The organism is Nocardia sp. CA-135398, assembly GCF_050955845.1.
Taxonomy (GTDB): Bacteria; Actinomycetota; Actinomycetes; order Mycobacteriales; family Mycobacteriaceae; genus Nocardia.
The window spans coordinates 2,872,779-2,988,121 of the sequence record NZ_CP192084.1 but is presented as its reverse complement, the minus strand read 5'-3'; the positions used below and the strand labels follow the sequence as shown (position 1 = coordinate 2,988,121).

The following is a 115,343-nucleotide window of genomic DNA, read 5'->3' as shown; positions in this document are numbered from 1 at the left end:
TCGCCTCCGAGAGAATGGCTTCTTTCGATCGGAAGTGGCTGTAGATCCCCGGCGGTTTGATCCCGACCGCACCCGCGAGATCCCGAACGGTACAGGCCTCGAAGCCGCGCTGCGCGAACAAACCCATCGCGACCTCGAGGATGCGTTCGCGGGTGTCGGATCGGCCGAGCGATGGTGTCGTTTCCTCGATACACCGATCCATTTGTTCGATCAGCGCATGGATGCGGGAGACAGCGGCGGCATCCGCGCCTTCCGACTCGGCGGCGACCACTTTGCCTGCTGCAGTGGCCAATTCGGAATCCCTTCGAGCGAACGACCATTCGTTCGCTCGACTCTACCCCGGTTCATCAGAGCGGAAGATCCGGCGAATCGACGCCGACCACCCGATCACCGCAGAAGACCCGCACCGACTCTGCGGGGCCGTGACCACCGATTCCCGCCGAGCCCCAGAAGCTCTGCGCGGAGTCGTCGCCGAGATCGGCGAGCTTGGCGCCGTTGATCCGCACCTCGCCGGACAACACTCGCGCGCCGATGTCGATGGCTCGGTCGGTGTCACTGCCGAAAACATAGGCGTCCAAGCCGGACGGGTTCGCGTTCGCAACGCGAAGCGCCTCCTCGTCGGAATCGACGGCGTGCAGGGACACGACCGGACCGAACAGTTCCGCAGTGGCCTCCGATCCACCGATACCAGCTGCGATGGTCGGAGAAAGGAAGAATCCCCCGAGCTCGGGCAGCCGAGCCGGCTGGTGAATGCTTGCGCCCTTGGCACGAAGTTCCTCGATCCGATGCCGCAGGGTGGCGAAGTGGGGTGCGTTCGAGATCGGGCCCAGCTCGACGCTGTCGTCCAGCGAATGACCGGTCGCGATTTTCGCGATCCGCTCGGTCAATGCTTCCAGTAGGGGCTGAACCAGACTGCGGTGCGCCAGCACCTTGCCAGGTCCTTCACACCACTGGCCGTTGAGCTTGGTCATACCTTCGAAGATGCCGTCCGCCGCGACGTCGATGTCCGCGTCGTCGAGGACCAGCGCCGGGTTGTTGCCGCCGAGCTCCAATTGGAGGACCTTGAAGTCCTCGGCCGCGGCCCGTGCGATCGCGCGCCCGGCTTGCGGGCCGCCGGTGAACGACACGATCTTCACCCGGCGATCTCCGGTGATCGCGGCCCCGACCTCGCCGCGTCCGTGCACGAGTTGCAGTGTCCCACTGGGCAATCCGGCTTCCACGAAGCATTCGACAATGAGCTGCGCGCTGCTCGGTGCGTGTTCCGACGGCTTCAGGATCACCGGGCATCCGGCCGCGACCGCACTCACCACCTTGGCCGCCGGAATGAAGCTGGGACCGTTCCACGGCGTGAGGATCGCCGCGGGTCCCCACGGGATCTTGTGCAAGCGGACGTCTCGGCCGCCGGCTGCCAGGGCGCGCACCCGCGGAATGATCCGCAGGTCCGAGGCTGTCGCCCGGATACGGGCGGGCAGGAAGGCCGCCGCCTTCCTGGTGTCGCGAATCGGAACTCCGCTTGTCATGGCATCGGTTCGCGCGATGTCCTCGACGCGCCCCTCGATGAGGTCGGCAACGCGCTCCAAGATCTCCGCGCGCTCCTTCCGAGCGGCATCGTCCCAGCGTCCGATGCTGTAGGAACGCTCGGCGTGGGCGAGTGCCCGTTCGACATCACGGTCGCTGGTCGTGACGGATCGGTGCAGATGCTCGCGGGTGTTGGGGTCGACGTTCCATTCACCCGGGATCGTGTCGCATTCGATCCAGCTGTCGGCGATGTAGTTGACCGGCTCAGGAATCGACATGGTCGAGTTCGTCATTCGATAGCACCTCTACATTCGGGATTCGGCTTGGCGCATGGGTATCCAGGCCGTCGTTACTGCTCCAGATCGACTACGACGCGGGTGACATCACCGGACCGCATCGCCTCGAAGCCCTTGTTGATCTCACCGAACGGGATCACCTGCGTCACCATCTCGTCGAGCAGCAACCGCCCCTGCAGATAGAGCTGCGCGAGCTGCGTGATGTCCCGATGCACCTGCCCCGAGCCCATGTACGACCCGATCAGGCGCTTCTCGCCGAAGAAGAAGTCCGACGCGGGCAGCCTCAGCTCGGTGCCGTCCGGCGCGATGCCCACCAGGCATGCGGTACCGGTCGGCCGCAGCACCGCCAGCGCCGTGGCAGCGGTGCGGGCGGACCCGACGGCCTCGAACGAGTAGTCGACCCCGTCACCCAGCACGTTCCGGATCTCGGTGGCGACATCTTCGACGCCGCCGTTGACCACATGCGTCGCGCCGTAACTGCGCGATGCCTCCAGCCGTGCCTCGTCGAGATCGATCGCGACGATGGCGGAAGCGCCGGCGAGCCTGGCGCCCTGGATGATGGCCGATCCGACGCCGCCGCATCCGATCACCGCGACGGTGCTGCCCGGGCGCACCCGTGCACCGCGGAACACCGCCCCGACACCCGTGATGATGCAGCACGACAGCAGACATCCCAGGTGCAGCGGCACCTCGTCGGGCACCTTCACCAGTGCGTTGTCCCGCATCAGGATGTGCCGCGAGAATGCGCCGATGTCGCCGAGCCGCTCGACCGGCCGCCCGCCGGGCAGCTGGAACGCGGGCCGGGGCCGGTGACGGATCTCGGCGACGCGCTGACACTGTGTCGCGCGGCCGGCTTCACAATTGACGCAGCGGCCGCAGGACGGCGTGAGGGCACCGACGACCCGGTCCCCCGGGCGCAGTCCGGTCACCGCCGAACCGACGGCCTCGACCACGCCCGCCACCTCGTGGCCCACGACCACCGGTAGCCCGGTATGCACCGTTCCGGTCATGTAGTGCAGATCGCTGTGACACAGACCCACGTTCGAGACCGCGACACGTACTTCCGTGGGCTCGGGGTCGTCCACCTGAATCGTGGTGATCTCGAGCGGTTCGCCGACCGCGGTGAGTACGGCGGCTTCGGTATTGATCATGGTCTGTCCAATCGGTTGTTCTTGTGCGCAAACGGTTGTGCGTTGCCCTGACCCCGGTCTTGCTGCGCGGCCCAGAAGTCCGCGACACCCGAACTGAAAACTCCGCTTTCCCAAGACTTTTGCGCTGCGCGGTCCTCGCGGGCGAAGGCGGACTCGATCTCGTCGGGCGCCGGCCGCAAGAGGGCGAGGTGGAGCGCGGTCGTGTTGTTTTCCGGGGTCCACTCCACGACCACCTCGATCGCCCGGTCGAGCAGTCGATCGGGGGCGACGATTTCGTCGAGGAGCCCGATCCGCAAAGCCTCCTCGGCGACGATCCGCGGCGATCCCAGAACCATTCGCATCGCGTGGTTGCGGACGAGGCGGGCCAGCAACACGCTCGACGCGTTCGAGATGGTGATCCCGCGACCGTTCTCCGGCTGGAAGTACTCGGTGGCTGGCGTCCCGATCCGAGCATCGCAGCACAGCGTGATCTCCGAGGCGCCGCCGACCGCGATCCCGTTCACCGCGGCGATAACAGGAACCTTTGTTTCCAGGATTGCCCGAGTGATGTCGTGGAATGTCTCGACCGCTGCTCGGAGGTCCGCGTACGACGTCGGTGGCGTCTGGAGGTCTTCGCCCGCTGAAAATGCACGCCCGGCCCCGGTCAGGACGATCCCGCGCACGCGGTCGCCGGTGCCGAACTCCCGGATCGCGCTCGCCAGCCGCAGCCGGGTGGCGACATTCATCGCGTTCAGTTTCTCCGGGCGACGCAGGGTCAGGACGGCGACATCCCGTTCGACTCGGGTGTCGAGGAAGTGCGTCGTTGGGGCGCTCATGCGCGCGGCCCGTTTTCGCGCAGGTCGTACACGATTCCCGGGTTCTCGGCGGCGCGCGCGGTGAGCGCCGGCTTCGACACGCGTTCGGAAGGCGTTCGAGGAAAGTCGTCGACGAATTCGACGTAGCGAGGCACCTTGAAACGAGCCAGCTCCCGACGCGCTCGCTCGATGATCCGCGCGGCGGTCGAGCGCTCGGCAGGGACGCCGGCGGCGAGCCGGATGTAGGCCTTGACCTCTTCACCGAAGGTCTCGTCGGGTTCGCCGAGTACCGCCGCGGAGACGACCGCGTCGTCCTTTTCCAGGACTGCCTCGACTTCGGCGCTCGCGATGTTCTCCCCGCCCCGGCGAACCATGTCCTTGATCCGGCCGACGAGGTGGTAGCGGCCATCGGAGCGACGGACGACGACATCGCCGGTGTGCAACCAGCCATCGCGCAGCGTACGGCCGGTGGCCTCGGCGCGGTTCCAGTAGCCGAGCATCATCGGCTTGCCCGACACGATCAGCTCACCGGGTTCGCCGTCCGGAACGTCGCTGCCGTCCGCGTCCACCACCCGCGCCCGCTTCGTCGGTACCGGACGTCCGAGGTTCCCGCTCCCCACATCGTCCGTATCTTCCGGAAGACCGACCAGGTCGGAACCCGACTCGGTCAGCCCGTAGATCTCCCGCCACGGCGCCCCCCAACGGTCCTCGAGACGCTGATGCAACGCCGCCGGAATTCCCGAACACATGACGAGCCGCAGGTCGTTGTCCAGGTCGTCGGTGCTCGGTGGCTGCTTGAACAGCAGGGTGGGCATGGCGCCGAGTACATAGGTGAACGTCGCCCGATGGCGCCGCACATCGGCGAAGAACCCCGATGCCGAGAAGCGCGGCAACACGACAAGCGGTGCACCGATTGTCAAGGCCAGAGCGGTGTTCCACTGCGGATCGATGTAGGAGAACGGCTGCGCGGTGAGCAGGACATCGTCGGCATGCAGACCGGCGGCCGCCGCACAGACCCAGCCCAACCTGACCCAGTAGTCGTGGGTGAGCATGCATGCCTTGGGAAAGCCGGTGGTTCCGGAGGTGTATTGCAGGTTCGCGAGGGTGTCGCCGGTGATCCGGACATCCGGAGCCTGGTCCAGAAAGTGCTCGGAGCCGTCCGCGGCGATGTCGACGATGCGCAGGCCCGCCAGATCCGCCTCTGCCTGTGCTACTTCGCCGAGCAGGCCCAGCTTCTCCCCTTCGGAGAACACGACGCGGGCACCCGAGTCACGAAGGACGAAGGTCAGGTCCGCCCTGCGATAGGACGAGTTCACCGGCACCGTCACGGCGCCGGCCTTCAGCGTCGCCAGCCAGACAACCGGCCAGTGCACGACATTGGGGAGCATGATCGCGACCCGGTCACCGGGCGCGATGCCGTCGACCTCGATGAGCCGATGCGCCAGGCGCGACGTCCACGCGTCGATCCGGCCGAACGTCCACGACTCGTCCCCGAAGCGGAGGAACTCTCGATCCGGCGATGTCCGTGCACACGTCGACAAGAGTTCGATCAACGTGGCCGACGCCGGATCTTCCCCCATGCGGTCGCGGGCGACCGCCGGCCGCCGGACCACGTCCCGGGTCGATTCGATTGCGTTCACAGTCTCTCCTCGCAGTGTGATGCCGGCCATAACGCTAGCGCAATCATAGTCATCTGATCAAGCCAAATGACTAACTCGGCGCTGAATCGCCGCATTCGCAGACTGATAAACGATCATGGGCAGTGATATTGTCGAAATAGACTTGATCATCCGCCCAACTATTTCAGGAGGCAGCAGTGGCACGGATCCCTGCGGCTGAGCGACGCAACGACCTCGTCAACGCGGCCATTCAGGTGATCGCTACCCACGGAGTCGACGGCGCCACCACGCGTCGCATCGCCGAACAGGCCGACGCTCCGCTGGCGACACTGCACTACTGCTTCGCCTCGAAAGAGCTCCTGTTCGCGGCGGTCTTCGAGCGAGTAGCCGCGGAGTACCAGGAGGTCATCGTCCGCAGCGAGGTCCGCGGCGACGTGGCAACCACCGCCCGGGAACTGCTGCGGGGCGCGATGACCTGGTATCTGGACTCCACAGCCTTCGCCGCCGCGACCATCGAACTCATCAGCTGGGCACAACGCCAAGGCGGCAACTCGGCCGCCGTCGTCTACAACCAGGCATTCGCCGTCCTGCGGTCAATTCTGGGCAAGGCGAACAGCGACCAGGCGCTCGACGCTGAAACGATCGATGAAATCAGCTACATCGTCGCGGCGCTGTCCGACGGATTCGCACTGAACTGGCTCACCTTCGGTGATCGCGAGGCGGCCGCCAGGCAGGTGGATACGAGTATCGCCGTGCTCGACGCGTGGCTGGCCACGAAACTCGCGTCCCCGGCCTCGGCGGAGCAGCGGGCACCCGAACCCGTCCAGCCGAAGACGGGAATGAGCTCGTTGATCTCCTGGGTGAACGTCGGCTGAGCGGGCCGAGATACGTCGTTCCGACTACCCATGTAGCGTCCGGGCAACGGACCGGGCCGGCACTCCGAAAAGCGGTACCGGCCCGGAATTCCACTGCGGCAGAATAGCTCTCGATCCCCCGCCGCCTGACGGCAAATGGCCTCTCTCACAGGCTCTGGCCGACGCACAGACGCCTGGCCGCTTCGTCGACGACCCAATGGAGAGCCCGGTCATCCCGCTTCATCCACTCCGGGTGCCACTGCACACCCAGGACGGCAGCACCGGGAAGTTCGATCGACTCGACGACGCCGTCCGCGGTCCGGCCCGTGACCACCAGGCCGTCGCCGCAGGCATCGACGGCCTGGTGGTGCCACGAGTTCGTGACCGCGCGGTCTCCGAACAGCGCCTGCGCGACCGATCCGGGTTCGAATGACACCACGTGATCGGGTCCGCCGTCGGTGAGCGCGAACCGCTCCGACAGATGCCGCACCGGTCCCGCCGGGAGATCGGCGATCAGCGTGCCACCCCGCGCGACGTTCAGCACCTGCAGACCACGGCACACGCCGAGGACCGGGATATCGCTATCGATGGCCGCGCGCACCAGCGCTATCTCGTACGCATCCCTTTCCGGGTCGTGCACCATCGGATCCGACCGCGCATCGACCGCACGGACCACCGACAGATCACCACCCCAGCAACGCGGATGGACGTCCTGACCACCGGTGATGACCAGCCCGCTCAGCCAATGACAGACCGCGGCCGGATCGGCGTCATAGGGCAGCAGCACCGGAACACCGCCGGCTCGCGCGATCCGGTCCGAGAAGTCGGACATGAAGGCGTCGGTGAGACGGTCCGCATATCGGGGGTCCAGTCCGTTCACCAGTCCGAGCCGGAACCGCCGGCCGGTAATACCGATGAGCGGGCGCACGGCACCCGAGATCTCGCGCACCACGGTCACGGGAACTCGAAGTAGCGCGCGGACTCCCATTCCGAGAGTTCGGCGAACGGGTCGCCGCCGCCGGTGTGGAACTGCATCCACTCCCATCGGCGAGTGCCGATCCAGTAGTCGACGAACTCGTCGCCCAGCAGCTCCCGCAGGATGGGGTCGGCGTCGAGCGCATCGGCGGCCTTGGTGATGGTGTCGGGCAGTCGCTTGATTCCCGGCGGCATGCACCAGGCCATGTCCGACACCGGCTCCGGCGGCTCGATGCGGCGCTCGAGACCGGCGATCACACCGGCCAGCACGCCCGCGGTGGCGAGATACAGGTTCGCATCCGCGCCAGGGACTCGGTACTCGAGCCGCGAATAGTCGCGATGCCCGCACACGGCACGGACCGCGGTCGTCTTGTTGCTGATGCCCCAGCTGACGGTCACCGGCGGACCACTGAGGTCCACCAGCCGACGGTATGAGGTGATCTGCGGGAGCACGATCGAGGTGTTGCCCTCCAGCGTCGCGAGCAGACCGCCGATGGCGTGGCGCATCGTCTCCGATGGCCCGTCCTCGGCATAGAACACGTTGACGCCGTCGCGTTGCAGCGACAGATTGATGTGCGAGGCCTGCCCGTAACCCGCGGTCGGCTTGGCCATGAACGTGACCGAGTGCCCCTGTTCGAACGCGACCTCACGCATGACCTGGCGCGTCCGCGCCCAGGCGTCGCAGACCGCGATCGGGTCGCCCGGAACCAGGTTCAGTTCCACCTGCCCGGCCGCGTCCTCGTCGCTCCACGCCTCCCATTCGATGCCGACTTCGTCGAGGCGCCGGGCCACCGCGGTCATGTAGTCGATCCAGTCTTTCGACTTCGCGAGGTGGTACGCGGTGCCGGCGGACCCACCGAGCGGAGTCAGGTCGCGGTAGCCGCGGGCCCGGGCTTCCCCGATCGATTCCGAGAAAAGAGTCGCCTCGATCTCGACGGCGATGGTCGCGGTGTAGTTCAGAGTTGCGAGGCGGTCGACCATCTTCCGCACCAGGTTGCGCGGACAGATCGGGACCGGCGTGCCGTCCTTCAGCCAGTAGTCACCGATCACCGATTCCAGGCCGGGTTCCCACTCGACCAGGGTCGCCATGTCCGGTTTGAAGCTGACATCGTCGAGATGTCCACGCCAGTGCGGGTAGGCGAAACCCAGGCTCGGAAGGTTGCCGAGGTCGAGTCCGAACAGCAGGTCGGCGAAATTGAATCCGGACTGCGATCCCGAGTCGAACTTCTTCGGCGAGACGTTCTTACCGAGGAAACATCCCTCGTGATTGGTGGCCTCGAGCCGGACCGCGCGGGTCTCGGAATTCCGGCCGCCGTATACGGAGGAAGCAGTGAGCTCAGACATCGAAACGAACCTTCCAGGACGCGCCCGTCATGACGGACAGTTGAGAAAGGGTGCCCTGAATTCCGAGAGCACCGGTGGCCAAGGTCGCGAACAGATCGTCCGCACCGGAAAACACCCCGGCCAGCGTCTCCGGTGCACCGGCGATCACATAGTGGGTCTCCCCCTCACCGAAGACGGCCTGCTCCACTCCCTCTGGCCCTTCGGTGACAGCGATGAGCATGTCCGGAATTGCCGGGACCGAACGCGATACGGTCCAGAAGTGCTCGGCGGCCGCGCGCCAATCGGGTAGCGGCGGCATCAACGCAGCCAGCACATCGGTGACCAGATCCTGGTCACCGACCGGATCACCGACCGGGGCGAACCTGGCGTTTAGGTCGACGGTGATGATGGCATCGGGCTCGATGACGACACCGCTCGACACCTCGACAACGCCGTCGGCGAAAGCGATCGTCGCAGCCTGAGGCGTGTCGTGTGAGCGGATTACCGCCGTCGCGGCGGATCGTCGCAACGCCGACAGCGCATGGCCGCCGCGTGCGGAATCTCGCAGGGTCCGGCCGATCAGCCGGACGATCGGCGTGGCATCGTCCTCGATCCGTATGTCGACGCCGCCGGCCGCGCCGGCGTTCGGCACCACGCGGTCGATCGTGGTTTCGGTCATCTTCCAGTCCTTTCGACTACGCGAGATCGCGTGGCGCCGGAAGGCGATCGCTGCAGACCTCGAGTGAAACGCAACCTTCATAGTCAGTTGTCTGGGTCACGTGACTATGATGGTGAGGCACACGTCACTCGTTGTCAACAACTCGAAGGACCGGGATGAACCCATCGACATCCGCATACGGGAATTTGCTGGACCCTGACGCGTGGGCAGCCGCGCAGGTTATCGCCGCGACGCTGCCGAAGCCGATCCGCGAACTGGGGCCCGAGACTGCCCGAGAGCTGCTCGCGACACGGCCGCGCGAACACCCCATCACGGCGATCGACCGGGTCGAGAACCTTGAAATACCTTCCCGCGCCGGCATTGTGGGAGCTCGGCTCTATCGAGCCACCTCCGCGGCAGATGCTCCCGCCCTGCTCTATATGCACGGCGGAGGGTTCATCCTCGGCACCCTGGACGGCGTCGATGAGCTCTGCCGCGCCATCGCAGCTCGGACTGGTTTCGTCGTCGTCTCCCTCGATTATCGGCTCGCACCCGAAAATCCGTATCCGGCCGCACTCGAGGACTGCTTCGACGCGTACCTGTGGCTCCGCGAGCACGCGGTCGCCCTGCATATCGACCCCGACAGCATCGCGGTCGGCGGCGATTCCGCCGGCGGCGCTCTCGCCGCGGGACTGTGCCTCGCGCTTCGCGACGGCAAGCTGCCGCTGCCGATATCCCAGGTGCTCGCGTACCCACCTGTAGACGACTCCTTCGCCGCCCCTTCATGGACAGAGTTCGCCGATGCGCCGCTACTGACCAGTGCCGATGCGAAATGGCTCATCGAGCAGTACCGCGGGCCCGACTATCGGGACCAGGTCGATCCCCTCGCGGCGCCGATGCGCGCGGAGTCGCTGCACAGCCTGCCGCCGGCCCTGATTCTCACCGCGGAAGTCGATCCGATCCGTGACGACGCGGAGGTGTACGCGGCGCGCTTGCACCGTGACGGCGTCGCGGTCACGACGATCCGCTACCCGGGTGTGTTCCACGGCTTCTTCACCGAAGTCGGCGTGTTCACCAAGACCGAGCAGGCGATCGAGGACGTGTGCGACTACCTGCGCCGACTCACCCGCCCATGACACTGCCGATGCGGCAGTCCGGACCGATCCCATTCGGCTGTCGAAGCCCGCAGACCGACATCGCCAGCTTGTCGGTCATATGTCGGCAAGGCGGCGTACCACGTCGGCCGATCGACGCGGAAGAGGTTTCGTAGCGCGGCCGACCGACGCAGATCCGCCAGATTCCACCGCGGGACGTTTCGGTCTCCGGACAGTCGGTCGGCCCGAGTCGGTTGCGGTGCGTCGGCCGCTCTCGAAGAACCGTGCGCTGCAGCGTTTTCCGCGCCTTTCGGCGCGCTCCTTCCGCGGTAGTGGTCGCATATTCGAGAAGTTGTGCATCTGATCAAGTTCTAGAAACCCCAGCTAGATACCTTCATCGCGCGATTTCCGCTCTCTCGTTTTGCAAAGAGTTGGTCGAATACCTTGATCATATGACTATGTAGCTTCTAGTGTATGGCGCGGATCACAACTCGGTGCCGCGACTGCAGGCAAGTGTGCGGATGAGGCGGCCGGTTTCTATGGAGAATCAACATGACTGAGATCAATGAAACGACCGGCGTCTGCCCGGATTCGAATGCTCGCAGCGCGCCGCCGAGAGGGGTGCTGATCGGCGTCGGCGCCCTGATGGTGACCCTGACCAATGCGATCATCTTCGTCCTGCCGCCACTGCTGCCGATCATCCAGGCGCAGTACGGTCTCGCCACGGTTTCCGAGACCACATGGATCTACACCGTGCTCACATTGGGCGGCGGGGCGGGCTTCATCCTGCTGCCGCGACTGGCCGACGTATTCGGCGATCGCAACGCGACCGCGTTCGCCGCCGGCTGCCTCACGCTCGGAGCGCTCGTCCCAGCCGTCGGCGATTCCTACCCGGCGCTCCTCATCGGATCCGCACTCATGGGAATCGGCGGGGCGGCTCAGCTGCTGCCGCTGGGATTTCTCCGGCGAAACTTGGCCGACAACGGGGTCGCGACGGCGGTCAAGGTCCTGGTCGTCGCCACCGGCCTCGGCATCGTCGTCGGCATGATCGGCGGCGGTCTGATCGTCGAGTACCTGTCGTTGCGTAGCTTCTTCTGCATCCTCACCGCGGCCTTCGCGGCGACGACCGTCGTATCGTTCGTCGTCGTTCCGCACAGTCCGCCGGCGGAGCCTACCGGCCGGATCGGCGTGTTGGGCACGGTGTGGATGATCGCCTGGGTTGCGGCGCTGCTGCTGGCTCTGACCCAAGGCTTGGTGTGGGGGGCAGCGGCGTTCATTCCGCTGGTCGTCGGCGTCGTCGGTGGCGCCCTGTGGGTGCGGGTCGAACGCAGGTCCTCGGCGGCCGTATTCGACGTCGCCATGCTGAAGTCGCCCTTCGTCACCGCGGCGAGCGTGTCGATCGCGTTGTTCGCGGCGGTGAACGCGGCGTTCCTGTTGCTGCTCAGCACCTACAGCCAGGTCGATCCCGATTCGCTTTCCCCGTCGGACGCGTATGGGCTCGGCCTCTCCGCGCTGCAAACCGGCTTGCTCATGGTGCCGTTCGCCGTGCTGTTCAGGGTCGGTGGCCGCGTGGCCGAGGGCCCGATCGCGAAGGGACGTGCTTCCCATGTCTTCGTGGTGGGAGCACTCATCTGTGTGGCGGGACTGGTCTGGCTGGCGCTCGCCGACGACCACCCGTGGCAGCACCTCGTCGGCGCCGGCGTGCTGGGACTCGGATGCAGCATGGGATACGCGGCCGGCTTCACCGTGGTGCAGATCGCAGTGCCCGAAGAGAAGGCCGGAATGGCCGCCGGCGTAGCCGGCACCTCCATGGCGGTCGGCTTCGCATTCGGCACGGCGCTGATCACCGGCGTTCTGAGCGCCTCGGTGGTCCTCGTTCCCGGAACAGACATCAGCGTCGCCCGAAAGGGCTTGTACGGCACGAGCTACTGGATCGCGGCCGTCCTCGCCGCACTTGTCCTAGTGACTGTGCTGATCTCACGCGGACGTAGCCGCCGGCGTGTCGAAGTGGCCGTGTCCTAGCCCAGCGACAACCCAAAAACGAGGGATCAGCGAAATGAACACGGATAACGTGGAATACACCACCTTCACCGGATGGATCGAACCACCGAATGATGTCCGCACGGCCTTGAAGGAGGACATCACCTGTGAGGTAGCAGTCGTTGGCGGCGGTCTCAGCGGCATGTCGACGGCGTTGCGACTGGCGGAGCGTGGTCGCTACGTGGTGTTGCTGGAGGCCGAATTTTGTGGGCACGGCGCCAGCTCCCGCAATGCGGGACAGCTGGCAGGTGCCCCCGGCGGAGATATTCAGCTCTTGAACCTCCTCTACCGAAAGAAGCTGCCCAGCATCGTGCAATTCGCGGATCACGCCGAGCATCACGTCGAAAATCTGATCAAGACACACGACATCGACTGTGAGTTCGAATCGACCGGCAACGTCGGCGTGGCGGTCTCGCGGGGACAGATGGGGCGCGCGCGTCGCGTCGCCAAGATTCTGCAGCGGGCCGGTGCCGAAGCCGAGTATGGCACGAGCACAGAGTTGGGCATCCCTCGTGGATTTCTCGGTGGGATGCGCGAGGCCACCGGCGGAATAATGAATCCGGGCAAGTTCACCATGGGTGTGCGACGAGCCGTACTCTCTTCCGGCGCTCGGGTTTTCGAACAGACACCGGTCTCCGACGTCACCCGAGAAGGCGGGCACGTCGTCATCCGTACGCCCGGCGGTGTGGTGCGTGCCGACACGGTCGTGCTCGCGACGAACGCTTACGGTGGCGAGCTGGCAATCACTCCCGAGCACCTGTCCGTGCCCATCTGGGTCGTCGAGGTGGAGACCGAGCCGATCGATCCCGCGCGTTTGGCCGCGCTGGGCTGGGCCAGTCGCGCCGGGCTGTTCACACAGCACAACTTTATGGAGAATTACCGGCTGACCTCGCGGAACACGATCGTGTTCGGGGTTCGCCGGATCGAACGAGGAAAAGCGGGCCCGTTGCCGACGAAGGAGCCGGATCCGGGGCTCGTCGCCGAACTGGCACGCGCCTTCGCGACACGATTCCCGGCACTGGCCGACGTTTCGGTCGCTCGGGCGTGGGGCGGCTGGATCGCGATCACCTCCTCATGGCTGCCGCTCGCCGGTCGGGTCGATGACAACGTCTTCTACTCGATCGCCTGCAATGGCCACGGATTGGCCCAGGCGCCCTACCTCGGGTCACTCATCGCGGACCTGATCGTCGACGGTGAGCAACACGAGGATCTGGCGGCCCTGTGGCAGCGGAAGCCGAAGTTCCCGCGCCCGATGATGATGGGCGCCCTAGGGCTACGCACCATTTGGGCCATCGACCGGTTCAACGATCTGGTCAACGGGAGCCGGCGTAACGCTCGGCGAGGCTCGGCGCCGGTCAGCTGAACGAGCGAGAACGTGTGGCGTCCAGGACTCGCCGCCCTATCGACTCGGGTAGGGCGTCGCGATGCCGGCGCTCCCCCATTTCCGAGGCTCGTGGCCTGCCCTGTGGATCGTGGTGTCCTCGCGCGATCGCCAGCCGGCGATGGCGGCCTGGAGCGGCTGGGCAAGAAGCGCTAGACCGTCGGCCGGATGTTCTGGTTGAGGTGGAAGACGTTGGCCGGGTCGTAGCTGTTCTTCAGCGCGGTCAGCCGGGCCAGCTTGGCGGGTGGGAAGGCGCGGCTGACGCTCTCGCCGTTGAGCGTATTGACGTAGGCGCCGCCGGCGTAGGGGTCGAGGGTGGTGGCGTAAGCGCGGATCGTGGCGATCTGTTCGGCGTCGTCGGCGGGGTCCTCCCAGCGGGTGGCGGTGACGAACTCGAACAGGGTGTCGCGGTGGCTGAAGGCGGCGTCGTCGTCGGGAACCTCGGCGATCGCGCCGCCGTACGCCTGCAGGCTGGCGCCGACGCCGGGGTTGCGGAGCAGGGCGCGGATCGCCTCGTCGGGCAGGGACTTGAAGTAGTGGCCCTTCCAGTAGCGGCGGAATCGATGTCCTTGCACGCTGTCTTCGCGGCTCTGCAGGGTCAGGTAGGACAGCTCCTCGATGTTCTCGGCAACTATCGTGCCGAGCTCGCGGAAGGCCGCGATCAGCTCGGCGCCCTCGTCCGGGTCGCCGACCCAGACGAAGCCGATGGTCAGTTCCTGGCCGCGGATGCTTGCGGTGCAGGTGGCCTGGCGGGGTGCGGAAGCGTTCAGGTCGCGCCAACCTCGCAGCACGGCGAAGGCATCTTCCCAGGCGTAGGTGAATTCGGCGACGAGGGTGCGGGTGCCGATGTGGTGCAAGCGGAACTCGAACAAGGTGACGATGCCGAAGTTGCCGCCACCACCGCGCAGTCCCCAGAACAGCTCGGGGTTCTCGGTAGCGCTCGCTGTCACGATGTCGCCGGCGGCGGTCACGAGTTCGTAGGAGGCCACGTTGTCGCAGGCGAGCCCGAACTGCCGGGCGAGCCAGCCCATCCCGCCGCCGAGGGTGAGGCCGCCGACGCCGGTGTGCGACACATTGCCGGCCGTGGTAGCCAGGCCGTATTCCTGCGCGGCGCGATCCAGTTCGCCGAGGAGGGCGCCGCCCTGGATCCAGGCGAGCTGCCGCTCGGGGTCGACGCGGACCGCGTTCATCGGCGTCAGGTCGATCATCAGCCCGCCCTCGGGTACGGCGATTCCGGCGATGTTGTGGCCGCCGCAGCGGACAGCGATCTCCAGGTTCCTGTCCTGGGCGAAGCGGACCGCCGCCGCGACGTCCGCGGTGCTGTGACAGCGGGCGATCACGGCCGGGTGGCGGTCGATCATCGCGTTCCAGACCGTTCGCGCCTCGTCGTACCCGGCCTGTCCCGGGTGCAGCAGTTCGAGGGTGAGAGTGGTGGTGGTCATCGCGTACTCCTATAGGAAGTGGTGTGCTCACCACCCTGACAGCGAAGCGGTACTTATATAAGGTCCAGTTCTATGCGTCGTTCCAGGACCAATTCGGGCGCGGTCGAGCTGCTCATCGAGCTCCGGCGCGACTCGTCCGTGCCGCTGCACCAGCAGTTGGAAAGTGCTATCCGGGACCGGATCCGGCAGGGGCTGCTCCGGGCTGACGCGGTGATGCCGGCGACTCGCGCCCTCGCGACGGATCTCGGACTGTCCAGAGGAGTGGTCGTCGAGGCCTACCAGCAGTTGGTGGCCGAGGGATATCTGGTCAGCCGGACCGGCGGTTACACGCAGGTGGCGCCGGCAGCGGCCGCGATTCAGGTGGGGCAGAAGAGCGCGGCGACAACCGGCGGGCCACCCCGAATCGATTTCAAGTACAGCAAGCCGGACGTCTCCCAGTTCCCGCGCGCGGCTTGGTTGCGGTCGATCCGCAAGGTGCTCAACGAGGCGCCGAACAGTAGCCTGGCCTACCTGGACGGGCGCGGCACCACCGAACTCCGTGAGGCCCTGGCCGACTACCTGAACCGGGTCCGCGGTGCGTCGGCGCGGCCGGAGAACATGCTGATCTGCAGCGGATTCGCCCAAGGTTCGCGGCTGCTCCTGCAGGTGCTGGCGGCTGCCGGGTATCGCCGGCTGGCGGTCGAGGACCCGTCCGACAATGAGCTTCGTGACGTCGCGACGAAGGCGGGGCTGGAGACGGTCGGCGTACCGGTGCTGGAGACCGGACTGGATGTGGAGGCGCTCGAGCGGTCGGGAGCCGACATCGTCGTGGTGACCGCGGCCCACCAGTTCCCGACCGGTGCGGTGGCTTCGGCGCAGACGCGGGCCGGGTTGGTCGCGTGGGCCACGAAGCACGATGCCTTGGTCATCGAGGACGACTACGACGCGGAGTACCGGTACGACCGCGAGCCGATCGGCGCCATCCAGGGCCTGGCGCCGGAGTCCGTGGTCTACGCCGGTACGGCGAGCAAGACGCTGGCGCCAGGGCTCCGGCTCGGCTGGCTGATCCTGCCGAGTCGTCTGGTCGAGCCGATGTCGGCGGCCAAGGTGATCGACGATCGCGGCTCGCCGGTGATCGACCAGCTGACCTTCGCCGACTTCGTCGCGCGGGGCGAGTTCGATCGGCATCTGCGCCGGATGCGGCCGCGGTACCGGCAGTTGCGGGACACGCTCGTCGGCCGGCTGGCAGAACAGGTGCCGGACCTCGTGCCGATCGGAGTCTCCGCCGGCCTGCATGTGATGACGTGGCTGCCGCCCGATCTCACCGAGGCCGCTGTGACGAATGCAGCGCTGGAACGCGGCCTCGGGGTCTATGGCCTGGCGCCCTACTGGGTGGAGAAGGCGGGACCGGAAGGTCTGGTCTTCGGGTACGGCAGCCTGACCCAACCGGCCGTTGCCGAGGGCATCGACCTGCTCGCCGATGCCATCGGCTCCCTCCGCCGCCAGTAGCCCCCGCGGTCGTCTACCGCGCACGGGCGATCACCATCGGGTCAGGTCGTAACGCAGTATCGAGAGCCCGTCGCCGTCGCGGACGCATAGGATGTCGCCGCAGTATCCGACGACTCTCGGTGTCGTCCGACGCCGGATCTCGGCGAGGTGCCAGCCGGTCGACGGCTCCACGATGCGCACAGCCGCGGAGTCGTCGCCGACGATGAGCAGCGGTCGCCCGCTCGCGGTCCAGCCGATATCGAACGCGCTGATCTTGCTTTCGCCGGTGCAGCGCAGGGGCTCCCATAGCGCCGTCCCGGTCGCGAGATCCCAGCCGTGAATGCGGTCGTCCTGATCGACAGCCAGCAGTGCTGAGGCATCGCCGGGTCCTGGGGTCAATGCTGCGTCGATGAAAACCGCGGTGTCGAAGAGGTTTTCCAGGATCGGCCGATTTTCGATGAAATCCCACAGCGCGAATGCCGTTGTCAGACCATCTGTTGGAAAAATCGAGCGCAGCGCGGTGAGCGCGAGCACCGAACCGTCCGGGCCGGTCCCGAATGCCCTGATCGTCGTGTCCATGGAGATAGCGGGCTCGGCCGGGTTCCGGTCGACCTCGCAGACGAAAGTGCCTGTGCCAGTGGACTTCCAGAGTTCGATTCGATTGCCGCCGGGACGGACACCTACCAGATAGTGTTCACCCGACGTAAGCACGCCACATGCGATCGTGCGGAATCGACGCTCCAGCAGTACCGATCCGATCCGGCGCCGGGCGGCCATATCGAATAGCCGTGCCTCACCTGATATGTCACAGCTCGCGAGGATCGGCCCGGCCGGACCACGTCCGAATCCCAGCGCGGAGATCGACTGCGGGTGCCGGAAATAGACCGGCCACGGTTCGCCAGCCGAGGTCGGCGTGATGATCTGCACGGCGCCCGATGCGCTGCCGACCGCGATGAGCTGGGCACCCCGACTGCAGACTGCGATTTCCGGGATGGCTTCGACTCGGTCCGGTTCCGGTGCGCTGTCGGTGTCCAGGTTCCAGATCCGGACGAAACCTTGGTCGTCGCCGGATGCGCCGATCCGCTGCCCGCCGACGACCGTCGGGCGCGCGACCGCGGTTACCTCATGGTTGTGCCCGTGCAGCACGAGTGTGCGCACCGGTCCGTCATCGGTGTGCGTCTCGACCCGAACCTGACCGTTGTCATACCCGGTGACCAGTGTCTGCAGGCCGTCGGCGACGGCGAAATCCAGTGCCGTCACACTGTCGTGAGCCACCTGGAACGATGGCCGGATCTGGGTGCGGGACCTCAGATCCCAGCGCCGCACCGCACCGTCGGCATGGGCGACTACCAACTCGTCTCGGTTCCGCTGGACTCGCGCGAAGGTCAGCGCGGACACCCGTACGCCGTCGTTGGAGATCAACCGGTCGAGGTACTGACCGGATCCGAGATCCCACAGCCTTACCGAGCCCCACCGATCGCCGACCGCCACTCGACCGCGGCCGTCCGCAAGCGTGCCGAAGGCGATGGGTACGTCCGCCAAGGCGAGGTCCACGAGTTCGTTGATGACACTGTCGCCGTGCCGCAGCGTCCGCCACAGGGTCGGCAGCACGCGCGGGAGGCGAATCGTACTGATCGGTTCATCGGTCAGCGCGTCGGTCAGCTCTATCGATCGAAGCGTGCGCCGGACCCGGATCAACCGCTCGCCGACCCCGACGAGTTGCCCGAAGTGATCGACGCTGCGCCCCGACGCCGCTGTCGACACCGGTGTGCAAAGCCGCGACATCGACGTCCGGATCATCGATGCGCCGACCGGAATGGATATCCCACAGCTCGCTATCACCATCGCCGTCGATCGTGAACAGCAGATCCCGGCCCAGCCGATCGGCGCCGAACCCGAGTGCGGCCAGATTCGAACGATGCGCCCGGAAAACGAGTGCGCTGTCATCACGGCCCACCCACACCCGGATGGTGGTGAAGGAGGGGGCGATCGTCGATTCGTCGAATAGATGCGCGCTCGTGGTGACGGCGACCGCGGCTTCTGTCAGATGCGCGAGATTGTCCGCCGGACGATCGGTGAGCAGCACGGCAGCACGCCGGTAACTGCGTACCGTCTCGTCCTGCGGCATCGCCGCGAGCACTCCGCTCAGGATCGCCGGATCGGCGACCGCGAGGTAGTCCGGTTCGGCGAGCAGCACCTCGACCCAGTCACGTCCAGCGGCGCTGGCATGTTCGGCGAGATAGGTGCGTAGATATGGATGAACCTCGCTCCAGGAACCGGTGCGCCGGGCCACCGCGAACAGCGCTTGCACGATCAGTTCGTGCATCCTGCGGGGATGATCGGCGGCCTCGCTACCGGCGGTATCGGTCGGCGGGCGGCGTAGATGTTCGGCCAGCAGATCGTGGAAGGGCCGGAACACCGATCGGCCACCCGGTCCGACATCTTCCCGGATATAGGCCCCTGCGTTGGCAAGCAACCAGCGCACATCGTCATCGTCGATGGTGCACGAATCGCCCGCGATCGCCCGGGCGACCGGTGCCCAGATGTTTTCCCACGGCAGCCCCGGTCCATTGGCCCAGGCCAAGGCCTGCAACAGAATTCGTGCGACGCCTGCCCGTTCCCCGAACCGCTCGAGATCCTCCTCGAAGGCGGCGTATACGGTCTGGGGAATATTCATGGCGGACCGGACCGCGGTGGCGTCGGCGATCACATCGGCCCGGGCTCGCACGGCCAGCGCCAGCGAACGGGCGATGACGAAGGAGTCGGTATCCGCTGTGCTCGCCTGCCCGCCGATCGCCTCCGCCACCGCGTCGACGACGGTATCGGCAGCAACCTGATACGGAGTGGTCAGCTCAGGCTCGCACGCCGCGACGAGCAGCAACCGGGCATATTCGGTGAGTGCCGCACGATCCCGGTATGGCTGTGCGTCGAGGTCGATGACACGGTTCACGGTTTTCCAGCGGTCGAGCAGATGTTTGCGAATGCCGAACACCACCCGAATCCGCGCCTGCTCCGACAATTCCTGGAGGAAATCGATCACCGCCTCGGGTGTGGCGGCTTCGTCCACGGCGTCCACGACGATGCGTCGCAACGCACCGCCTGCCGGTTTCGTGGCCGCCAGTCGGGCCGATACCGACTTTGCCGTCGTCCCGGGCGCACCGACCACCTCGCCCAATTGCGCGGCGATCTGGTCGGCATTCATTCCGCGCGCGTGCACGCCGATGATCCCGAGGTCTTCCGAAACCAGTTCGGCGGCCCGGCGTATCAGCAGATTGCCCGGCCCCGGCCGCAACAACTCCGCCCGCCCCTCCCGAGAACTCAGCAGCACGGGCAACGCCAGCAGGGTCGACTTGCCCGCGCCTGGGCTGCCGGTGACGATCGCAACGCCGGGCCGCACACCGGCGAGGAATTCGGCAAGATCCTCGACCGCCCGCAGGCGACCGGTGCGACCGGTGAGGTAGAAGCCGGTCGGCTGCGCCGCTGCCTCCTCGATGCCGAGCTTGGAAATCCAGTGCCGCTGTTCATCGATCGTGAAACCGGCGACAGCGGGCTGGAATTCAGGATTCGGCAGGAAGGGCAGCAGTCCGGTGACGCCGCGGCTCGCCGGCGGAAACCAGCGCGCCTCCTGCTCGGCACCGGCCGACGATATCGCGCTGTTGACCTCGCCGACCAGTATCTCTAGGCTCAGATACCGTTGCGAGCGACCGATTTTGGGAGATCGAAGGTAGTCGGTCAAGGCCATCGCGAACACCCCGTCCTCGGCGTATTCGGTGGTGTTGGCACTAGCCATCACCCAGGTGTTCGGATTACCGATCCCCTGCAGTTGGCTGTGCATGTCCTCGATCACCGCGGTGCCGGAAAAGCAGCAGTCGAAGATCACCAGCACCTTCGGCTGCTCGGCGGCGACCTCGCCGTCCGGGTCGAGCCGTAGCAGATGGTCCTCCAGCAGCTCGCGGGCACCGATCGCAGTGGCCGCCATATCATTTCGGGTTGTACTGGTTGGCAGGTAGTACTTGTTGTTGAACGGCACACCGTGCCCGGTGTAGTACACGATCACCACCGACGCGTCGCGCACAGCGGTCCCGAGTACCGCGAACAAATCCGTACGCTCGGCATCGAGCAGATAGCCCGTCGGTGTACCCGCAACGGGTGTGATCCCCAGCCCGGACATCGCCGACACCACCCGTTCCAGGGATGCGGGCACCCGGTCCAGCGCCACCAGGTCATCCCGCACATATCGCTGGGTGCCCGCAGCGACCAGCACAGGCGGACCGTGATCCGTTGGCAGCCTGAGCTCGCCGACCTCAGGCAAGGACGTCCCCCATGGCGGTGCCGGTCTCGGCGGCGTTGAGATATCGCTCGATCGCGTGCGGCGCATCGCCGTTGTCGACGATCCGATCGCTGATCCGCGCGATGCCGTCGGGCGGCGGGAACAGGTCCGCGAGGCGCTTGCGCAGCGGCACAACATCGTTCACGTCCACGATGTTCACCCAGCGCGCAACACCGGCAGGCCACGTACCCGTCCCGTTCGACGGTGCGGGGGTGAGTCGATCGAAGATCAGGTTCGGCACCCCGAGCGGTGAGCCCAGCGTGAGCAACAATTGGACCGGCGCCGCTGTCCGGCACAGATACTCATAGGCGACCACCGAGCCGAGCGAATGGCCGACGAGAACCCGAGTGTCCGGCCCGACCATCGCCGAAACACGTTCCAAAACCTTGGCTTTCACCATTGGCTCGGCAAGGAACCGCACTGCTTGCTTGACGTTGCCGATCAGCGCATGCTGCGCCACCCCCGCGAAGGTCCGCGATCGCAGCAACCGCTCCACCATCACCTGCACCGCGACCAGCCCAGGCCCCATCGCCCCCGCGGGCGGACCCAGTTCGGGTTGAACCTCGACAGCCCGCTGGTATAGCGCTGTGAGCAACTCGCGTTCCGGACCGGGCCGTACATCACCTGGGGTGAATGGCGGCTCGGCACCGGCCATCGCCCCAGTCGGCCGGAAAAGGTCACCGAAGAAGGCCACCCGCAAATCGCCCGCCGCCAACTCCCCGGCACGCTGCGAATGCCCGCCCGCCACCAGCCCGTCGCGCACCGCATCCAACCACACGGTCGCCAGCTGATACCCACCTCGGTACTGCTGCGCGATCCCGTGTACACCGACGACTACGGACATGTCCCACCTCCCACCGGCAATGGCCCGTCTTCCGGGCAACCACCCATGCCCCTCAGACTAAGTTGTCACCTGCCAGCCTGGAGGGTTCTGGCGAGCACAGACCGTCAGATGAGGCTTTTGTTTTTGCGGATGCGTCGGCGCAGGTCTCGCATCAGCGCGTAGGTAGGGGCGAAGCGCACGAAGCGAGGGATGAAGCGGTTGACGAAGCCGACGAACAGGAAAAGATGTTCGAAGCGGCGTTGGTCGGCGTCGGTCCATTCGACCTGGAGTTGTTGCTTGAAGTACGGCGCCAGGAAGCCGATCGTCAAGAACTTCAACAGGTTTCGGAACGGCAGCCGCAGATACCAGTGGATCATGCGAAGGTTGAGCAGATCATCGAGGTACGCGCGGACCTTGTCGTCGAGGACGGCGTGGCCGCTCGCCTCATTCCAGTACAGGTCGAAGTCCTTGCGGGTGGCCGGCCACATATCCTGAGTGACCTGCACACCGGTGGCCAGGGTGGAAGCGGTCTGATAGAACTGCTCGGCCTGTTCATCGTTCATCTTGCCGTGCAACAACTGGTAGGTGTCTTCGAAGCCGATGAAAAGACAAGCGGCGACCCACTTTTGGAGATCACGATGGAAAGCGTTGTATTCGACCGGACTGTCGGGCCCCGAACGCACCTGCCGGTGGGCGACGTTGATCGCCTCTCGATAGGCGTCGATCTCGTCCTGGGTGCCCAGAATCGCCACCGCCAGATACTGCGTGGTGGTCCTGGCCCGCTTCCACGGATGCACCATGAGCGCGCCGGACTCGACTCGACTCTCCGAGACGCCATAGCCGACACCCGGCCGGGCCATCTGCATCACCACATTGGCCGCGGCACCGGCGAAATTCCAGAAGTCAAGTGCGTCAGCGATTTTCAGCGGCCGCCTGGTCTGTGAGCGATGGATGGCCGGAATGTGGATCCGGGTTTCCTCGGTGGTCAGCGGTGGCAGCGGTCGAGCGGTGGCGGTCATCGGATTCCTTCCGTTGTCGGGTGCTGTAGACGGCGAATGAGATGGGCCAGCCTCAGCCATGCCGACCGCGCGGATCAATAGGACCGAACCGACGGCGAGGAGCACGATGACGAACCTGAGACAGTCAACTCCTCTCCGCGACAGCCAGCGAGCCCGCCATCTCAAGAATATACAGTAACTTACCGCTCGTACTTCAACAGCAGAACCAGCAAGTGAACGCGGATGTGTACTTCGCTACGCCTCCGAGTCGACGTCCTGTCGGCAACGAATGGTCGGTAACATCAGTAACCCCAAATCGCCACGGCCGGCAGCCCTCCCCCATCAGCCGGGACGCAGTGCGAACTCGCTCCAGTCCGACCGATCCCTCGGCCGACAGAGCGGCGTGGGTTATCGAGATGTTCTGGGCGAGAGTGTGCGCACGGCAAAATCGACAGGGCGGCCACAGCACGAGAAAAACACGGGCACAACCGATTTCGAATATCGAAAAGGGGGCGCTCAGCGGTAGAGCAGGTCCCTATAGGCCTCGAGGATGCCGCGGATGGACGGCGTTACCAGCAGCTCTCCGTCCAGAGATGCCCATACATAATCGGCGTGGGCGGTCAGCACAATCGGGCTGGTGGCCGCCACTTCAACGGCGAAATGCAAGCGCCGCACCGGCTTTCCGGCCGGGGACAGGTAGTCGAAATCACCGATGTGGTGGCCGATATCGGTGACGGTCAGCCCGGTTTCTTCACGGACGCCGCGAATCAGTGCCGCCGAGACCGATTCGCCCGGTTCCACAGTGGCGCCCGGAAGCTTGCGGGTGAGCGGAAGCGGCCCCGTGCTGTGGGCCTCCAATAGCAACACTTCGCCACCCCGATCGATGATCGCACCGACGCGCAGACCGACACCATCACGTTCGCCGCGCGGAAGCGCCTCATCGAACATCGACACCGACATCGGCGGACTCACCAGCCTTCGGTCATGCGGACACGCCGCATTCGGGTGAAAGCAATCATCCCAATATTAACGTGACGGGCCCGTCGCACGACAGAGGCACCAGAGGTGCGTTCGCGCAATTGATTTCGCCCGGTTGCCCGCCGAGGAAGCGACCCGCGACAGTGCGGTTTCAACCAATTGGTTTCAAATATTGAACGCACGGGTTTGCGGTCCCCAACCCCGACGGTCGCGTTGTAGGTCAGATGTCAGCCTTGCAAGCCCTGAACCGGCTTGTGCGTGTGGGCTTCGATATCTGTTATCGCCGCGTGCAGCAGTTGGTGGGCCAGATCTTGCAGCGCGCGAGCACAAGCGAGCTCGTCGCCGATGGCAGGCACGTTCTGGTCGGCGGGATGGGTGTGAGCGGACCCGGCCGCGCTCAACGGCTCATCTCCGCGGCCGATCAGCTGGGCTTTTACTTTGGTCATGCGATCGAGTTCTTCGATGGCGATCGAGATGTTCCAAGTTTTCGACGGCATTCGCACTGCCCTCCGGATTCAGTAGGGACTGTGTCGCTTCACATCCAATATCGCACCACTATGGCTCGTGGACACCAAGCGGGACCCCACCAGACCTGCCGGCGTAGCGAACCGACCGAGCGGAGCGGGCGCATCGAATATTGGCTGCCGCTTGTCGGTAGCTCGATATTGTCTGCTTCTGTATCGTCGTGTCTGCACTCGCGTCGGGTCGCGGACGCTTCGACGCGAACGGCCGTGCGGCGGACGGTGCAGGGAGGTTTCGGCGAAGTCGTTTGGGTCCACGAAGTGTTGTCGCACAACGGTAGCTCGGAATGAACGACGGAGAGGGGCGTAGGTGGCAACAGCTGCGCAATTGCGAGCAGTGCTGGCCGTATTGCAGGCCGATGTAGCGGACACCGCTTCTGGCTGGTCGGCCGAGCCGCCCGTCGAACGCGCCGAGCTAGCCGGTCGGCTACACGGTTTGATCAGTAGTGAACTGCGGGACTTGGTAGTCCAGGCCCCATTGGGGCAATGCACGGGCCACTGGTCGATGGCCGCGACCGCGGAGCAACACGCCGTTGGCGATGTGTCGGCGCAGGCCCAGTTCGACGCGCGGTGGCTGCGTCACAACATCGCCACATTGGCCTCCCGAAATGCCCCGACTCCGGTGCCCGCGCTACTGGCTGCCGCGGTTCAGGCCGTTGATGCCGCCACCACTTTGCTCGCGCTGGCCCGCGATCCCCGCGGCGAGGGCAGTCAGGCCGCGTGGCAGGCGGTAATCGATGATCTCGCGATCGCATTCCATCTCGTCAACGACGAACACGACGCCGTCACGCAGCCGATCCGCTGAGTACGGCACCTGATTATTCACCGGTTCCGGGCACCAGAACCGACCGGAACCGGTGACGATTTCAGTCGCCTTCCGGGGTGTCGGTGTAACGCTGCAGGTACAGTTGCTCGCCTAGCTTCTCCAGCAGATCGAGTTCGGTCTCCAGGTAGTCGACGTGCGATTCCTCATCCTCGAGAATGGCCTCGAAGATGCGCGCGGAGGTGATATCACCGCGCGAGCGCATCAGCTCGATACCGCCGCGCAACCGATCCACCGCCTCCATCTCGATCTTCAGATCGGCCCGCAATTGTTCGGGGACAGTCTGGCCGATGCGCAGCGGGTTGAGCTTCTGGTAGTTGGGCAGCCCCTCGAGGAAGAGGATGCGATCGGTGAGCACCTCCGCGTGCTTCATCTCATCGATGGACTCGTGGCGGGTGTGCTTGGCAAGCTTGGTGAATCCCCAGTTTTCCTGCATCTTGGCGTGCAGGAAGTACTGGTTGATGGCCGTGAGTTCGGCTGTCAGCTGCTCATTGAGCACTGAGATGATTTCCTTATCGCCTTCCATGCGTGTGATGGTGTCACAGCTCACAATCGGCGAACCGGTAAGGACGGCCTATCGTGTCGGGCTACGCTGCGGGTGCCTCGACGTCCTGTACAGGCGCCGCGCAGGCCCGGCCGACCAGCTCGGCGAGGCGGCGAGTGCAGCTGCCGCAGCCGGGCTTCCAACCGCACGCCTTTTTGACCTGCGCGGTCGAGCTGGCGCCTGCGGCGACACAGCTGTGCACGTCCGATTCGGAGACGGCGTTGCAGATACAGACGTACACGATGCCTCATTGTGCGAGCGGACATTGACGAGGTTAGCCTCAACTAAAGAGGTAAGCCTCCCCTAATGTATAGCACCTCCATGCCGATTCTTGTCAATAGCCGCTCGGCACCATTCGAGGCCCGGCACGAGTCGGGATCGTCGGGCTGCCCGGTTTCGGATTCACCGGGCCACCGATGGTCGGCCGGTGAATGCTGAGGATGCTGGGGGTTGCCCGCGACCGCCACGCCTACCTGATGCGGCGGACGAGTCGGGATCGTTCGAAGAGGGCGAGCAATTGCTGTACCTCCGCTTTGGACAACTCCGGTGCTGCGGTCAGCACATCGGCTACGTCCAGCGCCACTCCGGTCGGCAGCTGGTTCACCCACTGGCACGCGGGTAGGTAGCCTCGGTCGAGTTTTACGGTTGTGGTCGAGGAGTCGCGGAAACCATAGGCGGTCACGGCGATCTCGGCGGTTTCGGCGTCGGTGGCCTCGACGTGCAATGCGCATTGCCCGGCTCGGACAAAGCTGGTTTCGGGGGTCACGGGCAAGTCGGGGATCGGCGACCGGGCCAGATCCAGGATGCCGATTCTGGCGACCGCGTCATCGAAAGCGCCCCGGGCGGCGGTCAGCCACTGCGTGCTGTCGGGGTCGTATACCGATTCGCGCCAATACGGTTCGCGGAGCAGTTCGTTGCGCAGCGAGGCCAGCAGGAAGTCCAGGCGTAGCGGTGGGATCAGCAGGATGTGCAGTGAGATCGAATCCTGGTCGGAACTGGTCTCGTGCCAGTATCCGCGCGGAACATGCAGTACCGCACCGGGTTCTAGACGGTATTCGGTGGCGTCGTCGGGGATCTCCGAGGGTGGCTCACCTTCCCCGTAGATGCGCATGACCGCGGGCACCGGATCGTTGGGCGCCCACCCCTCCAACGGCGCGGGGGCGAAGCGATTGGGGGCGACGCGCCAGGTCTTGCATCCGGTCAGCTGGACGGTGATGACATCGATCGGGTCGAAATGCACGGAGGTGACCGCGCCGGGGCGATTGCAGAACAGCTGGCATTTCGCCGATTTGGCTGACACTCCGAACGCCTCGGCGGCTTCCAATACCAACGGTGCGAAGTCGGCGACGTCCTGATAGAACAGCGTGGTCCCGGCTTCGTAGAAGGTGCGCGCGCTGTCCGGTCGGATGACCGCCGAACTGAGCGTGCCGTCCAGCCGCGGAAACCAGGCCGATACCTGACGGACCCGTTTGACGAACAGGTCCTCGACGGATCGGGTGGCGAGCGCGTCGCGAAGCCGTTCGGCCAGATCCGCGCGCGGTTCGGTGACCAGTACCTCGCGGCCGAGCGCACCGTCGCGGAATCCCGCAAGATCCAGCGGTGTGAACCAGTCGGCGAAGCCGAAACCTGGTGTCGCGCTGGTCATTTGTCGTCCTCCCGACTGCGGAAGACGAGCTGGGCGGGGCGATTGACGAACTCGTCCACCAAGCCGTCCGCTGCTGTTACCTCGGGCTTGCTCATCGGCCGAACCGTGGCATCGCCTTCTTCCGGAATGGATTCCGACCTCGAAATCAGCCCTGACGGACGGGTGAGGAACTTGTCGACCTGACCGGCCGTGACACTCACCTCGACCACGCCGATCGGGCGAACCGCGGCATCGTCGTCCGCGTCAGGAAGGGCTTCCGACCTATTGATCAGCGCCGACGGTCGGTTGAGGAACTTGTCGACCTGACCGGCTGTGACACTCACCTCGACCGCACCGACCGGGCGGACCGCATAGTCCGTCTCGACATCGTGATCGACCTGAAGATGGATGGCGGGCGGAACTTCGGGATTGTCCATGATGGGCATCGGCTACTCCGTGAGACTGCGTTGGAGGCGACTTCCCCCGCGATGCAACATCTTTCAGATGATCGCGGTGAATGCCTGATTGCGTCCGCCAATGCTGCCCCGGCAGGCGAGCGAGCGTCGAGGACCGGGTCCGCTGAGCGAACCCACCATGCCATCACCGAAAACTCGGTTCGCCCAGCGGACTATGGCCTGGACGCCTACTCACGCGCACAGTCAGTGTGGACAGCCCACCCACACCCCAGGAGCGAGTCGATGCCGATCATGGACAATCCCGAAGTCCCGCCCGCCATCCATCTTCAGGTCGATCACGACACCACGAAGGATTATGCGATCCGCCCGATCGGTGCGATCGGGACGACCGTGACAGTCGGACTCGTCGACGAATTCACCAGCCGCGCAAAGCGACAGATCGTCAAGGCGGCGGCGGTTCGCGACGAGGGCGAACCCCCGGGCACGGTGCACGACGAGGGAGAACCACCCGACACGTGATCGCCCGAGCCCGCGGCACCGTGAGACGCCGGTGAAACGTGGGTGAGAGCTGGAAGTCGGAGGCTTCTCACTATCTGCACGGGAGGACAGACAGTGAGCGAAGCGATCACGCCGAAGTCGGCGGCCATCGGTGGGCGGGGCGTACTCGAGGGGGCATTCGCCCTGCTCGAGGTACTCGCGCACGGCAATGAGATGGGTTTGACCCGGTTGGCATCGGCAGCGGAATTACCGAAAGCAACGGCCTACCGACTGCTCAACCAGCTTGTCGCGGAGGGGGCCGTGCAGCGGCGCGGTGGCCGCTACCAGATCGGCCCCAGGGTGTTCCGGCTCGGCCAGACCTGGCAACCGGCGCGGTTGCTGCGGGCGGCTTCGGCACGGACGCTGCGACAGCTCACCGCGGCATCCGATCGCGGCGGCTTCAGCCTCGCGGTAACCGACCGAGGAAACACCATGCTCATCGGCGGCATCGGACGCGAAATCGACGAGATCTTTCCCCTGCGGCCCGGAGTACTACTGCCGCCGGGCACGGCAGCCGAGCAAGTCTTGGCCTTCGGCCACCCGAATCCCACACCGCCGGAGGGACTTTCGTCGCGTGAATGGCGCCGCCGGGTCGACATGAGCAGCGGCCTCGCCTATGACACCGATATGAGCCGATTCCGACTCGCCTGTGTCGCCGCACCGGTGCACGGACCCGCGGGTGAGATCGTCGCGGCGCTGGCGGCGACCGTGGCCGAAGTCCAGCGAATCCCGGCCGTGGCCGAAGCGGTAAAGCGGGCGGCGGGCTTGGTGAGCACCGATCTCACACGGCTGCTCAGATCACACGGAGTGCTGACGCTCTGAGCGAGCGGCCGCCGGGCGCACCGCGTCGACGCTGCCGATGCCCTGACCGGCACCCTGTCGACGGCCTTGCGAGCGTAGACATTGTTGAACGTCGTGCAGCACGGTCGACTCCGCGCAAGTCGCGGTGGTTACCGCGGGCGGCGGTGTCCGTTCTGGAGCGATGCTGCCGAAATGGTGTAGTGGTCACCTTCTTAGCGCGACCAACTCGCCCAACATGATGAACCTATCGTCGCGACCTAGGCACGGGTGGCGACCGAGATTTTCTCGGAAACCAGCGACCCCGAGTCAAGCGATCTTCGACGCGCGGCAGGTCGGGCTATCGAATCACCTTGGTGTCCAACGGATTCGGCGTGGTGATTCGTTCGACCAGCCGCTGCCAACCGTCAGCCAATTGCTGTCGCGCGGCGGCGGTGTCCGCCGCAGTCGTGGCATGCAGATAAAGCAGGACGGGGGCTTCCAGGGCCGCGGTCAACTGGATGGCAAGGGTGTCGGTGTCGGGATGGTCGACGCGCGCCTGATTCAGCAGCATGCGGATATGGAATTGGGAGATGGTGGCCGCTCCGACGGGGATCGGCTGGTTGGCGTCCAGGGATGCGCGGGCGATCGCGACGTGGTCGAACAGGAAATCCAGGCGGGCGCGGCCGTAGGCGATCAAGCGCTGGATCGGATCGGCGCCGGGGCCCAGTGGCGGTGGGCCCGACAGCACCGATTGCTGGAAGGTCTTTTCGTCCTCGTCCATCAGCGCGTGAAAGATGCCCGCCCTGGTGCGGAATCGGCGAAATACGGTGCCCTTGCCCAGGCCGGCACGTTCGGCCAGTCCATCCATGGTCACCTTTTCGACGCCGAGTTCGTCGACCAGCTGCCGCGCCACTTCCAGCAGATGTCGTCGATTACGTGCGGCGTCGCCGCGTTCGTTACGCGGCGGGCCCAGGTGTAGCGCGGTCGGTTCCACGGGTCCAAGTTACCGCCGGGAATGAAAGCGGGGTAAAGTCCGCTTTCGATTCTGTTCGTGTTCGCCTGCTCACCGCCTGCGGTCGAGCGATTGACTAGGAGTTCTCGATGAACGTCTTCCTCTGGATCCTGCAGGGCCTGCTGGCCCTGGCCTTGGTAGCCGCCGGCGCCGGGAAACTCGCCCAGCCGCGCGAAAAACTCGCCGCCAAGATGTCCTGGGTCGAGAGCTTCACCGACCAGCAGGTCAAGGCGATCGGCGCGGTCGAAGTGGTTGGCGGACTCGGCCTCGTGCTGCCCGCGCTCACCGGAATCGTCCCGATACTCACCCCGATCGCCGCGGTCGGCGTCGCGATCATCATGATCGGCGCCGCTCTGACGCACGCGCGCCGCAGCGAATGGGCCGAAATCGCCCCCAGCGCAGTGCTTCTCATACTTGCCGCCGTGATCGCGTGGGGCCGGTTCGGCCCTTATTCGTTCTGACGCCACGGCAGCGCAGCGTGGTCGCCGGGGACGGGTCAGGCGGGACGCTGAACCTGGCGAGTTCGTGATCCACGCCGCAAATGTTTCCGACGACTATCGCCGAGCAGTGTCGGTGGGCAGTAGCTGCGTCAGAAATGAGAGCGGGGTCCGGCGCAGCGCCGGATCGGTGACGATGAGCGTGACGACGGCGGGCTCGATGCCAGCTCCGGCATCGGCCGCCAACCGCGGCACGCCGAGTTCGGCACACTGCGCCAACACCGGATCCAACACCGCCACAGCCTCTTCCAAGCGGTCCGCCGTCGCGAGACAGCACGCCGACAGCAGTCGAGCCTCCAAAAGCGCCCGCGGGCGGTGCTGAGGTTCGATGCCGCGAACCAACCGCTCGGCCGATACGACGGCTGCCTCGACCGAGCCATCCGCCAACAGCAGCCGTATTGCCGAATCCCATTGGATTTCCGAGGTGAGGATGGTGATCCCGTCACCTTCGGCGCGGTAGGGCTCGAGCCGCCGCAGTGTCGCGGCCTCATCCGCCGCGATGGGCAGGCCGAGGCGGATTCGTTCGTTGACAATGCGCGCGGCCAACCGGGGCAGCGCGAGATTGCGCGCTATCTTCGTCCCCTCTGCCAGCCGCTCTCGCGCCGCCTCGAGATCGCCCCGCAGTGCCGCGATTCGCGCGCCGATTCCATAGGTCGCCGACATGGATTCGACAGCGCCACCTTCGGGCCCCGCCTTGACGCTGTCGTCGAGCAGCGCCTCGGCTTCGTCGATTTCGCCGCGCCAATAACACAGCGCGCCGAGCAAGGCGCCGGTCATGCGCGTGATGTATGAATATCGGCCGGTCTCCAGTGCCAGGGCTCGGGCGGTTTCCAGCTGCGCCCGCGCCGCCGCGATATCGAGTTGTTCGAAGGCCGCCACACCAGCCGTGCCGTAGGTGTGCATCAAGCCGGTCGGCCCCTTGACCCTGGCCCGGTGCGGCGCCACCCACTGCTGCCACCAGTACACCTCGTCGAAGTCGAACCGATAGAGGGCGGCCGCCGAGCCGACTCCCGCCACGACGGTCGCGATGAACGGGTTGACCTCGGACCCGAGCCGATGCGCTACGAGCTCCGGCATTTCCGCGTATCGGTCGCCGGTGAGTCGGCAGGCGGCACGCGCCAGCGCGGATTCGACATGGAGATCGGTGATGTCGTCCGCATCCGGTTGACCGGCCCCCAGCACCGCGTCGGCCCGATCCAACGCCGCCTCGGCGGGCACCGGCCGCTGCAGCGAGATATTCCCCCATGCCACGAACAGTTGCAGGCGCGCACTCGATACCGCGACCGCGGTCGGCAGTTTCGCGACCAGACCGAGCAGTGTGGCCGTGCGGGCACTCTCCAGCAGTTCCGTCGCGCGATCCTCGATCAAACGCAGCGCGCCCGCCGAATCATGCGCCGCCAGTGCGTGATCCACCGCCTCGTTCAACATCGCGTGCTCGGCGAACCAGTCGGCCGCGACGCGGTGCAGCCGGACGCACCGGTCGGGATCCTGTTCGGCGAGCCTGCGGCGCAGGAAGTCGCCGAACATGCGGTGATAGCGGAACCACTCGAATTCGTCGCCGACATTGTCCGGGAAGTCGATATTGCGCAGGAACAGATCTCGGGCCTTGACCTGCTGCAACAGCTGCGGGGCCGCGGGGCCCGACAGCGCTTCGGCCAATGCGGCGCAGATCTTTTCGGTGATCGAGGTCGCCAGCAGAAAGTCGAGCAGGTCCGGATCGAGTGTGTCGAGCACGTTTTCGACGAGGTATTCGCCGATCGCTTGATGTCGGCCCGAGAGTTGATCGATGAATCCGGCGGGATCACTGCTGCCGCGCAGCGACAGCGACGCGAGTTGTAGGGCCGCGACCCAGCCTTCGGTCGAGTCGAGCAGTTCGGCGACCTGCGATCGGTCCAATGTCAGGCGATTGATATCGAGCAGGAACGCCGCCGACTCGGTGTCGTCGAATCGCAGGTCGTCGGAATCTATTTCGACCAGTTCGTCGCTGACCCGCATCCGGCTGAGCGGTAGCCCCGAACGCGTTCGGCCGGTGACGATCACCCGCAGGTGATGGCATCCGTTGTCCAGCAGGAATTCCATGGCGGCGCGGGTACCGGCCTCAGTGACGAGGTGCCAGTCGTCGATGACGACCGCGAGTGCCGCACCGCTATCGTGCACTTCGTCGATGAGCGATGCCAGCACGTAGCGAGTGGCATCGCTGGACCGCTCCTCCAGCATTGTCACGAGGCCACCGGCCAGATCCGGGCGAGCCCGGCGAATCGCCTCGACCAAGTGTGCGAGGAACCAGACGACATTGTTGTCGTCGTGGTCGATCGTCAACCACGCGACCGACATCCCTTGTGCGGTAAGCACATCGCGCCACTGCGCGGCCAGTGTGCTCTTGCCGAAGCCCGGCGGCGCGTGGATGAGCAGCAGTCGGCGATTGCCGCCCTCCTGCAGTCTGCGCAGCAGCCGTGGCCGGTTCACCAGGGGACGAGCCGAGGTCGGCGGACGATATTTGGTCGACGCGACCGGCGGTGGCACCGTGGTGCGTAGCCCGGTCCCGCGCTGTGCGGGCACCATTATCGGGCCGGACCGCGGTTCCTGCGCGTCCGCGGGCATTGCCATGGCGTCCACATCGAGCCCGCAATGCCGTTGGACATCGCGCAGCAGATACCCGAATTCGACTGCCGTACGCGGTCTTCGATCGGGATCGGTGGCCATTGCCGCCTCGATCGCGGCGCGAAGTTCGGCGGGGACGTCGATTTCGCCCAGATCGGGCCCGGGGGTCGAGGTGACTCGGACGAAATGCGCGAGCACGGCCTCACCGGTCCGGCGTTCGACGGCCGCGTGCCCGGTCAGCAGGGTGAACAAGGTGGCACCGAGGCTGTAGATGTCCGAAACCACACTCGGCGGCGCACCCCCCAGCACCTCGGGTGCGATGAACGCCGGTGTGCCGGTGATGCGTCCGGCGGAGGTCTCGAATCCCCCGCCGATATGCGCGATGCCGAAATCCGCCAGCTGCGGCTCCCCGTAGTCGGTCACCAGAATGTTCGCGGGCTTCACATCCCGGTGCAGCGTGCCCGCCGCATGCGCCGCGGCCAACGCCCCGGCGATCTTCACCCCGATCGACAGCAACTCCTGCCACGGCAGCGGCCCCGTCGCGCGCAATCGCGCATCCAGCGACCCGCGCGAATGGAACGGCATGACGATGAACGGGCGGCCGTCGGCGGTCACATCGGCCTGGTGGACCGCAACGATATTGGGGTGACCGGAGAGTCGACCGAGCGCATGTTGCTCCCGAACGAAACGCTCGCGTTCGTCGCCGGTGATCTCCGAGGTCAACACCTTGACCGCGACCGTGCGATCGAGCGAGCGCTCCAGACACCGATAGACCACCCCGAAACCCCCGCGGCCGATCTCCTCGGCATCCTCGAATCCGGCGGCGGTCAGTTCCGCGGCGATCCCGGACTGGATATCGCGCTGGGTGCGGTCGTTCTCGGAATCGGGCATGGCGAATCGGCTAATCGACCGGCGTCGATGTGCGCGAACCCCCGAAGCCGTAATGTCCGACCATACGATCACCTCTCGAGGCAGAACTCCGACCCCGACGAGCCGATCATAGTCGGGAAAGCCGAGCTCCGGTGAAGTTGCCGAGGCCGTGCCGGGAAGCCGTTGCCGACGCGATGACCAGGCATACTCGAGTTCCGGCAACACGTCGGTCCGCTGGGCGCGGGCCGACGCGTCAAGTTGGTCAACAATGCCGTATTCGACGCACAGCTCGGAATACTCACCGCGGCAGTGGATCTCGGGAAAGCAGCTCGGCGTCGCGGGGCGCAGGTCAGAGGCGCCGTTCCGACCGCGCCACGCTGCGCGGATATGCATCAGACTCGGACGGGGACTTCCGCTTCGGTCGGCTCGGCCGGGTGGGCGGCAATCGCGCGACGGACCGGTATGGCCATCGCGACCAGTGCCGCCAGGACCGATACGCCACAGCCGATCAAGAACGCGACGCGGAAGCCGTTCTCGGTGGGGATGCTGTGACCGCCGACCGTAATGGTCAGCTGTGCGAGCACGGCGCCGACCACGGCCGCGGAGATCGAGGTGCCGATCGAGCGCATCAGGGTGTTGAAGCCGTTGGCGGCGGCGGTCTCCGACTGCGGCACCGCACCCATGATCAGGGCGGGCATGGCACCGTATGCGAAACCGACACCCGAGCTGCAGATGATGTTCACGATCAGCAGTCCCCAGGTGCTGCCCATCAGGACCTGCGCGGAGCCGTAGCCGACGGCCATGACGACGGCGCCGACGACAAGGGTGAACTTCGGACCGCGCAATGCCGAAAGCTTTGCGCCGACAGGCGAAATCAGCATCATCATGATTCCGGCGGGGGCCATCCACAGACCCATCGCCATCATCGACTGGCCGAGACCGTAGCCGAGCGAGCTCGGCAGCTGCATCAGCTGCGGGACACTGAGCTGCAACGCGTACATGCCGACGCCGATGGCGACCGTCGCGAGATTGGTGACCAGTACCTGCGGACGCGCGGTGACCCGCAAGTCGACCAGCGGCTCGACGGTCCGCAGCTCCCACCAACCCCACACCAGCAGCAGCACTACGGCCGCGACGAACAGACCGAGGATGCTGCCACTCGCCCAACCCCACGTCGCCCCCTTGGACACGGCGAGCAGCAGCGCTACCAAACCACCGCCGAGCAGCACCGCACCGAGTCCGTCGAAGCGACCCGACGGCCCTTCGGCAATACCCTCGGGCACGATCACTGTGATCAGCGCGGTGGCGATGGCGACCAGCACGGCCGCCGCCCAGAACAGCACCCGCCAGTTGCTGTACTCGGTGACCGCCGCCGCCAACGGCAGCCCGAGCGCGCCACCGATTCCGAGCGAGGAGCTGATCAGTGCGATGGCCGAGCCGAGTCGCTCGGGCGGCAGCACATCCCGCAACAGCGCGACGGCCAGCGGGATGGTGCCGAAGCCGAGGCCCTGCAGGCCGCGGCCGATGATCATCGGCAGCAACGAACCCGCCATGGCACAGACCACCGAGCCGATGATGAGCGGCAGGGTCGAGGCGATCACCATCCGGCGCTTGCCGAACATATCGCCGAGGCGCCCGGCGACCGGGGTGGCAACCGCGCCCACGAGCAGGGTGACCGTGACCACCCAGGACGTATTGGCCGCCGAGGAATTCAGAATCTGCGGCAACTCGCCGAGCAATGGCACCACGAGCGTCTGCATCAGCGACGCGACGATGCCGGTATAGGCCAGTACCGCCAGAATGGCGCCCGGCCGGACAGCAGAATCAGGCTTGTCCACGCAAATCTCTCTCGGACTCACAACAATAAACATGTATCGTACATGCCATGTGTATCATACATTCCACGTGAACAATACACGCGCTGTAAGTCTCCGAGGAATTCCGGCGGGGGAACCACGGATCGTCGCGGTCGCGTGTGCAATCGCGGACCCTGCGACCAGGTCGAACACGATGTCAGCGCCCCACGCATCCAACCCTTGTCCTGCGCGGGATTGCGCCGGATCTCCAGCGCACCCGCAGGGCGTTGGCGTGGCGGGATCTTCACGATAGGAGACATTTCTGCCACTGTTGGGATGTCGCGCCGGCAGCGATGCTCGTAGTGTTCGCAGGAAACGCACGAGACAAAGGAAACGCACTTTATGATCGTCCGTTCACTGGAAGAGATCACCGGCACCGAGCGAGAAGTGCAGGGCCCCATGTGGAATAGCCGTCGTCTGGTGCTCGCCGGGGAGAAGGTCGGGTTCTCCTTGAACGACACTGTGGTGGACGCGGGTGCGGAGATCAAGATGTGGTACGCCAACCACATCGAGGCCGTCTACGTCATCGAGGGTCGGGGCGAACTGGTCGACGACGAGACCGGTGAACAGCACTGCCTAGAGCCCGGCGTGATGTACCTGGTCGACGCACACCAGCATCACACCCTGCGCGCCCACACCCGGTTCCGCGCGGTCTGCGTGTTCAACCCACCCCTCACCGGCCGTGAGATCCACGATGAGAACGGCGCCTTCCCACTGCTGACGGAAGAGGATCAGTGAGCGACACCTTTCCCAATTGCGAGCGGGTACGCGGTTTCGCCAGTGACAACAACGCCTCCGTGCACCCGGACATCATGGCGGCGCTGGCCGCCGCCAACGAGGGCCACCAGCCTGCCTACGGCGCGGACGTCCACACCGTTCGGCTGGGCGAACTGATCAGGGACCATTTCGGCGAGCGCGCCGATGTCTATCCGGTCTTCAACGGCAGCGGTGCCAATGTGGTTGGGCTGCAGGCGATGTGCGACCGGTGGAGCGCGGTGATCTGCCCGGAGTCCGCGCACATCAACCTGGACGAGTGCGGCGCACCCGAGAAGGTGGCCGGGCTGAAGCTGATCCCGGTGCCCACCTCGGACGGCAAGCTGACGCCGGAGCTGCTCGACCGGTACGCGTGGGGCTTCGGCGAGGAGCACCACGCCCAGCCCAAGGTTGTCTCTATCACGCAGAGCACCGAGCTCGGCACCCTCTACACGCCCGCCGAAATCGCGGCGATCGGCGCGCTGGCACGCGAGCGCGACATGCTGCTGCATGTGGACGGGGCCCGACTGGCCAACGCGGCCGCCGCGCTCGATCTGCCGTTGCGCGCGTTCACCGCCGACGTCGGAGTGGACGTGCTGTCGTTCGGCGGCACCAAGAATGGCTTGCTGCTCGGCGAGGCGATCGTGGTGCTCAACCCGGACGCGGTGCGTGGCATGACGTACCTGCGCAAGGCCGCGATGCAGCTGGCCTCCAAGATGCGTTACGTGTCGGCGCAACTCGTCGCCCTGCTGGAGGGTGACCTGTGGCTGCGCAACGCCCGGCACGCCAACGTCATGGCGGCCCGGCTTGCCACCGCAGTCGCCCAGGTGCCCGGCGTCGAGATCGTACGGCCGGTCCAGGCCAACGCCGTCTTCGCCATACTGCCCACGGAGGTCACCGATCGACTGCGGAAACGGTTCCGCTTCCACATCTGGGACGAACGCACCTGCGAGGTCCGTTGGATGTGCTCGTTCGACACCACCGAGGCCGACGTGGACGCCTTCGCGGAAGCCATCGCCCAAGAGATGGCCGCTTGAACCGGATTCGGCCGTTCTATGTCTGGCGATGCTCTTCGACGCGGCGAAGCCATTCGGTGACGAACGCCCTGACGAGGTCGCCCTGCTCGTGCGGCAGTGCGTGTCCGGCACGGTCGAGCACCGCGAATGTGGCGTGGGGGTAGTGCTCGATGAGGTGCCATTGGCTGGCGTATCCCATTGCGGAGTCCTGGCGGCCGGTGAGGATGAGGGTCGGGTTGGGATATGGCGGTCCGTCCTCCGGACCAGAGCTCAGCCGCCATCGTTCGCCGATCCGCGCCATGGCGGCCTGGTCGGCCAGGGGGATCGCGGGAGCCACGAAACGCTGGTACCGCTCTTGCATGGCAGGGGTGTGCACCACGAAGTAGTCCTCGAATTCTGTGCGGTCGTCCGGGGCCAGAATGTCGCCGAGGTCGCCCGAGGCGTGCACCACCTGGTGTGCGGGTATGTCGTATGGGTTTTCGACGAGGGGACAGATGACGGCCAGTCCGCTCACCTGATCGCGGCGGCTGTCCGCGACCGCCCGGGCAAAATACCCGCCCGCGGAGTGACCGAGAGCCAGCAAGTCCCGATCACCGATCACTCCGTCGACGAACCCGAGGACGAGTTCTACGACATCGTCGGAGCTGTTGATCGTTTCCGGCGCCGGAGTGCGCCCCATGCCTGGGAGATCCGGGTAGATGCGCCGATAGTCGGGCATCTCACCGAAGATCGGCTCCATCGCGCCGACCATCTCGCGATGATCCACCCCCGAACCGTGCAGCATCAAGATCGGAGTCCCGGTGCCGTGCTCGACGTAATGCACTGAAACGCCGCCGACTTCGCACTCCATGTCGACATGCTAGTCATCTGGAAACGGCAGCAGAGCGCGGTCGCGAGGACATCCGTTACCTTCCTCGAATTAAGTCGTGCTCCACGAGCGCCGGCGGCGGACCGCACTGCGGCTGGTATCCGGCTCTATGGCATCACCGTCGCGGGCGGCGTGCCCTACTACCTGCCCCCTGAGCGGCTAGGTGCAGAAGTACCGGATCCGGCAGAGTCTGCGTGCGGCGTGAGAATCAGCGGCTGATGATGGAATGTCGTGGCCAGGGGCGGCCGTGGTAGCGCTCGATATCGGTATTGAAGCGTTCGAGATAGGCCGCGAAGGTGGCGACGTCGTCGGGCGACCAGTCGGCCATGATGTTGTCCAGATCGCGGACGCTTTTGGTGCGGTCGGAGTCGAGTTGGCGATTTCCCTCGGGGGTAATGCGGAACAGTCGAGCCATGCCGCCCTCGGGGTCCGGGATCCGTTCGATCAGGCCGGCGCGCATCATGGCGGCGGTTTGCCGACGCAGCGTCGAGGCCTCCAACCCCAGTGCGTCGCTGAGCTGACCGATGGACATCGGGCCTTCGCCATGTAGGCGGTTGAGCAGGGTGTAGGCGCTGCGGTCCATCCGATTGGCACCACGTCGAGACGCCAGGCTGTATCGACCGAGCAGCATGGTCTCGAATTCGATCAAATGCGTGGGCTTGTCCATCCCGCCCCTTCCGCCGATGCGCACGTCACCAATGACGCATGTGTATCACACACGTTGTGCTCCACCCGCTCCAGTGCGCATATTACACGGCACGTGTATTATGCACGCCCCCTTTCGAGCCGAAAAGGCGCGCCCGCTCAGGGCAGGCGCGCCTCGGCTGGATGGTCAGGAGGTGGGCTGGCTCAGGTCGTAGACCGTGGTGCCGCCGACCGTGCTGGCGGTGTAGTGCGCCTCGACCCATGCGGTGATTTCGCTTGCGCTGGTATTCGATCCGCCGCCGGGGCCACCGCCCATGCCACCGCCCGCGATGAAGTAGGCGATATCGCCGTTCGCGACGTACTGCTGGAATTGCGCCAGCGTCGGGGAGTTGTCGCTGCCGGTGAAACCGCCGATCGCCATAATCGAAGCGCCGGTGGACAATTCGAGACCGCTCACCGACATCGAGCCCACCGCCGCTGCGGCCCAACGGGTGTCGGTGTTACGCACCAACTGCTGCAGTTCGGTGTTGGATGAATTCGAGCCGCCCGGTCCGCCGTCGCGGTTGGCGGTCACGTCGGTCGCGGTCTGCTCGGTACCCGCTTGTCCGGTTGGCGCATTATCGAATGACGGTGCGCCGGTTTCTGATTCGCCGGAACCAGCGGGGGCCGCTCCCCCACCGCCACCCGGTCCGCCCATACCCATCCCCCTGCCAGCGACTGCCGGACCGGAGGTCGGAATGGAACCGGAATGCGCAGCCGCCGCCGTCTCGATCGCATACGCGGTGGTCCCCGCGAGACCGAACAGCAACCCGGCGATGGCGACGACGGCGGTGAACCTGCCGAGCTGATGTGCGCCGACCGCGACGATGGCCGCGAATACGATCGAACCGATCAGCACGATCCAGCGCAGCGCCGGGTACCAGTCGGGTGTGCGGTCGAGCAGGATGAAGTTCCAGATACCGGTCGAGGCGGACATGGCCGCGAGTGCGATACGCGCCGTGCCGAATTGGCGGCCGCGCCACAATTCGACTACCGCTATACCGATCAGTGCCGCGATCGCCGGGGCGAGGGCGACGGTGTAGTACGGGTGCATGGTGCCCTGCATGTAGCTGAATACGACACCGGTGACGAGCAGCCAACCGCCCCACAGCATCAAACCCGCACGGGTGCGACCGGTACGCGGGGTGCGTCGGGTGAACCACAGACCGGCCAACAAACCGATCAAGGCCGCGGGCAGCAGCCAGGAGATTTCGGTGCCCATCGAATCGCCGAACATTCGGGTGATCCCGGTGCTGCCGCCGAAGCCGGTGTTGCCACCTCCACCTCCACCGCCGCCGTTGCCCTCGCCGCCGAGGACACGGCCGAGACCGTTGTAGCCGAGTGCGAGGTCGAGCAGGCTGTTGTCGGACGAGCCGCCGATGTACGGACGGGAGTCACTGGGCCACAGGCTGACCAGGGCGACGAACCAGCCGCCCGAGATCACCATTGCGATAAACGCGGCGAGCAGCTTGGCGATGCGACGCCAGAAGCCGATCGGTGCGGCGACCAGGAACACCAGTCCGAGTGCGGGTAGTACCAGGAAGGCCTGCATCATCTTGGTGAGGAAGCCGAATCCCACTGCCACACCGGCCGATACGAGCCAGCAGCCGCTGCCGCGCTCGGTGGCGCGGACAGTGCAGTACGCCGCGACGACGAGCAGCAGCACCAACAGCGCGTCCGGGTTGTTGAACCGGAACATCAGTGCCGCAACAGGAGTCACTGCGAGCGCCGTACCCGCAAGCAGCCCGGCCGCCGGGCCGCTCCACCGGCGTACCGCGGCGTACACCAAACCGACCGATGCCACACCCATCAGCGCCTGCGGCAGGAGCATGGAGAACGAACTGAAGCCGAGCAGCCTGCCGGACAAGCCCATTACCCACAACGATGCGGGCGGTTTGTCGACGGTGATGGCGTTACCCGCATCCAGCGAACCGAACAGCAGCGCCTTCCAACTCTGCGTGCCCGCCTGGACCGCGGCCGCGTAGAAGTCGTTGGCCCAACCGGATTTACTGAGTCCCCACAGGTAGAGGACGGCGGTGGCCGCCAGCAGTGTCCACAATCCGAAGCGCGCCCAGCGTGGCTGATCGGGCGGGCCGAACAGCCAGCGCGTCGATCGTTTCCGGTGCGTGTCCGCATGCCGCGGACCCGCTGGTTCGGCGTGCCGCACGGGCCGCGCTTCGGTCATGGTCATCTCGAGTCCCTCTCGTCTATTCATGGTCAGTGGCTGGCGGTGAGGTCGTAGACGGTGACGCCGTCGGTCGTCTGGGCGATGAAGTTGGCCGCGACCCAGGCCGCGATTTCGCTGGCGGCTTGGCTGCCGCCGCTCGCGGATCCGCGCATCCCACCCATGATCTGGGCGCTGATGAAGTAGTGGATCTTGTGTTGGGCCACATAGTCTTCGAACTGCGACAGCGTTGGCGCCGGATCGGTGCCGTTGAAGCCGCCGAGTGCCATCACCGGGTCACCGGTGGCCAGCTGGTATCCGGCGGCATTGCTGGAGCCGACTACGGCGGCGACCCAGGTGTAGTCGTCGGCGTCGGCGCTCAGTGCCGCGGTCAGATTCGCGCCCGGCGTTATGCCGCCGAACATTCCGCCCATCGGGGCACCGCCGCCAGCGCCGCCGCCGATGCCCGTCGACGCCCCCGAGCCACCCCCGGTGCCGGTCGTTGAGCCCGCACCTCCGCCGGTGCTGCCCTTCGCACGTGCCCCACCATCGGTACCGGTCGACGAACCCGCCCCACCGTTGATGCCGGTCGACGCACCTGTGCCACCATCGGTTCCGCTGGTCCGTCCACCGCCAGGGAAGGACCGGCCCGCACCGGCCGGTCCCGCGGATGGAATCGCGCCGCTGTGTGTGGTCGCAGCCGTGGCCAGCGCATAAGCACCGGGCGCGGCCGAACCGACGGCCAAAGCGACCGCGAGGACGCCAGTCGCAACGGCCTTCGGCAATCTACCGATGACCAGCAGCAGCGCCGTCGATCCGACACCGGCAATCGCGACCACCGGGCCGAGCCATGGCAGCCAGTCCTGAGTGCGTGCGAGCAGGACGCAGGCCAGCACGACGGTCACCAGCAAAGAACCAGACAGCACAGCCGTGTACCGAATATCGTTGCGGCGCTGCCACAATAGGCTCGCACCGGCCCCGATCGAGCCCGCGATCGCCGGTGCCAGCGCCACCGTGTAGTACGGGTGCAGGATGCCGTTGGCGTAGCTGAACACCACGCCGGTGACGATCAGCCAGCCCAGCCACAGCAATAGCGCCGCTCTGGTCCGATCGGTCCGCGGGGCCCGGCGGGTGAGCCACAGTCCGGCAATGCCGAGGATCAATGCCGCAGGAAGCAGCCAGGCGATCTGGCCGCCCATTTCCGAACCGAACAAACGGGCCCAGCCGACGTCGGAATTCAGGTTCCCGAGCCCGCCGGTCTCGTTACCGGTCAACCGGCCGAAACCGTTGTAGCCCAACGCGAGTTCGAGCACGCTGTTGTGCTGCGATCCACCGATATAGGGCCGCGACGACGCGGGCCACAGCTCGACCAGTGCCAGATACCAGCCCGCAGATACCACCATCGCAAGCACGGCGGCGACCGATCGGACGATCCGGGTGCGCAGCGGCGCATGCGCGGCGAGCAGATACACCAGCGCGAAGGCGGGCAGCAACAGGAATGCCTGCATCATCTTCGTCAGGAATCCGAAGCCGACCGCGACACCGGCCAGCGGCAACCACCAAGCGCCGCTGTCCTTTTCGATGGCCCGCAGCACGCAATAGGCCGCGACGGTCAGTAGCAGAACCAGCAGTGCGTCCGGATTGTCGAAGCGGAACATCAGCGTCGCCGCCGGTGTCAGTGCCAGCACCGCACCGGCCAGCATCCCAGCCCAGTGACCGCTGACGCGCCGCACCGCCGCGTACAGCACCGCCACCGCGGCGACGCCCTCGAGCGCCTGCGGCACAAGCAGACTCCACGAGTTGAAGCCGAACAGCCGTGCCGAAATATCCATCACCCACAGCGCGGCGGGAGTCTTGTCGACGGTGATCGCATTGGCCGCATCGCTGGACCCGAACAGCATCGCCTTCCAACTCTGCGATCCGGCCTGCACCGCGGCGGCGTAGAAGTCGTTGGCCCAGCCGCTGGCACCGAGATTCCACAGATACAGCAGTGCTGTCGCGATGAGCAGCACCGCGAGCGATACCCGCCGCCACAGCGGGCCGCGCCCGGATGACCGCGCACCCGACGGCTCGACCGCCGCGGCGGCGGGAGCTCCCAGCAATGTTGTCGTCATGCTTCGATCGTCGCGGCCGGACGTAGTTGCAAGCTCTGCCGTAACTGTGAGTTCGCTGTGTGGCGCGGCGTTCAATTCGTCGCGGCGGCGCCGGGCAGACGCACGGTGAATTCGGTGCGGCCGGGTGCACTGTCGACCGAGATATCGCCGCCGTGCGCCTTGACGACCGCCGCGACGATCGCCAGCCCGAGACCGGTACTGCCCGCCCGCCGCGACCGCGACGAGTCGCCGCGCGCGAAACGCTGAAAGACCATCGGCTGCAAGGCTTCCGGGATGCCGGGACCGTCGTCGGTGACCCGCCACACCGCTCCCCCGTCGCCGGTGAATTCGAGCGATGTGACCACCGTGGTGCCGGGACCGGTGTGGACGCGCGCATTGGTCAGCAGATTGGCGAGCACCTGATGCAACCGAGCCGCGTCACCGGCGGTCACCACCGGCTCGTCGGGCAGCTCCAGATCCCAGCGGTGTTCGGGACCGGCGATATGCGCGTCGCTCACCGCGTCCACCGTGAGCTGGGTCAGATCCACCGGCTCGTGCTCCAGCCCTCGTCCGGAATCCAATCGCGCGAGCAACAGCATGTCCTCGACCAAACCCGTCATCCGCCGAGATTCGGAGTCCACCCGACCCATCGCATACGCCACCTCGCCGGGCACCTCGGCCCGTTTGCGTTGCGCCAGTTCGGCATAGCCACGAATGGCGGCCAGTGGAGTGCGCAGCTCGTGACTGGCGTCGGCGAGGAATTGCCGGACCCGAGTCTCGCTGTCGTGCCGCGCCGACAACGCGCTGGTGATGTGATCGAGCATCCGGTTCACCGCCGAACCGAGCTGCCCGACCTCGGTGCGCGGATCGGCATCCGCGGCCGGAACCCGCACGGGCAGTACGACTTCCCCGCGATCCAGTTCCAGATCGGCCACCCGCGCGGCCGTCGCCGCGACCCGATCCAGCGGTGCGAGCGCGTGCCGGATGAGCCAGATGCCGACCGTGATCGCGATGATCGACACGATCGCGGTGACGATCCCCAAGATCAGCAGGACGCGCAGCAGAGTGGCGTCGACCGCGGTCAACGGCATTCCGGTGACAACGATTTCACCCGACCACGCCGTAGCCGCGACCACTCGATAGCGGCCCTGCCCGTCGAGCGCGACGTCGACCGGCTTCCCGTTCGCCGGCACCGCGGAAAGCTGCTGTTGCGCGGTATGCGAGAGCGAACGCTGTGTGCCGTCGGCGCCGATCCGGCCCGCCTTGGTGACAGTGCCCTGGTTCACGATCGCGCCGATCGTGTCGGGCTGGATGCCGCGCCGGTCCAGGAAGTCCGGTCCCGGACCGGAACCCGACGGCGGGGGTGGCGGTGGCGGCATCGACGGCTGACCGCTCGGTCGTGGCCCGAGGCTCGGACCGCCGCCGACATCACCGAGTGAGCGCTTCTGCACATCGATCAGTTCGGTGTCCAGCTGATGCACCAGGAACTGCCGCAATGCGAATTCGGTCGCCGCGCCGATGCCGACGACCACAATCACCAGCAACAGCACCTGCCCCACCAACAGGCGCGCCCGCAGCGACCAGCGCCGGGGCTTCCGCAGTCGGCGCACCAGCTCAGGGCGCGGGCTTGAGGACATATCCGGCGCCGCGCAGGGTGTGGATCATCGGTGCCCGTCCACTGTCGATTTTCTTGCGCAGATACGAGACGTACAGCTCGACGATGTTGGACCGGCCGCCGAAGTCGTAACTCCACACCCGATCCAGGATCTGCGCCTTACTCAACACCCGCTTGGGATTGCGCATGAAGAATCGCAGCAACTCGAATTCGGTGGAGGTCAGCACAATCAGCTCACCGGCCCGGATGACCTCGTGGCTGTCCTCGTCGAGCACCAGATCGCCGACCACCAACTGTGCGCCGCTGTCCTCGGTGGCCACGCCGGTGCGGCGCAACAGCGAACGCAGCCGCAGCACCACCTCTTCGATGCTGAAGGGTTTGGTGACGTAATCATCGCCGCCCGCGGTCAGCCCGGCGATGCGGTCCTCGACCGAATCCTTGGCGGTCAGCAAGAGCACCGGCAGATACGGCAGGTGCGCGCGCAACTTGTGCAGCACCTCGAGCCCGGTCATATCCGGCAGCATCACATCGAGCACCACCACATCGGGGCGTACCTCGCGCGCCTTCGCGACAGCCGTTCGACCATCGCCCGCTGTGGCGACCTCCCACCCCTCGTACCGCAGGGCCATCGACATCATGTCGGCAAGCACGGGCTCGTCATCGACGACCAGCACGGTGATGGGGCTGCCGTCGGCGCGGCGCATGACTACTCGTTCGGCCGGGCCGTTCCCGGCGCTCATCGCGGACATCGTCCTACCATGACCGCGAACGCTAGGGGGGAGCTGTGCCGAATCTTTGGGTCAGCTGTGAGCGGCACCCAGCCGATCCAGAACCAGCGCACAGCCCACGCCAAGGTAGGCGGACCAAGGTCGGATCCGAGCACTTATCCGGTCCGCACCGCAAGGAGCACCATGAGCCATCCCACTCAGCAGCCGCCATCGGAACCCGACACGGTCTGGGGCGCACCACAGCCCGCGCAGGCGGGCACCTGGTCCACCAAGAAGACCCTGGCCGCGGTCGGAATCGCCGGAGCGATCGCCGCGGCGGGCGGCGGCGCCATCTACGCGGCGTCATCCAATTCGAATAGCAGCCATGGGCCGGGTGGGCCCGGCGGCATCGGGATGTCGATGAACGGCGCGTCGGGTCGGTCCGGTCAAGCGGGTGGGCCCGGTTCCGGCAATGCGATGATTCCCGCTGCGCTACACGGGGAGTTCGTCGTCGCCGACGGCAATGGCGGCTACACCACCGAGCTGACCCAGACCGGCACCGTCACCGCCGTGAGCGCGACCTCCATCACCGCCACGAGCAGCGACAATTACACCCAGACCTACACCATCTCCGGCGCGACCAGCGCGTCGACGGTGCAGGCCGGGGATACGGTGAGCATTCGCGCCACCAAGGCCGATGGCACAGCCACGGCGACCTCGATCACCGCGGGCAATGCCGCCACGCCGGGTGGTATTAGCGGGGGTCCGGGTGCGATGAACGGCGGATCGGGTCAAATGAGCGGCGGGCCAGGCCAGTTCGGCGACGGTACGTCCGGGGCTGGCAGGGACGGCGGGCAGAGTCGAAGCGGGAACTGATCGGTTCATAGCTGGCACTTAACTTCCACCAACGATGGACAAATGTTGGGGCTCAACGATTCTCGGGGTCGACCGAACAAGTGGCCGACGGTTTCGGATCTGATCCGACAACAGGAGGAATGCAGATGAGTTTCACATCGAAGCTGGCAGTGACGGCAGCAGCCGGTGCCGTCGCGCTCGGCATGCTCGGCATCGGAGCCGGTGCGGCGAGCGCCGACGGACAACAGGGACCGGTGCCCGGACAGCAGTGCCAGCCTCCTGGCGATCACCCGCAGGGCCCGCCTCCTGGTGACCACCCGGATGGCCCGCCGCCCGGCGACCACCAGGGCCCGCCTCCTGGCGATCACCCGGATGGGCCGCCGCCCGGCGATCACCCGCAAGGTCCACCGCCGCAGTGCCAGTCCGCTCAGTAACCCCTCGCAGCCCAACACATCCCGATGATGTGAGCGCGGCGGTGGCCCCGACAGTCCACCGCCGCACTTCGTCGGCGTAGCCGCGTGATCGCAATGAATCGCCCGCACATCGAGCGCGACACCCACACCGCGCCCACCGGATCCGCAGTGGCGGCCCCGGATCAAGATCAGGTGGAACTGAGGGCGGTAGCTTCTCGACCGATGCCGCCATAGATTTCACCTGATCTTGATCGCGCCAGCGAGACGGTGCGTGGGGGTGAGTCGAAAGCCTTGTGAATCACAGCATTTCGAATCTTGCGGAGTGAAGTATGATGGCGCGGGTAGCCGCTGGAAGTTGCGGGCGGCGAAATCTTGTGCCAATCGACCGAGGTGGCGGATGTGGGTCTGAGTGGTAAGCGGTTCCTGGATGTGGCCGGGAGCCGGGAAGCGGCCGTGACGGTGCTGGCATCGATCACCGCGTTGTACTACCTGATCGTCGCGGTCACCAACTGTATCGATACCGATACCAACCGGCGCGGTGTGCAGGCGGTGCTGTCGATGCAAGCCACGATCCACCACTCCGGTGTCGACTGGCATGCCATCACCAACAGCACGGCCGTCCTTATCGCCTACATCCTCATTGTGACCTGGGAGTATCTGACCGGCTTCGTGCTGCTCGCGGGGGCAGCGACCGGCTGGTGGGCACTGTTCGGCCGGAACTCCGCCAGAACCGCACTCGCAGCGAAGTTGTCGAGTCTCGGCTGGACCATGGCCGTGCTGCTGTTCGCGGGCGGCTTCCTCACCATCGGCGGCGAATGGTTCCGGATGTGGGCGAATAAACAAGTGAACGCCACATCAGCGGCGCTGCAGAACTTCCTCATAGCCGCCGTCGGCCTCATCCTCGTGCACATGTCGAGCCGCTCCGAATCCCGAGAGAAGCCGTAGCAGAAGACCTTTCGCCTGCCCGCGAGCCGCACCTCAACCAGAGTAGGGGTAGCGGCGCATCCACTTGGTCATGATCCATTTTTCGCCGGACAGGACCGGCGCTCCGGCGTGCTTCGTGGCCGGGTCGAGCTGTCCGAGGTCGTTGAAGTATCGGAAATAGATCGCATGGCCTTTGCGCGGAGAAATCGAAATGCCTGCCTCAGGAAAGACAGTATCACCGCCGTCTTCGACGTCATTGAGGTAGACGACGAGAGTCGCCGTCCGCTGACCGCCGCGAGCGATATGCGCGATATGGCCGGGTTGGTCCGGCGGAAAGTAATCGAAATGGGAACGGTACTCGCCACCGGCCCCGTACCGCAGAATTTGCAGGCCCTCACCGTTTTCCAATGGCCAGTTCATCAGGGCGGAGATCCGCCGATCGAGTCGGTCGATCAATGGGGTTTCGGACAACTGAAAAGACGTGCTTTCGCTGGAGCGATTCCCAACTACCTCCGGACGCCCGGTGGCGGGATCGACGATCGTGGACCGCTGCAATTTACCTTCGGACAGCTCGATGACCTGATCACATTCTTCGTCGGAAAGCACGTTGGCGAACAGGATCAACTGCGGCTGCTCCACCCGCAATATCGAGTGGATCGCGCGGTCGTGCGCGTGAATAATTCGATCGGACGAAACGGGACAGGTGTCGTACTCGTAGCGCGTGGGGCCCGGAAGCTCTCCCGCCAGCAAAGCGCGTACGGCCGCCGCGGCGACATCCTTGTCGAAACCACCCCTGATCATCGATTCGACTACCGATTCGACAGAACAACCCCGTGCGAGATTTTCCTGTAACCAGTTCCGCCACGAAGCATCCATTGTCGTCGTCATATTCCCAGAGTTTATGCGCCGATATCCGCGGGCCGACTTTCCGCTGTTGGGAATTATGTCGGATGCGATGCGTCAGCGGCTCAGCACCGTGGTGTCGAAGAAATGCCGCGAGGCCCGGTACACGTGCCTGCCCATTTCGATCGGACGCCCGGAATCATCGAAGGCGACCCGCTGCATGGTCAGCAACGGCGCGTTCGTACGCTCGTCGAGCAGCCGCGCCTCGGTCCTGGTTGCGCCGCGCGCACCGATCCGCTGGCGCGCGAGTGCGATGTGAATTCCCTTGGCCCGCAGGCATTCATAGAATCCGTGCAGTTCGAGCTGGTCGGGGGCGGGGGCGAATTCGGCTGGCACGTAATTGGTCATGACGGCCAGCGGCTCACTCCCGGCGCGGCGCAGCCTGCGAAACGTGACGAAGCGGGCGTCCTCGGGCACGCCGAGTTCCTCGGCGATATCGGGATCCGGAGCGCCGAGCTGATAGTCGAGCAATTCGGTGGTCGGTTCCTGGCCAGCGGTGAGCAGGTCGTCGTACAGACTGGTCAATTCGACCGGGCGATGCACCTGATTCTGCACCACCTGGGTACCCACCCCACGTCTGCGCATCAACAGTCCTTTATCGACCAGACCCTGGATCGCCTGCCGCGTGGTGGGCCGGGACAGATTGAGCCGTTTGGCCAGGTCCAGCTCGTTCTCCAGGCGGTCTCCCGGGGCGAGCCGCCCTTCCAGGATGGCGTTCTCGATGCCCTGTGCCAGTTGGAAATACAGCGGGACCGGGCTGGTGCGGTCGATCGCGACATCCAGTGGCGCGGGCATCGTCGGCTCCTCGGGGCGAGCGGGCGCAGGTGAGCGCCGTTTCGTCCACTGTAAATCACACCGAGAAGGCTTGTTGCTTATGTCTGTAAGTCCATATGTCCTTACAAAGTCTTGACAAGTAGGTATGGCGCGCGCACAGTCTGGATACGCGGCGATGCCCATCCCCTAGGACCGAACCCTGGAGTCAGCCTGTGAATGCTCAATTCGAGGTCGTGTCGACCGGTCGGGTCGGTGTCGACATCTATCCACTCCAATCCGGAGTGGGGTTGGAGGATGTCGACACCTTCGGCAAGTTCCTGGGTGGCAGCGCCGCCAATGTGGCCGTCGCGGCGGCGCGGCTGGGTCGGCGCACCGCGCTGTGGTCCGGCGTCGGCGCCGATCCCTTCGGTCGGTATGTGCGGCGCGAACTGGTTCGGCTCGGCGTATCGGATGCCCTCGTGCAGACCACCGATCGCCTGCCGACCCCGGTGACCTTCTGCGAGATCTTCCCGCCGGACGATTTCCCGCTGTACTTCTACCGCGAACCCAGCGCACCGGACCTGCAGATCACCGGCGGCCAGGTGGATCCAGACATCATCCGCGGCGCGGGCGTGTACTGGTCGACGGTCACCGGATTGTCCCAAGAGCCCTCTCGTGCAGCGCATTTCGATGCCTGGTCGATCCGGGAACGGCGGCCGCTGACCGTACTCGACCTGGACTACCGGCCGATGTTCTGGGCCGGGGAGAACGAGGCCCGCACACACGTGCGCGAGGCACTGACCCAGGTGACGGTGGCGGTCGGCAACCGCGAGGAATGCCGCATCGCCGTCGACGAGACCGACCCGCATCGTGCCGCCGACGCGCTATTGGACCTGGGTGTCGAACTTGCCATCGTCAAACTGGGGCCGGATGGCGTGCTCGGTAAGACTCGCCACGAATCGGTGGTGGTGCCACCGGCCACCGTCGAGGTGGTCAATGGCCTCGGTGCGGGCGATGCCTTCGGCGGCAGCCTGTGTCACGGCCTGCTGGCCGGATGGGACCTGGAGACCATCCTGCGCCGCGCCAATGCCGCCGGTGCCATTGTGGCCGCCCGGCTCGAATGCTCCACCGCCATGCCGACCAGCGCCGAAATCGACGATCTCGTCGCGCTGTCATTGATTGGAAAGGCCCGGAAATGAAGGTAGCCTCGCGCGGCGGGCCCGAATCGACCTCGGCACCAACGGGGGTGCGGCTGTCCTATGCCGAGCTGACCGAGTTGCGTGCGGATGACCCCGCCGCCATCGCCAGAGCTTTCGCCACCCGAACCCGCCGCGGTCTGGTGCGCGGCGACGGGCGGTTGATGATCATCGCCGCCGACCATCCGGCTCGCGGCGCGCTGTCGGCGTCGGGCAACCCTTTCGCCATGAACAGCCGCAGGGAACTGCTGGACCGGTTGGTGACGGCTTTGGCCCGGCCGGGCGTGGACGGCGTGCTCGGCACCGCGGACATCATCGAGGATCTGCTACTGCTCGGGGCGCTCGAGGACAAGGTCGTCTTCAGCTCGATGAACCGCGGCGGCATCGCAGGCGCGGATTTCGAACTCGACGATCGGATGACCGGATATACCGCGCGCGCGACCGCCGCGGCCGGGCTGAACGGCGCGAAGATGCTCAACCGGTTCGATCTCACCGATCCCGGCACCCTGTCGATGATGACCGCGAGCGCAGCCGCCATCGATGAACTCGCCGAGCTCGGTTTGACCGCATTGCTCGAGCCGTTCATCTCGCACCGACCCGCCGGGCCGGGAACCCAGGTGGTCAACGATCTGTCACCGGATGCGGTCATCAAGAGTGTGCATCTGGCGCAGGGGTTGGGCTCCACCTCGGCCTACACCTGGTTGAAGCTGCCCGTTGTCGCGGAGATGGAGCGGGTCATGGATGCCACCACCCTGCCCACCCTGTTGCTCGGCGGGGATCCGCAGACCGGTCCCGATGAAACCTACGCACGATGGGCGAAAGCCCTTGCGCTGCCGGGTGTTCGGGGCCTCATCGTGGGCCGTGCGCTGCTGTATCCGCCGAACGACGATGTCGCGAGTGCGGTCGATACGGCCGTATCGCTGGTGCGGTGAGCGCGATGCACAGCAAGCATTACGTACCCGCCGCCCGTACCTACCGCGCGCCGTACACGGTGGCGCTCACCCAGGAGGCGGCCGGGTGGGATCACGCCAGCCTGCACGTCATCGAGCTCGCGCCGGGGCAGTCGCATCGCACACATAGCCGTTCCGAGGAGATCGTCGTGGTGCCGCTATCCGGATCGTGCACCGTGGCCAGTGCTGGCGAGACGTACGAATTAGCCGGGCGCAATAGCGTTTTCGACGGCCCGACCGATTTCGCATACATCGGAAGGGACCGCTCCTACACCGTAACCAGTACGGGCGGTGGACGATTCGCACTCGGCGGCGCCCGCGCCCAGCGGCAGCTGCCGCTGCGCTATGTGCCCGCGGCCGATGTGGCGGTGGAGTTGCGCGGTGCGGGCAATTGCAGTCGCCAGGTGCACAATTTCGCGACGGCGGACGCCTTCGAGGCCGATTCGATCATCGCCTGCGAGGTGATCACGCCAGGCGGCAACTGGTCGTCGTATCCGGCGCACAAACACGACGAACTGTCCGATACCGAGACCCCGCTCGAGGAGATCTACTACTTCGAATTCGCCCGTGGCGCAGACGATTCGCCCGGCTTCGGGTACCACCGCGTGTACGGGACGCCGGAGCGACCGATCGATGTGCTCGAGGAGGTCCGGGACGGCGATGTGGTGCTGGTGCCACACGGCTATCACGGCCCGTCCATCGCTGCGCCCGGCTATCACATGTACTACCTGAACATCATGGCCGGTCCCGGGCCGGAGCGGGCCTGGCGGATCAGCGACGACCCGGCGCAGACGTGGCTGCGCGGCACCTGGGCCGATATGGATATCGACCCGCGACTTCCCGTGGGCGCGAAGGAGACTCGGCCGTAAGTCCGCGCCGATCAACTGCGCCATCGAGTTCTCAGTGCGGGGAAGAGCCCGTTCCTGACCGATGACGCACAATCTGTCCTGGCTCGCAATGGGCTGCTCTTCTTGCACCCCAACGCTTTTGCTCGGCACCGAGCGGGCAACGAGTGCGGAAACGACTCCAGGACAGGAGATGTCGTGACGACCATCGAGCGGGACGCGCTTTCGGACAAATACCGCAAGTTCCGGGTCGAGAACTTCCCGCAAACCGATTTGGCCGGTTACCTGCCGGTCGACGGCGTCGAGGTCAAATTTCTCGACGGATGCAATCGGTCGTGCATCTTCTGCGTGAACGAGGACTACATCGGGAAACGGTTGAACCCGTTGGATACCGGGCGCTTCACACAGTCACTGTTCGACTGGATCGACTCGCCCACCGAGCCGGAACGCCCCGAGGCGGTCTACGGCACCGGGGGTGAGCCCCTGATGGCGCTGGATCTCGTCGAGGAGGTCTTCCGACCGCTCGGCGAACGCGGCATCACCACGCGCCTGGTGACCAATGGCACGCTGCTGGACGAGAAGCGAATCGCCCGACTGGTCGATATGAAGTTGTCCGGGGTGAAGGTCACCTACAACACCGCCGATGCCGCTCGCTTGGCCGCCCTGATGAAGGGCTCGAAATACGGTGACGCCGAACTGATCCTGCGCAATATCCGGCTGGCCAAGGCGGCCGGACTGTGGGTGTTCATCCGAATCGGGCTCGGCAAGCACAACTTCGACGAGGCACCGCGGATCTATCGCATCATGCGCGAGATCGGCGTCGATGTCGTGCAGATCAAGCCGTGGATTCCGTCCGGACTCGCGGCGGCCAATCAGACCGAGCTGAGCCTGAGTCCGAAAGTGCTGTTCGATCGGTTCACCGGAATCATGGAAGAGTTGTACGACGAGATCCAGCAACCCGGTGGTCCGGAGGTGACCGTCTCCTGCTATCCGCCCGCGCGAAATCTGGGATTCACGGTCAAGGATTGCGCCAATGTGGCCAAGATCTACTGTGAGCCCTGCGGCCATGCGCTGGTGTGCAATTTCTCCGACGAGTACCTCGGCAGCTGGTTTCCCGAGGACGGCGGTCTGCTCGCGTGCGTGCAACGCCGCCGCGAGTTGTATCCGAAGATCATGGACGCCAACGGTGTCGCGTCGTGTCCGGCGCGGCTGAACTGGTCGTCCCCGACCGCGGTGGTGAACCCCGCGCCCGAGTGGAAGCCCGCGTCGCTATTGCCGCTCGCTGTCGTCAAAGCCGAATGAGTCCGCAGCGGATCTTGCTCCTCTCGCGCAAACCGCTCATCGAACGCCCGCTACACGAGTGGCTCGCCGAGGTCGTGACCGACACCGTTCTCATCACCGTGCCGGGGGCGTTGGCTGATGTCGGCGCGGACGTGCCGGGGCGGTTTCGGGACTGCCGGACCGTAACGGATTACCAATCGTGGTTTACGGAGTGGACGGCCGAATGCGCGGCGCGCGAACACCGTGTCGGTCTCGTAGCCAGTTCGAGTGAGGACGATGTGCTGCGCAGTGCACGACTGCGCGACCGGCTCGGATTGCCAGGGCAGACAATGGCATCCGCGCTCGCCTACCGCGACAAGCTGATCATGAAAAATACGGCCGGAGTGCAGGTCCCTCGGCTGCGGGCGATCGATGGGCCGACCGACCTGATCGAGTTCATCGAGGAGGTAGCACTTCCCGTCGTCGTGAAACCGCGGCGCGGCTCCGCATCCATCGGTGTGCGCATCCTGCGCGACGAAGCGGATGTCACCGCATTCCTGACCGCGGGCGAATTGCCCGCCGCGCCACAGCGTTCGGGACGGTGGATCGCCGAGGAATACATCGACGGCGATTTCTTCCATGTGGACGGCGTCATAGCCGACGCGGCGGTGGTGCACTGCTGGCCCAGCCAGTACAACAGCGGCAATGCCGAAGCGGCACAGAGGGAGTCCGAGTTGTCCAGCGTACTGCTCGCCGCTGATGACCCGAGAACCATTCTGCTGCAACGCTTTGCCGCCGATGTCCACCGCACACTTCCGACACCCTCCTTCCCGACGAGCTTCCACCTGGAGGCATGGATACCGGCGCACGGCAGGCCGGTGCTGTGCGAGGTCGCCTCCCGAACCGGCGGCGCCCTCATCGCCCGCACCTATCGGGAAGCGTTCGGTGTTCATCTGTCCCGGGAGAATCTGCGCGGGCAGTGCGGACTCGGCCTCGAACTGAGGCATCAACCCACCGCCCCCCGGCGCCAGGGTGGCTGGGTACTCTTCCCGCCGGGACATGGCCGATTCGAGCCGCCAACGGGTGCCTGTCCGGTTCCTGGGACCGAGATCGAATTACACATGCCCGCAGGCACTTTCGCGCACGGACCCGAGTTCGCCGCGCATTCGGCCGCGGCGGTCGAGGTGCATGCCGACACCGCCGAACAGGTGCGGGAGCGAATCCGGGAGACCACGCGCTGGTGGAGCGAGGAGGTCCGGTGGGTGAATTGACCCGCGAGCGCTCGCGGCGGGTGGCGGTGCTGTCGAAGAAGCCGCTGACTACACATCGCTACGATCGTTGGCTATCGGAATTCGGCATCCAGACAACACTTTTCGCGGAAGACACCGCTGCCAGTCGCGCCTTTCTTGCTGGCGCACACCAATACTCGACCTCGCGCCTCTTTCCGGACTGGAAGCGCAACCGAGCTGTCGATCAAGCGGTGGCGGCCGCACATGCCGACGAGCCCTTCGACCGGATCATCGCGCTGAGCGAATGCGATCTCGTCCGAGCCGCCGAACTTCGCGACCACCTCGATATTCCGGGGCAGACCCTGGCATCGGCCACCGCGTTTCGGAACAAATCCGTCATGAAATCACTGGCAGGCGGGGCCGGGCTGGGTATTCCGGAGCACCGGCTCGTCGACTCGGTTTCCACCCTGATGGACTTCGCGGACAGCCACCCCGACGGTGTCGTGGTCAAACCGGTCGACGGGTCGGGTTCGGTCGGCGTCGTCGTGCTGCACGATCGGGCTGAGATCGAGTCCTGGGTGCGAGACCGCGCGCTGTCGTGTGACGACCCCACCGATTACCTCGTCGAGGAATGGGTTGCGGCACCGATGCTTTCGGTGGACGGATTGATGCGAGCCGGACAGGTCCGGGCCGTGATGGTCGGGGCATACACCCGGACCTGCCTGCACTCGCTCGTCGAGCTGGCGCCGCATGGCATTCTGCTGCTCGACGCCGACGATCCGCGCGTCACGGCGGCCCGCGATTACCTCACCCGGCTGCTGCGCGCAGTGCCCGCCCCGGCGGAGACCATGAGTTTTCATTGCGAGCTCTTCGATCACCCGGGCCATGGCCCGATGCTCTGCGAGATCGCCTGCCGCACGGGTGGCGGCAATCTGAACCTGATCGCTTGCGAAGCACTCGGTATCGATCTGGAATGGGCATCCTGCCTGGGGCAGGCTGGCATCGAGGTAGCGATCGAACGGACACTGCCCGAATCCGGCCGCTGCTATGGGGATATCGTGGTGCCGCGGTCCCCGCGATCGCTTCCCGCTGGTCTGCGCTGCGATTTGCCCGGCGTCGTGCGCTTCCACCGGGATGACCGCCCCGGACGGGCCGCGAAGGTGTCGGATTATGTGATCGATGCGCTGCTCGCGAGCGACGACCACATCGGTGTGCGACGGGTCTACGACTCGGTCATCGCATGGCTGGACGAGCACACGCTATCCGAACCCGCGACGGTAAGGCGCTGACCCGCAATGGATCTCGGACTGGCCGGGCGCGCCTATTACGTCACGGGCGGCAGCCGCGGCATCGGACGAGCAGTGCTGGCGCTGCTGCTCGCGGAAGGTGCCGCTGTCGCGACCTGCGCGAGAGACACCGCGGCGCTGGAGCAGATGCGTGCCGCATTGCCACCTGAGCACACCGATCGGCTGCTGACGCACACCGCCGACGTACGGGATGCGGTTGCCCTCGAACAGGCCGTCGGACAGGCGCTCGAGCGATTCGGACGGCTCGACGGTGTGTTGGCCAATGCGGGAGCCGGAGTCTCCGGCGGCGTGTTGGCCACACCGGAATCGGAGTGGCACAACCAATTCCAGGTGAAGGTGGGATCGGTGCTGAACTTGGTCACCGCGGCGCTGCCCGCGCTGCGCGAGTCGGACGCCGGACGGGTGGTGGTTGTCAACGGTGTCACCGCACACACGCCCGAGCCGGGCATGGCCGCCGTCAGCGCCACCCGCGCCGCCGTGGCCAATCTGACCCGTTCGCTCGCTGTCGAATTGGCACCGTCCGGCATTCTGGTCAATGCGATCAGCCTCGGCGCGATCGCGACCGACCGGCAGCACGCCCGATATCTCGCCTCCGGGTCGACCGAACCCTTCGCGGACTGGTCCGCGGGCGAGGCGAGCCGCCGGGACATACTGCTGGGGCGCTTCGGAACGGCGCGGGAGGTGGCTCCCGTTGCGGCACTGCTACTTTCACCGATCTGCTCCTATGTGACCGGTAGTTCCATCGATGTCTCGGGCGGCTCCGGTGGCCGCACCTGATTGGGAGATCGTCATTGCCAGGCACGGCCCGACCGAATGGTCACGAGCGGGGCGATTCAGCGGTCATACCGACATCCCCCTGTCAGCCGAGGGTCGGACCCGCGCGGCCGAACTCGGCAGAACACTGCGGCGACCGCGACCGGAAAGCATCCTCAGCAGCGATCTGACCCGGGCACGACAAACCGCCGCGGCAATCGCCCTGGCCGCCGAACTCGACCCGCACGACATCACGATCGACAGCGGGCTGCGCGAAGAATCGCTCGGATCATGGGAAGGCCGTACTCGAGGCCAAATCGCCAGTGCCAGCCGAGATGGCTACGCCCGCTGGCTGGCCGGTGATATCGGCGCGTTCGACGGCAGGGAAGGACTGGCGGCGGTGGCGCGGCGGGCCGTTCCCGTGGTGCTCGACCATTGCGCTGGGCGGCCCCGGACCACCGGGCGCTTCGTCGTGGTCACCCATGCGAATACGGCGTTGGCGCTCATCGGTGCGCTCCGCGATATACCGCCCGGTGAATGGGCGGAGCTGCCGTGTCCCGGACCTGCGGAAGCCATGCTCCTATGGTGAGTGGGGCCGCTCGGGCACTGGCCTGCGCGGTGCTGATCACTGCCATCGGCAACGGTCTGTATCTCGCCGGTGCGGTGCTCTTTCTGACCCGCTCGGTCGGGCTGAGCGGCACCGACGTGGGAATCGGACTGACGATCGCTGGCGTGGCCGGACTCGGTGCGGGACCTGTGGTGGGTGCCCTCGCCGACCGCTTCGGTGCGCGTGAGATCTATCTGGTCACGCTGACCGCCGAGGCGCTGGCCACCGGAAGTCTTGTCCTGGTTCATAGTTTCGCGGTGTTCGTGGTCGTCGCGGCCGCGGTCGGGATTGCCGAGCAGGGCAGCAGAGCGGTGCGCGGTGCGCTGATCGCACGGATCGGCGGGGATGCGCGAGCGCGGCTGCGCGGGTATTTGCGATCCGTCACCAATATCGGCGTGGCTGTGGGTGCCGCCGGTGCGGGTCTGGTCATCCGATCCGATACGCGCACAGCGTATTCGGCGCTGATCCTCGTCGATGCCGCCAGTTTTCTGCTCACCGCGCTGATAATCGCGCGTATTCCAGGCCAGCGGCCGCTGCCTCGCCCCGAGCGCACTGTGCGCCCGGACCGGTTGGACCTGCCGTTCCTGGCCGTCACCGCGATATTCGGTGTCCTGTCCCTGCAGTATGCGGTGCTCACCGTGGCACTGCCGCTGTGGATCGTCACGCATACGGCGGCTCCGGCCTGGCTGGTCTCGCCGCTGCTGCTCACGAACACCGTGCTCGTCGTCTGTCTCCAGGTGCGGGCGGGCCGCGGCGTCGAGTCCATCGCCGATGGCATTGCCATCACCCGCAGGGCCGCTGTCCTGTTGGCACTGGGCTGCCTGCTGGTCTGCGTAAGCGGCGCAGGTTCGCCGGTATTCGCCGTGACGGTGCTGACGCTCGCGGTGATAGTGCACACATTGGGTGAAATCGGCCACGCCGCAGGCGAATTCGAGATGAGCTTCGCGCTGGCTCCGGAGCACGCACAGGGCCGCTATCAAGGGATCTTCGGCATGGGAACGGGAGCCTTCATCGCCGCCGCCCCGGCTCTACTGAGCCTGATCTGCATAGCTTGGGGCCCGGTTGGATGGATTCTGCTCGGCGGCATACTTCTCAGCGCCGGACTCGGCATCGGGCCGACAGCGCGCTGGGCGCAGCGCCGCGCCGCACATCTTGTCGACGCCTGAAACCGAGCAGTGCAACTGCGCCCCAGCAGATCTGGACGAATGGCGATTGTGCGGCAAACCGCGTCGGGCGAGGCTGGACCGATGGTCATTGCTCGGATGGCACGCTCACCGGCACCTACTGGTAGCTCGGTGAAGCTGTTCCGGAGTGGTGGTCGTGACGATGGTATACCTCTGCTGGTGGGCGATGAATTGGTAGCCGGTGAGCTGACCATCGACGGGCTCGCGCGCAGTTTTGCCGTGCGTCCGCCGCGCGGGCGGAATGCGCCGTTGGTACTCGTGCTGCACGGGAATCAATCGGGCAGCACGAGGACGTATGACCGGCCGATCATGTACGACTGGACCAGTTTCGCCGCCCATGCCGACGAATGGGGCATCGCCGTCGCGTATCCCGACGGTCACGGCGGCTGCTGGGCCGATGGGCGCGGGGTCACAACGGCCGACGAAGCGGGGGTGGACGATGTGTCGTTTCTGCGCGCGGTGATCGATTGGTGCGCCGACCGGTTCGGCACCGCCCCGGATCGGACACTCGTAGCCGGTATTTCCAACGGCGCGTTCATGTCTCACCGATTCGCGCTGGAAGCCGCCGATCGAGTACCGGTGTTCGCCGCCGTCGCCGGGGGCCTCCCTGCGGCATTGTTGGATGTGCGGCCCACCCACGCGGTATCGGCGATGCTCATCAATGGCGATGCCGACCCGATTCAACCGATCACCGGCGGCTACTCCGGTCGCCGTGGCGCCAACGGCGAACCTCGCGGCCGCACACTGGGATTGCTCGAAACAGCCCGACACTGGCAGAGCCTCGATCACTGTGTGGACGACGAGAACCCGATCACGACCGACAACTCGAGCCGCCACACGGTAACCGGCGGCGTCGGCGGAACCCAGGTCACCGCATGGACAGTATTCGGCGGCGGCCACACCTGGCCGGGTACACCAGTCCCCACGGAATGGGCGAACTCCCCCGCCGCAGCCACAACCCTCGAATTCGACGCCGCAGACCAGATCTGGCACTTCGCCCACCCCCTCCTGACCCCAGCATCAACCCGCCAACTCTGAACCCCGGCCCGCGTCTCTACGAAGAATGCTGCCCCGCGCTGAAGGTGAGCGGATTCGCGCGGTTGCGGTCAACCGCTGGCCGCGGCACTCGGGTCAGGCACGGATGTGCAGCCCGAACCCCGTGCGCCCCTTCGGTTCCAGGCCTTCGCGTAACCGCAGAGCTGGCAGTTCGTAGTCGCCGCCGTTCTGGATGCGGAAGGCGATCGGATCTGTCTGTTCGATCGTCAGTAGGCGCTGCTCCCATGCCTTGGCGGCGTCGGTGAAATCTTCGGGCGAAATGCGGTCCGTGCCGTAGATCAGGAATGGCGGCAGCACGTCCATGCCGGGGTAGTAGAGGATGCCGTGCTGGATCGGGAAGAGCAGATCGTCGATGGGGCCGTTGATGCCGCGGTCGCTGTAATGCGGTTCCCGGCCGCCGATCGTGACCGACAGTAAGGCTCGCTTACCCGCGAGGGTGCCCTCGCCGTAGCGGTCGCCATAGCGGGTGTCGCTGTGTTCGCCTACGCCATAGGCGAAGTGGTAGGTGAAGACCCGGTCGAACCAGCCCTTGAGAATCGCGGGCATCGAGTACCACCACAGCGGGAATTGGAAGATCACGTTGTCGGCCCAGCGCAGTTTCTCCTGCTCGGCCGCGATATCGGCGCTGAGTGTGCCGGTGTCGTACGCGCGGCCGGAGTCCGCGGCGACCCGCAGTGGGCCGCTCGTCCCGCCGAAATCTTCGGCGTCGACCGTCGCCTTCCATCGCATCGCGTACAGGTCGCTGACCTGCACCTCGTGCCCGGCCGCACGCAGGGTGGTGACCGCGATGTCCTTGAGCGCGCCGTTGAGTGACTGCGGTTCGGGGTGGGCGTGGACGATGAGTGTCCGCATTTGCTGCTCCTTCGGATCGGATGTGTTCGATCTTCGGACTCCACGCGGACGCCGTTCAGGGACGCTTTTTCCATCGGATGGGACTTCCTGGTATCGACAGGACCACCCTCGCCCCCCGCAGCCGTGGCAATACTGGAGGGATGGACGAGCTCAGCGACTTCCTGCGCACGCGGCGGTCCCGGGTGGATCCCGGATCCGTCGGCATCACTACCGACTCACGCCGCCGAGTGGCCGGATTGCGCCGAGAGGAGGTCGCACATCTGTCCGGGGTGAGCGTCGACTATTACGTGCGCTTGGAGCAGGGGCGGGCGCGGCAGCCATCCGCGCAGGTCCTCGACGCGCTGGCCCGGGTGCTCGGCCTGGCCGAGGTGGAACGTGAGCATCTGCACCGGCTGGCCCGCCGCCCGCAGCGCCCGGCGAAGTCGGCACCGAATGTCCGCATCCGCCCCGAGCTGCGGCGGGTACTGGATCTCATCCCCGACGCGCCCGCATTCATCGTCGATCACCGCCTCGACGTGATGGCGGGCAACCGGCTCGCGGAACTGCTGTACGGGCACAGCCCGATGAAGGGCCTGAATATCGCCCGCCACATCTTCTTGGACGACTGCGGCTCGCGCTCGATCTATGCCGAATGGGAGGTTTGTACCCGCGATGTCGTCGGCCACCTGCGTCTCGCGGCGGGCAAGTATCCCGACGATCCGAAACTGTCGACCCTGATCGGCGAACTCGCCGTGCACAGCGACCGCTTCCGCAAGCTGTGGGCGCGCGCGGACGTCCGCTCCCGAACCCACGGCCGCAAGGCCTTCGTTCATCCGCTGGTCGGCACCCTGGACCTCCATCAGGAAAACTTCGCGCTGCCGGAGGAAACCGGCACCGAACTTGTCATCCTCTCCGCCGAACCCGGCAGCGAATCCCACGACAACCTGCGCCTGCTCGCCAGCCTGGGTGCCACGGACGCCGCCTCCCCCGACCGCCATATGACACAATCCTAGCGAGCGTCACATTCATGTAATACCGTGGGGTGGAAGGTTACTGGAGAACGGGGCCGCCGATGACCACCCCACGCGACGCACTCGAACGCGATATCGTCACCGATTTCAGCTCTCGCATGAGCTACGGCGCGTACCTGGACCTCGACACCTTGTTGAGCGCACAGCATCCGGTCAGCCGACCGGAGCGGCACGATGAGCTGCTGTTCATCATCCAGCACCAGACCACCGAGCTGTGGCTGAAGCTGGTACTGCACGAATTACGGGCCGCGCGTGCGGCTTTCGATGCCGACGACATCGGCGTCGCACTCAAATGCATTGCGCGGGTGAAACATATCCAGAAGACGCTGACCGAGCAGTGGTCCGTACTCGCGACGCTGACGCCCACCGAATACGCGCAGTTCCGTGAATTTCTGGGGAACTCGTCCGGGTTCCAGTCCTATCAGTACCGTGCCATAGAATTCATCCTGGGCAATAAGCACGCGGCGGTACTCCGAGTGTTCGAATCCGATGCCGACGCACACGAACTGCTGACCACGCTGGTCCGGGAGCCAACCCTCTACGACGCATTCTGGCGTCATCTCGCCCGCACCGGGCTGGACGTGCCGCGCTCGACGCTGGAACGCGATGTCACCGAGGCCCATACGCTCGACCACGAATTGCTCGCCCTGGTGCAATCGATTTACGCGGCGCCGGAAGAACATTGGTCCGTGTACGAGACATTCGAGGAACTGGTCGACCTGGAGGAGAATTTCCAGCTGTGGCGGTTCCGGCATCTACGCACGGTGTTGCGCGTCATCGGAAGACGAAGCGGGACCGGCGGATCCAGCGGCGCGGGATTTCTGCAGCGGGCACTCGAGCACACCTACTTCCCGGAACTGTTCGCCGTCCGCACCTGGACCGGACACTGACCGAATCGGCGGTATCGCCGCTTCGAGTCGAATCGCCACTCGACACCCGCTCGACCTCGACCTCGAATGGATACCCGACACGCGATGACCACTGACCAACAGCCGCTCGCGGCCCCCGTGCTCGACGACTTCGACGCACGGCCCGGCAGCGCGACGTCCGTTGTCCGCACCGTGCTCGGCGCGTATGTCCGTGACCTCGGCGGGTGGATCGCAGTGGCCGATTTCACCGAAATTCTCGCCGTGCTCGATATTCCGGCACCGAGTACGCGCACCGCGATCACACGACTGAAGAGCAAAGGCGTGCTGCACGCCGAAAGCCGCAGCGGGCGTGCGGGTTACGCGCTGACCGACGCCGCACTGGCCATGTTCACCCGCGGCGACCCGCGAATCTTCGGATTCCGCCAGATGTCCTCGGGCGATCCGTGGCGGCTGCTCTCCTACGGCATCCCTGAAACCGAACGCGCCGCGCGACACCAGCTTCGGCGACGGCTGTCCGCGATCGGCTGCGGCACAGTCTCGGCTGGTCTGTGGATCTACCCCGAGTACCTCGCGGCCGAAGCAGCCGCCATCGTCACGGCCCTGGAACTCGACGACTACGTAACCTCATTTCGCGCGACCGAACTTGTCGTGCCCGGCACCCTGCGCGAGGCCGCCGCACAATGGTGGGATCTCGACGACCTCGCGACCAAACACCGAACCTTCTACGAGCGGCACCGCAAAATCCTCGACCTCGGCGAGGGCAGCGACCGAAATGCCTTCGCCCACTTCACCATGATGCTCGACGAGTGGCGAACCATCCCCTACGTCGATCCTGGACTTCCGGACGAAATGCTGCCCGTCGATTGGCCGGGACCTGCCAGTGTGCAACTGTTCGCCGAAGCCGGACAGCGATATCTCGAACCCAGTCGACGATGGGTGCAAACGTTCATCGGCTACCGCCGTGCCTGATGAGCAGGCACGACAGCACGATCTCAACCGTCGAGACGCCAGCGCCCTGATCCGTCGGCACCGAAAGCGGGCACGCCGATGCGGCGGGCGCTCAACTGTTCGCAGGCATTCGCGCGGACACTCGACTCCCTGGTTCAGGCACGCTTCGGGACCAGCTCGCATACGGTGGGGCGGGTGCCGAGCACACGTTCTTCCGTGCTCTGCGTGAGCACATTCGACGAACCGAGATGCCATCGGCCCCCGCGCGAGGACACCGGTTGGGACAATGTAATCCCCGATCCCCGCTGATCGCGGCTGTTACCTCGATCATCCGCAGTTGTCCGCTCCGGTCCTGACCTGGCGCGGGAGGCTGGCGCGAACACCTTCCGAAGGCGAGACAGCAATAGGACTAGGCTTCCACCGAAGGTGACAAGCCGAACGGAGAGGGCTGATATATGGCGTCCGCGACAGGATCCGCACAGATCGGGGTTACCGGACTGGCGGTCATGGGTAGCAATATCGCCCGGAACTTCGCCAAGCACGGCTACACGGTGGCGCTGCACAACCGCAGCATCGCCAAGACCGACGCACTGCTCGCCGAACACGGCGGTGACGGCGATTTCGTACGCACCGAAACGATCGAGGAGTTCGTCACGGCGCTGGAGAAGCCGCGCCGGGTGCTGATCATGGTCAAGGCGGGCGATCCGACCGACGCGGTCATCGAGGAACTCGCCGCTGCCATGGAGCCCGGCGACATCATCATCGACGGCGGTAACGCGCTCTACACCGACACCATTCGCCGCGAGGCAGCCATGAAGGCGCGCGGGTTGAACTTCGTCGGCGCGGGCATCTCCGGTGGTGAGGAGGGCGCGCTCAACGGTCCGGCGATCATGCCGGGCGGCCCCAAGGAGTCCTACGAATCCCTCGGTCCGCTGCTGGAATCGATTGCCGCGCAGGTGGACGGCACACCGTGCTGCACGCATATCGGACCCGACGGCTCCGGGCACTTCGTCAAGATGGTGCACAACGGCATCGAATACGCCGATATGCAGCTCATCGGCGAGGCCTACCACCTGTTCCGCGACGCGCTCGGCTTCGACGCCAAGCAGATCGCCGATGTGTTCACGCAGTGGAACTCCGGCGAACTGGAGAGCTACCTCGTCGAGATCACCGCCGAGGTGCTCCAGCAGGTCGATGCGAAGACGGGTCAGCCGCTGGTGGATGTCATCGTCGACGCGGCCGAGCAGAAGGGCACCGGTCGCTGGACCGTGAAGTCCGCACTCGATCTGGGTATCCCGGTCACCGGCATCGCCGAGGCGGTCTTCGCGCGGGCGCTGTCGGGCTCGCGTGCGCAGCGCAAGGCCGCGGTCGGTCTCGCCGCGGGCAAGCTCGGCGAAAAGCCCACCGACGTCGCGCAATTCACCGAGGACATCAGGCAGGCGCTCTACGCGTCGAAGATCGTCGCGTACGCCCAGGGCTTCGATCAGATCGCCGCGGGCAGTGCCGAATACAACTGGGACCTGCGTCCCGGCGACCTCGCCACCATCTGGCGCGGCGGCTGCATCATCCGGGCCCGCTTCCTGAACCGGATCAAAGAGGCCTATGACCAGAACCCGGAACTGCCCAGCCTGATCCTCGCACCGTATTTCCGTGCGGCGATCGAAACGGCGATCGACAGCTGGCGCCGTGTGGTAGCAACGGCCACCCTGCTCGGCATCCCGGTGCCCGCGTTCGCATCCTCGCTCTCGTACTACGACGCTCTGCGCGCCGAACGCCTTCCCGCCGCCCTCACCCAGGGCCAGCGCGACTTCTTCGGCGCGCACACCTACGAGCGGATCGATGCGCCGGGCAAGTACCACACGCTGTGGAGCGGCGATCGCAGCGAGGTTTCGGCCGACTGATCGGGAGCGGACAAGCCATCGGCATGTAGCGGTATCCGCGGTCATCACCGACCGCGGATACCGTCGCCGCGATCCCCTCACGCGGCAGACGTCGCGGACCGGGTCGCGTCCTGCCGGACTGACAGCGTGACCCCAATCCCAGCTCTGGGAAGGCCCGACAATGAACAGCCGGATATGGGTTTATCGCGCTGGAATGAGGAGGACTGCTTGGTGGACGAACCGGGCGGACCAGCCGCCGAGCAGCAGCTCGCCGATGCGCTGAAAGCGCTCGGACCGACGGGCTGGCAGCAAGCGGACGCGGTATTCGCGATGACGGTGGCGGGCGAAATCGGCCAGCTCGTGTACTCCGTCGGCGACCAGATGATTCCGCTCTCGCCTCCGGAGTCGGTCCTCGAGCTGGTCCGGGAGATGCGTACGGTCGCGGCCCGAGCCAACGGCGGACCGTGGTGGCGCATGCTGGTGGTGCTGGCCGAGTCCGGCGCGCTCGATATCGATTACGACTACGGCGAGCAGCCGTTCCCACCCGGGCAGCTATTCGCTCCAGAGGCGTATCGCGCGGACCTCGCGGCATATCCGCGCGCCAGGATTCCGGTGTGGTTGGGCGCCTACATCGGCCACGGCGACCGGCAGCGCCGCACGCCGCAACAGGCTGCGGCCCAAGCGCGCGCCGATCGATCCGGCCAGGTGTGGGCGACATTGGCGGAGTACGAATTCCCACCCTTCCCGCAGATGTGGGCGCGCTGGGCGACGATCGCCGCGGCATTCGTGGCCGCCCGGTCGGAGCACGGTCCGCGCATGGAGCCGTGGACAGGTGTATTCGACGGCGCGGCATTGGACGGATCGACGCTGCATGCGCTCCCGGCCGGACGGGCGGTGCTTTCGGGCGGGGTGTGGAATGCCCCAACCCTGGACGCGGTCTACAACGGCGGCGAGCCGATGCCGAATCTCTATGCCGGAGCACCGGATTGGGTGGCCGATCCGGTGCTCGACCCGCGCGCCGCATCGGGTCTGCTGTCGTTCTGCTACTGGTGGGAGGCCGGGCGCTGGTATCGCGGGGCGTCGCCGTCGGCGGAGGAGTGCGCTGTGGCGGTGCCGGGTGTGTGGACCAGGGAAACCGTGCTGGGTATCGTCGCCGATCTGCTCGGCGAGCCGAAACCTGGTGCGCGCGAAGCGATTGCCGCGCTGCTGGCCGCGGCCGAGGTCGGCCGGGTCACGCGCCGGGAACTGGTGGATGTGTTCGGCGAGGACGGCCGGTTCGATATCGACGGTGCGCTCTATCAGTACTCGATGGCGGGATTGGCGCCGCCGACCCTGGAACCGATCCCCGCGGCGGAGGCGATCTCCCGAGTGCGGGATTACATCACCGGGCGGGTACTCGACACCACGGGCTATCCGCTCGACCAGTTGGTCGCCGAACGATTCAGCGTCGGCTGGATGGTGCATGTGCCGGTGCCCGCCGGGATGGTCGCGACCGATCGGGCCATCTTCTACATAGGCGACGACGGTCTGCTGGAGCAATCGTCATCGTCCATCGATCCGCCGCGCTATATCGCCGACTTCGAACGCCGATACGCCGAACGCCACGGCTGATCCGGAGGAAGGTAGTCATGGACCGTTGGGAGCGAGAAGGGTTGCGCTCGGCCAACTTCGGGATCCGCAATCAGGTCGAGAACATTCTCGACGCACTCGGCGAGCAACGCGCCCACCGGGCCGAGGCGCAACGGAAGTTGGATACCGCACGCTGCGAGGCGACCTCGGCGGATGGTCTGGTGGAGGTGACCGTCGACAACTCCGGTGTCCTGATCGACGTGCGGTTCACCAAGGATGCCGCGCATAGTACCGCCGAGCAGCTGGGCCGGTCGGTCACCGAGGCCGGACGGGAGGCGGCCCGGCGCATGCGGGAGCAGACCACACAGATCCTGGCCCCGGTTGTCACGGCCGTCCACGCCATGCCCGATCTGCCCGATCTGGTGCTCGGCGCATCGAGCCTGCGTCAGCCGGAAGGAGCCGAACCCCCTAGCTATTCCCAAAATTGGGAAGGCGGGCCACGCCCGAAGTAAGATTCTTCGCCAGGCAATCGCCTTCTCGGTTTCGCTGGTGAGGGTTGAAGGGTGACCGGGTATGGGCCAGTCGTTGCATATCGATCCGGACCGTATTCATGCGCTCGTCACCGAACTCGCCGCGGTCGCCGAATCCGCTCGCCAAGATCTGGCCGAACTGACGAACGCCCTGGCTCACGAGGGCAAACCATGGGGTGACGACGAGCCGGGGCGAATGGTCGGCGAAACCTATGAGCCACAGGCGAAGAAGGGGCTGGAGGGCTACCAGAACCTGGTCGATAATCTGCGCGGATTGAGCAAGGGTGTCAGCGAGGTCGCCGATGCGTTGGACGACCAGGATCGCGACGGCGGTCAGCAGATCCGCAGCATCGGCTCGAACCCGCCGGTATCCGTTACACCGGATCCGGTGTGGTCCGGTCCCGGGACACCCCGAACCATCTCGCCCGCAACCGATTCCGGGACGAACACGAACGCGACGCCGACATCTCCGAACACTTCCACTCCCACCTCCTCCCCCCAGCCGACCGCTACCCCGACCGCCTACCCACGACCGGAGACCCCCGGCTACGGTCCGGTCGCCGCACCCACGCCGGTCGCTCCGCAGTCCGTGTACCCGGATTCGAGCACACCGCCGACCGGACCGGACGCCGCATCCCAGCCCGAGGCGCAAAGCTCGACCGGAGACGGTGAGAATGCCGCGACGCCGTCGGTCGCGGACGATTCGATCCCAGCCGCGCCAGGTGCGACATCGCCCGCCGCCACAGCGCCACCTCGGGCCGGTGATCCCGCGGCTGCCGAGAAGCCGACGGGCACCCCGTGGTCGCGGACTCCGGGCGCGACCTACCCGCCGATACAGTCGGGCACGCCCTGGTCGGGAGCCCGTACCGGCGCTCGCCCACCGGCACAGGTCTTCGCACCGTCCCCGGCCGGGGTTGGCCCGGCACAGTCCGGCGATCAGAAACGAAAGGACAAGTCGCGCAAGAAAAAACGTGAATCGCCCGAGGCGGCGCAGGCCCGAGTGCCGACCGATGCGGCGGCATTGGCCGCGGTCCGGGAGCTCGCCGATCGGCACGGACTGCAGATCGTCGGCTTCGACACCTCGGGTATCGGCCAGGAGACGGTCGCGCAATTAGCCGCGGCTATCGACGATATTCTCGGCAAATATCCGTTCGTCGAACTCGGCGGCCTCGAGATCACCGGCCTCGGCGACGGCCGGATCTCTCGGGTGACCCGCGATCGAAGCGAGGACGAGTCGCAGGCGAGTACCGGCTCTTGGATCCTGCTCGACCGCGCTCTCGTCGCGAACCCGGCCCAACTCAGCGAAAGAGTCTCCGCCGCAATACAATCCGGGAACTCTGTAGCCGGATCCGAGGAGCGACCGATGTATTCGACGATTGTCGGCGACCTCGGCCGGATCATGGAGAGTCAGGCGGGTCAGCCCATCCGGGGACTCGTGCAGCGAGCGCTGATCACCGAATATCGGCGCATCGACGGCCCCTGGGGCGCCGGGGACAGCCTGGCCCGCATCGTCGGCGGGTACCGGCGATGGCGAGACCAATTGGGCGCCAACAGCATCCTCGACGGTCGGTTCCAGCCGAGCGCGGCGTTGGTCGCGGCATTCGTCGAGGTCGAGTTGCGTGGCGATGACGCGTGCGGTCCGGCGCGGGTGCTGTATCGGTTGTTGGTGGAGGGCGCGAGAGGGCGGTCGACGCCTCGGTGAGTGTCACTATCCCTCCCGACTGGCCCGACTGGCTGACCCGCTGGGTGATCGGCCACTTCCCGGTCGGTAAACCCGACGACATGCGCGCCGCGGCCGACGCTTGGGCGCGCTCGGCCGAAAGTCTCACCGTCACGCAGCGGCACCTCGAACGACTCGCACACGAAGTGGCCGCCGCGATCCAGGGTGAGGCGGGCGACGCGATCCAGCGACAGCTGAAGACCGAGATCGCCAATACACGCAATCAACGCGAATTCGCCGACGGCATGGCCACCCTCCTCTACGACTCGGCCAACGCCATCGAACTCGAGCAGTACATCGTCATCGGTATCGCGGCGGTACTTCTCGCCAATCTCCTCATCGATTCCGCCGTACCGATGAAGGCCGCCAGCGACCGTATCGCCGCCGATGTCGCGGCCACCGCCGCCCGCCGCGACACCATGGCATTCTTCTTCCAACGCGTCGGCGCCTTCATGCAGCGCTACCCCACTATGGCGCTCGCCATTCGCGCGGCCATCATGGGCGCGGTCTCCATGGGCGGCGTCGTCGCCGGGGCGCAATACGTCCAAATCGTCCAGGGCCACGGCAAACCCGGACGCCGCACCAGCATCGATTGGAACCAGGTCGGGGTGGCGGCGACCGCCGGTGGGGCCGGCGGCCTGTTCGGTGCCCTGGCTACCCGCGCGGTGCTGCCCGGGCTCACCCGCATGGCGGCCAATGCCGCGACACCGATGGGACGCACGACCGGACGCGTCGTGGCCGTCGTGCTCGCCAGCGCTACCGGTGGAGCCGCGGGTGGAGCCGGTGCCGCGGTGGTCGTATCCGAGCTCACCGACACCAAGCTCACCGGCCGGTTCGTGGTCCAGATGATGGTGATGGGTGGCGCCAGTGGCGCCATCGCGGGCATCGGCGCGGCGGTGCGCGTCAGCCGAGCCATGAGCACCGCCCGGCCGCCCGAGGGGACCGTCCCCGAGATCGGCGGCTCCCGAGGCAGTCGCGACGACAGTTGGCGCGATGGGCTCCCGGTCCGATCAACGCCGGACTGGGCCAGGGCGCAGAGCAGTGACGTCACCCCCCGGTCGCGCGAGGAGACCGTCCCCGAGATCGGCGGCTCCCGGGACAACAGCTCGCGTGATGGACTCCCGGTCCGAGAAACCACCGATGATGGCCACAGACCCTGGCAGCCGCCCAAGAAGACCGTTGACGATATCAACGAGCTCGGCAAGTTACGCGATGACGAGAGCGGCGGGTCATTAGAAGATGCCTTCCGCAAACTCGATGAGGGCGGCACTTCGCGGCCTCCGGATACCGACCAACCGTCATCGGGTACGCCACAGGATCCCTCCGCGTCGCCGACCTCCCCCGCAAACAAATCCGAATCCGGCCACGGCCCGAGTCCCTGGGATGACGCGCTGGAAGGACTCATCGCGGGAGAGTTCGATACCGCGCCTGCCGATATCGTGGCCGCACCGGGGAACTCGTCAGCGCCCGGAACCGCGCAATTCCACAGCAGCCGACCCGAGACTCCGCAAATGAGCCTGGCCGGAACCGTCGTCGCCGCCGAGGGCCAGCCCAGCGCCACACCGGGATCGGTGATGACGATGAGTGCCGACGCCCCCCATGTCGAGAACAACACCCACATGGCCGCCGCCAAAGATCTCGGCGGCAGTGGAGGCGGCAACGGATCCGGTGTCACCGCGGGACCGCCTGTCTCACACGGGGGTCCACCAACTGGAGGCGGACCGCGACCACCCGGGTCCGGGGAAGGGCCCGGCCAATTACCACCCGACCCAGACGAGGCCATCCTCCTCAACCTCGATTTCTTCGACTACGAGCCGGTCACACCTACCGGTAACTCCCCGACGGCGACGCCGCACACCGCGACCGCCACACCGGTCGAACCAGTTCCGGGCAGCGGGTCCGGCTCGATGCCGACGGAGGCGAAGAGCCCCACGGCACAGGGCGGTCCCGGCGGCACACCGGCAACACCCGCTGCCACACCTGTGGCCAACACGCCCCAGGCCACCCCGCCACAGCAACCCCACGCAGCACCGCACGGCAACCCGCCCCAGCAACCGCCGGTCAACCCGCAGGCAGCACAAGCCAATACACCCCAGGCCACGCCCCAAGCGGCGCAAGCCAATCCAGCGCACCCGCAAGGCACACCAGCCAACACACCCCAAGCCACACCACCAGCGGCGCAAGCCAATCCAGCACACCCGCAAGGCACACCAGCCAACTCCCCACAGCATCCCCATGCCGCAGCTGCCGGTGCCGCAGCGAATAACCTTGCAGCCCAGGCCATCCCACCGACAGCACTGGCTGGAGCCGCGGCACTGAGCGGACCATCGAATCCCGAGAACACACTGGGACTCTCGGCACCGCCGCCCGCGATGTCCGGCGGGCAGCCGACCGACAACGACCAGACCCACAGCGACCCAGAAGAATTCCCCGACCGCATCGGCACGGTCGTCACACCCCCGATGCCAAGCTACGTCCCCGCCCAACCACAAATCGACGAATACCCCAACAACGCACCCGACGAATACACCCAACCGGGAGGCAGCACCTACAAGATCCCCGGCCAACCCGACGCGCCGAGCGGCCCACCCCCCAACGCGATCCCTATAGTCCCGCACCCGTCGACCCCGGCAATTCCCGAGACCGGACCTGCCATACCGCCGACGGACCGCCCACAGCTCCCGATCCCAGACCACGCCGTCCCCGGCGCACCCGCCGAAAACGACGAGCAGAAGCCCCGCGTCCACGACTCCGAACCACCCCTACCCCGCCACACCAACACCCCCGCACCACACCTACCCGCCACACCAGCCGACCGACCCACCGAACTCAACCCACCATCCCACTACGCCACCACACCCGACCCCGGAACCCCCGGCGCCCCAACCCAACCCACCACCCCCCAACTCGACCGCCACAGCACCAACTACAACCCACCCCTCACCACCGAACCCACCCGCGGCGGCGTCCCCCCAACCACACCCGCCGCACCCCTGCCGCAACCCGTGGCTCCGGCGCGCCCGGTCCCGATGATGGCCCAAGCCTCGGCCGTCAAGAAGAAGCCCAAACCGAAGACACCGCCACCTGAACCAGCCAAGTCGACGCTCAAACCCCTGCCGATACCGATACCGGTGCCGATCCCACAACCCGCGGCCCGTCGGCGCACCCAACCCTCCACGCCACCGGTCCGCACGAACGCGACCAGACAGTCGGCACGCACAACGGGACGCGACCTCGCCATAACCCTCGCCAACCCCACCGGTGCGATGACCGCGCCCGTGCTCACCCCCACCGAACCACGCGGCCGCAACCTCGCCGAGCAGGTACTCGGCGGCGGCCTCGCCACGGCGACCCGCCCCACCCGAGCCACAGACACATTGGTCCGCCCCGTCGAGGAAGCCGAGCTCGGCCGAATACTCGATAGTCCCGATAACAATTGGCTCGACGGACTCCTGCTCCCCACCGAGCCCGAATCGGCCGACAAACACCCGACCGTCGACGGACACACATCTTGGCTGCACGAGCAGACCATCGCCGACATCGAGGAGATCGGCAGCGCCCTCTTCCACGAACTCGGTCTACCCGACGACGAGGGCGGCACCCGACAGAACGCACCGGGTCACGGGTGGAGTTCCTGGGACGCGGCCCTGGAAGAACTCACCCGAGATGCCCATGCACCCGCGCCGACCGACCCCATCACCACACCGGCAAACCCGGCAGCAACCGGCCTCCCCGGCACCGGCCAATTCCGCCGACCCGAGACTCCGCGACCGAGCCTCGCCGGAACCATCCTCGCCGCCGAAGGCGAACCCGACACCACACCGGGATCGCCGCTCACAACAAGCACGCCCACCCAAGCCGACACCAACACCCACACCGCCGCTACCACTGACCTCAGCGGTGCCGACAAGGAGACCGAACTCGCGGCGGAACCACTCGCCACGCACGCGACCGGCCCCGAAGCCAGCGAGCTCCCGTCCGCACCGCACGAAACGACTCTCGTCGACCTCGACTTCTTCGACTCCGAGCCGGTGATCGACAAGGCCGCCCAACCGTCCACCCCGCAAATCGGCCCACGCCAGCCCAATACACAAGGCGCTGAAGCCAATTCACCACAGCCATACGCCACATCCTCCCCCGACGCGGCACCGAGCAATCTCGACGCCCAGACCATCCCACCGGCTGGCACCATGCCGCCGAATGGGCCGACGGCGCTGGGCGGCGCGATGCCGCCGAGCGGGCATGGACCATCGAATACCAATGCCACCTCGGGACCCTCGACACCGCCGCCCGCGATGTCCGGCGGGCAGCCCACCGGCAACGACGAAAACCCCGGCGACCCAGAAGAATTCCCCGACCGCATCGGCACCGTCGTCACACCCCCGATGCCCAGCTACGTCCCCGCCCAACCACAAATCGACGAATACCCCAACAACGCCCCCGACGAATACACCCAACCTCAGGGCACCACCTACAAAATCCCCGGCCAACCCGACACACCAAACGGCCCACCCCCCAACGCAATCCCGATCGTCCCACGCCCGACCACTCCGGTCGTGCCGGAAAGTCGACCCGCTGTCCCCCTCACCGACCGCCCACAGGTCCCGATCCCAGACCACGCCGTCCCTGGCGCGCCCGCCGAAGACGACGGGCAAAAACCCCGCGTCCACGACTCCGAACCACCCCTGCCCCGGCACGCCAACACCCCGGCACCACACCTACCCGCCACACCCGCCGACCGCCCCACCGAACTCAACCCACCATCCCACTACGCCACCACACCCAATCCCGGAACCCCCGGCGCCCCAACCGAACCCACCACCCCCCAACTCGACCGCCACAGCACCAACTACAACCCACCTCTCACCACCGAACCCACCCGCGGCGGCCTCCCCCCAACCACACCCGCCGGCCCCCTGCCACAACCAGTGGTCCCCGCCCGCCCGATCCCGATGGCCCAAGCCTCGGCCGACGACCCCAAGAAAGGCAAACGCAAACCGAAGACGCCACCGCCCGAAACACCACAGACGCCACCGGAACCACCTGCGCCGGTACCGACCTCGCCGCCACGCCCGCAACCACGTAAGCGCAGCAGCCCGTTTAATCCACCGATTCGCGAACAGTTCATCGTTCGCCGAGACGGCGAAGATACCGGCGTAGTAGGTGAAGAAGGACAGCGAGTCGTTCCCGCCGGACGTGCCCGCGCATGGGTGCGATCGCTGCCGGAGAAGTTCCCTTGGCTCACCGAGGATCTGGTTGACACCGCAGAGCTGCTGGTGTCGGAGACGGTGGCGAATTCATTGCGGTGGACTGCGCACGAGGTCGCGGTCATCCTCACCGTGACGGATACCGACGACGTCCGCAAGGTCCGTTTCACGGTCACCGACAAGAGCACAGTCGTCCCAGAAGGCACCGACATGCCCGACTGGGACGCCGAACGCGGCCGCGGCGGCCCGTTGGTAGACATGCTCTCGGCCGACCACGGAACCACCGTGCAGGACAACGGCAAAGCCACCTGGTTCGAACTGGATTTGCCACCGGGTGACGCATCAGCCCGCACCGATACGACAATTCCGGGCGACGATCAGCCGGGCTCAGATGCGACGCCGCCGTCGCGTCCGGGCTCGCCGACGGATCGAACGGACAACGGATCCGATTCCGCAACAAACGCAGAGCCGCAAGCGCGAGCAGAAACTCAGCGACGAAACGGCGAACCTGAGCAGGCACCGCCAGCCGAGTCCGACTCCGGCACACCACCACCGCACCAAGTGGCCGATTCAGACAGCCATGCCGGGAATCCGAATGCCGATTCAGCCTCGCAACGGTCGCCGCAAGAACTGCGCGAACAGCATGGGCCCGAAATATTCCGCTCGATACTCGTCCTGCTCGGTGTTCCGGCGCCACCGGTAGGTCGGGATGCCGCAACCGTGGTGCAGTTGGCTCGCGAAATCAACGGCATAGTGTTCCGTTTTGCGGAGACGCACACGCGGCTGATTCCCGAGGACACGGGTGTCAGCGAGTGGTTGCGTGGCCTCGCAGCGGATGTCGTAGACCGGTGGCGTCAGCTGAATCCCACTCAGCGAAAGCTTGTCACCGAGGCCATGAACGCAAGGCAGCGTGGCTCGAACATCAGCGTGCTACAGCGCGGTGCGCTCCGCAGGTTGGTCCTGCAGGCACCTGAGGAATTCGACGAAGCACTCGACGACGGCAGTCAGCGGCACGACGACAAGCCACCCGCCGACACCACTCCCGCCGCGACCGACCCAGAGGCGGCAGAAGCAGCAGCCCGACTGGAGGCAGAACGCACCGCCGCCATCGCCGAGGTAGCCCTCGAGGTCGGCGTCGGTGTCGAGATCGTCGAGATGGTGTTACAGGGGCGGTCCGCGGTCTCCGAGGAGGCAGCCACGCAAGTGCGGGAGGCAGCCGATCGGCTCGGGTACTGGAACCAGGTCACCAAGCCGGATGTCGCCCGTGCGGCGGGAGTCAGCTTGACAACGGTCGACAAGGTGCTGGGTAACGCGCGCGGCGGGATCGACGAACGCACCAGACAGCTGGTGCTCACCGTGGCGGCGCAGATCGGCTACACCGGCAGAATCACCCGTGCGGCAGTTGCCCGAGAAGCCGGTGTCGGGGTGGGGACAGCTGAGAAGGTCTTGCGGGACGGACCCGTGCTCACATCGGGCGTTGCGACCGCCGTCCGGGAAGCAGCCAGCCGTCGAGGACTGCTGAAGCCACCTTCGGATCATGGCCTGCCGGGCCCTGGCCAGGTCGCGACCGGTGCCACCGCAGCCGAGGTGGCGGAGCGAGCCGGGGTATCTCGACAGCGGGTCTACGGGGTGATGCGCGGCGAGAACACCCGCGATCCGGAGACAGCCGCCCGCGTACTCGAAGCCGCCGACGCGGCCGGATTCCGAGTTCAGTCCCCAGGCGCCCCTCAGCTCCGCATAATCACGCGTTCGGCGCTGGAGCGCGCCATCGAGGACTTGCCGGAGGATGTGGCCGAGTACGTCACGCTTCGCTACCTGGAGGGTCGATCGGCGGAGGACATCGGCGCCGCTCTAGGTGCCGACGCCGATATCGATGAGCTGCCCAGGTCAGCGCTGTCTTATCTCAGCGCCTTTTTCGCCGCTGAGCTCAGTGACGACACCGTGGTGTACGGCAGCGCACGACAGGCAACTGCCGCTGACGTGGCGTGGCTGGCCGGAACGACCACTGATACGGCGGGCCGCGCGCTCGCGGGTGACGATGTCACTGACGAGACCGCGAACCGGGTAACAACGGCGGCTGATCGCCTCGGCTTGCGACGCGGCGCTTCGCCTTTGGACTCCGATCCGAACGCGGCCACCGGGCTTGTCTTCGAACTGAAGCCAGAGCCGGGTATCGGTCTGCCCGGGGGCGAGGTTATGCAGAATCTGGCCGCCCGACCGAAATTCGTGGATAGACCGAGCCAGCCAACCTTAGCCGACGTTGCCCAAGCGGCCGATGTCGAGATCGCAACGGCGCATTGGGTGTTACTCGGCGGATCCGGTCCCGGGCCGGACACCGTGAGGCAAGTTCTCGAAGCTGCCGAGAGCCTCGGGTATCCGCACCAACCGTCGACGACCGGCGGCGCACGCGGACATCAGTCGTTAACGGTTCCGGACGTGGCACAGCACGCTGATACGACCGAAGCACAGGTCCAGGCAGTGCTCGGCGGCGAAATTATCGATCCGGCCATCGCGTCCCGCGTCTGGGAGGCGGTCCATGCGCTGCTTCCGCAGGTACGGTCCGACGCCGACCTAGACCCAAGCGCGGTGGCTGTGCCGAGGGAGTCGCTAGAGCACGCTATTGGCCAGCTCCCGGAAAGGCTGGCGACATATGCGACATTGAGGTACCTGGCCGGATACACACCCGCACAGGCCACTTCCGCGGTTGGCCTCCCGCCGCAAGCTTCTCAGCGAATCGGCCAAGCGGTCCTTCGCCAACTGTCCGAGCTCCTGTCTGCCAGACTGGAGACGGAGCTGCCACGCCAGAGCACTCTACGGCGAGTTCGAATCGAGGACGTTGCACAGGCAGCCGGGGTCAGTCGCACTGCGGTCTTCCGTGTGCTCGATGGCAAGCAGGTAATCGATCCGGATATCGGCCGTCGTGTCTGGAATGCCGTGGCGCATTTGGGATACCGACGGCTGCGATACACGAGCGACCCGATACCGGACGATCCCGACGTCCTCACCGGGCTGGCGTTCATGTCCGGCTCAGCAGCAGGCGCTACCTTCAATCTGCCCGAGCCCCCCGATTCTGGGCGTCCGGGGGATGGGACTACGGGCCGTGCCCCCGGTCCCACACGTCAGCGTCCATCTGGCCCGGGCGCTCGACACCACCACGCAGGCCCGCCGCATCACACCATCGGGATCGGTCCCGCCGATTTCGATTCGAGGCGCCACCACCACCCCCCGACAAATGGCCCAACCGGTCCCCACGGACGCCGCGGGCGCCAATCGGGCGCAAGGAATCCCGAGCCTGACGGCACTGCCCTGCACCCCAGCGGTACCCCCACCGCGCCCGCGCCCGATCCAGTCGGCATCGTGGGGCCGAGCGGCGACCGACTGTCCCCTCGCGAAGTCGAGGTGCTCCAGCTGGCGGCCGAAGGCAAGTCGAACAGCGAAATCGCACAGCAGATCGGCGTGTCTGAAAGCGGCGTCAAGAAAAGTCTACAAAGAACCTTTCGCAAGCTAGATGTGCGCAATAGGACCGAAGCCGCGGTAAAAGCAAGAAACGCCGCCGATGCGGTGGCCGTCATTGCGCCGCTGTCCAAACGGCAAGCAACAATTCTCAGACTGATCACTCAGGGCAAGACTAATGACGAAATCGCGGAAGATCTGCAGATAACCGCCGAAACCGTCAAAACTCATGTCAAGCGGATCCGCCGCACGCTCGGCGTGTCCAGTCGTAGCGAACTGGTAACGGGAGTCGGCCCTGACGGGGTGGAACTAGCGGAAGCCGACCATGAATTCCTTCGGCTCCGACGCGGAATTGTGCTGGCGTACTTGATCGGCAACGGCGCCGTGAGTCGTACTGATATCCGCAGAATAATTCAAGGTACCGACGCCGACCTGCAGGATTTACTCGAAGAACAGGACAACACACGATCCATCGATACGGCACGCGCGTTGGCTGGCATGGGCAAGCAGACACTGCGCCGCACCTTATCCGGAATGTACGTTGGCGCGCGCAAACTCCTGAACGAAGCCGTCGAAGCCGTGCGCAATGGCCGCCGGATAGACCCTTATCAACTCTCCGCGGTCAACCGGTTCGCCGGTCGAGTACACCAGATACTGCCCGAAATTCAGCTCAACATACTCGAACTAATTGCCGCCGGAAAGACGAACAGCCAGATCGCGCAGGACCTCACGGTGACCGAAAGTGTTGTGAGGAAGAGCATCGAGAATATTCTACGAACGCTCGACGCCAACGATCGCACGCATGCGGTAGTTCAGGCGCTGCGTCAGGAACTTCTGACGTTGAATGACATCCCGCAGCGGGATCAAGAGGCCGAGCCTCAATTAGGTGAACGCGAAAGTAGAATACTACCTCTACTCGCCGCCGGCGATACACACGAGGAAATCGCGCATGCGACCGGGCTGTCGCAAGGTATTGTGGCAAACAGCATCAAGAGAATTATACGAATATTCGGCGCTCGCAATCAGACCGAGGCGGTAGTTCGCGCGCTGGTGCTGGAAATTCTCGAACTGGCGAGCATCCCGATAGCAGAGACCACGCCTACTCGTGCGCTTTCCAAGAAGGAACTGAACGTTCTCCGACAGGCCGGTGCCGGTAAGGCGACCGGGCGGATGGTAGAAATTCTGGAGGCCCTCGGTGCCCGCGGCCGAACCGAGGCCGTTGTTCGAGCACTGCGCATCGCACTGCTCGACCTGGACGAAATCCCGCTGCCAGACGGCCCCCTCGATCTGTCACCCCAAGAAATTCGAATGCTTGCCCTTGTCGCCGCAGGCAATGCAAACAATCGAATCGCATCTGCTCTGGAACTGTCGGAAGAGACAGTGAAATCGGCACTGCCGCTGATCTTCCTGAAGCTAGGAGTCCGTGACCGGACCGGCGCTGTGGTCGAGGCACTACGCCGGGGCAACCTTGCCCTGGACCGCATCCCAGAGTCTGATGACCCAGACCAGCCATCGGCGCAGCCCCCCACCCCCGCTGGCGGATCCACTGGAAGTGCCAGGCGCGGAAGAGGTCCCGCACGTCAGCGCCCAGCCGGCCCGGGCGCACCCCACCGGCATACCACGAGGCCGCATCAGCTCTTCCCTGGCGGGATCGCACCTGCCGACCGCGACCCATTCGTCCGGTACCACCATGGCGCAACCGGCCCCGATGGACACCGCCAGCGCCAATCAGGCGCGAGGAATCCCGAATCCGACGGCATCGCAGCACACGCGAACCAAGATCCTGGCGGCGTTGGTGAACCAGATTCGGCCGCAGGCACTTCCGCGGCAGCCCAGTCACAGCCGGAGACCTCAGACCTTCCCGCCCGGCCCCCATCGGAGTCACTTCGACTGGATGAAGATCGGCGCACACACATCCTGGATGGCGATGCGACCGGCGGAGGCCACCGGCACGGTACGGGCAAACCGGGTAAGACCGAATTCCCGTCGGACTGGGACGATGAGAAGATCATCGAAGTCACCTGGGCCGTCGTCGAAGCCTGGAGTGATCCGGAGTTGCGCGAGTCACTGGACGGTAGGACCGGAGACACGCACTTCTGGCAGCTCGAGCAAGTTCACGAGGGCGTTCATGTAGTCGTTCGGGTGGCGTTGGACGGGCGGATCCTCACGGCCTGGCCCGCGAGCGGCCCTGGCGTCGTCCGGAACCCGGCGCCGCCACCTCCACAACCCCAGCCGCCGACCCGGGTTTCGATAAGCCGTCGGACCGTGCGCAAAGTCCTGGTCAGTCGCGGACCGAACAGCAAGGCGCCAGGATTCGCCAAGTTCCCGGCCGATTGGGTCGAAGACGAAGACGGCTTCATGGCCATCGTTGCGACGGCGGCAGAACGCGCCGTCCAGAACGACGCCTTCGCCGATCACCCAGGTCGACCGAATCGGCAATGGTTGCTGCACTGCGAGTACGACGGCGTCACCTTCGTTCTCGATGTCGATGCCGCAGGCCGAGTGATATACATGTGGCCGGAAGGCGGTCCCGGGGTCACCTACAATCCACCGGCCACGCAACAGCATGCACACGCCAACCAGGCCGATGCGACTCCCGCACAGACATCGAGCACCACGCACACAGGTGAAGGCGATTCCAGCACAACAAGTTCCGGCTCGCCGACAGCCAACGCCGAAACGAGAACGACGCCGTCCGACGGCGAAGGCGGGCCGGGCGGCGCGCCAACGCCGAGAAACGACCGCGACTCGGGCTCCGAACAGCTCGCACAGGCACCCGAATCCCCGGCTCCCGATTCACCATCGACGCGCGATTTCGCGACGGCAGTATTCGCGTATGCACTGAACGCGGTGGCGCAAGCAGTCGGACAGGGCATTATCGAACTCGATCCGGACCAACAGCGGCAACTGGCTCGTGACATCACCGAGCAAACACTGCTCATCGCGGACGAAGCCGGTATCACAACCGATTTCGGTCAAATACTCGCGATCGCGGATGCCAACACCCCGGTTCTGCTCGAATACACTCGGCACAGCTTGCCGACCCAGCCCACCGAGGCCGTCGAAGAACGGCCCAGGGATCGGGCAGAGTTGCTGCTGGAGATTTTCCCGGCGGATTTCTCGGCGGCAGATCTAACGGAGATCGCGCAAGCCATGGGCTGGCGCGACACCGTGACATTGGCGTTGCGCCAGGCGATCCTGTCCGGCCGAATTCCACCGGAGACGCACCTGCCCTCGAGCAGAGCAGCCGCCGACCGTCTCGGTCTGTCGTTGGCAACTGTGGCAGCGGCGTACCGCGAACTAGCAGGCTATCTCGAGAGCAGCGGCAGTCGCGGCACGACGGTGGCCCACGACAGCCAGTGGCCGAATGAACCGGCATCGGACCCAGGTGTACCGATGCTCGCACAGCAACTGCTCGACGTGCTCGCCGCAGAATCACCGACCGGGGAGCTGGCCCAGAGCGCGCAAGCCATCGGCTGGCGCGACACGGTGACATTGGCGTTGCGCCAGGCGATCCTGTCCGGCCGGATACCAGAGGACACCCGACTGCCCTCAGCCAGAGCGCTCGCCGACAAGCTCGGCGTGTCGTCGGCAACTGTGGGAGCCGCGTACCAGGAACTCGTCGCCGACGGCGATCTCGTGAGCCGCGGCAAGCGCGGCACCACGGTGGCGAGACACCGTCAATCGCGCGATGCCGCGGCCCCCGATGCAAATCGGACTACCGCCGGTGGTGCGGGACCGACACGTCGACGCCCGGCCGCTCGCCCCGCATCGCGGCAAAAACCGCGACACGACCCCCTGATCGGCTGGGGTGCACTCCCTGACCCGGACGCCCCCTGGGACGGTGGCGAATTCAAACTCACACCGGCACGCAGACAGATAGCCGAACTCGGAGTGTGGCACAACGACGGCGGCGGCGCAGCGCGAGGAGGAGACAAATCCGATAGCCCGGATACAACCCCCACCGAGCCCGACGACGCAGTCCCGAACCCCACCGCACCAAACCCGCAACCACAAGCAGCACCCCCTGGCGGCGGACGCGGCGGACAGACCGGGCCTCTGATGTCCGGGCGCGAATTTCTCGCACGATACGAGGCGGCCGAACGCTCTGGGCCTCCTGTTCTGGTGACACCCGACTACATGTGGAGGCAGAGCAGCATCACGGAGTTGCTCATGTATCCCGATGGCTTCCGTATGGTGAGAAAGAGCGGGCTGTCGCGTGCGCAGGTCGCCGCCGAGGTAGTGACGTCCGTGGTCGGCTATGTGCTCAAAGCACCGGTACCACCGGTGTACGAGGTGGCTGACGACGCCGTGATAATGCCATGGCTGCCAGGCGAATCCGCAGGCATGAATCGCGACCTCGAAGGGGTCGCTCCGATGGAAGCTCTGTCGAACCATCCGGACGCCGAGCAGTTGGGTCTCCTCGATCTGTTGGTCAACAACCGGGATCGAGAAGGCAACTGGCTGAAAGACACCGATAGCGAGCTCGTACCTGCCCACGAGACGGATCACGAACCAGGCATTCGCTTGTACGGCTTCGACCATGCCCTTGCCTTCCTGAGGCGCGGTGTCGACCCGCACGACACACCGTGGGTCCGGCACTATGTCAGCGCCCTACACCTCGATCGCGAACCCGACCCCTACGACTGGGTCCCCAACAGCCGGAGCCAGTCCGAGCTCGACGAGTACGAACGCGGCATCCGCGCAATACACGAGTGGTTCGACTTATACGAGGATGACCTGGCGCCGAACGCCTACGAAGACATGCTGGCTCGACTGGCCAAGGTGCGAGAGCACGCCCGCGGGCCAGCCCCCACGGACGACGGCGTGCTGGGCGAGCAGGCGTCCATTGATACCGACAACGGACCGAGTCCAGCGGCGGACGAACCGGACTCAGGTTCCGATGCGACCTCCGCGCAGACATCGAGTAGCGCGCGCGAAGGCGATTCCAGCACAACAAGTTCCGGCTCACCCACAGCCGATGCCGAAACCACTGCGACGCCGTCCTATGACAAAGCAGGCCCGGGCGGGACAGTCGGCGGGGCGCCCCCCGGCCCAGAGTTTGATGCGGGTGTCAACCAGGCGATCGCCGCACAGGTGTTCACATTCTGCGGCACCGAGGTATTGGGGCTGGACCAGTCCGGAATTCATGTCGATACGGCGCTGGCTGTCCGGAATGCGATCGTGGACGCGGCGGCCGAAGCCCCCGCTGCTCATGCTGCGGCGATAATCGTCATCCCCTTGCCCGACGACGTCTTTGCCGCCGCTGATTGGATACTCGGCGAGTATGTACTATTTCTCAATGAGAACTATTTGACCAATCCGGAATATTTCGCAGCCCGGATGGAAGCAGGTTTCAGGAGCGGCTGGCAGGCAGCTCCGACCGGCAACCCCGTATATGACATGCTCCGTCATGAGCTGGCACATCTACGCGACGGAGCTGAACTGGCGGGGCAGCATATGCCCCCGATCAACCCAGCCCAATATGCTCTTCTCAAAGAGATGCTGACTTCCGGAAGACTCGCCTCGGATGCCCGGTTCGATACACGACAAGACTACCAGAACCAGCTGGCTCCGAGAGCGTTCGGATTTCTTTATGAATATTTTGTCGGACTGCGAAAGAAGAGTGCTCTATCACCTGATGCTCGCTTCGATAAATGGTTGGATCTACTCTATGGATACGCTTTCGCGGGGAAAGTGGATCCTAAATCCCCCACGAAGGGAGATCCTAGAGTCGAACTTATCCCCGGAGACGACGTAGACCCGGATTGGGAATTGTGGGGCCAACAGCCTGTCTTCATGCCTGCGGAGGCACTTGCCGAGGCGAACAATTCATTCGGCCGCAGCGCGCAGCCAGATCCGAACCACCCGGTGTACGCCCTGCGGGCATTTCTGAACGGCCGCACGGTCGCGCAGGCATTGCAGGACGAGCCAGGGAATGCCCTGACGGCGGATCAGCCTTACAACCGGGGCTCCATTCCGGCCAACTCGGGGTTCGTCGCAAGTATCGCGCCGGACGGCGTGGTTGCGACGCTGGCACGGAAGTGGCAAACGATGAGTGCCGCCGCTCGAGCCGCGTACCAGCACGAGCAGGAAGCCGAATTCACATACATCGGGGAAGACGGGGCACCGCGCTTCATTCTCGACGACCTGGTTCCCCTGGTGGCGCAGCAACTAGCCAGAATGGGTGTTCCCAGCCCTGCTCCACAGCAAGATGAATCCGACAACGGTCCGGATCATCTGGGCCCCCACCGGGGCTCGGCAAGGTATGCCCGACCCGATCCGAACGATCACATCACTCCGCCGAGCGAGCCCTCATCGGCAGCGGACGCAGCGGACGCAGCGAGAACCGATGCGGATGAACGGGATTCGGCACAGACCGGCGCTGGGGCCGATCAGAACGCTCCTGGGGTTGGCGATGAGGCACGCGCGAATCCCGAAGGCGCGCGGCCGAATCCACGTCCCGATGACGCCCGACCCGGCAACATGGAGCCCGAGGATCCCGCTGCCGAGGTTCGGACGTCGCCCGACACCGTGGTGATCGAATACCGCGCGGGTGTCTATACCGACGAGGTGCAGGAGCGACTCGAGGAGTCGGTCAACGCGGCGGTCGACCAGCTCATTGTCGGCCAATCGACCGAGGCGGTCGAGGTGGTGCGGACGCTGGTCGCTCAGGTGGTGAACGCTGCCTTCACCGACCCGCTGGTCGCCAGTGCGCAGCTCTCGGCGCGTCTCGTCGATCGATCAGGCGGCCAGGAACTCCAAGTCGCGATGGCGGACAACCGCGGGCGGCGAGTGACCGGCTATGTGGCGATGGTCGAGCAGCCGACGGCTGCGGATATCCGGCTCGAGCGGACCCTGGATGTGGTGCGCGGCGCGGGGGCCACGGAGCTTGGGGCGCGGGCCGCACCAATTCTGTCGGAGTGGTTGGACTATGAGATGGCCGAGCTGGTCTGGGGCGCACTCGACCAGCTCACCCGGGCCGCGAGCGCGGACGGCTATTGCGTCCTGCGGACCGTTCAGACCGAGGACGGTACCGACACGCTGTCGATTGCGTACGGGCGCGAACCCGACCTGCGCGAGACCGGGATGTCGCTGGCCGCGGATCGTTCCGCGGATGTGTCGGGCCGCGTGGTGCGGATCGCGGTCGCGATCGATCCGCGGCAAGCAGTTACCACCGGCGTCACCGAGATACAGACAGTTGTCGATGAGTTGACGTCCGACTGGCTGCCGAAGCAACGGCGGCTGCTGGCGGCTACGGCCGAACAGATGCTTTCGGAGGCCCGCCCGGTCGACGAACCGAATACGCCGGGTTGGTTCCAAATCGAGCTGTCCGGAGAATCTGGCGAGCGGCTCATGGAATTCCGTGTGCTCGATGGCCAGACGGTGCTATCGACATCGGCGATTCGCCAGATCTCGCGACCGAATACAGCGGAGCTGATGATTCAGACCCTTCCGGCGAACGCCTGGTCGGAAGAACAGCTCGACACCGCAACCCTTTTGGTCGACGAACTGGTAGACACCGTTCTGAACCGTGAGGAGGCGCTCGGGGCGCTCGTGCTGACCCGGCTGACAACCGACGACGGCGCGGCACTCGGTCTCGAAATGCACGTTCGCGGGGCGGGGGCCGCCCAGCTGAGCTTGATCCCGGACTACGCCGACCGATACGGCGTCGAGTACCACCCAGACGGCTACACCGCGTGGACCGTTCTCGGTAACGGCACGCCGGAGGCGGCGAACCTTGTTGCCGCACTGGCCGATCGCGATGATCCAGCGCGCAATAGCGGCGAGCGGGTCGCCGTCGTACCGCTGGGCCTCGACGCCGACGACCTCGAGCTGGCGCCGACCGATGCCGAGGCTCCCGCGGCGAGCACGGCGACGGTCGACACCCAACCGGCGAATGTCGTCGAAGAGGATCGCACCGAATCCATTGCCGCCGTTGCTCCGGACGCCGAAGCGCCCACGCAGACAACCTTGATGCTGCTTGTAGGAGATCCACAGGCACAAGCGCGGACCCGAGCGGCGATCGACGAAGTGATGGCCGGGTGGCCCGCTGCCGCGCGAACTGCGGCGGCCGACACTGTCTGCGCGGTGCTCGCCGACGCGCTCGCGCGCTCCACCGACCCAGCGGCCGAGGTGCGGGTCGAACAGTGGCACACCGGACTTCGGGTGAGCCTCACCCACCGCGGTGACGCCGAACTGCCGCCGGAACTGGTGCGGGAGCTGGAGCTGGGAGCCACCGCGTGGCAAGCGGTGTTATGGCCCGACCTCCGGCGTGTGGTGCTCGACTTCGAACGAATCGACGACTCGGTCAGCGTCGCCCGCGATACGGTCTGGCAGACCGTCGAGGACCCGGACGTCGATTTCGAAGTTCTCGACGTGGAAATGAGTCGACAACATGTCAGGGCGGCCCGTCGGATGGTCGCGGACCTGTTCTACGACCATGGCGGGAGCCGCGACCGGGCCGAGGCGAACTCTCTGGTGGAAACCCTCGCACGCGGGGTGACCAACGACGAGACGGTGTTCACGGCGCGGGTATCGCAGTCGGGATTGTTGACACTGGAACTCGACCACGGTGGCGAAACCACCGGGCGAGCAATACTTCGGCCAGCGGGTCGAGGCGAAACCCATATCTTCGCCACGCCGAGCGACGATCCGGAGACGACTGCCGCCGCTCTCTGGCAGATAGCTCGGCGCGAGATGCTGCGCCATGGTTGGACCGATTCCGGGCAGCTCGCCGCCGCCGAGCATGTGGTCTCGCGGCGCGTGACGGAGTATGCGGCCACGGTCCACGAGCGTCTGCCCTGGCGACTGGAGGTGCGGGTATCCGGAACACCGGGTAATAGGGCCCTGGCCGTGAGTGCACCCGATCCACGTGGCCCACATATCCTGCCGCTGGTCGAGCTGTTCCAACGCACGGCGACGGAGCCGAATTCCGCTGCGGCCGTGCGCTTCTACGGCAACGCGTGGTTGGCCGATCTGCACTGGTCGGCCGGGGACGGACCGGGTGTACACGACCCATTGTTCGGCGGGACCGACACATTCTCGCGCGCGGAACATCTGTTCGCCCCCGGTGTCGGTGCGGTGGATGCGCTCGGGCAGGCAGCCGAGTTGAGTAGGAACGTATTCAATACGGTCCCTGAGGAATCCGTCGCACCCGAAACCCGGCAGGAGGCGCGGTCCCAGACCATCGAACTGGTGAACAACCTGGTGCTGGGTGCGAACGACGCCACCTTGCTGACCGGCACCATCGTCATGACACCCCAAGGCTTGGAATTCCGTGTCGCGGTGGCGGATCGGAGTCGGGCGAGCGTCGCCGACGAGCCGGGCGGCTGGCACGTGCAGAACCTGGTCGGCCCCGGACGCGCGAGCCGAGCCGGGACGATGTCGCTGGGCGGGTTCACGATCACCTGGGCCGCAATGCCATTAGCTGCGCATGGAGGCGGTGCCGGCGGTGGCAATGAGGGTGGATCCGGTCCGGGCACCGGTGATACGGGTGGACCTGGCACTGCCCCGCCGGTCGACGTCCTGGGTAGGATCGCCGACGCTCTCGGCGAGGAACCCCGATCCCCGGCCGCCGAAAGCGAAGTCAACGCAGCGCCGCACCGTCGCGGCGCGGAGGACGTCATTGCCGACGCCGACGCCGCCCTGCGCGAGCATGCTGAAACGGAAACGCTGCCCCCTGAGACGAGCGAAACAGAACCCACTCCCGACACCTCGGAAACAGCCGATGACTGGCTCTGGGTCGATGATGAAACCGATCCGAACATCGACCCCGAATCAGCGCATACCGCAACGGATTCCGGCGATACCACAGTCGTTTCCGACCAACCCGCAGCACCTGCTGAAGACAGCCTGGTCTACCACCTCCTGATGGCTCAGGTCGGCAACCCACTGATCGCACGAAACCTCGCCGCCAGAGTTCATGCACGCGCGGCCCAGGAGCAACTAGCCACCGACACCGCCGCACAACCACTGCTCGAGATCATCGACAACGTCGTGGCCGAACACCGAACTGCCATGGCACAACTCGACGCGGTCTTCGGCAACAAACCCGCACCCGGGAAACCGAAAGCCCCCGCCCATCTCCAGCACGGCGGCGTCTTCTTCCACAACCTCCCCGGCCAACCACCGAACCCTGAAGACCCGGACGAACCAGCGGAGACCGGCTCGCAGCAGTCGACACCTGATGGCAATAGCGAAAACACCACGGGCACAAGCAGTTCCGAGGAATCATCCAGCACGCCAGAGAAATCCATTGATCCGGCATCCAAAACGAAGAAGATTTCGGCACGAGAGCTGCTGGCCGTCAACAAACCATACGCGCATTTGTTGCTGGGGACGGCTTTCAAACCGGGCGGCCAGGTCTTCAACGAGTTCGGCTCCCGCGCCGCAGCGACTGCCCTGCCATTCTTCGCGTTGAATGAAGGGTTACCACCGAGCGTCGCCGCACTCATGAGTGCGGCAGGGTGGGCCACAACACTTCTCGCCCCACACGCAGGTGTTCTCGCCGACCGCAAGGACCGGCGAAAGATAATGCTCTACACGCAATCAATCGGCGCGGCCGCCGCGGCCACCGCCACCGGTCTCATCCTCTCGGACGCACCCGATCTCGGACTGGGGCTGGGACTGGCAGCACTGATCGAATCTACTGCGGGCGTGTACTACATGGGCGCCTTCAACGCATCGTTCGGGGATTTCCTCACCAAGGATCAGGGGCTGACCGGATACAGCTTCAGAAACGTCGCCGGATCCACAGCGGACGGCGCCGCAAAAGTATTCGGCGTCAGCGTGGTCAATGTAATGCCCGCAGCACCATTCGGCGTGAATGCCTTCTCCTATTTGACGAATTTCCTGAACATATTGAAGATTCCTTTTCCGCCCCAGACCTTCAAGAAACCACGCGGCCTGTTCAAGGATATCGGTGAAGGCGCACGGACTCTGTGGAAAGAAAAATTTATCCGAGATTATACCGCGGTTTCTACGATCAACAATGCGGCTTGGGCCATGATGTGGTTCCGCAATACGACAGTGATCCAGGCCTCCGACCTATCGGAGTTCGCCAAAGGCGCGGCGGTCGCCGCACCCTTGGTCGGTGGGATGATGAGCGGTTTTCTGTCAAAGCTGACCAGCGATGTCGATACCGGCCTCCTTTTCCGGGCAGCACTGTTCAATATGGCCGGACTCTTCGCGATCGAGGCAGCGACCACCGACCCGGCCGCGATCGCGGCCGCGACATTCCTGGACTCGATGGTGATGATGACCATGGGCACTCGGGCTTCCGCCTACGAGCGGGACATCTTCGACTCGGAGGTCCGAGGCGGAGTACAGGGTGTGAAAAGACTGTTCCAAGGAACCGCCCCCGTTGCTGGCCTGGTTGCGGGCGGCCTCCTTATGGGCGGCACCGGGGTGACCGCGCACAGCGGCGACACGCTTGCCGCGGTGGCAGCGACCATCAGCGGAGTCACCGCGGCTGGCTACAACGTCTTATTCTTCGTCAGAAAAGGCCGTGTCTTCTCGCGGATCGTGACGGGGGGCCGCGGATGGTTGGGGCGGCTGCAACGCGCACCTGCGGCCGAGGCCAAACCACACCACATCGAGGTAGAGGCGGGCGAGGAGTCTACTCCGCACGCGGATCCGGACACCCCTAGCCACGAGGTCATCAAGAACTGCGCCATCCAGGTCGGTCGCGTACAACGCGCGCTCGGCCTCGACACCGGACCGGAACCCGACGATACCGACCCCCGATGGAACGCCGAAGACAACTGGCGAATCACTGAAGAAACGATCGGCGCCCAACTCCGACGGCTCAAAGTCCAGGGCGCCGACCCGGTCGACCACGTCGTCGCAACCATCCGCGCCGAAGACAACGACATCGACTCCGCCGTCCTCGCCATCGACGGACATGTCATGGTCATCGTCAATGTCGAAGGCACCATTCTCATATTCGACCCCCTTATCGATGACGCCCACGACGATATTCCTCGTGTGCGGAAGTACAGCGACGAAGAGAACGACGAGAACAAATGGCACCCCTTCTACGAAACCGAAAACTACGAGGGCGAAAAGAAAACCTTCGTTGCTTACTTCAAAGACGACGAGGGCAGGCCCGTGCCCGCCCGCCGCCAGCTGCCCGGATTTCTGCATATCAGCCACCCGAAGGAGAAGCTCGAAAGCACATCCAGCAATCCCCAGGACCCAGCCGACCACTCGGAACCCGCGCAGCCGACACCCCACAATGCGCCCAACGAACAGGCACCCGCGAACTCCGCCGATGGCGAGCCGGGAACCGCTGCGGCCCAAGACTCGCCCGGCGCACGCGCGAGCGGGCCAGGTGCACAGCCGACTACCCGCGAGCGTCTGGCAGCACAGCGGGAACAGGCCCGCGCTCACCGTGACGGACTCGCCGCGCAGCACGGACTCGATCCGACAAACCTGGGGTCGGGCTCCGAAGTAGTGCGCGCCCTTCGCAAGAACTGCACGATGGCACAGTCCCAAGCCGCCCCCCGCCTGGATGACGACAAGCGCGCCGACCCACCGAGGCCGCCCGATCTGATAACCCGCACCTATCTCGAGTCGTTCAAGGCAAACCGCGACATGCTGGCGGCAGCCGAACGAGTTAACGCGCTGGATGCCGAGATTCGGCTGCTCGACAAGGTCGACGCGGCCCGCCGCCATGCCGATTCGAAGGGAACACACGACCTCGATGCCCTGCGGCAGCAACGCGACGAGGCGGGTGCCGAACTCGCGAGGCAGCTCGGCATCGCCCCGGCGGTGCTGGGCGCCTGGGCGAGCTGGGTAGTCACCTTCCTGGAGGCCGACGGCGCGGCGGCCGACGACCCCCGACTCCGGACCGCGAAGCAATTCCTCGAACTCCATTCGCAGACAACGGCCGCCGAGGAAGCTCGACAGCTGGCGGGACAGCGCGGTCAACTCGATGTTCTGGCCGAGCAGCGGCGTCTGGCCGAGGCACAGCGTGAGGAGGCCCGCGCGGCCATCGGCGCGACGGCCGACCTGGTCGTTCTCGGACTGACCGACCCGGCGCAGCCGAACGCCCTCGCGACACCGGAGTGCGTCGAATTCCAGCGCTTGGATCAGCAGGTTGGTCAGCTCGACGACCAGTTGGGCGCACTCGCCGACCAGATGCTCACCCCGCCGCGACAGCCGCGGCCGGTGCTACCGAAGGATTGGGTCGCCGCGCATCCGGAGCTCGATCTGATCGCCGACGGCGCATGGGATCAGCTGGCCACCGTGCGCTACGACGCCGCCCAAAGTGCCGGTATCGACGAGATCACCGCGGCCATAATGGGTTTCGACTCATTGAACCGCGAGCAGAAATGGGCGCTGGTCCCGCAACCACACGACGATAAACGCGCTTTGACCGCGCGGTGGCGCGACCGGATCGCTCGGTTGGGCCTCGCGAGGGAGATGCAGGACAGCGACCAATTCCAGCATGCCGATTTCCTTCGCCAGCGGATGCGTATGCAGGCGGCGGTGCTCGGCATGGCCGCGGCCGCGGAACTCGCCACCGGTCTGACCGGTCACCCCCGCGTGCACGTCTTGGACTACTACTCAGGACATTTCGAGATACCGGCGCATTTGGAACTCGCCATCGGCGATGTCGATGCCGCCGACGAAGTGCACGTTCGGGTGTTCGATCAGGATCTCACGACGGCCACAGTGGTCACCGCGGTCGCACAGCTGGCGCAGGACGCCGAGGCGGCCGCGCGCGATAATCCCGGAAAACGCGTCGCGTGGGTGCTGCGCATGACCGGTGGCGCCGGTGTGGATCAAGCCCTTCCGGCGCTGACCGAAGATCTTCTGGCACGCAAGCGGATTCGCGACCACTACGCCACCCGGCCGGGCGGACGGCCACCGCTGCCCGGCTTCCATCTCGTCTCCGGGCACGAAGGTGCCGACGAGTTGGTACTGCGTGCGAAACAGGATCCCGAACTGGCTGGCCTGCTGCTGGACACCCCACAGCCGCAAACCGATTCGACGGCGCGCGGCGACGGCTCGATCGCATTCCGAAGCCCGGACGGGCCACCCGTGTCCTGGGACGACTTCGCACTGGCCCTGCTGTTGGAAGGCGCGAACGCCAAGGACTGCGCACCCAACGTGATCGATGTGCTCGAACGCGAGGGCCTGCCGGTCCGTCGGCGCCCGGATCAGGACCCGCCCGGCGAAATGTACGCGGAGGCGTTCAGCTGGGCGACGAGCGCGGGCTGGGTGCCAGGTGGTTTCGTTGCCGACCAGTACGGCACCGCACGCGACAAGGCCGCGGACTTGCATCGTGCCCTCGGTCCCGGAGCACGAGTCGCGGTCGTATTCGACCGTCCGGGCGGCCTCGGCGCACACATGTATCTGACGAAAACCGATGAGAGCGGCGATGTCTGGGAACGCGAACTAGTCGGTTACGATCCGCGCGAAGAGCCGCTGGAGTACCGTCCGCGCGAAGAACAGTGGACGCGGTACGAGCGCGGCACACCGGACGAACCGGGTGCCTCCTACTTCGGGGTCGCCTTCGTCCCGAATGAAGACGGCACCGGCCTTGCGCCCATCCCCCGGTTCGACCCCGATACCGCCCCGGCGGCAACCCCTGGCGAACCACTCGCGGACTACCCGATCCACCCGATGGGGTCCCGGGCCGAGCCCGACGACAGCACCCCCGATACCGCCCCCACGGCAACGCCCGGCGAACCACTCGCCGACAACGCGATCCACGCGATGAGGTCCCGACCCGAGCCGGACGAGAGCACCCCACCCACTCATAGCCAGGCCCGAACCTCTGCTCCGACAACCGAACCTACCGAATCGCCGCACGAAACACGCGGAGCGCCAGCGCCGCTGACCGCTCCAGACGGCCGTACAGATGCGCCCAATGATTCCGCGGCTGTGCGCAATAACGACGCGGTGCCGGAAGTCACCGGTTTCAGCGCAACGGAATCGGTGGTGCCGGCTCCGAAAACACCGTGGAGCAGCCGTCGATCCGCCGCCGTGAGTGCCGCATCGCAGGACCCCGAACCCCGCAAGTCCAGCAGGTCCACGCCCTGGGGCCGTACTCGGCCCGCGGCGGCGCCGACAGCCCCGACCCCATCCGACAACAGCCCCGCGCAAGCCGACGTACACCACATGTCAGACGCGCAAATTCGGCTGCTGATCGATGAGCATGTCGCGCAAGGCCGTCCGGATCAGGCAGTCGCGGCGCTTCGGGAATGCTTCGGTAGCAACGTATTCCCATGGATTCAGGCGCACGTACGTGAACCTCGGGTGGCCCAGGAAATTTTCGACGAGGCGTGCGCCAACGCAATCAGACGTCTTGACCAGATCAACGAACCAAGCACCGTCAAAGAATGGGTCGCCCGCAACGCGGGAAACCTGCTCAACAGACACCTTCTCGACTCCGAATTCTGGCGCCGAATCGGGAATTTCGTAGTCCGTGGTGCCGGGATAGCGCCGTCGGACCCGCTGTGGGCAGTGTTGGCCGGAGCGAATCCTGCGCAGGTACGCCAACGCCTACACGCGCTCGGTCCCGACGGCCGACAACTGCTGAATCGATTCGATCCGAGGCGCACCGATGTCCCGCCCGATCCGGCAACCGAGCCCCGCGCGGTATGGACTGCTGCCCGGACGTTGGTCATCGCGGTCGCCGAGCGACATGGTGTGCACGCGCAGCTCCCGATGTCACCGCAATCGCGCATGATGCCGCCGTCGGCGCCGCCCGATCGCGGAGTGCTGACCGATCGTGAGGGTGAAGTGCTGGACCTGCTTCAGGAGGGCCTGACGCATGCCGAGATCGCGGCGAGGCTGCACGTGGATGAGCGGACCGTGAAGAATCACCAGGCCAACGCCGCCGCGAAGCTCCGCACCACCGGTGCGGTTCAGACGGTCATGGAGGCACGGCGCCAAGGGTTGCTCACCAGGCTGAACCCTATCCAGTCGCAGATCGTCAGGCTGTCCGCCGAGGAACTCGAAATACTTCGGCTGATGGCGGAAGGCTTGTCCGACATAGAAATCGGAGCGCAGCTGGGAATCGTCACCAGAACAGTAATCCGCCGCCGACAGCGCATGGCCGAGGAATTCGGGGTGCATAAGCGAACCCCGCTATTGATGAAGGCGCTGCGGTTGGGGGTGTTGGATACGCAATCGCCGCAGCCGGGTACCGCGGCCCCGACGCATGCGAAGCCCATCCCATCCGCGAACAGTTCCGAGACACCGGTACCCGGACCTGCTGGCAGCGGTGAAAAGAGCGGCTCGACCACAGCAGAAACCGGTGCCCCGCAACAAGACGCGCCCACACGGACTGATTCGGCGCCCGCCGAGCTGACCGAAAGCGAGGCACATGCCGAAACAGCACCTTCCCCGTCGACCGCAGGACCCCGTGGCGCATCACCCACAATGGATGTCGAATCGCCCTCGGCAGCAAGCGGTCCTGAGACCGGCGATACCACCGCACAGCCAGCCGCCGACACATCCGAAGCAACCGATTCGCGCGGGACCGACCAGGCAGCAGCCGAGTCGGTCGTGCCGCCGAACGTCCGCACGGTCGCGCTGACCGAAGTCGAGGCACACACTCTTCGCTTGGTCGCGGACGGCATGTCACGCGCGACCGTGGGGGCCGTCCTCGCCATGGCGCCGAGGCGTGTCGATCGGTTCCTCACCCAACTGGCCGAGAAGATCGGCACCAACGGCCCGGTTCAGGTGATACCTGCTCCACTAGAGGCCGAACGCACGTCGACCCGCATGTCGCCGCGCCAACTCGAAAGGCTTCGCGTCGTCGTCGAAACCCTGCCGGATACGGCCGACGGTAATTCGACGACAATTTCCCCGGAGGCGGTAGCGGACTTCCGGATTCGGATGAGCGCCGAACGCGGCACCGAAGACACACCGTCTGAATCAACCCCAGATCAGCCCCGCTCGGCGACGGCTGACGAATCCGACCAGCCGGACGAGCCACGGATAATCGGTCCGCGACAACCATCGGCGGCAAGCAGTTCCGGAACCGCGGAGATCGCGCCGTCCGCCGCGAGGCGGAATGACAGCGGCACCGCCACACCACAACCGGCCGCCGAACCGCCGAGCGCTGCCCCACTCGCACCCGGAAAAGCCCGAGCCCCCCAGACCGGCACGAGCCCAGCACCCAGCGCGACTACGGATGACACACCCCCCGCCGAAATGGCCTTCCATCACCCAGGCCACAACCCCTTTGTGGACAAACCCCACCGCGCCGCGGGTTTGAACCGGCCGAAGCACCTCTTCAATCAGGGCTTGGGCCACATCGATAACGACGAGATTCTCGGTGACCGTGACCGTGTGCCGTGGAACAACCCGAAACAGCTGCGCCGCGGTACGCAGCCAGTCACCGCCGAATCCGCGGCGGAAGCCCCTGGCACCCCAGCGGATTCCCCGGCCGACAGCGGCGTCGGCTCCGGCGGCGGTGCCACAGGTCCGGGACCGGCCGATCTCGACCCTGAGGCCAATCCCGTGCTCGCGGCGGTCTTGGACCCGGCCGGAAATCCGGCCTTCGACCGCATGGAAGCGCGGCATTTTCCGCCCGTTTTCGAATTCGCGATGCAAGCGCAGCTCGACGCGGTCGATGACATCATCGCGAACCCGGGTCCAACGCCTGCGGATACCCTGCGCCGATTTGCCGAGTCCGGCCTGCTACTCGGCGCGGTGAAGCTGCTTTTCTCGCAGAAAGCGGCAGTGGACCGGGATTCCGAAACCGCATCTCTGGAATCTGAGATCGCGAGGCTGAATACCACCCATGATAGAAAGATCCTGAGTAGCAGGCCATTGCTGTCCCTCTTTTCCCAAATGCACGCAAGCCTCTACGGCCTGGAACTTAGCCCGCGTGACCGGTGGTTTGTGTTGCATATGGAAAAGCGACTCAAATACGCCGGAGCATATCTCGAGTCGTGGGAGAAGCCGAGACTCCTCGAAATCGATAATCAGGTGTCCAGACTTCAGGCCGAATACAAGGCGAACCAGATCAACGCGGTCGACGCCTTCGAGATCCACGTGGCCGATGTCGATAGGTTGAACGGTCTGCCTGCCGACAAAATCGACAATGCCAGATCTCGCGCTGGGGAGAACGGCGGTTACTCGCTGTCCAAGCCCGCCGGAATCAGCGGTGTATGGCACCCGGATCTGGCGTGGCTGACAGATCGCGCGATGCGGCAACAGGTTTACGAGAAGGTCTCGACCTTATGCGTCGGCGGAGAGCACGACAACTCGCAGAACGTGTTGGATCAGGCCAAGGCATTCGGCGAACGCGCCAAAATGATCGGGTACCAGAACTATGCGGAATACATCATATCTTCGGGGATTTTCGATTCCGTCGAAACGATAAAAGAAATCCTGCACGCTATTGCGCCTGCAGTGACGACGGCAGCCCGCAGTGAACTGCGGCAATTCGCCGAGGCGCTCGGCGTGGCGGAGGCGAAACCGTGGGATTCGATGCACGCAACACAATCCCTGCTCCGCGAGCGCGTCGGGATGGACGAGGAAGAACTCCGCGAGTACCACGAACTGGATCGCGTGCTGGACAATGGCGTGTTCTTTGTCGCTCGAAAGCTGTTTCGCCTCGATATCACCGAGCTCAACGGAGCTGATAAGCCTCCGGTATGGCACGAAGACGCGCGAGTATTCGCGGTGATCCACAAGCAGGGGCAGTGGCTCGGGCACATTTACTTCGATCCCTATTCGCGCGAGGGCAAGAACGGCGGAGAATGGACCGACCCGGTCCGGCTCAAGTTCACACCGACCGGCCAGACCCCGCTGGTGAGCGTTCACCTGAACATCGACAAGCCACTCGACGGTGGACCAGTACTGCTCAGCCAGTTCGAGGCGGACGCCCTATTCCACGAGTTCGGGCATGCATTCCATTTCATGCTCAGTGAGGGCACCTACAATCCAGCCAACCGTCACTTGGTTTTCGCTTGGCTCGAGTTTGTCGCCAAGGTATTCCAGCGATTCCGGAAGCATCCGGATGTGATGGCTGAATACGCCGTGCATTACGACAGCGGCGAGGCGCTTCCAGCGGAGATGATCGAAAAGCTGGACGAATGGACGACGGCCTACCGCGGCGTTGCCACAGTTTTTCGAATGGCAGGTGCCGTCGTCGATCTGGCGTGGAGTTCCCTACCATCCCAGGACGTGCCCTCTTCGCCCTACGGCGAGGATCCTTCGGTAGTGGTAGACGCTTTCGAAGAGGCCGCTCTGGCGGAGTTCGGACTCGGCTTCCGCGAGTTCGGGAAGCTCTACCCGTCCCAGTGGTTCCGTCACATATTCGCTCACATGGGCGGTTTCGGTACATACTTCGGACAATACTGGTCGTATCTGCTGAGCGATATGCTCGCCCTGATGGTCTTCGCGCAACATATTGATCCGATCCTCGAAGAACAGGATGGACTTACGCCCGAGGCCGGAAACTTCATCATCGACAATGTCTTTGCTACGGTAGAAACAAATCTCGCGGAGTCATTGCGCCGACTGATCGGACTGAATCCCGATATAGAATCCTTCCTCGCCGATCAAGGCCTCCTGTGGGCACACGCCTTGCTGAAGCTCGGACCGCAGGCCACACCCGAATGGCTGACCGACCCCGATATGCGCCCGCCCGGGACCGACATCGAGTCGTGGTGGACGCTGCAGCTGACTCCGGCCGAGCGAGCAGCGCTGATCCGGGCGTACCCATCGGAGGTGCTCGCGATGGATATGACGCATTCACCGGAGACCGTGGCCGCCGCCGATCAGCGACGGATGAAACTGCTCGAATTGCCCTCGGCCACAGTTGATTCGTCGACCGAGGAAAGCACCGATCAGTCAACACCAGGCGGTCGAGTAACACCGCCCACACCCTCGGAGCGCGAGGCCGAGGTACTTCGACTGGTCGCCGAGGGTAGGTCGGACACCGAAATCCTGGCGGCCATGCGGTTGTTCGACCAACGTGTCGGCGAAGCTCACATCGTCCGCTTGGTCGCGCAGGGACAGTCGCGCGAGACGATCGGGGCAGTGCTCGGCATGTCGCCGAGCCAGGTCGACCGGTTACTTGCGCAGCTGGCCGACAAGTTCGGGACCGGCGACGCGGTACCAGCAACACCGCCGGTGGGCGATCCCGCTTCGACCGAGGCGCCGACGAATCTCATCGAGCTGTCCCCCAGCCAGCTGGACATGCTTCGCGTTGTGGCCGAGACCATTGCAGATACGGCCGACAACGATTCGCCGACGGTCTCCCCGGACACAGTGCGGGACTTCCGAACTAAAATGGATGAACACAGCGCCGCGAACGCAAAGACCGCGGACGCCACCCGGACCGAGCCGACCGACCGTGAGCGAAATGTACTTCGGCTCGCCGCGGAAGGGTTGTCGTTCAAGGCAATCGGGAAAGCAATCGGCGTATCGGACAACACGGTACGCAAGGACCTCGACAGCCTGGTGGGCAAGCTCGGTGCCCCGGACCGAGCGGCCCTGCTCGAGGCGACGCGCCCCTTCCGGATGCCGGACACCAGCAGTGGGTCATCCTCCACACCGGATGCCCGAACCGCATTGTGGGCGCGCGTCGCTGCGATGCTCGCGGACGACCCCACGCCGGACCCGGAAGGCGGACGCGCCGATGCGGCCGAAACATCCTCCGCCACTGAGAGTCCCGCCGATCAGGCGGACGACCGCGATAGGTTTACCGAGCAGGAAATCGCAGTGCTCGAACTGGCCGCGCAGGATTGGCACTACCGGGACATCGCTGTCCACCTAGGCGTTTCGCTCGGTTTCGTACGGACAACCATGCGGCATGCGGCGCAGGAATTCCGCACCGATGGCCGGGCCGCGACGACCGTTGAGGCGGCGCGCCGGGGATTTATTTCTCTCGATGCAGACACACCGGAAGCTACCGCTGCCGACAACGAGAATCCGCCTCCTGTCGAATCGGATCGCGTCGACGACCTGGTGGTCGACCAGCAGACCGCACCCCGCTCCGCGCCCGAGCCGCGATACCAACTGGCGGACCTGGACGGTGACCTCCCCTACCATCCGGACGTGGCCGCGAATATCGCGCATGCTGTCGACTTCGACGAGCACGGCGTGGTTCGCGATGAGAACGGGGTGGCGTTCAGCACGGGCCCGGATGGCGCAGTCTTCTACTTCGCACCGGCGGGAAAGCGCACGGCCCGCTTCCCGGCGAAACACTTCATGCTGCACAGCTCCTACGCCGAATCCGGGCACTTTCCATACGCTTTCGGGCACTGGTACCTGACCGACGGCGAGACGACCCGGGTCACCCCTGGGAGCCTGATGCTGCCGGAAGCCAACAAGCATCCGAAGTTCATCACCCAGTGCAAGTTCGAATTCGCCATGCACATGAATCTCTCGACGATCGAATTCGACGATGACCTTCAAGGCGAGCTATGGCGCAAGGTCCGACCTCTCGGCGTACCGAGCTTCGACCAACTGATCGATCGACGCGGCATGAAAGCAACGGTGGTGGAAGCCGACGCCACGATGTTCAAAGGCGGCGACGTCGAATTCTGGGTGAATGTCGAGCGATGGGAAGCCACGACGGACGGGCTCGCCATCACACTTTCGGTGGGTTCGGTTTTCGACTGGGAGGGCCAACTCACGCTGGTTCTCGACCGCGCGAACGGTGCCAAGACCGCGCGTTACATCAATGTGGCCCCCGGTACGGACCCGGAAAACTTTGCCGCAGCGGTCGAGAAGTTCCACACCGAGCGGGTAGCTCCTTGGCTCGCGGAATCAGACGTCGTAGTCGAGGAATTCAGTCTGGACCGGGAATCCACGCCCGTCATCTCTTCCGCACCCGGTCCCGGTTCAGAGACGGTTACTCCGAGCCGAGCCCGCTACCAGACGATAGCCTCGCCCGCCCCGTCGGCTGGTAGCGATACGAACGTCGATCTCGTGTGGCCGACGATCGATTCTCGCGGCTGGCTCCTCGGCCCCGATGATCAACGCTTTCGCACGACCTCCAACTCGGGTGCGGCCTTCCTGCTGACGTCGGCTGGCGATTTCGTCACCTCGGAGAACGGCTGGCCGGAAGAACTGCTCGCCACATTCCTAGCGCGCGGTGGCGCGCTCAACGAGGTGAGCGGCCTTGGAAGCTGGTCGGTCATCGGCCCTATCAGCGAGCTCGACCTGCAAATGCTCAATCTCGGGGAGACAACCGACCCGATGAATCCCGCGCAGATCCTCGACGCGTTGCTCGAAGCAGGCGCGGACCTCTCCCGAGTGCGAGTCGATGACGTCGCCGGTGACCACCAGGGCCTGATGTGGCGCGGCCTGGCGAGTCGGATGACGGCCGCCGACCTGTGGCGCGACCGCGGCCGCGATGCCCATCTGCTGTTCGCAGGCTTCGGTATCGCCCCACAGACCGGTAGCCGCGGGGTCGCCTTCGGCGTTGATCTCGCGGGTTTCGAGGTGACAAACGACGGTATGTCGGTGCGGTTGCTCGTCACTGTGCCGCGATGTGATCCTGTGTTGGTCACTTTCGAATTGATCCAGCACGGAGACACATTCACGTTCCGACGCGGTGCATTGGACCTGGGGCGCGACGAGGAACGTGCCGTGCCGGCGTTGGCCGTCGTGCACGAGAAACTGACCGCCTGGTTGGCAGAGTCGGGCGTCTCGTGGGCCGAAGACAGCACCGCTCCACCCACCGAGAACCTGCGGCCGGAACAGGCACACGGTCCCCGGGAAGCCGCCCTATCGACGCAGGGCGCGGAACATGTAGTGCGCGCCGAAGCATACGAGCACTGGACCCCAGATGCTTTCGCCGAGGCTGCGGACTGGCTCGCCCAACAACTTGTCGGCTTGCCTTCGCGCCTGGTCGATGCGGCCTGTGCCACATTGAGCGAGGCTGTTGGAGAGGCTCTGCGGCGGCGCCTCGGCAAACTCCATGTCACCGTCGAAACGACGGATGAGCTCGTGCGTGTCACGCTGCTCGAAACGACCACCGGACATGTCGCCGCTGCGCCCGAACCTATTGCGACCGAGGGTGATTCGCCTCCGATGCGGTCCGGCGTGGAATTCTTCAGGCGTCCCGTCGACGGGTGGAATCAAGCATCATGGTTCGAGCTTCGAATTCCGAACGACACAGCGCACACAGCGGCCGTCGACGCCGAATCCGCCGCACAGCGTCGCCCCGCACACCTCCCGCACGACTTCCATATCGTCCCCAACCCGGACGACGACATCTTCGGCGACCTCGGTAGCCCCCTCAACCCCGGCCGCAAACCGATACGCGGAAAGAGACGGATCGAGGAACTCGGAATAGTCCACATCGACGGTGGCGGTTTCGGCCGCGCAGCCTCCGGAGACGACGAATCCGAGCCTACCCCAGCCACCGAGCAGCCCGGTGAAACCACGCCGCCCGACGGAACTGCGGCGTCATCGAAAACCGGCTTCCTGCAATGGATCCGCAGCAAAGCCCCGCGGCCCGAGAACAAGAATCTGGCCCTGCTCTACACCGGCACCGGCATCTCCGCCATGGGCAGCGCTGGGCTGATGAGCGTCGTTGCACCGCTGGTATTCGAAATGAGCGACTCCGCGCAATTGACCGGCCTCGCGACAGCCGCGACCCAAGCGGCCGCAGTGGTCGCGTACATCCCGGCCGGACAGCTCGCGGACCGGGACGCCCGCGACGTCTTGCGCAAGGCGTCGGCGTTCGGACTCGCGGTCACGGGGGTCGCCGGTGGCTGGCTACTCGCCGGTCTGCCAGGCGCGTTGCAGGCCGTCATCGGCTCGGCGGTTGTCGTCGCGGCGAGCGACACCATCGCCGGGGTGAGCTCGACGGTCTACGGCCGAAAGCTGGCCGAAACGGCGGAACAGAAGAAGGCCGCGATAACCCTGACACTGCTGGAGCGTCAGGCGGCCGGAACGTTCGGCAAGTTCAGTTTTCCCATTCTCGAACACATCTCATCGGCGATTCCCTTCTTTGCCGACGCCGCTTCCTACGCGGTGACTTCGCGGACGCTGAGCAAGCTTCCCTCTCTGCCGACGCCGCCGACCGAACAGCGCCTGCTCGATGGCTTCCGCGCCCTGGCGAAAGACCCCTACCTGCACGGTGCTACCTGGCTGCTGATCCCGTCGACCTTCGCGCTCTTTTCCGGCGGGGTGCAGATGGCCGAACTCATCAACACCGCAGGCTATTCCGCGACGACGACCGGACTGCTGCTCTCCGGCACCAGTACGGGAGTCCTGCTCGCGGCGGTACCGGCGACCCGAAAGCGGTTCATGGACCGCATCAGCGTGAAATGGATGCATCCGCTCATGCTGACGTCATTCGGCGGGCTTATGGCCGAGTACGCGACTACTACCAACCCATGGACCATTTGGCCGACCTCGGTTGCCACCGGTTTGTTGATGATGTTGAGCAATCAGAAGATTCTCGAGTATCAGCAAGACGTAGTTCCCATGGAGATGATCGGTAAATCAGGCGCCGCAGCCTCAATGGTGGGTGCAGTAAGCGGAATGCTCGGCAGCGCATTCGGTGGTCTTCAGTTGGAGCGGGCAGGCGGTACTGCGACCGGCGTGACGAACGCGGCCCTGATGGGCGCCTCGGCATCTGCCTCCGCCGTCCTCGCACACCTCACGCGTGACAGGACTACTCGCAAAAATGAACCGGCCGGTGACGGCTCGACCGAGCACGCAGACCCGGACACCCCCGCCCTCGACCCCGCAGTCATCCGAAACTGCGCCATCCATTTCGCCGACGTCGACCGAGCCCTGACACTCATCAACGACGGCTCACCCGAACCCGACCCCAACGACCGCAAATGGAACTCCAACAAAAACTGGAAACCCATCGAAACCACCCTGCAAGCCAAACTCCAACCCATCGAATACGACGGCGACCCACGCTTCACCCAAGTCGCCGAAACCGTCCGCACCAAACGAAACGGCATCGACAGAGCCGACCTCGTCGTCGACAACGGCAAAGACGCACACATTTTCACCTTCGTCCACACCGAAGGAAAAGACCCAAACCCCGACAACAACCAAGTCCTAGTCTTCGACACCCTCATCAAAAAAACCGACAACAACAAACCCGACAACCAACCCAACCCCGAAACACATCCCTCAGCTCCCGCCGCAGCACAGAACCAAGACATCCCCATCCCCCGCGTCCGCAACTACGACGGCGACGAAAACGGCCAAAACAAATGGCAACACACCTACGAAGACATCACAGCAGTCTTCGCACTCTTCAGCGCCAATGGCACCCCCGTCCCCGCCCCCGACACCCACCGACCACTCCCCACCCACCGACACCTCCGACGCCGACACCCACACAAAATCCAAGGACCACCCGCTGACAAGGCGGAATCAGCAGCGCGGCCGAACCTGATCCGGCAGGTACTACCTCCCGAGGTGGATGTTGCCGAGATCCTCGGGAATGAGCACAGCTCGGCGCTGAACCTGCGGTTGTGCGCCGAACAAGTACTCGACGCTCGTGGTCTGGGCGATGCACCGATATCCGTGGGGGCAGGCGGCGAACCGCAATGGCCGGAAGGACTGATCGGGACAACCGTTCGAACCGAGAACTACACCGCCGTCGCCCTTGCCGACGCCGAAGACTTCCTGGCCATCAACATCGCCGCCAAGGATCATGTCGGCGTTCGCACCAACGTGCTGATCGGTATGACGCAACCCGAGGAACGTACCCGCTTGCGGGACCTCAGTCTGGCCCACACGGGAACACACTGGGATCAAGTGATGGCCTGCGCCAAGGACAACGTCCTCGACCTGTACGCCCGAATCACCGGACACGACCTGCAGCACAACCAGGTGGAGGTGACGATCCATCCCGGCGCCGCCAACGCCGAGACCGGCACGTTCGAGGCAAGGCTCCCCGACGACGCGGTGCCATCCGCCCCTTCATCCCCCGCAGTTTCCGGCCGCTTCCATGTCGGCGAGGTCGTTGTCACCGCAATCGCGGTACAGCACGAGGATCACGCCGTCGAGGAAACCAGCGATGCGTTCGCACCTGAGGAGCCCGGTGTCGCGTCGGAACGCACCGACGCCGAAGAACCCGCACGATCCGACCCGTCTCGACGCCGCAACACGACCGAACTCGTCGCCGCCGTGCGAGCCGGTGACGTGGATGCTTACGGCGAGTTGTATGAGCGCAACGTCGCCACGGCACGCAGGGCGGCAATACGTCTCGAAACCCCGGCCGACCTCGTGGACGACGTTGTGTCCGAAGCATTCACCAGGGTGTTCGCGACGCTGCGCAATGGCCGCGGGCCTTCGTGGGACTTCCGTCAGTACCTGCTCACCGCCATTTATCATTCCGTGAACACCGGACAATTCCGCCCCGACACGCGTCTGGTGCTCGCCGACGACATGAGCGACTACGACGTGGCCGAGCCGTTCACCGACACAGCGGTGGCAGGCCTCGAAAGATCCATGGCAGCACGGGCATTGAACGCTTTGCCCGAATCCATGCAAACCGTGTTGTGGCACACCGAGATTCAGGACCTGACCAAGCCAGCGACAGCCGAACTGCTCGGCTCCAACGCGAATGCCACTGCGGCGGCCGCCTTCCGGGCACGAGAGCACCTGCGCCAGATGTACCTGCAGATGCATCTGAAACAGACCACCACCGAGGCGTGCCGCGCCACAGTGGAAAACCTTGGCGCATGGGCACGCAACGGTCTGCGGAAGCGGGCCGCGGCCAAAGCCGCCGCCCATCTCGAGACCTGTGCGAACTGCCGGGAGCTGGCCGCATACGTGTCCGAGGAGAACAGCCATCTCGGCGGCCCGCACCGCAGTACCCCGGCTACGAACGAGAACCGTTCCGGCATAGCGGCTTTCGTCGACGCCGAAATACGTGACAGGGAGCGGGCACTCGGCATCGAAACCGACGGACCCCGGCCCGAGAGCGACGAGCAGGTCCGCGCGATAGTCGATCAGTCGCTGCGTGACGAGCAGCCGCGAACAACGGTCTCGGCTGAGCCGACCAAATCTGTGCCTTCGGAATCTGCTGCGCTGAGGGCGCAGTTGCGCGCCTACGGCTTCGACTACGCCGAAAGTCTGCCGGAGCCCGCGGCTGGCGAGCCGCGGGGGCGGGCCTGGATCGATAGCCCGGAACAGCGAGCCTGGGAGCTGTCCTGGTTGGCGGAGCGGAGTGCCCGGTTGAGCGCGCTCGCCGCGGTCACCGGGGCCGCATTGGAGGCGGCAGCGCAAGTGGGCCTGCCGAATTCAGAGCCGGGCGCGCTGCTGATCGTGCAGTATCGGCAGAAGCTGCCCGGTGTGCTGATCCCGATCTGGAAATTTCAGACCCAAAACGCGGCTGGATTGTCCAACGTCATCGCCCGGATTGCCCGCGAGCTGTCGCTCGACGAACTTCCGCAATATCCCTATACGTTGTTGGTCGCTCCCAGACCGCTGCTCCCCGAAGAACACGAGTGGATGGGGCCGCCCCTGCTGACGTCCGCCCGACACGCACACTGGAACCAGATCCTGCGTGGCGGCGTGTTCGGACTGCACTTCCCGGGCTGTCGCTTGCTCGAGCGCCAATCACCGGCATACCTGCTCACTCGAGAGGTTGCCGATACCCTCTATGAAGACCATCTCGCCTGCCGGACGGTCGACGAGAATTACTTGAACAAGGTTGTCGAGCCCTACCTGCTCGACACAGCTCAGGAGATACGGGCGAGCTTCGACGGCGCGACATCAGCCGAGGATCGGATCGGCCAGTGGTTCGCGACGATCGTCGCGGAAATGCTTGCGGCGCCCTTCGATTCCGCGCCCGATCTACTCCGCCAAGCCCTCCGAGTGCACACGGACCGAAGCGACGCGTTGTCGAGCGAGGAGCGAGCACTCCGACAATTCGTCTCGACTGTGCGAGACCTGCTGGCCGGAGAGCACGATTTCGGCCGGTACCTGCACCGTCGCGGACTCCCTGAGACGCCGGCGTACATCCGCGATGTCACCGATGCCGTCCAGCAGCGCGCCCCGCGGGGCGCCACCATCGCCGTGCCGTTCATCGATAACCTGATCGGATCGTCGCCAACGCACACACCCGCGGCACATGAGGCGAATTCCGCTACGAGGGCACAACTTTCCGTTACCACAGGCGTCCCGAACGCGGATCGCCCATCCGCCCAACCGATGTCGGGCGATCCCAGTGACCGACCCGACACGACTGCCCCGAATGAACTGGCGGCGCGCCGGACCGAAACCCGCCGCCAAGCCATCACCGGCACCGCGGGTATGCCCGGACTCGGCGACCCACAAGGACCAGAGCTGCACTTCGACGGCAGCTTAGACCCCGCGGTACTCGACCTCCCCTCCCCGAAACACCGCAGACGACTTGCTCCCCACCTCAACCCGGTCGTCAATGCCATCGGCCCCAACCCCGAGGGACACGCATTCGGCCTACCCGGCCGACAAGCCGAACCGCCGACAGAGTCGGCCGCTCCGGCTTCAGCCGAGGGCAATCCGGTGCACACCGAGCCTCCGGCTGGTAGCGAGACCCGGACCACCTCCACCGAGCCGGGCAAGGCCGCGAAGCCGCGCGGCGCGGGCGGCACTACCCCGCCAGGACCCATAGTCCCCTTCCACGAGTTCGACCAACGATCCGCACTCGATCTACCCGCACGACGCGGACCCCGCCGACCACGCATGGGCGGACCGGGATTCGCCGGAATCCCTGACGGCGGAGTCGCTTTCCATCATGATCCGCACACCGGCCAGGAATGGGGGCAAGACGCAGCCGAGCCTCCAACAGCGTCACCGCGGGCTCAGGCCACTCCCGGCGATGTCGCGCCCCCGGCCCAACCCGATCAGCCGGACATTGCCACCCGACTGGAGTTGGCACCGGAGCTGGCGCGGGCGCTCGAGACCGCCGAGAGCGAGGCCGCGGAAGTGGCCGCGGAAGCACTGCGACCGGCTCGTGATGCCGGGATGAAAACCGAGCACGCGCATCGCAAGGACGTCGAAGACGTCGAGCAGGTGATCCACGATCTGCAGGCCAGGCAGAGTCGGCGATTCGATACGGCGTTGCGGGGGCTCGTTGTCGACGGGTTCGCGACGCTGGTGCTGCGCGACGAAGCGTTGCAGCTGGTCCCCAAGGCGACCGAGCATTTCCGATTGCTGAAACCGCACATCAAGAACGCCCGTAACTATGTGCACGAGGTGCGGACGGCGGTGGCGGTGCTGGCGGCCCGGGACGTGCTGACGGCCCTCGGCGCGGAACCGATCCTGGATGACGACAATCATCGGATCGAGGGATTCGGGGTGGTGCCGGGCCAGGGCCTTGTAGTCGCGTCGCCACTGCTCGGTCAACATAAGCTCGCGGACGAGCTGATACCGGGGTTGCGGGAAAGGCTGGCGCGCGAAGGGATTCCGATCCAGTACCTGCAAGTATCGATCGACGAGAATGCCCAGCTGACTGTGCGTGCGGTGTCCGGGGAGCACGACGAGCCGGAACCGGCGATCCAGTACTACGTCAACCGACCGGACACTCGCCAGGCCGACCGTGACGCCAAGATGTGGCTGAACGACCTCGCCGATGAGCGATCATTCGCCGAGAAGTTGGCCGAGGCGGAAGCCTCGGGTGAGATCGCGCGTATACGTCTGCAGACCGAGGACCATCCCACCTCGTCGAGATCGGTCTACTTGATCCTCTACCGGAACGGTTATATGGCGGTCCAGAAGAAGGTCCGGGAATTCAAGCATGCCGATGCCGAGCAATTGGCCGCGCGGACGCTCCGGGATGTCGGAACACGGGCCCCACAGGTGCTGCGCCTCCCGGATGGTCTCACGCTGATGGTGGAATACATGCCGGGGATTCCCGCGAACGCGCTGTTCTGGCACGGGAAAGACGGCTGGCGCGAATTTTTTCCAACCCCTGCCGCATTGCGGCAGGGGTTGGGCGACATGCTGATTCGCCCTTGGGATCGACATGAGGGTAAAAATTGGCTGCTCGCGCACGGGTTCCATATAGTGCCAATCGACAACAGCAACGCCTACCAGGAGCCGTGGCCGAAACCACAGGGGTTCAGCGACCATTTCATGGCAATAGAACACGGCTTGAATGTATTCCGTAAGCATCATTTCCCGAGCACAGAATTGGAGGCCATCCGCGAACGAATCCGAGCCTCCGAATCCGAGTACGGCGAGCGACGCCAGTGGGACTGGTACCTGCGGGTAATCGGAATCCTCGAGCAGATCATGGAAGAGGCCGAGGACACCACGCCGCCCACGCGTGAACCCATCGAGGTGCTGCGGATTCTCGAACAGCTTCGCGACGATCTGGCCGACCGGCTCGGCCTGCCATACCCGCACGACGCCCGGACACCACGCGAATGGCGTAGCGCGGTGGCCGAGCTGCGCCAGACATACACCGATAACCCCGACCCCGTAATGCTCGGCGACGTAGACACGTTGGACGGACTGGTCAAACTGCACCTGCACGCGCAGTTGAACGAGGTGAGCGCCGACGAGCTCGACTTCACCTGGGAAACCGACGAGCCGGTCGACGGCACTCGCGTCGAATTGATAGATGCATACCTGGATAACCTGTCGCTGCGACTCACGGATTTGGCGGAAGGCGCGCACTACCCCGATCCCAATGGCGAGACCGACGCGCAATGGCAGGCGCGCTTCGACGGCGAAATCCAGAGTACGACAATCGAATTACCTGTTGACGATGCTCCCAGCGGACCGGTGGCAGGCCAGCAGCGCGTTCGGCAGGAACCGGAGCAGCTGCGGGGCACCGCGGGCGCGCCTGGGCTCGGCGACCCCCACGGACCGGAGCTGCATTTCGACGGCGGCATCGACCCCGCGGTATTCGGCCTCCCTGCCCCGAAACATCGCAGACGACGCACCCCCGGACACCTCGACCCGGTAATCAACGCCATCGGCCCCAACCCCGAGGGACACGCATTCGTCCCACCCGATGGATCCGCCACAGCCAAATCGCCGGGCTCTCCGGCCGATCCGCAGTGGCTGGTGCAGCAGCTGCGGCAGGTGGCGGGCCGGGTGCGGGAGCAGGCGTGGAATACGTTGCGGGAGAAGACGGCATCGTTGCCGTTCGCTGCCGAGGCGGTGTTGTCCGGGGAGTACCGGGAGCATCTCGAGGATGCGGACAAGGTTCAGGAATTTCTCGCGGCGACAAACGCATTGGGGTTCGAGGGCCGAATGGTCCTGATCGCGGAACTGGAGCAGGCGGCGGCCAAGTTCGGCGCGGCCGGGTTGCCGATTCGAGCCGATGCACTGGCCACGTCGGTACAACAGCTGTCGGTCATCGCACGGCCCGATGAGCTCGACCCCGCGCAGGCGGGAGCGTTGGTTGCCGACGCCATCGAAACCCAACTGCTCGGAAAGCAAGCGCTGTGGGCCACCGCGAAACTCCCGGTGCGCTTTCACCAATTCGACCGATGGGCGATGTCTGCGGCACCTTCGGCTCCCCCGGCGATCAATATCGCGAACGGCTTGAACTGCATCAAACTGGCGCTGTACGGCGGCCTTCTCGGTGGAGTCCTCGATCGGGACTATCTGCGGTCCTATATCGGATTCGAATGGTGGAACGACCAGATCGCCATGCCCATCGGCGGCTCGCCGATGTGGTCGGACAATTCGGAGATCGACGATGACGACCTGGATCAGCACATGCGCCTGGCCGAGATGGCCGTGTCGCCGCACGGGGTGCACTCGATGTCGCTCGCGCCGCTTGGATCGCACAGCTATCTGGAGCCCAACGGGCCACAGCCTCGTCGCGGCGACCTGGTCTACTTCAACAGATTCGACCATGTGGCGGTGGCGACCGGACGACTGGGCGCGGACGGTACCCCGGAGGTGTTCACCTTCTGGCCGTACCGTTTCTGGCCCGCGATGGATACTGTCCGGGTTTCCACCGTCGGCACCGAGGTAATGCGCATGACCACCGCTCCGGAACACCGCGCGATGAATTCCATCATCTCTGCCGTCAAGGTCGAATTCGGGTCAGGGCCCTGGGGCCGCGGTGGTCGCCTACACCAGCCCGAACTCGATGAGTGGCTGCAACGACACCCGAAAAACCCGTCCTGAGCGGCATTCCGGCTCACTCCCGCGTTTTGGGTGAGCGCGAACGGCGGTGTGCCGGAATGGCTTCGGTCCAGAAGTCGTGGCGGACGGCATCCCAGAGTTTGGCTAGTTTCGGGAGGCGTTCGCGGGCTCGCACGAGGTCGGGATAATCGTCGGGGTCGAAAGAGGCTAGTGGTGTCGGGTCGGATGTGTTGTGTACGAACATGATTGCGATTTCGTGACGTTGGTTCAGCTGCCATGTTGCTTGCAGGCCGTCGACTTCGGTTCGGTGGATGCCGTCCATACGGTGTCCGCGGCGGTTATGACCGGGTGTCCCCGGCGGCGTGGGAATTCGCGTCGGTTAGCGCGTCGAGCACGTCCAGCAGGGTTGCGAGATCGGGGCCCCGCCATACCGGAGGTTCGCTTCCGATCGGTTCGAATGCCAGGCCGCGGGCCGCGGCGCGTTCGCGCGGGCTCATGGCCGGTGGGACGAGCGCGCCCGCGCGCACCAGACACCGCAGGGCCGCAGACTTCATCGCGCAGGTGACGGCACGGCATGTTATGTGCCGCTGCATGATTCGATGTGACTCGGCGACCGAGAGCGCGTGGTCGGGGTGTGCGTGATCCGGCGTGATGCTGCCGGGCATGGCGCGCGCCCATGTCACCGGCGGGCAGACCGTCTCCAGGTCGCAGGTCTCGCAGACGCGGGCGGGGGTGTTGTCCACGCTGGCCAGGTCGTGGATGATCAGGGCCGCGGCTTGTACACCGGCGGCGATGGTGAGGGCGTAGCCGATCGGATCGGTATCCGGATTCTCCGGTGGCCGGACGGTGTAGAGGTAGTGGTACCCCAGTTGTTCTGCGTGGCGGCGGATCTCGGCCGCATGCCGCGGCGCGGCAAGGCCGGACACGCCGGTGCGGACCAGGCCGACCGCCTTTGGTCTGCGCGCGTCGCGACCGTCCGATCGGGTACGGACGTAGGCTGTATCCGGCTGTCCCGCTTGCATGTTCGTCATCGTCGCGAACCTTCGCCTCGGCGTATCGGTGGTCAATGATGGCGGTCGTCCCGTGGGACCGGCCGACCGCCACGACTAGGATACACCCGCTGCGGGCGTCTTGGAAGGCGGAAACGGGAACCCCTGTCAATCGGCGGAAAAGCCCGAGAACCCGGACGGCATCGCCATCGACTCCCCGTTCGCCATCACCATCCCCTGGACCGAACTCGAATACTGATCATGGGCGCAAACCACTTCGAGGCGGACATCCGAGTCGAGGGCAGTCCAAGATCCCCACGTGCTGGTGGCGGTAAACAGCGCTGTTTACCGCCACCGGCGCATGGTGATCGTGGTCAGGGACAGGTGAAGCGGCGGCCGGTGAGTGTGGCGGGGAGTGGGCCGCGGCGTGGGGTGCCGGATAGGTCGTAGAAGGTCGCGGTGGCTGAACCGGTGAATTCGTCGCCGTGCACGGTGAGGTCGAAGCGCACGATTCCCTTCTGCACCATCTCGGCGTCCGCGCGGTCGACGGTGAATTCGAGGAACGCGCCCGATACCGTCGCGCCTTCGGCCTTCCAGGTGCCCATGCCGTTGCTGTCGCTGGTGGCACGATTGCCGTGGTCCGGATTCGATTGCGCCATGGTGCCGTCCGCGTGGAAAGTCATGACGTGGTAGCGGAACGGTGCGCCGTCGGCTATTACTTCCCAGACGCCGATGATGCTCATCGGCATAATTCGGCGAGCAGTTCGATGCCGGGGTCGATGCGATGTTCGGGCACGCTGGCGAAGCTCAGCCGGAGCGCGTTGCGGGGTGCGTCGGGGGCCGCGAAGAATGCGGATCCGGGCAGGAATGCCACTCCCCTGTTCAGCGCTGTGGCAACCAACATGTCGGCGTCGAAATCCGTTGGGCCCTCGACCCATACGAACATTCCGCCATCGGGTTCGGTCCAGCTGAATCCGGATGGAAAGTACTTCGCCAATGCGGTCACCACTGTATTCAGTTTGGCCGCATAGGATTCCACGAGCAGACTCAGATGCGCGGATCCCACTGGCGTGCCGAGGAATTCGGCGGCGATCGCCTGGTTGAACGCGGAGGTCTGCATATCGATGCCCTGTTTGAGGGCGAGTACGGGCTCGAGCAGGTCGTCCGGCAGCACCGCGATGCCGATCCGCAGTGCCGGCGCAAGGGTTTTCGACAGCGAAGTGATGTAGGCCGTGCGGTCCGGCGCGAAGGACCAGACCGTCGGCAATGGCTCACCGCGGTACCGCAGGTCGGCGTATACATCGTCCTCCACAACCAGCCCCCGATGCCGGGTGATCACCTCGGCGACCTGCGCACGCCGGGCCGCGGACATGGTCCGCCCGGTCGGATTCTGGAAGGTCGGCAAGAGGTAGACGAGCACCGGATCATGTTGTGCCAAAGCATGATCCAATGCATCGGGCAGGATGCCGTCGGCATCGGAGGCGACCTCGACCACCAGCGCGCCGTGGCTGCGGAACACCTTCACCGCCGGACCGTAGGTCGGCGTCTCCACCAGCACCACCCCGCCGGGATACAGCTGCGCCATGCAGATGTTGTGCAGTGCGCCCGATCCGCCCGTGGCGATATGCACCCGCTCCGGCGAACATCCGATGCCACGGCCGGACAATAGTATTCGCGCCTGCTCCAGCAGCGGCGGGAACCCCTGCGTGAGTCCGTACTGCAATGCGGTGTTCCCGTACTTCGCGATCGCGGCCGTAGCCAGCGACGCCACCAGCTTCCCCGGCAGCAAAGCCGGATCGGGCGCGCCGACGGCGAACGAGATCACATCCGGTCGGCTCGCCAATGTCGCGAACGCGTCGTCGATCGGCCCGCTGCGCATGGCCGCTTCCCGGCCGAACGTGACACCCGCGCTCATACCCGAGCCAACTGCTGCCGCAATCGCGCGGCGATTTCCACTGCCGCGGCATCGAATTCCGGGGTCAACACCAAATCGTGGCTGAACAGCGGATCGGTGCGTACATCCACCGCCACCAAACCCTCGGTGTCGCTGAGATTCACCGCCACGTGCACCACGCCCTGCGGGATGTACAGAAATTCCCCTGGCCCGTGCACATAGGGCTCCAATTCGGGGCCGATCAGCGTCACCGCCCGTCCCGTCACGCAGAACACGATGGTTTCGCTGTGCTCGTGCAGATGCGCCCGCGCCACCTTTCCCGGTGCCATATTCACCATGGCGGCCGAAATACCCTCGGCCCCACAAGTATTCGTAGTTATGCAGGGCAGTAGATGCTGTTCCTGCGGTCCGACGACCTCCGCGACGTCGGCTGCGGCAACCACTCGCACGGACTTGGCGATCTTTCCCATTCGGCAATCCCAAACATCTTTGGAGCGGACAGCACAATTACCGCCATTCAGCGAGCTTCGTTCGCGCTGTATCCGACCGAGTTCTCGGCAATTGGCACGGTATGGCACCCACCCATCGCAAACATCCGCCGTGCCTGACCGAAATATCCGCATTGTTCGTATGTTGTGTCGTCCCGGCATCGCAACGGATCGAGCTCGATGACCGGCCGCAACGGCATCGAGTCGGCCGGACGACATACCGCCGAGCGATCCGCCTCCCATAGATGCGGATATTCCCGTCCGAAATGGCGGATGATCCGGCTCCCCGGCTGGCCTAGTGTGCGAAATGCGACCGCCCGGCCTGTTCGAAATCGGCCGGGCTCAGAGCATTCGAACGCAGAGGGATCGAGTATGCGGGTGATCGTGGTCGACGGCAACGACGATGCGGGCGACGCACTGGTGCACAAACTGCGCCTGCGTGGGCACCATGCCGATCGCAAACGTCGGGGCGCGGACCTGCTGGTTACGCATCATCGCTATCACGCGGTCATCCTGGACCTCGACCTGCCGGATATGTCCGGGCTGGCGGCGCTGCGCAAGCTGCGCGAGGTCAGCTCGGTGCCGGTGGTCGTGCTCACCGCGGATACCGACGAGCGCTCGGTGGTGCGGGCGTTGCGCAGTGGCGCCGACGATTACCTGGTGAAGCCGCCGCGAGTGGCCGAATTGGCGGCTCGGCTGTACGCGATCACGCGACGCCTCCCCGTGCCCGCCGACATCGTGCCCGCGACGACGGTCGTCGCGGGCGATGTCCGGGTGGATCTGGAGGCCGGTTCGGTCGAGGTCGCTGGCCGACAGGTACAGCTGACCCGGGTCGAGTTCGCGGTGTTGCGAGCCCTGCTCGAGCAGCCCGGTGCGGCGGTCAGCCGTCAACAGCTGCTGGACCGGATCTGGGGCGATGCGTTCGTCGCGGTGTCACATTCGCTGTACGTGCACGTCAATGCGCTGCGAACGAAGCTGAACCGCCCGGGGTTGATCACGACCATCCACAGCTACGGCTACCGATGGAATCCCGGTGCCGCCGTGGCGAATTCGGTCGATGTCGAGCAGTCGATGGCATTGAGCGCTCTCACGAGCCGTACCGCCTGAACGGTGATCGGGAACGACACGGCAACGGGCTCGATCAGCTGGCAGACCATCGAATCGGTGATCGCGGCCGTCCTGCCATCGCGCCCGGTCACCACATCGCGACCATCGCGGCATCACACTCAACCACCCAGCTAGTCGTCACAGCGGTAATCGCAGTCGCCGCCATCGTGGCATTGCACTGAATCACCCGATAGTCATTTCATAGCTGATCCGACCGTCGCGGCATCAGGGCGGCAGCGAGCACCGCACCGGTGAGAAGCAGTGCGCCGCAGATCAACAGGGCAATGCGGAAGCCGCTGCCGAACGCGACGGCATCATTGAGCCGCGCGGCGGAAACGCCGACAAGTCCAGGCAGTGCGGCGACGGCAAGCAATTGCGCTGTGCGGGCGACCGCATTGTTCACTGCGGAGGCGATACCCGAATCCGTTGCCGACACCGCGGCGAATACCGCACCCGTCAGCGGAGCCACGAATACAGCTAACCCGACACCCAGTACGATGGTCCCGGGGAATACCGCGCTGAGATAGCTTGTGCGCGAGCCGATCCCGGTCAGCAGAACCGCACCGCAAGCGGCGAGCGCAGGCCCGAGAATCATCGGGGTCCGCGCGCCGCGTCGCTGCGCCCAGCGACCGGCCGATGCTGACGACACCAGCATGATCCCGGTGATCGGCACCGTCGCCAGGCCCGCCGCCAGCGGCGAGTAACCCGCGACCACCTGCAATTCCAGTGGCAGCAGGAAGTAGACACCGCCGAGACCGGCATAGACGGCAGCCGTCACCAGGTTGGCCGCGGTGAACACACGCGAGGAGAACAGTGCGGGTGGCAGTAGTGGATGATCACCGCGCAACTGGATCCAGGCGAATATC

The 115,343-nt window shown here is 65.6% G+C and carries 69 protein-coding genes (2 of these 69 cut by a window edge); 33 read left to right on the top strand and 36 right to left on the bottom strand.

Annotated features, from left to right (window positions below):
• The 5 genes in view from ACQP1T_RS13035 to ACQP1T_RS13015 are tightly spaced (at most 56 nt apart) and all read right to left on the bottom strand, a layout consistent with a single transcriptional unit that may run on beyond the window.
• A protein-coding gene (locus ACQP1T_RS13035; RefSeq protein ID WP_433760266.1) for a TetR/AcrR family transcriptional regulator crosses the window boundary here: on the bottom strand, positions 1-292 show its 5' portion. The gene continues 137 nt to the left of window position 1, outside the view; the window shows 292 of its 429 coding nt (coding positions 1-292); the start codon lies at positions 290-292; its stop codon lies off the left edge, out of view.
• 55 nt (positions 293-347) lie between these two features.
• Complete coding sequence (locus tag ACQP1T_RS13030) at positions 348-1,811, bottom strand: aldehyde dehydrogenase family protein (protein WP_433760264.1); 1,464 nt, start codon at positions 1,809-1,811, stop codon at positions 348-350.
• Between the two features lie 56 nt (positions 1,812-1,867).
• Positions 1,868-2,965, bottom strand: a complete 1,098-nt coding sequence (locus ACQP1T_RS13025) for a Zn-dependent alcohol dehydrogenase (protein ID WP_433760262.1) — start codon at positions 2,963-2,965, stop codon at positions 1,868-1,870.
• Positions 2,962-3,780, bottom strand: coding sequence for an enoyl-CoA hydratase/isomerase family protein (locus ACQP1T_RS13020; RefSeq protein ID WP_433760261.1), 819 nt, complete (start codon positions 3,778-3,780; stop codon positions 2,962-2,964). Before ACQP1T_RS13020 ends, ACQP1T_RS13025 begins: the two co-directional genes overlap by 4 nt.
• On the bottom strand, positions 3,777-5,399 hold the full coding sequence (locus tag ACQP1T_RS13015; RefSeq protein ID WP_433760259.1) for a class I adenylate-forming enzyme family protein: 1,623 nt from the start codon (positions 5,397-5,399) through the stop codon (positions 3,777-3,779). Before ACQP1T_RS13015 ends, ACQP1T_RS13020 begins: the two co-directional genes overlap by 4 nt.
• 176 nt (positions 5,400-5,575) lie before the next feature.
• Between ACQP1T_RS13015 and ACQP1T_RS13010 the strand changes: the two genes are divergently transcribed.
• Positions 5,576-6,253 (top strand): TetR/AcrR family transcriptional regulator, encoded by a 678-nt coding sequence (locus ACQP1T_RS13010; protein ID WP_433760258.1) that lies wholly within the window; start codon positions 5,576-5,578, stop codon positions 6,251-6,253.
• A gap of 145 nt (positions 6,254-6,398) precedes the next feature.
• On the opposite strand, the gene ACQP1T_RS13005 is transcribed toward ACQP1T_RS13010, so the two are convergent.
• The 3 genes from ACQP1T_RS13005 to ACQP1T_RS12995 are packed head-to-tail and all read right to left on the bottom strand — an operon-like array spanning position 6,399 to position 9,209.
• Positions 6,399-7,190 carry a gamma-glutamyl-gamma-aminobutyrate hydrolase family protein gene (locus tag ACQP1T_RS13005; protein ID WP_433760256.1) on the bottom strand — a complete coding sequence of 264 codons (792 nt, stop codon included), beginning with the start codon at positions 7,188-7,190 and terminating at the stop codon, positions 6,399-6,401.
• Positions 7,187-8,551 carry a glutamine synthetase family protein gene (locus ACQP1T_RS13000; protein ID WP_433760254.1) on the bottom strand — a complete coding sequence of 455 codons (1,365 nt, stop codon included), beginning with the start codon at positions 8,549-8,551 and terminating at the stop codon, positions 7,187-7,189. Before ACQP1T_RS13000 ends, ACQP1T_RS13005 begins: the two co-directional genes overlap by 4 nt.
• Complete coding sequence (locus ACQP1T_RS12995; RefSeq protein ID WP_433760253.1) at positions 8,544-9,209, bottom strand: hypothetical protein; 666 nt, start codon at positions 9,207-9,209, stop codon at positions 8,544-8,546. Before ACQP1T_RS12995 ends, ACQP1T_RS13000 begins: the two co-directional genes overlap by 8 nt.
• Before the next feature lie 155 nt (positions 9,210-9,364).
• Here ACQP1T_RS12995 and ACQP1T_RS12990 point away from each other — a divergent pair, with 155 nt between their 5' ends.
• The 3 genes from ACQP1T_RS12990 to ACQP1T_RS12980 all read left to right on the top strand — a co-directional run bounded on the left by ACQP1T_RS12990 (position 9,365) and on the right by ACQP1T_RS12980 (position 13,685).
• Complete coding sequence (locus tag ACQP1T_RS12990) at positions 9,365-10,324, top strand: alpha/beta hydrolase (RefSeq protein ID WP_433760251.1); 960 nt, start codon at positions 9,365-9,367, stop codon at positions 10,322-10,324.
• Positions 10,325-10,903: 579 nt separating this feature from the next.
• Positions 10,904-12,304 (top strand): MFS transporter, encoded by a 1,401-nt coding sequence (locus ACQP1T_RS12985; protein ID WP_433760250.1) that lies wholly within the window; start codon positions 10,904-10,906, stop codon positions 12,302-12,304.
• 34 nt (positions 12,305-12,338) lie between these two features.
• Entirely contained in the window at positions 12,339-13,685 is a 1,347-nt protein-coding gene (locus ACQP1T_RS12980) for an NAD(P)/FAD-dependent oxidoreductase (RefSeq protein WP_433760248.1), read from the top strand.
• Between the two features lie 170 nt (positions 13,686-13,855).
• Here the strand turns inward: ACQP1T_RS12980 and ACQP1T_RS12975 are convergent, their stop codons facing one another.
• Entirely contained in the window at positions 13,856-15,145 is a 1,290-nt protein-coding gene (locus tag ACQP1T_RS12975; protein ID WP_433760247.1) for an FAD-binding oxidoreductase, read from the bottom strand.
• A 138-nt stretch (positions 15,146-15,283) separates the two neighbouring features.
• Here ACQP1T_RS12975 and ACQP1T_RS12970 point away from each other — a divergent pair, with 138 nt between their 5' ends.
• On the top strand, positions 15,284-16,633 hold the full coding sequence (locus ACQP1T_RS12970; RefSeq protein WP_433760245.1) for a PLP-dependent aminotransferase family protein: 1,350 nt from the start codon (positions 15,284-15,286) through the stop codon (positions 16,631-16,633).
• Positions 16,634-16,663: 30 nt separating this feature from the next.
• Here the strand turns inward: ACQP1T_RS12970 and ACQP1T_RS12965 are convergent, their stop codons facing one another.
• From ACQP1T_RS12965 to ACQP1T_RS12940, 6 genes are all read right to left on the bottom strand, one after another.
• Positions 16,664-18,223, bottom strand: a complete 1,560-nt coding sequence (locus tag ACQP1T_RS12965) for a WD40 repeat domain-containing protein (RefSeq protein WP_433760243.1) — start codon at positions 18,221-18,223, stop codon at positions 16,664-16,666.
• A gap of 28 nt (positions 18,224-18,251) precedes the next feature.
• Positions 18,252-20,876 (bottom strand): hypothetical protein, encoded by a 2,625-nt coding sequence (locus tag ACQP1T_RS12960; protein ID WP_433760241.1) that lies wholly within the window; start codon positions 20,874-20,876, stop codon positions 18,252-18,254.
• 40 nt (positions 20,877-20,916) lie between these two features.
• Complete coding sequence (locus tag ACQP1T_RS12955) at positions 20,917-21,786, bottom strand: hypothetical protein (protein ID WP_433760239.1); 870 nt, start codon at positions 21,784-21,786, stop codon at positions 20,917-20,919.
• Between the two features lie 104 nt (positions 21,787-21,890).
• On the bottom strand, positions 21,891-22,784 hold the full coding sequence (locus tag ACQP1T_RS12950) for an oxygenase MpaB family protein (protein ID WP_433760238.1): 894 nt from the start codon (positions 22,782-22,784) through the stop codon (positions 21,891-21,893).
• 495 nt (positions 22,785-23,279) lie between these two features.
• Positions 23,280-23,735, bottom strand: a complete 456-nt coding sequence (locus tag ACQP1T_RS12945) for an NUDIX hydrolase (RefSeq protein WP_433760237.1) — start codon at positions 23,733-23,735, stop codon at positions 23,280-23,282.
• A gap of 233 nt (positions 23,736-23,968) precedes the next feature.
• The gene (locus tag ACQP1T_RS12940; protein WP_433760236.1) at positions 23,969-24,238 is read right to left on the bottom strand and encodes a DUF1876 domain-containing protein; all 270 of its coding nucleotides are present in this window, start codon (positions 24,236-24,238) and stop codon (positions 23,969-23,971) included.
• A 334-nt stretch (positions 24,239-24,572) separates the two neighbouring features.
• Between ACQP1T_RS12940 and ACQP1T_RS12935 the strand changes: the two genes are divergently transcribed.
• Positions 24,573-25,067, top strand: coding sequence for a hypothetical protein (locus ACQP1T_RS12935; protein ID WP_433760233.1), 495 nt, complete (start codon positions 24,573-24,575; stop codon positions 25,065-25,067).
• Positions 25,068-25,128: 61 nt separating this feature from the next.
• Here the strand turns inward: ACQP1T_RS12935 and bfr are convergent, their stop codons facing one another.
• The 4 genes from bfr to ACQP1T_RS12915 all read right to left on the bottom strand — a co-directional run bounded on the left by bfr (position 25,129) and on the right by ACQP1T_RS12915 (position 27,699).
• Positions 25,129-25,611, bottom strand: a complete 483-nt coding sequence (bfr, locus tag ACQP1T_RS12930) for a bacterioferritin (protein ID WP_433760231.1) — start codon at positions 25,609-25,611, stop codon at positions 25,129-25,131.
• Between the two features lie 61 nt (positions 25,612-25,672).
• On the bottom strand, positions 25,673-25,870 hold the full coding sequence (locus ACQP1T_RS12925) for a (2Fe-2S)-binding protein (protein WP_433760230.1): 198 nt from the start codon (positions 25,868-25,870) through the stop codon (positions 25,673-25,675).
• A 228-nt stretch (positions 25,871-26,098) separates the two neighbouring features.
• Positions 26,099-27,274 (bottom strand): JmjC domain-containing protein, encoded by a 1,176-nt coding sequence (locus ACQP1T_RS12920; RefSeq protein WP_433760228.1) that lies wholly within the window; start codon positions 27,272-27,274, stop codon positions 26,099-26,101.
• The gene (locus tag ACQP1T_RS12915; protein ID WP_433760226.1) at positions 27,271-27,699 is read right to left on the bottom strand and encodes a hypothetical protein; all 429 of its coding nucleotides are present in this window, start codon (positions 27,697-27,699) and stop codon (positions 27,271-27,273) included. Before ACQP1T_RS12915 ends, ACQP1T_RS12920 begins: the two co-directional genes overlap by 4 nt.
• A 252-nt stretch (positions 27,700-27,951) precedes the next feature.
• Here ACQP1T_RS12915 and ACQP1T_RS12910 point away from each other — a divergent pair, with 252 nt between their 5' ends.
• Both ACQP1T_RS12910 and ACQP1T_RS12905 read left to right on the top strand, forming a co-directional pair.
• Positions 27,952-28,188, top strand: a complete 237-nt coding sequence (locus ACQP1T_RS12910) for a hypothetical protein (protein WP_433760224.1) — start codon at positions 27,952-27,954, stop codon at positions 28,186-28,188.
• A gap of 93 nt (positions 28,189-28,281) precedes the next feature.
• Positions 28,282-29,028 carry a helix-turn-helix domain-containing protein gene (locus tag ACQP1T_RS12905; protein ID WP_433760223.1) on the top strand — a complete coding sequence of 249 codons (747 nt, stop codon included), beginning with the start codon at positions 28,282-28,284 and terminating at the stop codon, positions 29,026-29,028.
• Between the two features lie 316 nt (positions 29,029-29,344).
• Here ACQP1T_RS12905 and ACQP1T_RS12900 read toward each other — a convergent pair whose 3' ends face one another.
• Entirely contained in the window at positions 29,345-29,980 is a 636-nt protein-coding gene (locus ACQP1T_RS12900) for a TetR/AcrR family transcriptional regulator (RefSeq protein ID WP_433760220.1), read from the bottom strand.
• 107 nt (positions 29,981-30,087) lie between these two features.
• Between ACQP1T_RS12900 and ACQP1T_RS12895 the strand changes: the two genes are divergently transcribed.
• On the top strand, positions 30,088-30,459 hold the full coding sequence (locus ACQP1T_RS12895; RefSeq protein ID WP_433760218.1) for a DoxX family protein: 372 nt from the start codon (positions 30,088-30,090) through the stop codon (positions 30,457-30,459).
• A 93-nt stretch (positions 30,460-30,552) separates the two neighbouring features.
• Here the strand turns inward: ACQP1T_RS12895 and ACQP1T_RS12890 are convergent, their stop codons facing one another.
• Both ACQP1T_RS12890 and ACQP1T_RS12885 read right to left on the bottom strand, forming a co-directional pair.
• A complete protein-coding gene (locus ACQP1T_RS12890; RefSeq protein WP_433760216.1) occupies positions 30,553-33,987 on the bottom strand; it encodes a protein kinase domain-containing protein in 3,435 nt (1,144 codons plus the stop codon).
• A gap of 371 nt (positions 33,988-34,358) precedes the next feature.
• Positions 34,359-35,804, bottom strand: a complete 1,446-nt coding sequence (locus ACQP1T_RS12885) for an MFS transporter (RefSeq protein WP_433760214.1) — start codon at positions 35,802-35,804, stop codon at positions 34,359-34,361.
• Between the two features lie 360 nt (positions 35,805-36,164).
• Between ACQP1T_RS12885 and ACQP1T_RS12880 the strand changes: the two genes are divergently transcribed.
• Both ACQP1T_RS12880 and ACQP1T_RS12875 read left to right on the top strand, forming a co-directional pair.
• The gene (locus ACQP1T_RS12880; RefSeq protein ID WP_433760212.1) at positions 36,165-36,560 is read left to right on the top strand and encodes an ectoine synthase; all 396 of its coding nucleotides are present in this window, start codon (positions 36,165-36,167) and stop codon (positions 36,558-36,560) included.
• Positions 36,557-37,612: a threonine aldolase family protein gene (locus ACQP1T_RS12875; RefSeq protein ID WP_433760211.1), complete on the top strand. Its 1,056-nt coding sequence runs from the start codon at positions 36,557-36,559 to the stop codon at positions 37,610-37,612. Before ACQP1T_RS12880 ends, ACQP1T_RS12875 begins: the two co-directional genes overlap by 4 nt.
• Before the next feature lie 16 nt (positions 37,613-37,628).
• Here ACQP1T_RS12875 and ACQP1T_RS12870 read toward each other — a convergent pair whose 3' ends face one another.
• The 6 genes from ACQP1T_RS12870 to ACQP1T_RS12845 all read right to left on the bottom strand — a co-directional run bounded on the left by ACQP1T_RS12870 (position 37,629) and on the right by ACQP1T_RS12845 (position 45,719).
• Complete coding sequence (locus ACQP1T_RS12870) at positions 37,629-38,441, bottom strand: alpha/beta fold hydrolase (protein ID WP_433760209.1); 813 nt, start codon at positions 38,439-38,441, stop codon at positions 37,629-37,631.
• A gap of 226 nt (positions 38,442-38,667) precedes the next feature.
• Positions 38,668-39,126 (bottom strand): MarR family winged helix-turn-helix transcriptional regulator, encoded by a 459-nt coding sequence (locus ACQP1T_RS12865; protein WP_433760208.1) that lies wholly within the window; start codon positions 39,124-39,126, stop codon positions 38,668-38,670.
• Positions 39,127-39,291: 165 nt separating this feature from the next.
• A complete protein-coding gene (locus ACQP1T_RS12860; protein ID WP_433760206.1) occupies positions 39,292-41,334 on the bottom strand; it encodes an ArnT family glycosyltransferase in 2,043 nt (680 codons plus the stop codon).
• A gap of 26 nt (positions 41,335-41,360) precedes the next feature.
• Positions 41,361-43,421, bottom strand: a complete 2,061-nt coding sequence (locus ACQP1T_RS12855; protein WP_433760205.1) for an ArnT family glycosyltransferase — start codon at positions 43,419-43,421, stop codon at positions 41,361-41,363.
• 71 nt (positions 43,422-43,492) lie between these two features.
• Complete coding sequence (locus tag ACQP1T_RS12850; RefSeq protein WP_433760203.1) at positions 43,493-45,037, bottom strand: sensor histidine kinase; 1,545 nt, start codon at positions 45,035-45,037, stop codon at positions 43,493-43,495.
• Positions 45,015-45,719 (bottom strand): response regulator transcription factor, encoded by a 705-nt coding sequence (locus tag ACQP1T_RS12845; protein ID WP_433762179.1) that lies wholly within the window; start codon positions 45,717-45,719, stop codon positions 45,015-45,017. Before ACQP1T_RS12845 ends, ACQP1T_RS12850 begins: the two co-directional genes overlap by 23 nt.
• Positions 45,720-45,926: 207 nt before the next feature.
• Between ACQP1T_RS12845 and ACQP1T_RS12840 the strand changes: the two genes are divergently transcribed.
• The 3 genes from ACQP1T_RS12840 (at position 45,927) to ACQP1T_RS12830 (ending at position 47,935) form a co-directional block, all read left to right on the top strand.
• Positions 45,927-46,598 carry a hypothetical protein gene (locus ACQP1T_RS12840; protein WP_433760202.1) on the top strand — a complete coding sequence of 224 codons (672 nt, stop codon included), beginning with the start codon at positions 45,927-45,929 and terminating at the stop codon, positions 46,596-46,598.
• A 125-nt stretch (positions 46,599-46,723) separates the two neighbouring features.
• Complete coding sequence (locus ACQP1T_RS12835) at positions 46,724-47,011, top strand: hypothetical protein (protein ID WP_433760201.1); 288 nt, start codon at positions 46,724-46,726, stop codon at positions 47,009-47,011.
• Between the two features lie 378 nt (positions 47,012-47,389).
• Positions 47,390-47,935: a DUF2165 domain-containing protein gene (locus ACQP1T_RS12830; RefSeq protein WP_433760200.1), complete on the top strand. Its 546-nt coding sequence runs from the start codon at positions 47,390-47,392 to the stop codon at positions 47,933-47,935.
• Positions 47,936-47,968: 33 nt separating this feature from the next.
• Here the strand turns inward: ACQP1T_RS12830 and ACQP1T_RS12825 are convergent, their stop codons facing one another.
• Both ACQP1T_RS12825 and ACQP1T_RS12820 read right to left on the bottom strand, forming a co-directional pair.
• Positions 47,969-48,802, bottom strand: coding sequence for a 2OG-Fe(II) oxygenase (locus ACQP1T_RS12825; RefSeq protein WP_433760199.1), 834 nt, complete (start codon positions 48,800-48,802; stop codon positions 47,969-47,971).
• Positions 48,803-48,874: 72 nt separating this feature from the next.
• The gene (locus tag ACQP1T_RS12820; RefSeq protein WP_433760198.1) at positions 48,875-49,612 is read right to left on the bottom strand and encodes a GntR family transcriptional regulator; all 738 of its coding nucleotides are present in this window, start codon (positions 49,610-49,612) and stop codon (positions 48,875-48,877) included.
• Positions 49,613-49,803: 191 nt separating this feature from the next.
• On the opposite strand from ACQP1T_RS12820, the gene iolC reads away from it, so the two are divergent.
• The 10 genes from iolC to ACQP1T_RS12770 all read left to right on the top strand — a co-directional run bounded on the left by iolC (position 49,804) and on the right by ACQP1T_RS12770 (position 59,939).
• A complete protein-coding gene (gene iolC / locus ACQP1T_RS12815) occupies positions 49,804-50,769 on the top strand; it encodes a 5-dehydro-2-deoxygluconokinase (RefSeq protein ID WP_433760197.1) in 966 nt (321 codons plus the stop codon).
• Entirely contained in the window at positions 50,766-51,698 is a 933-nt protein-coding gene (locus ACQP1T_RS12810; RefSeq protein ID WP_433760195.1) for a Cgl0159 family (beta/alpha)8-fold protein, read from the top strand. The genes iolC and ACQP1T_RS12810 overlap by 4 nt, the downstream gene beginning before the upstream one ends.
• Positions 51,699-51,703: 5 nt before the next feature.
• Positions 51,704-52,585 carry a 5-deoxy-glucuronate isomerase gene (gene iolB, locus ACQP1T_RS12805; RefSeq protein WP_433760194.1) on the top strand — a complete coding sequence of 294 codons (882 nt, stop codon included), beginning with the start codon at positions 51,704-51,706 and terminating at the stop codon, positions 52,583-52,585.
• A 174-nt stretch (positions 52,586-52,759) separates the two neighbouring features.
• The gene (locus ACQP1T_RS12800; RefSeq protein ID WP_433760192.1) at positions 52,760-53,863 is read left to right on the top strand and encodes a radical SAM protein; all 1,104 of its coding nucleotides are present in this window, start codon (positions 52,760-52,762) and stop codon (positions 53,861-53,863) included.
• The gene (locus tag ACQP1T_RS12795; RefSeq protein WP_433760190.1) at positions 53,860-55,092 is read left to right on the top strand and encodes an ATP-grasp domain-containing protein; all 1,233 of its coding nucleotides are present in this window, start codon (positions 53,860-53,862) and stop codon (positions 55,090-55,092) included. Before ACQP1T_RS12800 ends, ACQP1T_RS12795 begins: the two co-directional genes overlap by 4 nt.
• Positions 55,080-56,339 (top strand): ATP-grasp domain-containing protein, encoded by a 1,260-nt coding sequence (locus tag ACQP1T_RS12790; protein WP_433760189.1) that lies wholly within the window; start codon positions 55,080-55,082, stop codon positions 56,337-56,339. Before ACQP1T_RS12795 ends, ACQP1T_RS12790 begins: the two co-directional genes overlap by 13 nt.
• 6 nt (positions 56,340-56,345) lie before the next feature.
• A complete protein-coding gene (locus ACQP1T_RS12785) occupies positions 56,346-57,134 on the top strand; it encodes an SDR family oxidoreductase (RefSeq protein WP_433760188.1) in 789 nt (262 codons plus the stop codon).
• Positions 57,121-57,699 (top strand): histidine phosphatase family protein, encoded by a 579-nt coding sequence (locus ACQP1T_RS12780; protein WP_433760187.1) that lies wholly within the window; start codon positions 57,121-57,123, stop codon positions 57,697-57,699. Before ACQP1T_RS12785 ends, ACQP1T_RS12780 begins: the two co-directional genes overlap by 14 nt.
• Positions 57,693-58,883, top strand: a complete 1,191-nt coding sequence (locus ACQP1T_RS12775; protein WP_433760186.1) for an MFS transporter — start codon at positions 57,693-57,695, stop codon at positions 58,881-58,883. Before ACQP1T_RS12780 ends, ACQP1T_RS12775 begins: the two co-directional genes overlap by 7 nt.
• Before the next feature lie 177 nt (positions 58,884-59,060).
• Positions 59,061-59,939, top strand: a complete 879-nt coding sequence (locus tag ACQP1T_RS12770; RefSeq protein WP_433760184.1) for an alpha/beta hydrolase family esterase — start codon at positions 59,061-59,063, stop codon at positions 59,937-59,939.
• A 93-nt stretch (positions 59,940-60,032) separates the two neighbouring features.
• On the opposite strand, the gene ACQP1T_RS12765 is transcribed toward ACQP1T_RS12770, so the two are convergent.
• On the bottom strand, positions 60,033-60,809 hold the full coding sequence (locus tag ACQP1T_RS12765; RefSeq protein WP_433760183.1) for an NAD(P)H-dependent oxidoreductase: 777 nt from the start codon (positions 60,807-60,809) through the stop codon (positions 60,033-60,035).
• Positions 60,810-60,949: 140 nt separating this feature from the next.
• Here ACQP1T_RS12765 and ACQP1T_RS12760 point away from each other — a divergent pair, with 140 nt between their 5' ends.
• The 8 genes from ACQP1T_RS12760 to ACQP1T_RS12725 all read left to right on the top strand — a co-directional run bounded on the left by ACQP1T_RS12760 (position 60,950) and on the right by ACQP1T_RS12725 (position 110,041).
• Complete coding sequence (locus ACQP1T_RS12760) at positions 60,950-61,801, top strand: helix-turn-helix transcriptional regulator (RefSeq protein ID WP_433760182.1); 852 nt, start codon at positions 60,950-60,952, stop codon at positions 61,799-61,801.
• 59 nt (positions 61,802-61,860) lie between these two features.
• A complete protein-coding gene (locus ACQP1T_RS12755) occupies positions 61,861-62,709 on the top strand; it encodes a tryptophan 2,3-dioxygenase (protein WP_433760181.1) in 849 nt (282 codons plus the stop codon).
• Between the two features lie 84 nt (positions 62,710-62,793).
• Positions 62,794-63,657, top strand: coding sequence for a PaaX family transcriptional regulator (locus ACQP1T_RS12750; RefSeq protein WP_433760180.1), 864 nt, complete (start codon positions 62,794-62,796; stop codon positions 63,655-63,657).
• A gap of 434 nt (positions 63,658-64,091) precedes the next feature.
• Entirely contained in the window at positions 64,092-65,537 is a 1,446-nt protein-coding gene (gene gndA, locus ACQP1T_RS12745) for an NADP-dependent phosphogluconate dehydrogenase (protein WP_433760179.1), read from the top strand.
• 210 nt (positions 65,538-65,747) lie between these two features.
• Positions 65,748-67,127, top strand: a complete 1,380-nt coding sequence (locus ACQP1T_RS12740) for a hypothetical protein (protein ID WP_433762177.1) — start codon at positions 65,748-65,750, stop codon at positions 67,125-67,127.
• 17 nt (positions 67,128-67,144) lie between these two features.
• The gene (locus tag ACQP1T_RS12735) at positions 67,145-67,597 is read left to right on the top strand and encodes a YbaB/EbfC family nucleoid-associated protein (protein WP_433760178.1); all 453 of its coding nucleotides are present in this window, start codon (positions 67,145-67,147) and stop codon (positions 67,595-67,597) included.
• A gap of 61 nt (positions 67,598-67,658) precedes the next feature.
• On the top strand, positions 67,659-69,317 hold the full coding sequence (locus tag ACQP1T_RS12730; protein WP_433760177.1) for a hypothetical protein: 1,659 nt from the start codon (positions 67,659-67,661) through the stop codon (positions 69,315-69,317).
• A complete protein-coding gene (locus ACQP1T_RS12725; protein ID WP_433760176.1) occupies positions 69,314-110,041 on the top strand; it encodes an MFS transporter in 40,728 nt (13,575 codons plus the stop codon). The genes ACQP1T_RS12730 and ACQP1T_RS12725 overlap by 4 nt, the downstream gene beginning before the upstream one ends.
• Before the next feature lie 296 nt (positions 110,042-110,337).
• On the opposite strand, the gene ACQP1T_RS12720 is transcribed toward ACQP1T_RS12725, so the two are convergent.
• From ACQP1T_RS12720 to ACQP1T_RS12705, 4 genes are all read right to left on the bottom strand, one after another.
• Positions 110,338-111,030: a hypothetical protein gene (locus ACQP1T_RS12720; protein ID WP_433760175.1), complete on the bottom strand. Its 693-nt coding sequence runs from the start codon at positions 111,028-111,030 to the stop codon at positions 110,338-110,340.
• A 332-nt stretch (positions 111,031-111,362) separates the two neighbouring features.
• Positions 111,363-111,731 (bottom strand): hypothetical protein, encoded by a 369-nt coding sequence (locus ACQP1T_RS12715; protein WP_433760173.1) that lies wholly within the window; start codon positions 111,729-111,731, stop codon positions 111,363-111,365.
• Positions 111,728-112,903 (bottom strand): PLP-dependent aminotransferase family protein, encoded by a 1,176-nt coding sequence (locus ACQP1T_RS12710; RefSeq protein WP_433760172.1) that lies wholly within the window; start codon positions 112,901-112,903, stop codon positions 111,728-111,730. Before ACQP1T_RS12710 ends, ACQP1T_RS12715 begins: the two co-directional genes overlap by 4 nt.
• Positions 112,900-113,352 carry a cupin domain-containing protein gene (locus ACQP1T_RS12705; RefSeq protein WP_433760171.1) on the bottom strand — a complete coding sequence of 151 codons (453 nt, stop codon included), beginning with the start codon at positions 113,350-113,352 and terminating at the stop codon, positions 112,900-112,902. Before ACQP1T_RS12705 ends, ACQP1T_RS12710 begins: the two co-directional genes overlap by 4 nt.
• A 390-nt stretch (positions 113,353-113,742) precedes the next feature.
• On the opposite strand from ACQP1T_RS12705, the gene ACQP1T_RS12700 reads away from it, so the two are divergent.
• Positions 113,743-114,477: a response regulator transcription factor gene (locus ACQP1T_RS12700; protein ID WP_433760170.1), complete on the top strand. Its 735-nt coding sequence runs from the start codon at positions 113,743-113,745 to the stop codon at positions 114,475-114,477.
• Between the two features lie 199 nt (positions 114,478-114,676).
• Here the strand turns inward: ACQP1T_RS12700 and ACQP1T_RS12695 are convergent, their stop codons facing one another.
• On the bottom strand, positions 114,677-115,343 hold the 3' portion of the coding sequence (locus ACQP1T_RS12695) for an MFS transporter (protein WP_433760169.1). The gene runs 734 nt beyond the window's last position; the window shows 667 of its 1,401 coding nt (coding positions 735-1,401); the start codon falls outside the window, past its right edge; its stop codon occupies positions 114,677-114,679.

Excerpts from the sequence above, each read along its gene's own strand:
- gndA (WP_433760179.1), top strand. The coding sequence starts at position 64,092 with ATGGCGTCCGCGACAGGATCCGCACAGATCGGGGTTACCGGACTGGCG.
- ACQP1T_RS12730 (WP_433760177.1), top strand. The coding sequence starts at position 67,659 with ATGGGCCAGTCGTTGCATATCGATCCGGACCGTATTCATGCGCTCGTC.
- ACQP1T_RS13000 (WP_433760254.1), bottom strand. The coding sequence starts at position 8,551 with ATGTCTGAGCTCACTGCTTCCTCCGTATACGGCGGCCGGAATTCCGAG.
- ACQP1T_RS12910 (WP_433760224.1), top strand. The coding sequence starts at position 27,952 with ATGCCGATCATGGACAATCCCGAAGTCCCGCCCGCCATCCATCTTCAG.
- ACQP1T_RS12955 (WP_433760239.1), bottom strand. The coding sequence starts at position 21,786 with ATGTCCGTAGTCGTCGGTGTACACGGGATCGCGCAGCAGTACCGAGGT.
- ACQP1T_RS12990 (WP_433760251.1), top strand. The coding sequence starts at position 9,365 with ATGAACCCATCGACATCCGCATACGGGAATTTGCTGGACCCTGACGCG.
- ACQP1T_RS13030 (WP_433760264.1), bottom strand. The coding sequence starts at position 1,811 with ATGACGAACTCGACCATGTCGATTCCTGAGCCGGTCAACTACATCGCC.
- ACQP1T_RS12865 (WP_433760208.1), bottom strand. The coding sequence starts at position 39,126 with ATGGACAAGCCCACGCATTTGATCGAATTCGAGACCATGCTGCTCGGT.
- ACQP1T_RS12705 (WP_433760171.1), bottom strand. The coding sequence starts at position 113,352 with ATGGGAAAGATCGCCAAGTCCGTGCGAGTGGTTGCCGCAGCCGACGTC.
- ACQP1T_RS12775 (WP_433760186.1), top strand. The coding sequence starts at position 57,693 with ATGGTGAGTGGGGCCGCTCGGGCACTGGCCTGCGCGGTGCTGATCACT.
- ACQP1T_RS12995 (WP_433760253.1), bottom strand. The coding sequence starts at position 9,209 with ATGACCGAAACCACGATCGACCGCGTGGTGCCGAACGCCGGCGCGGCC.
- ACQP1T_RS12920 (WP_433760228.1), bottom strand. The coding sequence starts at position 27,274 with ATGACCAGCGCGACACCAGGTTTCGGCTTCGCCGACTGGTTCACACCG.
- ACQP1T_RS12785 (WP_433760188.1), top strand. The coding sequence starts at position 56,346 with ATGGATCTCGGACTGGCCGGGCGCGCCTATTACGTCACGGGCGGCAGC.
- ACQP1T_RS12890 (WP_433760216.1), bottom strand. The coding sequence starts at position 33,987 with ATGCCCGATTCCGAGAACGACCGCACCCAGCGCGATATCCAGTCCGGG.
- ACQP1T_RS12715 (WP_433760173.1), bottom strand. The coding sequence starts at position 111,731 with ATGAGCATCATCGGCGTCTGGGAAGTAATAGCCGACGGCGCACCGTTC.
- ACQP1T_RS12795 (WP_433760190.1), top strand. The coding sequence starts at position 53,860 with ATGAGTCCGCAGCGGATCTTGCTCCTCTCGCGCAAACCGCTCATCGAA.
- bfr (WP_433760231.1), bottom strand. The coding sequence starts at position 25,611 with ATGGAAGGCGATAAGGAAATCATCTCAGTGCTCAATGAGCAGCTGACA.
- ACQP1T_RS12735 (WP_433760178.1), top strand. The coding sequence starts at position 67,145 with ATGGACCGTTGGGAGCGAGAAGGGTTGCGCTCGGCCAACTTCGGGATC.
- ACQP1T_RS12820 (WP_433760198.1), bottom strand. The coding sequence starts at position 49,612 with ATGCCCGCGCCACTGGATGTCGCGATCGACCGCACCAGCCCGGTCCCG.
- ACQP1T_RS12975 (WP_433760247.1), bottom strand. The coding sequence starts at position 15,145 with ATGACCACCACCACTCTCACCCTCGAACTGCTGCACCCGGGACAGGCC.
- ACQP1T_RS13025 (WP_433760262.1), bottom strand. The coding sequence starts at position 2,965 with ATGATCAATACCGAAGCCGCCGTACTCACCGCGGTCGGCGAACCGCTC.
- ACQP1T_RS12880 (WP_433760212.1), top strand. The coding sequence starts at position 36,165 with ATGATCGTCCGTTCACTGGAAGAGATCACCGGCACCGAGCGAGAAGTG.
- ACQP1T_RS12870 (WP_433760209.1), bottom strand. The coding sequence starts at position 38,441 with ATGGAGTGCGAAGTCGGCGGCGTTTCAGTGCATTACGTCGAGCACGGC.
- ACQP1T_RS12810 (WP_433760195.1), top strand. The coding sequence starts at position 50,766 with ATGAAGGTAGCCTCGCGCGGCGGGCCCGAATCGACCTCGGCACCAACG.
- ACQP1T_RS12950 (WP_433760238.1), bottom strand. The coding sequence starts at position 22,784 with ATGACCGCCACCGCTCGACCGCTGCCACCGCTGACCACCGAGGAAACC.
- ACQP1T_RS12980 (WP_433760248.1), top strand. The coding sequence starts at position 12,339 with ATGAACACGGATAACGTGGAATACACCACCTTCACCGGATGGATCGAA.
- ACQP1T_RS12700 (WP_433760170.1), top strand. The coding sequence starts at position 113,743 with ATGCGGGTGATCGTGGTCGACGGCAACGACGATGCGGGCGACGCACTG.
- ACQP1T_RS12845 (WP_433762179.1), bottom strand. The coding sequence starts at position 45,719 with ATGCGCCGCGCCGACGGCAGCCCCATCACCGTGCTGGTCGTCGATGAC.
- ACQP1T_RS12765 (WP_433760183.1), bottom strand. The coding sequence starts at position 60,809 with ATGCGGACACTCATCGTCCACGCCCACCCCGAACCGCAGTCACTCAAC.
- ACQP1T_RS12720 (WP_433760175.1), bottom strand. The coding sequence starts at position 111,030 with ATGACGAACATGCAAGCGGGACAGCCGGATACAGCCTACGTCCGTACC.
- ACQP1T_RS12710 (WP_433760172.1), bottom strand. The coding sequence starts at position 112,903 with ATGAGCGCGGGTGTCACGTTCGGCCGGGAAGCGGCCATGCGCAGCGGG.
- ACQP1T_RS12840 (WP_433760202.1), top strand. The coding sequence starts at position 45,927 with ATGAGCCATCCCACTCAGCAGCCGCCATCGGAACCCGACACGGTCTGG.
- ACQP1T_RS12850 (WP_433760203.1), bottom strand. The coding sequence starts at position 45,037 with ATGTCCTCAAGCCCGCGCCCTGAGCTGGTGCGCCGACTGCGGAAGCCC.
- ACQP1T_RS12755 (WP_433760181.1), top strand. The coding sequence starts at position 61,861 with ATGACCACCCCACGCGACGCACTCGAACGCGATATCGTCACCGATTTC.
- ACQP1T_RS12855 (WP_433760205.1), bottom strand. The coding sequence starts at position 43,421 with ATGACGACAACATTGCTGGGAGCTCCCGCCGCCGCGGCGGTCGAGCCG.
- ACQP1T_RS12940 (WP_433760236.1), bottom strand. The coding sequence starts at position 24,238 with ATGCCGTCGAAAACTTGGAACATCTCGATCGCCATCGAAGAACTCGAT.
- ACQP1T_RS12915 (WP_433760226.1), bottom strand. The coding sequence starts at position 27,699 with ATGCCCATCATGGACAATCCCGAAGTTCCGCCCGCCATCCATCTTCAG.
- ACQP1T_RS12860 (WP_433760206.1), bottom strand. The coding sequence starts at position 41,334 with ATGACCATGACCGAAGCGCGGCCCGTGCGGCACGCCGAACCAGCGGGT.
- ACQP1T_RS12750 (WP_433760180.1), top strand. The coding sequence starts at position 62,794 with ATGACCACTGACCAACAGCCGCTCGCGGCCCCCGTGCTCGACGACTTC.
- ACQP1T_RS12835 (WP_433760201.1), top strand. The coding sequence starts at position 46,724 with ATGAGTTTCACATCGAAGCTGGCAGTGACGGCAGCAGCCGGTGCCGTC.
- iolB (WP_433760194.1), top strand. The coding sequence starts at position 51,704 with ATGCACAGCAAGCATTACGTACCCGCCGCCCGTACCTACCGCGCGCCG.
- ACQP1T_RS12825 (WP_433760199.1), bottom strand. The coding sequence starts at position 48,802 with ATGACGACGACAATGGATGCTTCGTGGCGGAACTGGTTACAGGAAAAT.
- ACQP1T_RS13020 (WP_433760261.1), bottom strand. The coding sequence starts at position 3,780 with ATGAGCGCCCCAACGACGCACTTCCTCGACACCCGAGTCGAACGGGAT.
- ACQP1T_RS12895 (WP_433760218.1), top strand. The coding sequence starts at position 30,088 with ATGAACGTCTTCCTCTGGATCCTGCAGGGCCTGCTGGCCCTGGCCTTG.
- ACQP1T_RS12760 (WP_433760182.1), top strand. The coding sequence starts at position 60,950 with ATGGACGAGCTCAGCGACTTCCTGCGCACGCGGCGGTCCCGGGTGGAT.